Origin of the sequence: Peribacillus sp. B2I2 (assembly GCF_041261685.1) — a bacterium.
Classification (GTDB): Bacteria; Bacillota; Bacilli; order Bacillales; family DSM-1321; genus Peribacillus.
Genome location: NZ_JBGCCB010000001.1, coordinates 694559 through 809901 on the forward strand (window position 1 = coordinate 694559; position 115343 = coordinate 809901).

A 115343-nucleotide genomic window follows, 5' to 3' on the forward strand; every position below is an offset into this window, starting at 1 on the left:
ACTTTATGTTTTGCCATGTCCACATTTGCCTCAAATTCAACCTGTCGATCACCAAGTTGTGAATCATTTAAAAGCTCGATCGTCATTTCCCGAATAAACCCCACGATTTCTACATCTTCAAATTGCAAGGGGAGTCTTTGATTCCGCAAACGCATCGTTAAATTTAGGTCATCTAACAAATCTTTCATATAAGTGGACTGTCTATTAATAATGGATGAAAACTCATACAATTCCTGTGGTGTTAAATCTGTGGCGTTGTCTTTCATCAATTCTGTATACCCATGGATGGAAGCAAGTGGTGTCTTCATGTCATGTGAAACATTGCTAATCCATTCCTCACGCATTTTGTCGAGAAGATCACGTTCTTTCTCATACTGATCTAGCTTTACAGACAGTTCATTCATATTGTGAAATACATCTTCATAAACGCCTTTTGGTATGCTCATCTTTTTAAAACGTCTTTCACGAAGCTGCTGAATTCCTTCTATTAAAGTGTTAAGTGGTGTCGTTAATCTTTTACCAAATAATAGTCCAATGACTAGGGCAATAATGATATCCACGGTTAAAAACAGTAAAAGTATGATGTTGATGTAATTTAAAATGTGAACATAATTATAGGACAGTACATATCGGCCTATTCCTCGATCTTTAACCCCTACAAAATAGCTGAAATCATGAGCTTCGCCGGCAAAAACAGTCGTCTCTGCATCAATTTCTTTATACTTATACATTTGGACGATTTCAACAGGGGAATATACGGTTGGCAATTTTTGAGGTGTGTAATAGGCTGCGACTTGTTCACCCTTATCATTCAAAAATTGTATCCAGGCGTTTGTGTTCCGCAGTTTTTCCAGTCCTTCTTCATTTACCATTGGTTTGCCATCTATTAGCTCTACATATTGTGAAAAAGATCGGCTAAAGTTTTCCGCAGATTCCTCTTCCGTGTCGAAATGAACAAAGAGTAAGCTTAAGAGTAAAATTGTATTTACAATCCCTACGATTACAACTATTGTCACAACGGATCCTAAAAAGCGCCGTGTCAATTTCCACTTCATCTTGTTTCACCCCTTGGTTTGTAATTTATAACCAAGCCCTTTAACGGTTATTAAAAACAAAGGCTTTGAAGGATCCACCTCGATTTTTTCGCGTAAACGGCGAATATGTACCATCACTGTATTATCAGAGCCAAAGAAATCATCACCCCACACATGTTCAAACAAAGTCTCCTTGCTCAAGATCTGATTCGGGTGATGCATAAAACAGCTCATCAGCCCGATTTCTTTAGCTGTGAGCTCGATTGTGTTGCCATCCTTTTTCACTTCATTTTCATTGGCACTAAGCTCAAAAGGACCAACTTGTAATTTTTTCGGAGCCGCTTTGTCCTCTGAAAAGCCAGCACGTCTCAGCTGTGCCTTTACTCGATAGGCAACTTCTTTCGGACTGAAAGGTTTGGTAATATAATCATCCCCGCCTATTGCCAATCCTAAAAGCTTATCAATTTCCTCATCCTTTGCGGACAAAAATAAAATCGGAACATTGGACACTTCACGAATTTGCTTGCATAAATCATATCCTTCACCATCTGGAAGCATAATATCTAGCAAGACTAGTGCAGGATTGAATTCCTGAAACTTTGCCCATCCATCGGCAATCGTCCCTGCCGTAATAATATTTTGAATACCTTCCTTATGTAAAACTGTCTCCATGAGACGTGCTAAATCTTCTTCATCGTCAATAATTAAAATACACTGACCATTTGACATTCTTCTACCTCCCAAACATCAATCATACCCTACAGTATAGAGTACCCTTCAGCAAAAAATAAGGGAAAGTGAAAGATATTTCTTATAAGTAATGAATTTTGGCATCCATTCCATAAGTTTCACGAAACACGTAAATGAAAATGTACTGTAAGGATCAGGGACCCCGATGCCTGATCTCTATTTAGTTTAGGAGGTTTCTTTTCATTTGGGGAGAAAGAAGATGGCTCTTCATACTGATTTGGTAAAGGTTGTATGATAAACTGTTTAAAGTATTGCTAGGCAGTTCATGCTAAGTATTATGATTCAGGACGTCGTTCCTGTACTTTAAAACAAAAACTTTCTAAAAAATGTACTCAACGAATGTGGAAGAATAAAAGGAGAAAAAAATAATGGAAACAAAAAAGGTGTTACCCGTTCTTTTTTTAGTGATGTTTTTAGTCATGGTCGGATTTGGGATCATCATTCCCGTCATTCCGTTCCTCGCTGAAAAGGTTGGCGGCAGTCCTACTGAGCTTGGTCTTTTAATGGCTGTTTATTCGTTAATGCAATTATTTTTTGCCCCGATGTGGGGACGTATATCTGATCGGATAGGACGTAAGCCTGTCATGATAATCGGGATTGCTGGATTGGCCCTTTCATTTTTCATCATGGCCTCGGCAGATTCTTTATGGGTATTATTTGTAGCCAGGATCGTTGGCGGGATTTTGTCATCGGCAAACATGCCAACCGCAATGGCGTATGTGGCTGATATCACGACGCCGGAAGATCGGGGAAAAGGGATGGGAATCATCGGTGCTGCTACAGGGCTAGGGTTCATCTTTGGTCCGGCGATTGGTGGGATATTCTCCAAATCAAGTTTGAATTTACCTTTTTACATTGCTGGAATTTCCTCTTTGATCACACTAATCTTAGTGATTGCGATACTGAAGGAATCACATACGGTTGAAAAGAGGGCCCAACAGTCTAAAAATAAAGAGTCCATGTGGACAGCCTTTAAAGGGCCACTTACCACCATGTTCATCCTACAATTGATCGTCACGCTTTCAATGGCGGGACTCGAAACGACTTTTGCCTATTTTGCAGCAAAAAAAGCTGATATCACTCTTGTTCAATTAGGCTATATCTTTATGATCATGGGATTTGGCAGTGCGATTGTTCAAGGTGGATTAGTGGGTAGGATGACTAAGAAATACGGGGAAGGCGCGGTTATCCGAGTAGGAATCATCGTATCGGCAGTTGGTTTCATTCTCATCCTGTTTTCTACCGGTTTCTGGACATCTGCGGTCTTCCTAACGATTTTTGGAGTGGGTAATGGGTTCATCCGACCTGCAATTTCGGCCTTGCTGACCAAAAGTTCCATGTCGGGGCATGGAAGTGTCACTGGACTGCTTTCTTCCTTCGACTCGTTCGGCAGGATTGCAGGCCCTCCGATAGGCGGTTGGTTATTTTCGATTTCAATAGATTTGCCATTTATATCTGGAGCGATCCTTTCCGTTTTTGCTTTGATTCTTTTTCAGCTTTACCATGCAAGGACAAGGACTAAACAGGTCCAAGCCTCTCATTAATCTAATGAAAAAAACCCCCCATTTTTCAAAAAATGGGGGGCAGGGACGGTGCTTGAAAAAGCATCGTTTTTTATTGGATCATATTGAGGAACTTGCGTGTACGTGCTTCTTTAGGGTTTGTGAAAATTTGTTCGGGTGTTCCCCGTTCCATTATTTTTCCTTCATCCATGAAAATGACTTCGTCGGCGACCTCACGGGCGAAACGCATTTCATGGGTTACTACGATCATTGTCATGCCTTCTTCTTTCGCCAGGTCTTTCATCACCTGTAACACGTCTCCAACTAGTTCAGGATCTAGAGCGGAAGTGGGTTCATCGAATAGCATGACCTTAGGTTCCATGGCCAGCGCCCTTGCAATGCCGACTCGTTGCTGCTGTCCGCCGGACAATTGAAAAGGATAAAAATCGATTTTTTCACCTAAGCCCACTTTTGTAAGCAGGGCAGCAGCCGTTTCTTTCGCTTCATGTTTGGCTATATTTTTTACGATGATGGGGCCTTCCATTACATTTTCCACAGCTGTCTTGTGGGGGAAGAGATTATAGCTTTGGAAAACCATCCCTGTCAAGCCGCGAAAAGATGTAATCGATTTTTTTCTAACGGTTTTTTTGAAGTCCATTACGGTTTGATCGATTTCAATCGTCCCGTCCGTTGGCACCTCAAGGAGATTCAAACACCGAAGAAAGGTTGTTTTACCTGAACCCGAAGGACCGATCAATACAATGACTTTACCTTGCTCCACTTCCAAATCGATGCCCTTTAAAACTTCAAGGTCACCAAACGATTTATGAAGATTCTTAATGTTGATCATTTTAAAATCCCCTTTAACTACTACTGCGGTTCTTATTTTGCTACATAACGATTGAGTCTGTCTTCTAAACTTCCTTGAATGAAGGATAAAATGGTACACAAAATCCAATATAAAGCAGCCGCTTCCATGTAAAGTAGTAGAAATTCATAGTTTTTTGCAGCGATCTCCTGAGCTTTACGGAATAATTCCGTTACAAGAATGAGTGATGCAAGCGATGTATCTTTTAAAAGGCTAATGAACGTGTTTGATAATGGGGGAACGGATACACGCGCTGCTTGCGGCAAGACAATCCGCTTTAAAGCTTGGGTATATGACATCCCGATCGAATAGCCCGCTTCCCATTGTCCTTTAGGTATGGATAAAATGGCCGCTCTTATAATTTCAGAAGCGTATGCTCCAACACTTAATGAGAATCCGATAATAGCCGATATAAAAGGACTGATGGTTACACCTAAATTTGGAAGTCCATAGAAAATGATAAATAATTGCACAAGTAATGGTGTCCCGCGGATGATTGACACATATACTCGCGCAATTATTTGAAAGATCCTAATGGAAGATAATCTAGCTAATGCTGTGAGTACAGCGAGAATAAGGCCGAGAACAAATGAAATTAGCGTTAGTGGAATTGTATATTGAATAGCTCCCTCTATCATCGGATAGAGGGAGGTTTGAGCGATGGAAACAAGCTGGTCCATACGCTCGGGGTCGGTGAAAATATTACTTAGGAGAAACATCTTCACCAAACCATTTATCCGAGATTTTTGCGTACGTGCCGTCGTCTTTCATTGCTTTTAATGCTTTGTTTACTTCTTCCACTAATTTGCCGCTGTCTTTTCTGAACATTAAACCACTGGCGACTCCGCTTTCTTCCTCATCAGCGACTTTGATAGGTGCATCAGGGTGTTGCTTTTTATAATCAAGGTACGACAATTTGTCATTGATCGTCGCATCTACACGTTTAGAACCAATAAGCTGTACAGATTGAGAAAATCCTTCAATACCGGTAACTTCAGCACCATGTGATTTAGCTAGATCATTGTAGTTACTCGTTAAAGATTGTGCAGAGGTCTTACCTTTCAAATCATCAAAGGATTTAATATCCGAATTGTCTTTGTGTACAAGCAATACGGCTCCGGATTGAATATATGGGTCAGAGAAATCATATTTTTTTTGACGGTCTTCATCGATGCCCACTTGGTTTGCGATCATATCAAAACGTTTAGCATCCAATCCTGCAAACATGCCGTCCCATTGTGTTTCCTTGAATTCAGCTTTCACTCCAAGGCGTTTTGCCACTTCTTTAGCAATTTCAACATCAAACCCCGTTAGTTTATCTGAATCATCGTGGAATGTGAAAGGAGGGTATGTACCTTCTGTTCCAACTGTTAATACGCCATCGTTTTTAACTTTATCATATAGATTTTCTTGTGAAGAAGATTTATTGTCGGTATCGTTTGCCTCATTTTTTGTATTGGTACCACAAGCGGTAAGTACAACCGTGAAAGCTAACAATATCGATAAAAGTGCAACCATTTTTTTCATTTGGGTAAACCTCCTAGTAATCTGATAGGGATTGATACTCTGTGATACTATACAAGAAAAGGAAAAAAGTCAATGAAAATAACTTATATGATTAGTGTTAATGAAACTTGGTGAATTATACGGATTTTCACGCATTGAAGTGAAATAATACTAAAAGAAAGATAATCGTTATCCGAGGAAGGATTTTAAAGAAAGGGAAGGGATCATTAAGAATCTAAGGGGACAAAAAGCCCCTCATCCACGTCGATTATTAACTAAGTGGATGAGAGGCTTTTTTTGGACCGTCCAGAACTATTGCAGAATATTAATTAACTTAGTGTTTATCATGATTTTTATCCTCTACGCTGACGAAAATAGGGTTCGAATAGAACCAAAGGTCTTTATAGTTACGTTTGTTTATTTCTGAAAAACGCGTTTCGTTATCCTCGATTTCAGTCTTTGTATCAATCAGCGGTTCACCGTCAATCGTTTCTCCAGAGACATTTACCCCTAGATTCGTCCCTCGCAAACGGAAATATTGATCCTTATTCGCTTTGACTTTGTAAGTGATGGCATGAAAACCGTCGCCATCGGTTTTCCAGTCTTTACTTGTAAAGCGTTTAACCACTTTTGTCGTATCATTGGTAGCTTTATTATAAGCAGGTGTTCCAGGCATTGCTTTTCCAGTTACTTCCCCGGAAATTAAATCCACGTGATCCACCTTAACGGGGTCCCCGTTGTTGTTCTTTTTGGGGCTCTTAAATCGGATGGTAATCTTGACCTTCTGTCCTTCCTTCACTTTAAGTTCCCCGCCCATATCTGCCTTGTTGTTTCCGTTTTCAGCTTGGAAATCAAGGGCATCGATCAAGTCACCAAAAACGGAGAAGGATTTTCCAGATCGCATTCCATTAAGGACGGATTGCATCGATGAACCATTTACCCATGTGTAATTTTTCGAATATTCTCCTGGCCAGTAACCGCTGGAGTATAGCCGGTTTTCACTGATTTCAAAATGGGAGTCCGAATTGGAAAAGGTCCAGAACTTACGACCTTCCCCAAGAAGCGCATCCCATGCCCCTCCTACCTTAGCAAGCATGTAATCGGAACCGCCATAGGTCCGATTTTCGGGTGTTGTCAGATTTAAACCGCCTCTATCTGGCTCCATCTGGTTACCTGGCATACCTTCAAATCCGAACATGACATTCGGGGCGATATTGTTGAAGTCGCGAAAATCAGATATGTTGTACACCTTTTTTCTTGATGGGTGGTTCAATATGGCATAACTTGTATTCTTATAATTTTTCTCAAGCCATACCAATGCTGTTCGAGCATCCCCGGGTGTCTTATTGGCTCTTTGATCCTGTGCTTTCCAGACGTCTACATCCACAGGATCAAACATCTTTTCATCCTGGTTGGTGAACAGATATTCAAATTGATTGCCAGCTTTCAGACTTTTAGGTGATCCCGGCTGATCTCCCAAAATGCCTATGCCGACGTGCTCGTATTTGGGCATGTCCCATTCAAAGCCTGAAAAGATGACTTTATTTTTAAATTTTCCCTCTTTTTGAAGTTGTTCCATTTTCGGGGCTTGATATTGAATGATTCCCTGAGATAGCGGTATCGGCCCGCCCGGAATCAAATTTCCCTCATCATCCCTTGAAGACATCCTCAAGTGGTCGGAAATTCCCATCCAATCCATGCCGTACTTTTCAAATGCGTTATTTAGCAAGCTTTCAAGGCTCTGTGATCCCTCGGCATCATCTGACTGAGTGGTATGGGCATGATATTCGCCCTTTATCCATCTGCCTCCAGGTTGATTGTCTTCTGGATCTTTTGCAGCAACCGCGGGAAGACCTTGAAAAAGGATGGCTATGCTTACAACCGATACTGTGAATGCCCTGAACTTATTAATCATCTTTCCGACATCTCCTAATATTGAAATAATATTGAACAAGCTAATTTTATTGTAAAAATATTAAGAACTCGTTTGGGGGGAGTATGGTTTTTGTAAATGGAATGATCGGTTCTGATTCCATTCTGTATTTTGGGAGGTTGAAAGTGATAGAAGGGGCTGGAAACAAAAAAGGCTGTAGAGAAAATATTCCTTCTCTACAACCTGCAACGACTATTTTGCCGTAAATATTATTTAGCTTCGAGTAAATTGATATGATCTACAGTTTGATCTTCACCGACAATGAATTGTAGTTCATAATTTCCTGTCTTGTAAATATAGTTGATTTCATTCGTTCTGGAAATATGGCGTATTTCGTCAGCGCTGCCGAGTTGTTTCCCTATAACTTTAGGTGTGATGTTTCCTAGATTATGGTCCCGTTCTACATTTGTCCCAAAATATCGGATTTGTGAGATGGTCTTGTCATCGTTATAGGCAAATGCAAATCCTGGGTGTCCCATCTCTGCATGGTAATAGTCAAATGTTTCATCAGTGTTACCTGGTTCTGGGGGGGAACCAAATTTCTCATATACTTCTTTTTGGGTGTTTTCACTAATTTTCAAACCCTTGGCAGTATAAGGCATCTCTCCTGAAAAAGCTTTGTTGTAGATTTCATGTAAGGTGGTAAGAGCGTGTTCCTTAGCTATGCCAGAAGTGGAATCCATAGTGGAAGCAGCCTCAATCGGTTCTGTTGAAAATGAAGCACCCGCCCCTAAAAGAGTACTGGTTAGAATAACCGCGCTAACCATTCTGACCGCTGGTTTTTTAGATAACATTTCTTATCCCTCCTATATCATTTATTTTCCACAATTTCCTAATCGTGAAACATTCTCTTGGTGATCTATTGGATTGTTTGATTATGGTGTAGCATCAGGGAATTTATAAGTTGCATCTGCTTCCGGTTTTCCAACTTTCTCAATCACTTGTTCAACAAGTGGCTCTAAGATTTGACTCTCATGTTTATTTCCAGGTGTTACTATCTTTTCCGATATAAAACTTTTGCGGTCTGCGGCACCAGTTGATTTAAAGTAATCATTTCAATTTGATCTCGCTGATTAGAATCATGTTTAGCAAGCATCCTCATCACCTCAAGTTCAAATAATTCTATTTTAAAACAATAAAGACTTTAGGCAAAAGGGTTCTATCTAAAAGTTAAAACTAAGTAAATTGGAGCGGAAGGTGCGAGACTCCTGCGGGAAAAGCGCGTCCAGGGGGAGACCCCGCAGGCGCAAAGGCGCCGAGGAGGCTCCCGAGTGCCTGGAGCGGAAATCAACGTCCAAATTGTACAAGCAATAAAAAAACTGTAGGCAAACTCGATTTTCATTGAGTTTGCCTACAGTCTGGGTGCTTCACCATGTGAAACACCCTTTGAAGATGATGCTGTTAATCCCAAACACTAATTCTAGGAACTCCAGCAGTTCTTAAATAGTCCAATAATTGACCAGTATGTACAGACTCATGATAAGCGATTCTTAGCAACATGTCTCCTAAATCCCTGATATATCCTACATTAGAGCGATCAATTTTAATATTGGATAAGTCGTCTTCGCTAAAGGATACTATTGTTTCCAAAAAATCACGCCTGTAAGGTTCGGCAAAGTTTAATTCCGCTTCTACAGAGATAAGTGGCTGTTTTTCAAATGGTGATTCGTAAACTGGTAAGCTACCTTGATTTTTAATAGATAAATGATAGTAATGCTCACTATCAAGGACATGTCTAACCATTTCTAAACAGCTCATTGCCTTGTCGTCTGGTTTCCAATGGAGTGTGTCTTTAGGTATTGAAGTCCATAGTTTAATGTTTCTTCTTCTAACCTCTTCCATATTTAAGATGATTAGTTCTATCGATTTCATAATTATCTCCCCTTTAAGCAGGTATACAATCACTATACACGAATGAGCGCTGAAGATATGGGGTGATTTTGAAAATATAGAAAAAAATTTACATTCTGTTGAGGTATAAAATCATTGCGTATTTCTTCTAATATGTGCAGCACCGCTCCTGTTTTATTCAATGAAGATAATCGTATGATATGGTTAACCAGCTTTTACTGGTTGACCTTTTTAATGTGAACTCAAATATCAAGACAAGGTAAGACATACGGGCGGATGGTTTCATTCTATTGAATTGTACGTGACTACATGTAGAAAAGGGCAGTTCAATGAAGCATCCTAGAGAGGGTCAGATCATGATAGGGTATTAAATGGTCGAAGAGACTACAGGGAAAATGCCTATGAATCCATGTAGAATTTACAGGCGATTTCTTTCCGTAGTTTTTCATTGCAGGGAATAACAAAAGATTCATATATTCGGGGTAATCCTCTATTCCTTATTAGTACCAGACAGAGAATTCCAGTTAATGAATGGTAAAGCAGAATGTATATTAATCGATTTTTCTTCTTATTTACGCTATAAGGGGCAGGAGGCCCTTTTTAAATCAGGGATTGAATTAGAATGTCATCATGATAAATTAAAATCGGTTTAAATCCAAGGCCTTTAAACTTTTGCAATGCTTCAGGGTTATTTTTGTTCACAAAACCGGACACTACAAGGATTCCTTTTTTTCTCACATATGCTACTAATTCTGGTAAAAGGGATTGCAGAATTCCCTTTCCTCTATATTTCTTGTCAAGGATTACATAATTAATATGAGCAACTTTATATAAATAAAGATTATAACAAAGAAACCCCACTACTTTACCTTTATCATTACAAATCACAAGTACCTTGTGTGACTTTTGCAAAATTTCATTCGCTTTATCAGACGAAACCCGAAAATTTTTTACCGTAATATCAGTTAATTTCTTTATATCTTTTTTAGGTTTCCAGTCTCGAAAAAAATACATCATAACTTCTCCTTATCTCTATTAGATATAACAGTTATTCACTAGAAATATATAGCTGGTACATGTAAATACATAACCAAAAATCAGAAAACAGTATTTTAACAGGGAATCCCTTTAGAATAGTCCAAAGGGATTCCCTGTTAATTTCAAAAAAGCATCCTTCTAATCCCTTTCAAATTCCTTGATAGAAGTAGGTTCCTTGATAGAAGTGGGTTCCTTGATTGAAGTACCTCTATTATTGTTTAAAAAATTTTCTAAGACTCTTCTCAAGGCAGTCCTACGGCTGCTATTGCCAGTTCCAGAATTACCAGTTCCGGAATTACCAGTTCTTCTTAGTTTTTTGTTTGACACTGAAATCATCCCTTTGTTTTATAATTTTCCACATTACTAATTTATGTGTAATTTTCCCTTTTGCTTGGACAAGTTCATCAATTATTGCTCAGCGGTATGTTATGTATTCGTGCTACCAATCAATGTAATAATATGGTATAATCTTTGTGAATTAATTCACAAAAAAGGGTGTCACTGGTTATTATTCGTACTATTAACTCATAAGAGAAAGTGGGTTGGTTATATGCTGAAGAAAGTGGTTTTAGCGGGCGGGACTGGTTTTGTCGGTCAATACTTTGAAAGGCATTTCAGGAATTTGGGGTATGAGGTAAGGATCATCTCCAGGCAAACCCCTCATATTGGCTGGGAAGATAAAGAAGGAATAAGGGAAACGATCGATAATTCGGATATGTTAATCAACTTAGCAGGAAAAACGGTCAATTGCCGCTATAATGTCAAGAATAAGCAAGAAATATTGGATTCACGAACTGATACGACTGAAGTGCTCGGACAGGCGATCGAACAATGTGAAAATCCACCTTCACTATGGATAAACTCAAGTACGGCAACGATATACAGGCATGCTGAAGATAAACCAATGACGGAAGAGGATGGTGTGATCGGTTCAGGCTTTTCCGTTGATGTAGCTAAAGCATGGGAGCGCTCATTTTTCGATTTCCAATTACCCAAGACGAGACAAATTGCTTTACGGATCGCCATTGTATTGGGCGATGGGGGAGTGATGACCCCTTATAGGAATTTGGTTAAATTCGGCCTGGGAGGCCATCAAGGATCAGGAAATCAGAAATTCAGTTGGATACATATAGAAGATTTATTTAATATTGTCCTTTTTTTGAGAAAGAATGAGGAATTGAGCGGGGTATTCAATTGTTCTTCACCGCATCCAGTTACAAATCGCGAATTAATGGCCCATTTGAGAAAAATCATGAATAAAAAGATAGGAATGCCATGCCCAACACCCATGCTTGAAATGGGGGCTTTCTTTATGGGGACCGAAACGGAATTGATATTAAAAAGCCGCTGGGTCATACCTGAGAGGTTGGAAAAGGAAGGGTATGCATTTAAATTCCATCATCTTGAAGAAGCACTTGAACAGATACTGAGGAGCACTAATTAAGGGTATAAAATACCGGAGATTGATTGCTATAATGATAGATAAAAGATCAATAATGGAGGGGAATCATAAATGAATATGACTCCATCTGAAAAAGTCGGAAGATTCACAACAGGGATATTTTCAGAGTTGGCTACCCGCAAGCAGGAAGCAATGAAAAGAGGGATGGATGTTATCGATTTGAGTGTAGGAAGTCCGGATTTACCACCGCCTAATTTTGTAGTGGAAACGCTTGTGAGATATGCGAAGGATCCAAATTCCTACGGGTATACGTTAAAAGGTACGCCTGAGTTCCATGAAGCAGTCCGTTATTTTTATCAGCAGCGGTATGGAGTGGAGCTGGATGCAGAAAAGGAAGTCCTTCAACTGATGGGATCCCAGGATGGACTTGCACACTTGGCAACGGCGATGATAAACCCGGGAGATTATGTGCTGGTGCCAGATCCGGGATATCCAATTTATGAAGCGAGTGTAGAGCTTGCCGGCGGAATCATTCATCCGATGCCGCTTACTGCCGATAACGGATTCCTCCCCCAGCTCAACGAAATTCCGGATGAAATAGTGCAAAAAACGAAAATGATGATCATCAGTTATCCAGGAAATCCTGTCACCTCCCTTGCTGATGAAGTTTTCTTTTCAGGAGTCATATCGTTTGCGGAAAAGAATGAAATCTTGGTGGTTCACGATTTTGCTTATTCTGAGTTGATTTTTGATAATCATCCACAAATTAGTTTTATGTCCATTCCGGGTGCCAAGGAAGTAGGAATTGAATTTAATTCACTTTCCAAAACATTTAATATGGCCGGATGCCGCATTGGGTATGCGGTCGGCAATCGCGATGCGCTGAACATTCTGGGAACTTTGAAATCACACATCGATTATGGGGTCTTTTATCCTATCCAAAAAGCTGCCGAAATGGCGCTTACTTCCAACCTTTCGCTGCTATCCGATCAGGTTAAGGAATACGAGTCCCGTCGAGACGCCTTGATATCAGGCCTTGCCGATGGGGGATGGCATGTCCCGAAAACCTCAGCCACGATGTTTATTTGGGCCCAAATTCCAGCTGGGTGGAAATCACGCGATTTTTCCTATGCATTGATCGAAAAAGCAGGGGTTACAGTCGTCCCCGGAGATGCTTTCGGGAAGCAGGGTGAAGGGTATGTCCGGATGGCTTTGGTCCAACCGGTTGAGAGATTGACGGAAGCTGCTGAACGGATTCGATGGTTTTTGAAGGGGAATTGAGTGAAAATTCTAGCAGTTGAAAGGAAAAGTGAAGGTTCGAGTATTAAATAACTCTAAGGATTTAATCTCATTCAAATATGAAAAGCATCTATCATGCCTATCGTTTTCTTTACTTTCATTCAATATGTTCAGGATATAAGAACGCTCGATCACGGATCGAACGTTCTTTCTTTTTGCTTTCTCCCGCTTAAATATTTTTTCGTGATTTTATTTAAAATGAAATTAGCTGATGCAGCAGAGATTGCAGCAAGTATCATTAAAGGCATTTGCGAACGTTGAACAAAAATGGCCTCATGGGATAATGTACCGCCGATCTGACCTGTTCCCGAGAAATCCGGGTCATAAGCAGCAGCTAGAATCAGTCCGGTTAATACTTGCAATATCATGAATATCAATAAGAAACAAATCGTGGAAAGTAGATACTTTTTCATCCTTACTTTACACCTCCTCAATCATTTATGGATTCCCTGTTTGGGAGTTCCTGCTATTTACATTTTTCGTAATTAAAATCGGAGGATATCCGCAGGCTTGCCGATTACCTCATATTTATAAACCGGGGGCAAATGATAGGTGAATTCGAAAAGGATAAATTGGCTCAGCAGTATAAACGGTTTTGGATGGCAGAGGATTTGCCGCCAGTATCCATTCGGGGGAGATTGAGAGAAAAGGTTTGCGGACGGTGACTTCCAATTCGCCTATAGAGGCAGAAGCTTATTTTCTGAAGGAAGGAATCAACTGGCACGCTGAGGAGTATTTAGACCTTGAGGAGGTTGTTACTTACTTGTTAAAGTAAGGCGCTCTCTAGCTTTTTCTAAAACTACTTTTATGTTTAAGAGAAGGTCCATCCTCGGATGGGCTTTTTTATGTTTATGGGAAACTAGCGAGATAGATTATTAATGGAATATCCGAACGTAAAAAGGACAAGCCGCATAATATATAGCAAGTCCGTAACTATCTTCAATGAAGTGGGCTTAATATGATAGAGAGGGGGGAAAAGCAATGATCAACTGGAGAGTCCGTCTTAAGAACCCGACGTTTATATTCACGGTACTCCTTCCTGGGCTTTTAATATTGGCGCAGATGGTTGCCGCATTCATAAACAATTTCATTACCCCTATAGGCTTTACCATTACTGATGATGCATTGAACGGGGCTTTGGGCATCATTAACTTCATAGCGCTTACATTCTTTGGGGTCGGCGGTGTGGTCGATCATACCACAAAAGGTATAAGTGACAGTGAGAATGCTAGAAAATACGAGGAGCCTAAATAATGGGCCTCGATTCTTTCATCTACTGAAGAGTAGAATTCACCAGAGAACACCGGAATAGTTACACACCGGCGATCTCTGGTTATTTGTTTTTTTGCAAAGATTATGATGAACGAATTAAAAAATGATTTTTGGTCTGAAAACCGAAAGGCAACATACATTTAAAATTGTGGTTCATTTTCAGTTTGGGGAGGAAAAAGGATGAGTTATAGTTTACCAGTTTCAAAATGGCTTGCAGCCATAGTATTAATTGGAGCATTGATGGCGGCATTCATATTCAGTCCGGCTAATGCTTCAGCCTCTATCAATTATGGTGATGAAGTTGCCGCTTTGGCAAAGAAGCAGGTGGGGAGCAAATATAAATATGGGGGGACGACACCAAAAGGATTTGATGCTAGCGGTCTTACCCAGTATGTATATAAAAATGCCGCGACAGAAATGAAGATTCCAAGAACGAGTGCCGAACAGTATAAAATAGGAAAGGCTTTGAAACAAAAAGACTTAAAAGCGGGTGATTTGGTCTTCTATGCCACCGGTAAGAAAGGGCAGGTCTCTTTTGTAGGAATCTATTATGGAAATGGTACATTTGTCGGGACCACCACCAAAGGGGTCAAGGTGGTCAAAATGAGTGATAAGTATTGGAAAGAAAAATATATAGGGGCAAAACGAGTCATTAAGTAACAAGCTGATTTTCATATGAAAAAAGTCGAGCAAAAAAAAGGGCATCGAAAATCCGATGCTCTTTTTGCTAGTCATATCCGGGGGTCATTCATTCAATGATGATATCCGTTAAAACAACATTGCCATTACGGACCTTTACCACGGCCACTGAAGGATTGGCCAATGCGTCCTTCTCCATCTCTTTTGCCTTTTCTTCGGATGCGAAATAATTGTCCAGACCGTATCTGATCTGTATGGTTTCCGCATTTTGAAGCTCATATGGGATTTCCAATTCCCCTTTTAGGTAAACGCCTTTGGCGGGTTTTTCTTTCGTTACGTAATCAACATCGTATAGTCCATCAGAGTTTTGTTTTAAACGTACATATACCTTTTTATAATCACCCATCTTCCTTGTATTGAACTCGGTTTTAATCGAGTCATCGACTTGGGATGGTTTAACGGATTCAATTTCGTATTTCAAAGCCACATAGCTTCCCCTAAATAAGTCAGTCGGATCAACCGGGGCTGTTTTGATTTTGATTACATCTCCTGTCATTGTTGTCCAGACCGGAGGAATCGCCAAGACTAACAGAATCAAGACTGGAATGGAAAATATGAAGAGTGGACGGAATGATGGATTATTCATTGAGTTCCCCTCCCTTTTTTCGTTGATTTTCAAAGAAGAAGCCAAAACCGATAAGCATGATTCCACCGATAATGAATGTAAGCGATTTTGGCAGGAAGTCAAAGGAGTAGATGTAATATCTGAAAATCAGTGCACATATTATCACGATGCTGGTCAAACTGCCTTTTAGAATGAGATAAAGCAGAAAAACGAAATAAGCTAAAGGGAACCAGATTGAAAAATCAAAGGTTAGGAAGAGTGCCGTAATACCATGTAAGATATGCCCTTGTATGTGGGTGATGTTTTGTAATTTGGCTCTTACAGGAATATAGGCAAGCACGATTCCCAGTACAAACAGAATAGAAAGCACAATCGTATTCGAATTTTCAACATCCAGCTTCGGCACGAATTCCATAAGAAATAAGGCAATTGTATTGATGGCTAAAGCGTTAATGAAAAAGGTCAGATATTTAGGGTAATCGAATTTCTTTAACAAAATGTATAAAGCCGGTAGAAATATAAGAATGGCAAGCGGATAAGACGTTTCATCAGCGAATATACTTCCGTTAATATAAATGAAAAGCAGGAAAGATGTAAAAAGGAGGATGAAGACATCCTTCAAATAGTATCCAATGAATACCGTTCCGATCGCCCATAATAAAAAGGAACTGTTGAAATTGATGGTAATATTAAACATCTGCTCGATTAGAAAAATTCCTGCACCAAAAATCAGAATACCTGCATAATGCAGACTTCGTGACGTTTTGGGAAAGCGTACCTGCACCTTCACGCCAGCAAAATTCACTCCGATGAGGCATGCAATGATAAGCAGGAATTTAACCGCTTTACTTAAATAGATCCAGTTACTGGCTACGAAGGTCAATATGCCTAAACCTAAAAGAAGTGCCCCAATGGATAATAGAATAGTGATGAAGCTCAAATTACCTTTTATATCATAGGAACCTAACATCCTCACTTTCTCTTGCTGGGAGATGACTCCTTCCTTTTCAAGGTAATTAAATTCATGTTCAAGAAACTCGAATTGCTTTTTCGTTATTTCTTTGTTGGCCAAAGTAACTCCTCCTTCCACATTTTACTATTATACATCGTATTCTCTTGCAGCTTTGAATATAATGTTAATTTTCTTCTACCCTAATTGGAATGCATGTAAGACCAAAAAAATATTTTCAGTACCTTGCAATAAACAATACCGTGTGGTAAATTATTTACATAAGATGTATTGTTCGGTGTTCAGTACTGTTTATTGAACTATACTAAAAGACTCTTGGAAGGAGTGATGGTGCTTTGAATGTACAATTTAAAAAGGGTGTCCTGGAACTGTGTGTCCTGGTCTTATTGGATAAGCAGGATCGTTATGGTTATGAACTTGTACAGAAGATTTCGGATCAAATTGAAATATCGGAAGGGTCGGTATATCCACTTTTGCGACGATTGACGAAGGAAGAGTATTTTACGACTTATTTGCAAGAATCAACAGAAGGGCCTCCGCGCAAGTATTATAAGTTAACCGACAAAGGCCGGAGATACCTTCAAGAGCTGCTGATGGAATGGAATGAATTTTCCAATGGGGTCAACCAATTAATCAAGGAAGGTGTGAACCAATGAATAAAGAACAGTTTTTAAAACAATTGAATGCCTCTTTAACCAGACTTTCCTTAGAGGAACGGGAAGATATCCTCCAAGATTACGAAGAGTATTTCGCAATTGGAATGGAAAAAGGGAAGTCAGAGCAGGAAATCTCCACCTCCCTTGGAAATCCTAAACAGATTTCCAAGGAGCTGATGGCATCCTATCATCTTGGCCAGGTCGAACAAACGACTTCTGCCGGTAATGTAATGCGGGCAGTTTGGGCAGTCATTGGTTTGGGATTCTTTAATTTAGTGATCGTTTTGGGACCTTTTATAGCATTGGTTGGAGTTGTCATTGCAGGCTGGACTTCGGCGATAGCATTCATTCTTGCTCCGTTTGGCGCTCTTTTCAACCTTGCGATAGGTAACTTTCAGTTTTTCGACCTGTTCTTCGCATTGGGACTAAGCGGGATTGGCATTTTCATTGCCATGGGAATGTTTGTTGCTACGAGTGCTTTAACCAAAGGGTTCATTCGCTATTTAAAATTTAACGCTTCCCTTGTGAAAGGCGGTTTGAAAAATGATTAATGCTAAAAAATTATCGATTATTGCACTTGTATTGTTATTGGTCGGAGTGATAGGAAGTCTGTTTACGTTTTCCCAAGTTATGGACCAGAAGGCGACTACAGAGGAAAAAACGATTTCAGAGATCGTGACGGATGTTCAAATCGACACTGACAATGCAGTTGTAGAGATTCTTCCAACGAAGGATAAGGAGACCCGGATTGAGTTGGTTTCAAAAGGGGTGAATGTTTCCAAGTTGGATTTCACTGCAGATGTGGAAGGAAAGAAGCTTTCGGTAAAATTAGAAGACCGAAGTACCTTTAGCTTTGGTTTTCATATACAATCCTTACATTTAAAAGTATTTGTACCTGATAAATCTTATAAATCCTTTGTCGTCGAGTCTGATAATGGAAAAATGCAAATATCAGGATTGAAAAGTGAAAATCTAATGGTTGAATCTCAAAATGGCCGGGTTGAACTGAATGATATAGTAACCGAAAAAGTCGAAGTGAAATCTGCTAATGGGAAACTAGATCTTAATAATGTAGAGGGAAAACTGGTTGGGTCATCGAATAATGGTAAAATCACATTGGTCACGAAAGACTTGGATAGGATGATCGACCTCGAATGTAATAACGGTAAAATCATGATCAAAACGGAGAATGAACCAACAAATACAACTTTCGATGTTCATGTCGACAATGGGAAAGTAGATATCCTTGGTAAGCATGAGGGAAATACTGTCATTGGCAAAGGTGAAAACTTAGTGAAACTGGAAGCGAATAATGGGAAAATCGAGATAACGAAATAGTCGTGAAGCATGAAAAAGCCGACCCAATTGGGATCGGCTTTTTCAATTATGCGGCCATTTTTTTTTCATAAACAGAAGCTAATATTTGTTGGAACAAAGTACTGATCGGCTAGAGAGGAATTGACGAGTTTCCAATAATAGAGAAGATGCTAGTGGTTTTTCATTTTATAATAGCGTGGGTAATTTGCTAGAAGTGGTCCCCCTTCTAAGGAAATAATGAAAAACATTTTAATGTTTTTCCTTTTAGATGTTTTTGGAATTATAATATAGAAAATAATTATGTTAAAAGTAATGAATGAACCGTGTAAGTCCGCCATCATATGTAAGGAAAAATTTTATGGAAAATGACTTCAAAAGTATGGGGGCTGTAGAATGAAATTCAATAAATTGTCATTAGATATATTTAAACGTACGATTTTCACTCGCAAGAAAAGGGAAAAGGACTATCTGAAGAAAGGATTCGAAGAGCAAAAAAAGGTTTTTAATATAGTGGAGAGTTCTAAGGATATCATCTACTGCTACGAATCAAATCCAAGTTCCAAGTTCAGGTATTTAAGTCCATCCATCAATACACTTTTAGGTCAAGGTGTCTTGGAAGAAGCATACAATGACCCTTCCTCGCCTTTTGAAAGGATTCATCCTGATGACTTTGAAATCCTAAATGAAAAGATATACGTTGGGATTGATTATACTAAGCCGGTCATTCAGCGCTGGCGAGATATCGAGGGGAATTATTTGTGGTTCGAGGAATATGCTACACCAATATATGAAAAAGAGCGATTGGTAGCCGTTCAAGGAATCATTCGGAATATCGATGAAAGAGTGAGATTCATACAGGATATTGAGTATCAAATGTCCCATGACCCATTAACGAATATACATAACCGACAGTTTTTCGATAATATATCTGCCAAATCCAATCTGGATTTTGATACTCCGGTTGCCATGATTTTGTGTGATTTAGATGAGCTGAAATTTATGAATGATACGTATGGCCATAAGAAAGGGGACGAATTGATTAAAAGCGGCCAATCTATTGAAACGGATTCTCTCGGACATCGCTGTTGTATCAAGAGTGGGAGGGGATGAGTTTGCCATACTGTTGATTGATAGAAGCAATCGAGAAGTGGAATCTCTTTGTGAATTATTAAAGCAAGAAATCCTTCTGCAAAACTCACTAAAAAAAGGCCCTCACATCAGTATGTCAATCGGGCATGCTTACCGTTCGCATTCCAAAGGGAATATGGATAGCTTATTCAAAGAAGCGGATCAAAAAATGTATCAAGATAAACGGCGAAGAAAAGAACAGAAACTCGTTCGGGCGGGTAGACTTTAGTAAGGGTGTGTAATACATGGAAAAAGGTTTTCTTATATTTTCTGGCGTTTCTTTTTTAGTTGGCATTATTATTCTTTTTATCTCAAAAATAGTTACTGCTAACTTAGAATTAGTAAATAATATAGGTATAAATGTTATACAAGATTATAACTTTAATTATTATGCTATAGTCTCTTTTGGGATAGGAATTATATTTTTATTCCTTAGTTTTTATCAATATTTTTCAAAAAGGTAAAAGGACCGGAACCGATCAATTAACTAAGACCGGGATTTTTGTGTGTTTTCAAGGATATCAATTAAACAATAAGCTTGGTCAAGACTAATATCATAAGTGATAACAGCATTCATTCTACTCTTCATTCATTCTTATCATAATTTAATAGCCCTTTTTTCAGATATAGAGATTGACGTGTTTTTACTTTTCTAAGTGTTTATAAGGTTCTCCTTCTTCATTACTATACGAATCTCTTCATGCTGTTTCTCAGTCTTATGTAATAATTGTCCCGTAAAGAAATTGTTGGGATAATGCGCCGCTGGAAAGTCTTTTGGCAACTTTAAGGGTTTGGCGGAATAAAAAAATATACTAATTTAATGGATGTTACGGGAGAAGTTTCGAAGAAGAATATAATGTTCATCGTTATCAATCGGGATTTTTACAAAACCGGGACCAATTATTAGCCGCTTAAGCACTTTTTATAATGTTCGTAGAATGGAGCCCAGTGTCATACTGGGCTTTTATTTATATATATATATTTAGGTGCACGAAATAAATCATTCGCTTATTTTAACCAATTTTAGTAAACTGGCAATGACTATTTTAATTAGAAGGTGAAGGGATATGAGGGAAACCTTAGTGGATGAACGGGTAAGAGGGTCTGATAAAATCTGGACACGTGATTTCATCATGATCTGTTTGGCAAATATGTGCATCTTCATGGGGTTTCAAATGACGATGCCGACCCTCCCGCTGTTTGTTGAGCAGCTTGGTGGTGACGACCGCCTGGTGGGGGCTGTTCTTGGAATCTTCACTTTTTCGGCCTTGCTTGTTCGGCCAATTGCCGGCAGATTATTGGAGACGAAGGGAAGACGCATCGTTTTTCTTATTGGGTTAGCCATTTTCGCATTGTCAGTGGGTTCCTTCGGTTTTATGGGGAGCATCGGCTTGTTATTCATGATGCGGATTGTACAGGGCGTCGGCTGGGGATTTTCTTCAACGGCTTCAGGAACGATTGCTTCCGATATCATCCCTGCGAAACGACGTGGTGAGGGGATGGGTTATTACGGATTATCGGGTAACTTAGCACTGGCATTCGGGCCATCATTGGGTCTTTTTCTAGTTACGGTCCTTCCGTTTCAAGAGTTGTTTCTGATTTGTTCATTATTAGGCTTGTTTGCCATCATTACTGCATCACTTATTCGATATCAAAAAGTGGAAAGTGATCCATCGACGGCAGTGGCAGCCAAAAGGTTTGATATATATGAAAAAAGTGCCCTTCAGCCATCTTTGCTCATTTTCTTCATTTCCGTTACATTTGGTGGAATTGCAACCTTCCTGCCCCTTTATACAGCGGAAAAAGGTGTAGATGGGATCCAGTGGTACTTTTTGGTATATGCAATGGCCCTCATGGTCACGAGATTATTTGCGGGCCGATTATATGACCGAAGGGGACATCGTGCAGTATTTGTGCCCTCAACATTACTCATCATGACTGGGATGCTACTGCTCGCGTGGATGCCTAATGAAGCGGTCCTTTACACCGCTGCAGTGCTTTATGGATTTGGATTCGGTTCTGTTCAGCCGGCGCTGCAGGCATGGTCGATTGAAAAGACGGCACCTAATCGGAAGGCGATGGCGAATGCAACATACTTTTCATTTTTCGATCTTGGAGTGGGTATAGGTGCCATCGTGTTCGGGCAGATAGGCTTCCTCTTCGGCTATAGAAGCATCTATATCACGGCAGCCGCCTCGATTTTCATTTCAATGATCGTTTATCTATGCATTATCAGGAGCGAGGATAAAGTAAAATCAATGGAAAGACGCTGAATGGCTTCAATGGAAGTCATTCTTTTTTTTGAGTCAGGAGGAACACCACTGGCTTCGTTGTTTCATATACGTATCATCCTGAATATTTAAAAAATGGAAAAACTTTGTTATTATCGAAAAGAGAATATACATAAGATGATAGAAGGTCTATTTGAAGGAAGGGGAATCTTGGGATGAATGATTCTTCAAATGAAGAAATGACATTAGAAAGAAGGAAGCGTATTTTCCAAGAAGAGCTGGATGTTTTATGGGAAAGGCGGCTCATCCCTAAATCAGAATATATCCGGATTAGCAGGGCATACAATCGGCATTTCCAATTAGCCCTCCATAAACAAAAGCGCTTAGAGCATGAAAAAAAGAAATCCATCCAAGGACCTGAGAAGGTTATCGGTGATAGTCCCGAGATGAAGGTTCAAGATAGCCTGATTGAGGAGTCTTCATTGGAATTACTGAAATCTGATGGATTGAACGAATCGATAATGAAAGGTGAGAATTCCGGGTATGAACCTAATAAATCAGTTTCGGAGGAAAGTCTTGAACCTGTCAAGGGGATTCCTGAAAGGAAACCGGTTATTCAACAGCAGGCAATCAAGCTGGAGAAACCAGTAAAACCGGCAAAGCTGAAGAAAACACCTGAGCAAATCAGGGAACGGAATATCTCTGTCATCCTGCTTACTGGGGTCATATTACTTCTGTTCGGCGGATTGATTTTAGCAACCTCTTCATGGGGGAATTTGAATGCGGTCCTGAAAGTTTTCTTCATAGGAATGGTTTCCGTCATTTTTGCGGGGATGGCCTTCATCGCTTCGAAGCTGAAAATTAAACAGACGGCTTTTGCATTCTTGACGCTAGCGGGTTTATTCATTCCGATTACGATTTTATCAGCTTCATATTATCGGATTTTTGGAGAGTACCTTTCACTTAATGGTGGGGGGCGGGGGCTTCTGGGGTTTCTTGGAGGATTACTCTGCTTAGCCATTTATTTTAAGATTGCTGACTACTTTAAGTCGAAAATATTCATTTTCATTTCCATATTCACGTTCGGTATTACCTGTTATTTCGGTTTAGCCTTTGTGACGCCGACAATCGAGTGGATGTTTTTGGCCATTGGCATTCTTAATTTAATTCTATTATGGAATATTGAGCAATTGAAAAATCAAAAAGCATTAACGTTATTCAAACCATTCATTTTTCAATTCATCCAGTTTAAGATCATCGTTGAAGCCTTTGTAATCTTGACGTTATTTTCTAGTAACTTGGTGTATTCACTAACTTTGATGTTCTTTTCTGTTTTGTTTTTAATTTTTGCCGTAAAATTTCAAAAAAAATATTATGAAATGGCTTTTAGTGCCGTTTTTACGTATGGATATATCCATTTTGTTTCTAATTCATTATTAAGTGAATACATGGTCATTGCTTTTGCACTTGTACCAATCATTTTTACCGCTCTTTCAAAATATCTGGCCAAATTCAAAATGACTAAGCTTTCGAAGAATTTCATGTTTACAAGTTTGATTGAGAGCGGGATCGTTTTCTTATATATAAACGCGATGGCTTACCAGGAAGTCTATGCGCAAATATTCATCGCGCTCATGATAGTATCCGCACAGCTTGTCTATGTTTCCGTTCAATCGAGAAAATCAAGCTTCACGTACCCTGCTGTTGTTGTTTTCAACTTAGCGTTCGTATATCTTTTCTTTGCTTTACCAGTCACTTTTTCTACCGGTTTGAATTTGATTTTTGTTCTTCAGGTCATTCAATATCTTGGATTATATTTATATAACCGTCACCCGAAGTACAGCCTGTTTAAGCGGAGTATCTTACTTATCTCCCCAATGACCATGTTAGTGATACTGACCAGTAAATTCAGCGAAATGGATTGGCTTGCAGTTAGCGTAGCCCTTGCCATGATCTCTGGACTTTTCTTCATCACATATATTAAAGACGATAGTAAGCATATGAAGGAAAACGCCATTTACGGATTTCCAATCACTTTCGTTTTGGCTTTGGTTGCTTTCTATCCATATTTGTTGGAAGGTTTAGAGTGGGTCCGTTCATATATCCCGGTCAGCCTCTATTTAATGGGGGTTTCGCTGATTTCAATAGGTGCAGCTTATACATTTAAAAAGGAATATCATAAATTCTTTCCTGTTTTTTCATATAGTGGACAGATTCTTTCCTTCCTTTCCTTGATATGGATCCCATTCGATTCACTGAATCCTTTGGAGGCAAGCGGAGTGATTGCTGTAGCTACTGCAATAAATGGTTGGTCCGTCCATATCCATCGGAAGCACATATTCTGGGTGCCTGTGGTAATTACAAGTGCCAGCTTATATGCTTCACTCTACGATGTTTTTGATTTTGGTTCAATGGTGTTGAAGATTGCGTTCGTGTTGATCGGCCCCATTATCTTTTTCCTATTAGGAGAATGGCTTGGGAAATACTCAAAAAATGGGAAACTGTACTTCTTTTACGCAAGTCACCTTGCCAATTTACTGGCGATTCCTGTTGGATATATGCTCATTGCCCAAACGGAAAGTTCGCCGTTCCTATATGTTGCGCAACTGTTGATTTATATTTTGAGTGCTTTTAGGGCGCATGTGAAATGGGGAGTATACGTTTTTACGTACCTAGGGTTTTCAGTCCTTTTCCTACAGGTCCATTTATTTGTGGTAAACATGGAGCAAATGGTATTCATTACATCAATATGCATGATGATAACAGCAGGACTCATAACCATTCTGTGGGCGTTATCCAATAAGAATTGGAAAGGAATCATGGAGTATTACCTTATTCCATTCATTCATTTAGGGATAAGCATATCCATCTTGGAAACGGCAATCCGGGACTTTCCGCTTAACCGCGAGTTGGTCTGGGTAGGGGTGATGGCTGGACAGTTCTTGTTTGCCTGGTATCTGCTCATGCAAAGGAATTGGCGGAACTATGTTGTGATTCCTCTGACCCTGGCGTTCATTTTCTACAATATGTATGCAAATACATTACCTCTGGTTTTTGCGATAATCGTATTGTTTGTATGCATGGCTGTGATGGTGTTTGCCAGCAGTCGCCATTTCAAAGGATTGGTCAACCAAGAGGGAACGAAAAGAGTCATTGATTATTATCGGATTTATGGCCTGTTATATCTCTGTACTCTGAATCTGGAAGCGTTTATGGGCGGTACAGGATCTGCGATTTTGGGGATTTTTGTTTCCCTGCTGTTGCCTAGCTACTTTATCCTGATGAGAAGATTCACGATCTATAAGAAAGAAAGAAGCATTTACTCAGGAATAGCAGCCATCATCGGACTTTTCCCTTTCATCAATATCATAGACTATGCCCATACACTCCCAGTCGTCACGAGTTTGGCTGTTCTTTTCGGCTGTATGGCAGGAATGTTGTTGCTAAGCAGGCTGTATTCCAGCGGGTTACTCAAGAAAAACGGATCGGGCATCATCAGCTTTGATCCTTTCAGAATCTATGGTTTATTCTTTGTAATCGATATGAATGCGGAGGTTTTTCATGATAATGATCAACAGTTACTCCAAGTCTTTGTATCGTTTTTGTTAACCGCTTATTTCATTTTCCTGAGAAGCTTAACAACGGAAAAGCAAGAAAGGAAAATCTATTCCAATATTGCTGCTCTAGTCAGTCTATATCCTTTGCTAATCATCATCGACTATGCCGACAGCCTATCGGTTGTAATGGGATTGATGGTCCTTTTCAGCTTTATGTTAGGAATGCTGCTTTTAAGCCGACGTTATTTCAATGGCTTAATCAAAAAGGAAGATACAGGTATTACTATCGATGGATACAGGATATATGGCCTGTTATTTTTACTGGCCATGAATAGGGGAATTCCAGTAACTGAAACATCAAGCCAGTTACTCGAAGTTTTTGTCTCACTCTTGATCACGGTTTACTTCATCTTGATTGGAAGTTTCACAAAGGATGTAAAAGAAAAGGGCATCTACGTTTGGCTGACGGGAATTATCAGTTTGTATCCGTATTGGACCATCATCATGTATACGGCCACATTACGGCATTTGGTTGGTATGACAGTCCTTTTTGGGTGTGCGGCCATAATGGTACTGCTTAGCAGGAAATTCTTTAAAGGCCTGCTGACTAAAGGCGGGGCAGGACTTCAATTGGACTTTTACAGAGTCTATGGCTTGCTGTTTCTTCTTGCCATGAACATGGATGTTTTGACGGGGGGACCAGCACATTTCCTTCTGCAAATCATCGTGGCACTGTTGATTCCAATCTATTTCATTTTGATGAGAAGCACGACGACAGGAATGATGGAAAGAAAAACCCAATTAGCTGCAGCGATATTATTCAGTCTCTATCCGTATTGGGTCATCACGGGTCAATTCACGATACCAGCTGTACTTGAGGAGGAGGTAAATATACTGCCGCTGTTCATTGTCAGCACCATTCTGCTGAGGAAAATCTTTGTTAAAGGCAAAATCACACAATATATCGAGATGGGTATTGTATTCCTCCTGTTTTTAGTCTTGATCATTGATGCAATGGCGGGCAACACTTTATACGATGCGCTCATTATCGGAACGGCGTCATTGGCAGCAATGCTCGTTGGCTTCATGATGAAATACAAATCCTATTTCATCGCTGGAACTGGCACCATTTTATTCAATGTCTATATGAATACCAATTCGATGTGGAGCGAGATGCCATGGTGGCTGTATTTAATCATCGGCGGAGGGCTGCTTATCGGAATTGCCTCTTTCTTTGAATGGAAAAAACAAAAAGACAACCGGACATCGAAGGAGGTTCTCGAGAAAAATAAACAAAGGATCAAGAATTGGTTCAATCGGTGGAATTAATGAAGAAGGAAATAGACGCCTTAAAAAATTTCCGATGAAGGCGATGCTTACCTATAATTTGAAGGAGATAGCCACTTGGACATGGTAATGTCTAATAATGGCCTAAAAGAGTGGCTTGCAGAGCCCCAATCTCTTAACCTTGGACGAAAATTCAAAGGGAATCTCAAAAGGGGTTCGGAATTTATAAATTCTGAACCCCTTTTGTCTACAAACTGAGAGCACTTAAAAGCTCTCTTTCTCTGCTTCTATTTTTTTTATTTCCTCTTGCCAATCATAAATTTCCATTTCCCACTGATCTATATTAGTTTGCAAAACATTAATTAAAAATGGTGAAAGGGCATTTCTATACTTTTTTAATTCTTTAATTAATTTCACTCGATCTTCAGTTAAACCTTGTACTAATTTTTTCTTGTTTTCCAAATTTGCATATACAAAAACTGGTCTGAACTTCCGTATCTCTTTATCATCCATATCAGTTGTAACTCCTTGGAGCAATAGTGGAAAACATTAAAATCGCTGCTAAAATCGCTGGAAATTTTTTCTTATCCTTTTAATTAATAATCTAAAAGCTATAAATTAAATTCTATAAAAATTAATAGGGGACATTGTTCCAATTTTGGTTAATATCTTTTCAATTTTGAATGATCTTCTGAAAAAACTAAACTCATACTAGAATCTATCTAACTTTTCATGGAGCTGGTTTTGAAGACTTTCAAAACATCTGAGATAAAGTTTGTGAAGAATTAGTAGAAATCCATTATGAGAACATCATCAAAATCATAAAAAACCACTCTGAAAGCATACAGAGTGGTTTTTTCGCGTTTATTCAAATGTTTTTCCAAGCGAAAAGCTCATGACGAACAAGAACTGCATGAAGAACAGCTAGAAGAGGAATCAGAACTGCTGTCATGGGAACTGTTATGATCGCCACCATGGCCGGATCCAGAGGAAACTGTGTTCGATTCATTCCCGAAAATATCTTTAAATTCGCTGTCAAAATCATCGGTACTTGCATAAGTGAAATAGGCAGGAGCTGCGTAGTCCGTCTGGTCGTACGTTTTCCGCCAATTCAATTCTGTCATGGGGCGATTTTCTTTAAATTGGGAAGTGAAAGATTCAAAGGTCCGTTCCGCTTGTATACTTGTCGGTTTCCTCATATATTTCTCTTTTAACTGCTCCAGCTCCAACGTTTCAAAATCGCGGAGAAGTGTTTGCCCTTTATCATGTTTGAAAAATTTGCCCCATTTTTGAATGGAATGGGAATCCACCGTAAATAGCTGTACATAGTAAAAGTCAAAAAGAGTACGCTCTTCGGGTTTGAAAACAGGTTCTGAATGCGGATGGTGTTGAATGGTCCTACCGATGAAAGCCTGGCAAAACTCATCATATTCCTGTCTATATTTCAGCATGATGTGCCATAACTCATCGATGACTGAATTAAACATTTCAACTTTTCCAAACACTGCAGCCATAATCAAATACCGTTTCAATTCACGCCAAGCCTGATTGACCTTTATCTGTGAGTCACGTGGATGCTTCAGTCGGAATTCAGCATTGACCTTTTCCATATAATTGAAATCCAGTGCTTTATTAAGCTTTTCTATCAATGCTTCTGAAACGATTTCCGTTGCATGCAGATCTAAAGTTTCCGCATGGTATTTACGGAATTCATTTTGATAACGTTCTAATTTAGCCGGTTCACTTAGCCCTTTAACGAAATTGACCAGGAAAACAGCAAAAATTGCCGCAAGAATGACATAAAAGAAGGTCATTTTTGTCCACTCCTCTTAATCTATGTATATTGTACTTTAACATTATCTTACATGTTATTGGAAGGGATTGTAAGTTGTTGTTTGGAATTCCGTCCAAAATGTTCTATTTACTGTATCGATTAAGCTGGGTAGGTAACATTCCAAAAACACCTGAATCCGGTTTCGTCCTTTCCTTGGAATTGAAGGGATTTTCAATCAAAGATCAAGCACTTCAAATAATGCCCCCAATCTAGTATAGTTAGTATGGAAAAGGGGTGAAGGCATGTACTTGACAATTAAAGAGACTGCGGAATATTTATCGATGCCGGAATCTTATATAGAAAGTTTGATCGTTCAAAATAAAATTCGCACCGTTCATGACGGTGAGCAGCATTTGATTTTTAAAGAGCAGTTTAATATGCATCTTGAACAGATGGAAAAATATAAGAAGCAATTGGCGGATTATTATAACGAACCCATCCCCGAAGATATCGATGTGAAGGATGAAGATTAGCATCTGCCCATGGCAGATGTTTTTTCATGCATGAATGACAGTGGAATTATGAAATCGGATGTTCTAAAAAGCTCTTAACTAACGTCTGTATCATGAGGCTTACTGATCATTCAAAAAATTTTGTTGTCAATGGAAGGTAATTGTAGTAGAATCCCTCAATTCCGTGTAAAATAATAAGTAGAAGGAATTATCAAGGCAGAATGGTAGTTAGGAGATAGGTAAGTGGTAAAAGAGTATTTGCAAAGCGAAGGTTTTTCAAGGTTAATTACATTAATTGTGTTAGTCCTCTTTTTAATAAGCATCGGAAGTATGGTTAATATCGTGTTATTCACATTTGTTTTCACTTTCCTGATGGGAAGGCTGGAGCAATTTATCATGATTCGGCTGGATAAAGTGATGCATATCAACTCTAAGTTTGTTATAAGTTTTTTATATGCAGTCGTCATTTCTAGTTTAGCCATCGTTCTTTATAAATATCTACCGGTCATTACGCTACAATTCACGGAATTAGTCACACAGATCGTTTTCTTCTTTCAACATCCACCAGATAGCAGGGTCATTCAATATGCCATTAACTTAATGAACGAGCTGGAATCGCCGCTCGATCTTCAAAAACAGATGAATACACTCTATCTTTATATATCCGATTTCGGTAAACTGGCATTTCAAATTTTCATTTCCATGTTGCTTAGTCTATTTTTCTTATTGGAAAAAGATAAAATCATTCGCTTTACATCAAAATTCAAGCGTGCCAAATTTAAATCTTTCTTCATAAACCTAGGACACTTTGGCGTCAAATTCATCAATTCATTTGGAAAGGTGATTGAGGTCCAATTCTTGATAGCCATTACGAATGCTGTCCTATCGGTAACTTTCTTATGGATACTTGGCTTCCCTCAGTTGCTCGGTCTAGGAATCATGATTTTCTTCCTGGGTTTGATACCGGTTGCAGGGGTCATCATCTCCCTCATTCCACTTAGCATGATAGCCTATAGTATCGGCGGCATGCCAAAAGTGATTGCTGTGCTCATCATGATTGTTGTGATCCACGCAATTGAAAGCTATATTTTAAATCCGAAATTCATGTCGGCAAAAACAAATCTTCCAACATTTTTCACCTTCATCATCCTCTTGTTTTCCGAGCATTTCCTAGGGATATGGGGATTGATCATCGGGATACCGATCTTCATCTTCCTTTTGGATATGTTAGATATTGAAGAGGGCAATAAGGAAGTTCCATAATAATCATTTAAGCAGCGGCCACGCTAATTTGGCCGCTGCTTATTTTTATTCTATTAAACCTTTTGAAAGTTTCACTTACTGTTTTCAATATAATATCCATTAATACGAGAAAAGGGAAAAAGTCTGCCCATTTCCCCATTAAAGAATATTTGCATTTTTGATTTACCGAGTTAATTGATTAAACTTTTATTTTACTAAAGTTATTTGTCGATTTTTTATTGAATAAAAAAACAAATGAACGTATAATATTCTTAAAAGAATATACTGAATGTTCTCTAAAGTTAGATTTATCTGTTTTTTTAAAAGAGAGTTTACGAGAGAGAAGAGGGGATTATTTTGAAAAAGGTTTCTTTTTTAGTGTTTGCCATGGTAGCTTCTTTGTTACTAGTCATGACAGGATGCGGAAAGGATAAAGAAGTCTCGACAACTAGTAAAGAAGAAGAGTCCAATGGAAAAACACTCAGAATCGTGACTGACGCCAATTATGCTCCATTTGAATTTCTTGAAGGCGATAAGATTGTAGGATTCGATGTTGATTTCATCAACGCCGTTGCTGAAGAAGCAGGTTATGAAGTTAAACTGGAAAGTGTTGGGTGGGACCCGATTTTTGTTGAAATCGAATCTAAGAGAGCGGATGTCGCAATTTCTGCGATTACAGTGAATGACGAAAGAAAACAATCTTATGATTTCTCGGTTCCATACTTTTTATCAACTAACAAGATTCTCGTTCCTGAGAAAAGTGATATAAAATCAGGAAGTGAATTGAAAGGGAAGGTCATTGCCGTTCAGACTGGTACAACTGGACAGGAAGCGGTAGAGAAACTCCTTGGAAAAAATCATAAGGACATCAAAAAATTCGAAAACAATAACTTGGCCATTCAGGAATTACTGAAAGGTGGAGCTTCGGCTGTCGTAGCTGATAATACGGTTGTTGAGGAATATGTGAAAAATAACCCCGATCAAAAACTGAAAGTCGTTGAAGATAGCAAAAGTTTCAATGAGGAATTTTATGGTCTTATGTTCCCGAAAGGCAGTGAATTGAAATCGGAGTTCGATAAAGCTGTGAATGCCATTTATGAAAATGGAAAATATGCAGAAATTTATAAAGACTGGTTTGGTACTGATCCAGATATCGAAACATTGAAAGCACAACAATAAAAACAAGTGGATAGTAAAAGATTGCGTAACTTTACGTGTGAAGTTACGCAGTTTTTTTGGTCTTTAGGAGGGAAACGGAATGAGTTTTCGCTGGGATATTATTTTTGAATATGCTCCTTTCTTATTAAAAGGAACACTGCTTACTATAGGGCTGTCGGTTTCCTCCATCCTCATCGGAACCTTCTTGGGGTTATTGATCGGTTTAGGGAAAATCATGAGAAACAAAGTGCTGGCCTTTCCATTTTACTGTTATGTCACGGTTTTTCGCGGAACACCGCTTTTAGTTCAAATCTTTTTAATCCATTTTGGAATTGTGCCCTTTTTTACCGGTGAAACGAATGCAGTAACCGCCGGGGTCATTGCTTTATCTTTAAATGCAGCCGCATATATTGCAGAAATTTTCCGTGCGGGCATTCAATCCATCGATAAAGGGCAAATGGAAGGATCACGTTCATTGGGGATGACCCATACCCAAACAATGATTCATGTTGTATTGCCTCAAGCTTTCAAACGAATGATCCCTCCTTTAGGAAATGAATTCATTGTATTATTGAAGGATTCGTCCCTGCTTTGTGTCATTGCAGCCCCGGAATTAATGTATTGGGGAAAGGCGATGGGGAGTCAGTACTTTAAAGTGTGGGAGCCATATTTGGCGTGTGCCTTCATCTATTTATTCCTTACGCTCATTTTAAGTTTCGTATTAAGTAGACTCGAAAGAAGGTTGAAAACAGAATGATCAAGGTCGAGAATCTAAAGAAGTCATTTGGGGAAAATGAAGTATTGAAAAATATCAATGCAATCGTTTCCTCTCAGGAAGTAGTCGTTGTAATCGGGCCTTCTGGATCGGGTAAATCCACTTTCCTCAGGTGTATCAATCAACTTGAAACGATAACAGGAGGGCATATTTTCATCGAAGGACTTGATACCACAGACAAGAAGGTCAATATCAATAAAGTCCGAACGGAAGTTGGCATGGTATTTCAGCATTTTAACTTATTTCCACATAAGACTGTTCTTGATAATATTATGCTTGCGCCTCTAAAGGTCCGCAAGATTTCCAAAGAACAGGCTTCCCAAAGAGGGATGGAACTGCTTAAGAAAGTGGGGCTTGCCGAGAAAGCGAACGCATACCCGGATTCATTATCGGGGGGGCAAAAGCAACGCGTCGCAATAGCCAGGGCTTTGGCGATGGAACCAAAAATCATGTTATTCGACGAGCCGACTTCCGCTCTAGATCCGGAAATGGTCGGTGAAGTCCTTGAGGTCATGAAGCAACTTGCTAAGGAAGGTATGACCATGGTAGTGGTGACCCATGAGATGGGATTTGCAAAAGAAGTTGGTGATCGCGTCATTTTCATGGACGAAGGCTATATTATTGAAGAAAACACCCCCAGTGAGATTTTTGATAATCCCCAGCAGGAAAGAACCAAAGCCTTTTTGAGCAAAGTGCTTTAATAACGTGTTAAAGAAAAAAACCTTCCGTTAATGGAGGTTTTTTTTGGGAGCATATCAGGGGTGGTTCATTTGATGGATGAAGCACCTAAAAGCGATTCAGGGCTTTTACCGAGCACAAGCATACTGATTTTGGCATATCCAATATTTTTATTTTGGGAGAAGGTTTGAAGTAATACCTGGATATTCGGATCATCCTTTAACTTTTGAACTTCCTCTATATATAATCTGATAACGGAGGGCATAACGAATTCAGGGGTGTATTCGTTTGGGTTTTCATCCATGATTAAAGTGCCCATAAATTGATATTTAAATTGAAAAGTCCGTGTTAAGGCAACGACATGGAGCAGTTTATTAGATAGTTCGGGGTATGAATATTTAATTTTTTCCAGAGCTGCTTTTGTTTCGTGTAACTCATCGACACTGGATAAAGTGATCATGAATATCTCCTTTCAGAAAAAATGGAAACCATCAGCAGTTACCGTGCTTTTTACTCATACCAAGTCTAACCCCGCCGTTACGTATTGTAAAATGGTTAGATGTTATCAAATGCATAACCAAAATCTATGATAGTGCTTACATCCCATCAGGCAGATAAAATTCACTCGTTACGAGATAACGCTTCCCTCGTATATTTCAGCCATTCTTTTGCAGCGTATGAAAGGTAATGGTCCTTACTCCAAATGAATCCCAAATTCCAACTAATGGAGGGGTTTTTAACCTTGATTGACTTCACGCGTTCATCATGACGGCATAAACTTTCAGGTAATAGAGCAACGCCAAGTTTACAGTAAACCATTTCCTCAATGAAATCCCAGCGTGAGCTTTCAATAACGGTATGTGGAGAAAAACCGGCTTCATTACAGGATGAAATGATGAGATCTCGAAGGACGTAATCCTTATTGAATAAGATGAAAGACTCGTTTTCCAAATTAGCCAAATCGATTTCTTCCAGACAAGAATGTGGATGGGAGGGATGAACAATCAAGTTAATGTCTTCTTCTAAAAAAGCAAAATGATGAAAAAGTGCGGTGTTGGTTGGCAGGACAATAACGCCTATATCAATTAAGTCATTTTGGACGGATTCTTCAATCTTTTTTGAACCATCCTCTACTAATTGAAAGGTAATATTGGGATATTCCTCATGAAAACGGCTAAGAATTCGGGGGAAGAAAGAAGCGTCGATGATCGGCGGCAGGCCGATGCGTATATGTCCCTTTTTCAAACCTAATAAATTGTCCATTTCCGTTTCTAAATTGTGAAAGGCCATATCTATCAATTTTGCCTGCTCCAAGACAACCCTGCCTGCATCGGTCAAGATCAGTTGCTTACGCGACCGATCAAAAAGCTCAACACCTAGCTCGGTTTCCAGGTTTTTAATCATCTTGCTGATGGTCGGCTGGGTAATGAATAAATGGTCGGCAGCCCGAGTGAAGCTGTTGAAATTGGTTACCTCTATAAAGTATTGCAAATGCTTAATATCCATTGCGTCACCTGTTATCCTCGTTTAAAATTAGTTTCATTTTACCCGTAAACGGAAGTGTTTGTAAAACACGATAAGTTTTGATGGGGTTTCATGCACGCATAAAGAAGCTGGATTCCAAAGGGAAACCCAGCTATGAAAGGGCCGGCATGAATATCTGCAGTAAATTTTATTTGACCAACAAGACGGGCACTGGGGAATGTTGAACGATATAGTGGCTCACGCTGCCTAGGAATTCCTTGAAACCACTCAATCCGCGGCTGCCCATGATGATAAGGTCACAATTACGGGATTTTGCATGTTCCAATAAAGTCGTGATGGCTGAACCCTCTACGACAAATGTTTGGGATTCATTCGGGATTTCTGATAATAACGCTTCCGCTTTTTTTATCACTTCATTTCCATAATTGAGCATGGATTCTTCAATTTCCTGAAAGGCATTGCCATATATATTTGGTTTGATTGGCAACGTTACAGCGTGAAGCACCTGGATTTCGATGGTGGGATCCAACTTGGCTAATTCAATCGCTTTTTCTAAAGATTTAAGTGCCAATTCAGATTCATCGTAAGCAACTAATATTTTTGAGCATAGCATTGATCGATCATTCCCTTCTTTTAAAGAATATACCCATAGTATATCAATTTAAATCTTTCATGCAGTTTCATATATTATAAATTTTGTGAATATTTATTGAAGTTTACGTTAACGTCAATGTTAAAATAAAGGTAAATAATCCCTTTGCAAAGTGTGGTTTTTACATGTACACCATTTCTGAGTTAGCAAAAGAATTCGAATTGACGACAAGGACCCTCCGATATTATGAGGAACTGGGTATGCTTAGTCCAAAGCGTACCGAAACGGGAAAAAGAGTTTATGGAAAGAAAGAATACGCACAGCTTAAAATCATAATGCGCGGTAAGAAGTATGGTTTTTCGTTAGTGGAAATAAAGGATATAGTCCTGTTATTCGATAAGGATAGGACAGGCATTAAGCAATTGGAAAAAACGATTGAAATGGCAGGACAGAAATTAAACGAAATTAATGAACGCATTCAAGAGCTGGATGGATTGAAACAGGATTTTGAACAGGTAATCAAAGGCTTTACCGAAACCCTTCATGACTTGAAGGTGAACGATAAAACAGGCAAGCGGTGAAATTAATATTGAAAATAGGTATTGATGATAGTGAAAGATGAATATATATTCTAGAAACAAATGAGGTGAGGATTTGGATATTCAAGAAACCATTGCAGTTGTGACAGGCGGGGCTTCAGGTCTGGGAGCGGCGACAGTAAGAAACATCATTAAAAAAGGTGGAAAGGCAGTCATATTTGACCTCTCGGAAGAAAATGGCGCTAAGATGGCTCATGAATTGGGAGATTCAGTCCTGTTCATTAAAACGGATGTAACAAGTGAAGATAGCGTATTGGGAGCGTTGGAAGAAGGAATTGAAAAATTCGGGAGCATCAATACGGTCATCAACTGTGCTGGTATTGCAATTGCAGAGAAGGTCATAGGCAGAAAAGGTACACATGAATTGAAAGCGTTCTCAAATGTGGTGACAATCAATTTGGTCGGTACATTTAATGTCATCCGACTTGCGGCTGAAAAAATGGTCAAAAATGAGCCGAACCAAGAGGGGGAGCGTGGTGTCATTATCAATACGGCTTCGGTAGCTGCCTTTGAAGGACAAATCGGACAAGCCGCATATAGTGCTTCTAAGGGGGGCATTGTTGGGATGACCCTGCCGATTGCAAGGGAGCTTGCCACAAAAGGGATACGTGTCGTATCTATCGCACCGGGTCTATTCCATACTCCGATGTTCGATTCATTGCCTGATGAAGCGAGGATGTCATTAGGTAAAACCGTTCCATTCCCATCAAGGCTCGGATATCCCGAAGAGTACGCTAAGCTAACGGAGAGCATCATTACGAATCCAATGCTGAATGGGGAAACCATCAGGCTGGATGGGGCCATTCGAATGTCACCCAGGTAAGTGTGAATTCCTTTTGGAAAAGATGATCCAATCCATTATAGATCGATCTTGAAAAGAGCCTTAGACAAAGCCATGCAGAGGAGATAAAAACAGATGAAACATCCATATCTAAGTGAAGATCATGACATTTTCCGTAAGTCATTCCGAAAGTTTTTAGAGAAAGAAGCAGTTCCCCACTATGAAAGATGGGAAGAAGAGAGGATCATTCCCCGGTCATTTTGGGTGAAAATGGGGGAACAGGGTTTTCTTTGTCCGGATCTTGGAGAAGATTATGGGGGTTCCGGGGTAGATTGGGGCTTTGCAGTCATAATTAATGAGGAATTGGAAAGAGTAGGTTCTGGTTTCATTGGTTTCGGACTCCATAGTGACATCACTGTTCCGTATATTGCCGCATACGGAAGTGAGGCGCAGAAAGAGCGCTGGCTTCCTAAATGCACGACAGGGGAAATCATTACAGCAATCGCCATGACAGAGCCTGGAACAGGTTCGGATTTAGCCAATATAAAAACCACTGCTATTTTGGATGGAGAACATTACATATTAAATGGCCAAAAGACATTCATCACAAATGGCATTCATTCGGATTTGGTCATCGTTGCGTGTAAAACGGATCCAAATGCCGTTCCAAAGCATAAAGGCGTTAGCTTAGTCGTGGTAGAAAGGGATACTCCTGGATTTTCCAGGGGGCGAAAACTGAAGAAACTTGGTTTGCACAGTCAGGATACAGCAGAGCTGATCTTCGAGGATTGTCGTGTTCCAAAGGAAAACCTGCTTGGTGAAGAAGGAAAGGGTTTTGCTTATTTAATGGAGAAATTGCAGCAGGAACGCCTTGTAGTGGCAATTTGTGCTCAAACGGCATCAGAGGATATGCTGGCCGATACCATTGAGTACGTGAAAAGCAGGGAAGCGTTCGGAAAATCCGTGAGTCAGTTTCAAAATACTCAATTCAAAATCGCGGAAATGGCAACGGAAATCAAAATGGGGCGTGTTTTCCTAGATCAATTGATCGCCAATCATATGGCGGGAGAACAGGTGGTCACAGAGGTTTCGATGGCAAAATGGCGTTTGACGGAGACTGCGAGAAAAATATCGATTGAGTGCATGCAACTTCATGGCGGCTATGGATATATGGAAGAATACAAGATTGCCAGAAGGTATCGGGATGTCCCGGTAGCAAGCATCTATGCCGGGACAAATGAAATCATGAAGAAAATCATCGCTAAGAATCTGGGCCTTTAATATAAACAGGATGAGAAGGGGAGAGAGTATATGCGGGAAGTGGTAATCGTTGAAGGGATTCGAACCCCAGTAGGGAAAAGGAATGGTGCCTTGAAAGACGTTCGCCCAGATGATCTAGCAGGGGAAGTATTGAAAAAGCTGATTGAGAAGGCGGGCATCGATCCGGCTATTGTCGATGATGTCATACTAGGTTGTGTTTCACAGGTTGGTGAACAAGCAGGTGACATAGCAAGAATTGCTGCACTGATTGCAGGATTTCCGATCGAAGTGCCGGGAACGACGATTGATCGTCAATGCGGGTCAAGTCAGCAGGCTGTCCATTTCGCTTCCCAAGCCATTTTGTCAGGAGATATGGATGTTGTAGTGGCCGGAGGAGTGGAAAACATGTCCCGAGTCCCCATGGGGTCTAATAATCAAGGTGCTGTAACCAGCCAAAAGTATTTAGACAGGTATGAGGTGATTAACCAAGGTTTATCAGCTGAGAGAATCGCCGATAAGTGGGGAATAACACGTGAAGAATGTGATCTGTTTTCCGTTGAGAGTCATGCCAAAGCAATACGTGCTCAAAAAGAAGGGCATTTTGACCGTGAAATGATTTCAGTGACGGGTACTGATAAAGAAGGAAATCATATGGAAGTTACGGAAGATCAAGGTCCAAGGGCTGGAACTACCATGGAAATACTGGCTGGGTTGAAAACGGTTTTCCAAGAAGACGGTTTAATCCATGCCGGGAACTCAAGCCAGATAAGTGACGGTGCTGCCGCTTTATTATTGATGGAACGCAGTAAAGCGGAAGAACTTGGATTGAAACCACGTTTTAAAGTGCATACTCGGGTTGTAGTCGGATCAGATCCCACCCTGATGCTTACTGGGCCGATTCCCGCCACTCAAAAAGCTTTGGAAAAAGCCGGACTTTCCATCGATGATATCGATGTCTTCGAAGTGAATGAGGCTTTCGCTCCTGTACCTATTGCCTGGCTAAAAGAAACGGGGGCAGATCCCAAGAAGCTGAATCCAAATGGCGGGGCGATTGCCTTAGGTCATCCTCTTGGCGGCAGTGGGGCCCGATTGATGGTGTCAATGATCCATGAGTTGGAAAGGACAGGCGGCCGTTATGGGCTGCAAACAATGTGTGAGGGCCACGGAATGGCGAATGCCACCATCATTGAAAGATTGGACTGAAACGGGACTATACGGTTATGAACATTCGTAATTCGCACGAAAGTAAAAGCTGAAAAAGTGATGAAGCCGACCATCGGCAGGGCTGGCCTGAACTCTCCCCGTTGATGGTGGGTTTACTTGAGGAGGAAAATGATATGTCAGTGACGATTAAAAATATCTTTGATCAGACGGTTCAGAAATTCCCCATTAAAGAAGCTATCTACGACGTGAGAAGAAATATCCGCTATACGTACATTCAATGGAATGAGCAGGTGAATAGGTTGGCGGCGGCCCTTCAAGCGGAAGGAGTGCGACAAGGCGACAGGGTCTCTACATACCTTTACAACAATGAAGAGCTTGCCACCGCACTCTTTGCCTGTGCAAAAATCGGCGCAATCTTTAATCCAATCAACTTCCGCTTAATGCCAGAGGAGTTGGCTTACATCTTAAATGACGCTGCTCCAAAGGTCGTTTTATTCGAGCACGAATTGGAATCGAGCGTTGCCGCGGTTGAGAAGCGATTTCCGGAAACTGCTTTCTGGTATATTGATGATAATGTTCCGAGATATGCCAAAGGTTACCGTCAAAAAATGGCAAGTATCTCATCAAATCCGGATGAAGTGGACGTTCACGAGGATGATGTTTATGCCATCATGTATACGAGTGGGACAACCGGACGACCAAAAGGGGTCATTCACCTTCATAAAGATATGGTCAAACAAGCAGAGATTTTAATAGAGGCCATGAAGTACGAACGCTCTGACATCGGGTTGATTACTGCACCGATGTTTCATTGTGCTGAATTGCACTGTTCCTTTTTACCTCGCGTACAGGCTGGTGCCACAAATGTCATATTACATCAGTTTAATCCCAAAAAGGTTATGGAACTGATTGAATCCGAGGGGATCACTAAGTTATTTGCTGCACCAACGATGTGGAACAGGCTACTTCAGGAAAACTTGGATGAATATAAATTCCAGAGTTTGAAGCTGGGGCTTTATGGAGCAGCCCCTATGGCACCATCACTTGTACGTGCCTGTCAGGAGAAACTTGGCATCCAGTTCATCCAAGCTTATGGAATGACTGAAATGGGTCCCGCCATCACTCTCTTATTGGAGGATGATCAAATTAGGAAAGCGGGTTCGGCCGGCAAAGCATGTTCCGATCATGAAATCATCATTGCCCGTCCGAATGACGAAGGGCCATCAGATCCCGATGATATTCTGGAACCTGGGGAAACAGGGGAAATTCTTGTGAAAGGTCCATGTATCATGAAGGGTTACTTCCAAAAAGGTGGAGAGACCGAAAAAGCGCTTTACAAAGGCTGGTACCATTCCGGTGACATCGGTTTCCTGGATGAAGATGGATATCTGTGGGTCAAGGACCGAGTGGACGACATGATTATCTCAGGAGGGGAAAATATATATCCACGTGAAGTGGAAGACACACTTTATGAGCATCAAGGAGTTCTCGACTGTGCAGTACTGGGTCAGCCTGATGATCAATGGGGGGAAATGGTAACGGCTTTCATCGTTGCCAAAGACCTTACGTTACTGGAAAGCGATTTAGAAACCTGGTGTAAGAACAGTGATACACTGGCGAACTATAAACGTCCAAGAAGATATATCTTCTGTAATGAGCTGCCTCGAAATGCAAGTGGGAAGATACAAAAATTCTTGCTTCGTAAACAGTTGGAAGAAAGTGCGGATGACAAAAGTATGGGGAACCTCCTTTAATGCCGGGGTTAGCGGCCGGGAAAAATACTGACAAATTAGTTAGCAATCATATGGGGGAAAGGTTGGAAAAGTCGCTTGGCATGCGATGATAATTGGAAGGAAGAAGATTAACAATCTAGATGAATTATTATATAAATAATATTCCTGTGGAACAATTCAAGGAAACTGAATAGTTATCCACATAATCCACAGGGTTATCCAGAAATAACATTATTTTCATGTTAGTAAGGCAGTCATTGTACCTATTATTTGTCAGTATTTTCAGAATATATCCACAATATATACAGGATTGTGGATAAACTATGTGAATAAAGTAAATATAAGGGGCTGATTACAGCCCCTTGGTTTGGTTCGTCCTATTTATTAGCGGCGATTATGAGCACGGCGGTCAGCTGCATTTGCCCGGGCTTGTGCCTCGATATCTTCCTGGTCAGCCAGTTCGGAAGAATATTCAACGTCAAGTCCGTCACTTTTCAGGTTTTTAGGAACCTGCGGAAGTTTCTGTTTGTTCTTGTCTCGATTATGGTGTATGTTATTGCGTCCCATGCTAGCGCCCCCTAAAAATTAAAATAAATAAGCTAGAGATGATTATTCAACTTATCATCTCTAGCTTATTTTGTGTTGAATGGATGTTCAAAATGTACGGGAAAATACTCCAGACTTAACGACGGGATTTCCTCTCGTTAAAACCACCTGCTCGATCTGCATTTTTAAATTCCCGAGCATAAATAACCGCTTGCGTACTAGTTAAGTTACTTTTTACTTTTTCGTGTTTTTTGGACAATTAGATCATCTCCATTTCACTTAATATCCCTATTTTTTCCTAAAATGATCCTTTCATACGTGAGAATCCTCTTTTAAGATATTTTGTAAAGCGTTTTTGAGGGTTGGGAAAGAAAAGATGAATCCTTCCTCTTTAAGTTTAATGGGTAGGACATTTTGTCCTTCAAGCACAAGTACACTCATTTCCCCAAGCATGGTCTTGAGGAAGAAGGGAGGTACGGGTAACCAATGGGGCCGGTGCATGACAGTTCCTATTGTTTTCCCGAATGTATCCATCTGAACGGGATTAGGTGCCGTAAAGTTGACTGGACCTTCAATCCGCTGATCGTTCATGCAAAAGATGATTGCACGGACCACGTCATGAATATGGATCCAGGAAAGCCACTGATTCCCTTTGCCCATCTTTCCTCCGCCGAAAAGTTTATAAGGCATGACCATCATTGGCAGTGCTCCTTCCTTTTCCCCCAGAATCACGCCGAATCTTGTTAAGACGAATCTTTCACTGTAAGTGCGGGATTTAGCCGCTTCTTTTTCCCATAGCTTAACAGTACGGGCCAAAAAATCATCACCGATGGATTCGGAGGTTTCGGTAAAGGTTTCATGTTCCGAAATACCATAATATCCGATTGCACTTGCATTGATTATGACAGATACTTTTTCGGGCAGTTTGGAAATGATACGGTTCATCTCTTTGGAAGCTTCGACCCTGCTTTCGACAATCCGGCGTTTTCGTTCAGGAGTCCAACGCCCGCTGTTTAAAGATTCACCAGCAAGGTTAATGAAAACATCGAGCCCTTCCAAATGCATTTCCGGCTTTGCGTCTTTGGTCAGCCAGCCGATATATGTCGGATTTTCCTGTTTTTTGAATTTTTCGGGATGACGGGTCAAGATATATATATCATGATTCTCTTTTAATAATTCATCGATAAGGGCTGTGCCGACAAAACCTCTTCCACCAGCAATGGCTATTTTCATGAAAACCACTTCCTTTCCCTTTCTTTCCTTCACTTTAACATGACCATGTCCTTTTTTCATTTTTAGACATGCTATATATAGAAATGGTACACGTAAAGGGGTAAAGTAGGGGTGGGGGTGGATATTATGCCAATCATAACAAAAATAACAACCCAAAAAAAACGTAAAGATCGTTATAACATTTTCGTTGATGAAAAATATGCTTTCAGTGTGGACGAAGAAGTGCTATTGAAGTTTCAATTGAAAAAGGGTACGTCACTTGATGACCTGCTGCTAGCTGAAATACAATTCCATGATGAAATCCAAAAAGCATTTACCGATGCACTTAATTATTTATCATACCGGATGCGTTCTGAATCGGAAATTCGCCTTTATTTAAAAAAGAAGGAAACGGAAGAGCCGATTATAAAGGAAGCGATACATAAGCTATACAGCTTTAACTATTTAGACGACCTAGAATTTGCCAAGGCTTACGTACGGACCCATGTTAACGGAGGCAATAAAGGTCCCACTACCCTTAAGCTCGAGCTTAAGGAAAAAAGGGGTACAAGAAAAGTTGGTTGTCGAGGCATTGAAGGAATACCCCTATGATATTCAAATTGAACATGCAAGGAAACTTGCTGGAAAATCGGTCAAAAAGGAAAAAAACATTTCAGAGCGGGCATTGAGGCTGAAAGTTGAACAAACCTTGTTACGGAAAGGTTTCCCGAGAGATGTCATCCTTGAAGCGCTTGAAGATGTGACGGTTGAAAAGGATGAAGATGAACAATGGGATTCTCTTTGCCACCATGCTGAAAAAATGGAACGCCGATATAAAAACCATGAAGGCTTCGAATATGAACAAAAAATGAAGCAGGCATTATACCGAAAAGGTTTTCCAATAGAATTGATTGAGCGTTATCTTTCCAATCCTGATATGGATTAAGTGCATCGATAGCCAAATCATAAAATTTTGTTTAATATAGAAGTAAATTAATTTCATTTAAGGAGCCATATATATGAGCGACGTAAGGTACAGCAAGTTGTCGGCCTATGAACTACAACAGGAAATTGCAGCGTTGACTGAAAAAGCGAGAAAAGCAGAGCAATTGGGAATGGTTAATGAATTTTCAGTATTGGAACGTAAAGTGACGATGGCCAAGGCTTATTTGTTAAATCCGGATGATTTCAAAAAAGGTGAAATATACCAAATTGACGGCGATCCCGGTGTCTATTTCAAAATTGATTATATGAACGGCGTATTCGCCTGGGGTTATCGTTTAGGTGGAAGCGGAAAGGAAGAGGCACTGCCAATTTCAATGTTGAAATAAAAAGGAACCGGGGAAGACCGATTCCTTTTGAGGTACCTTTTAATTCGATCGCTCGTTTGATGCTTTCATTCGTTCTTGAGGGTGTGTATTAATACTGCCATCTGCACGCTTTGATGCATATCTTGCTTTTGCACGAGGCTCGCCTTGGAATTTATTATTGTTTTGGTTGGGGAATCCTTTTTGTTTATTTCGCAAGTTTTTCTCCTCCAAGCATCAGATTAAAGAAAAGAAGCGTTTCCGCTTACCACTAGTATGGGTAAGGGACAGTATAGTTCATTCTGTAAAAATATTGGCAATGAGGTGGTTCAAATGAATGATTACCATGAAAGATTAACCAAGATACTGCTTGAGAAAAATGACCACATCACGTATGAGCAAGCTTTGACTTGGGTGGAATTATTATGGGAAGATTTCGAAGCGACCTATGCAAAGGCTGGACATGAATATGCCGGGGAAGAAATGACATCGCGCGTTGTAAGGACCTGGATTGATAACTACGGTGAGCAGTTCCACGAATTCATTGCAAAAAATCCTAAATATAAACAGTTATTAAATCAGCAGAATCGATTTCATTAAAAAGCTGATTCCAGAGGGGTTCCCTGGGATCAGCCCTTTTTCAATATGCAGCGACTACAAAATAATATTCAATTTCTTCTGCAGCTTCGCTTCGCTAAAGATCCAGCCGGTATAAGAATTCAATATATTCAATTCGCTGTCTAAATGGACTACTGCCACAAATGGGTAATACCCATTGCTGCGATATCTTAAATCGATGAAACGGACTTCATAATAATCTTTTATCTGTTCGATTTCAAATCGGTAAACCGGAGAAAAGGACAGAAAGGCTGCCAAGTTGATGTCCTTTTTTGCGGCTTCGAGAATTTCACTTTCTGGCAATGGCACTCGATCAAATGTATCAAGAATCGTCACATACCCATTATCGGCTCGTGCCACATAATAATTCTTTTCGGTAATTACCGCGATTTTCCAGCGGTGAAAACGCATGGTCGGTGATAAAATAATTTTTCTTGCTCCGGGAATTTGCTGCTTAACAGCTCTTTTTATAAACGCCTGTTCCCTGAATCTGGAGATATAATAGACAACGAGTATTCCGTAAATCGAGAGAAATAAATAGCCTGGAGGAAATCCAAAGCCCCATAATATCAGACCTGCAACATGTATTCCAAAAATGAACGGGTCGAATGTATTGATGACCCCTAAAGCTACCCATTTTGACGAAATCGGCCTAAGAGCCTGGGTCCCATAAGCATTGAATATATCCACGAATACATGAAGGAATACGGCTAAAAACGTCCAAAGCCAAAGATGAAGGTAATTTGCTTCAGGTATGATGGCGAAAAGTGCTCCGCTGATAATCAAGGGCCAAAGTAAAACAGCGGGAATGGAATGCGTGATTCCACGGTGGTTTCGTATATATACAGCGTTATTCCTTAATTTTAAAACGGTGTCAATGTCTGGAGCTTGTGATCCCAATATCGTACCTGCTATTACTGCACTTGCAGTGACTGGGCTCTGCGCAATGACAGGATCTAACGTGGCAAGACCTCCAAGAGCAATTCCCATGACAAAGTGAGTACCTGTATCCAAAAAACTAACCTCCCTGCCACAATTTGAAAAAAATGGTCTTCTCTCATCATACCGTATTTATATATTAACCATCAAATGAATATAATTCAGACTTATTTCCGTGACCAATTACAAATAACTGGATATGAACATGATATTAAAAAAGAATGACCTACTATAGGTATTCCCATTTTTGATAAGAGTGTAACATCTTTGGAGGAACTGATGTGAAAGAAATAACGATCCCGACAATAGAAAAAATAAAAATCGATGATTTTCAAAAAGACTTGGTTTCCTGGTTTCTCAAAGAACAAAGAGAATTGCCATGGAGGGAAAATAAGGACCCGTACCGTGTTTGGGTTTCAGAAATAATGTTGCAGCAAACGAGGGTGGACACGGTGATTCCCTATTTTAACCGGTTTGTGGAATGGTTCCCCACACTCGAGGATTTTGCCAATGCCGATGAAGAGAAAATCCTAAAAGCTTGGGAAGGGCTAGGGTATTACTCACGTGTAAGGAATCTGCATAGTGCCGTTCAGGAAGTGAAGGCTTCCTACAATGGGATTGTACCGGATGATCCCGAGGAAATTTCCAAATTGAAAGGCGTGGGTCCTTATACAGCTGGTGCGATTCTAAGTATCGCCTATGGCAAGCCGGAGCCAGCTGTCGATGGAAACGTCATGCGTGTATTATCAAGGATATTGATGATATATGAAGATATTGCCAAGCCAAAGACTAGAAAAACATTCGAAGCTGCCGTCAGAAAGCTGATCGATCATGAACATACCTCTGCATTTAATCAAGCCTTGATGGAACTGGGGGCATTAATCTGCACACCAGGTAAGCCTGCCTGCTTATTATGTCCCGTTCAAAGTCATTGTATTGCATTTGAAGCAGGGGTTCAATCGGAACTGCCTGTAAAAGTCCAAAAGAAAAAAACGCGGGATGTACCAATTGTGGCTGCTGTTTTAACGAATGAAAAAGGTGAATTTTTAATTCACAAGCGAGCATCTGAAGGGTTGCTGGCAAATCTTTGGGAATATCCGAACTTCGAGAACCATTCATCCCTTCAGCATAAGAGGGAGTTCTTCGAGAATCGGTTTGAGGAAATGTATGGTGTCAAACCGGAAATCACGGAATCACTTGTGAGAATTGAACATGTTTTCTCACATCTTGTTTGGAAAGTGGACACGTATACGGGAATAGTCAAAGAAGCCATCAGTGAAGAGACATTAAGAGAAAACCAACTCAAGTGGGTGAATGAAGAAGAGATGGAGGAGTTCGCATTTCCGGTTTCCCACCAAAAAATGATGAAGGCCTATAAAGAAAAAAAGCGGATTGAATAAAGGCAGTATTGTAATTAAGGGTCACCTTGGGGATGGTTTCTATCTACATTTTAAAACAGAGTTGATTGGAACGGAAGGTGAGAGAGACTCGCGGGAAAAGCGTGTCAAAGGGAGACTCCGCAGGAGCAAAGACGCCGGAGGAAGCTCCCGGACCGCCCGCCGAAAGCGAGTGCCCTACATTTTCCAATCAGCGTTCAAATTATACAACTCCAAAAAAACAGAAGGCAAACTCGATTTTCATCGAGTTTGCCTTCTGTCTAAAAAGGATATCCGCTAATTCCTCTTCTTTTTGTTGATTTTCAATGTCATATCCGTATAAAATCAATCGTAAATGGTTTTCGTTCCATGGGTATAATTGGCTTCCTGCCTATTAAGTCCGCCTCTATTTTCAATTTCTTTGACGATTTCGCTATGGATACTCTGTCCTTCTTGGTTTAAATAAGGTACCATTTGTTGAAGGGAGTGATGAAAATAGGCAAGTTCGCTATTTTCCCAATCCGATTTTTTCATCATCGACAACTCTGTCATATCACGTCCAACATACATAACAGTAACACTCCTTTTAAAAATGATTTTTATTACTCGGTGTTTACTCAGAAAGGATGAATAAACGTATGGAACAAAAAGTGGCACTCGTTACAGGTAGCAGTAAAGGTTTAGGTAGAAGCACGGCAATAAGGCTTGCAGAGGAAGGATACGACCTCGTTATTAATTATGCCCGGAGCAAGTCGAAAGCATTAGAAGTGGCAGCTGAAATTGAAGCTTTGGGGCGTAAAGCCCTTGTAGTTAAGGCAAATGTCGGTGACGTTGCGAAAGTGAAAAGCATGTTCGAGGAAATCGATGCTTATTATGGGCGTTTGGATATCTTCATTAATAATGCTGCTTCAGGAGTGCAGCGTCCCTTGATGGAGCTTGAAGAATCGCATTGGAACTGGACCATGGACATCAATACAAAAGCCCTCCTTTTCTGCGCACAGGAAGCGGCGAAATTGATGGAGAGGAACGGCGGAGGGAAAATCGTCAGCATCAGTTCACTAGGGTCCATTCGCTATTTGAAAAATTATACAGCTGTCGGTGTTTCCAAAGCTGCGCTTGAAGCCCTGACAAGATATTTAGCGGTCGAACTGGCTGCGAAAAACATTTGTGTCAATGCCGTTTCCGGCGGTGTTATCGATACGGATGCCCTGAAGTCTTTCCCGAATCGGGATGAAATGCTTGCTGAGGCGGCAGAACAAACTCCTGCTGGACGGATGGTCGAGGTGGAAGATATGGTGAATACCATCCTGTTTTTAATTTCCGATGGAGCCAGTATGATTCGTGGACAAACCATTATAGTTGATGGTGGCATTTCATTGCTTGTTTAATGTAACTGGAAAAATTTAAATGTTATTAGTTGGATAACACTCCTTGATATTGGTTATCTTATTATCGTGGAGGTGATATCAATGGCTAATAACAATAATAAATCACAAGCAGGTACTAACGCTCAACAAGTAAGACAACAAAACGCGCAATCTCAGCAAGGTCAAGGTCAATTCGGTACTGAGTTTGCTTCTGAAACAAACGTTCAAGAAGTGAGACAACAAAACGCACAATCTCAGCAAAAAAAGGGTCAAGGTCAAGCTCAAGGCCAATTCGGTACTGAGTTCGCTTCTGAAACAAACGTCCAAGAAGTGAAACAGCAAAACCAAAAATCCCAAAGCAATAAAAACCAAGGCTAATTGCCGTTTTAAAAACGAAAGGCATCCTTCTTTTGAAGGATGCTTTTTTTTTGCCTTTCATTTGATTCGACAAATGTTTTGATGTGTTTACATTTTATGTCAAAGGAAAAGCTGGATAAAAACTAGAATATACATACTATAGAAAAAATACACATTAGGAAGGTGCATTCATGGAGGAATTTAACCGGCTAATAAACAACCAGTTGAAAACGATGGATAAGCTTTTACTTTTACAATCCGAAATCGAAAGATGCCAAGATATAGAGAAGCAACTCCTTGCCCTGCAAGAGGAGAATGAAGCGGTCACCATTCATGAAGAGATCCAACTTAAAAAGCAGGAATTGAAAAGTATCCATGATATGTTCGAGAAGCAAACGGAAGAAGTCATCCGTTATTATCAGCAAGGACAAGCTGCAATACAATGAATAACCGGCTAATTTCTAAGTTAAAATGGGGTGGATGGTCAGACTTTTTCGACTTATTTACACATTTTCACTGGGAGATTAGCCACTTTTGTTTTAAATTTATGAATAAATCGCTATAATATAGGAATATAGGGTAAATGGAAAAAAGTATATATTTTTAATACACACAACAACTGCAAACGGAATAGGGCACAGTACGCTGTCAGGGTGTCTATAGAAAGTAGGGAGAGATAAATGGGGATTGTTCCTGCCGAAGGAGGAAAAATCCAAATTCATAGCTATAAACATAATGGACATATCCATCGTATCTGGGAAGAGACAACCGTTTTAAAAGGGACCCAAAATCTGGTGATAGCAGCCAATGACCGTACTATGGTAACGGAATCAGATGGAAGGACCTGGATTACGAGAGAGCCGGCGATTTGCTATTTTCATTCAAAGTATTGGTTTAATGTTATTGGTATGTTGAGAGAGGACGGAGTTTATTATTATTGCAATATCAGTTCTCCGTTCACATACGATTCGGGAGCATTGAAATACATTGATTATGACCTGGACATTAAGGTATTCCCAGATATGACGTTTAATTTGCTGGATGAGGATGAATATGAAAGGCATCGGAAAGAAATGAATTACCCGGATGCCATCGATTCAATATTGAAACAGAACGTAGACTATTTAATTTATATGATACGCCAGCGAAAAGGACCATTCTCCGCAGAGTTTATTGATAGTTGGTATGAACGCTTTTTAACCTATCGATGATAGAAAAGGCCTGCTGCTTAATTAGCAGGCTTTTTCATTGTGTAACGTACCTACCCACTGATCTTTCAAGCAGGAACGATTTTTGAATAACAGCAAATCTTTAACCCCTTGCCTCCTATAAATGTGTATGAAAGATATTGAATGAAATCCTTTTGATAGTTAATCTTCGAAAAGGAAAATATAATTGAAAAGTGCATATATGATTCCAAATTGAACGTTAGGGACTTTTTTTAGCATTTTGATTTAATGAATCAGAAAAGGAGGGATTCCGTGGAGAGCATTAAGAGGTATTTGCAATTCGTTAAACCATATAAATGGCAGATAATTGGGACGGTATTGATTGGATTGCTGAAGTTCGCAATTCCGCTTTTGCTTCCATTGCTCAGTAAGTACATAGTGGATGACATCATCGGAAATGGTGACCTGTCCAAAGCTGTGAAGTCTGAACGCCTTTTATGGGCAATGGGCATCATGATGTTCATTTTTGTTGCGGTTAGACCGCCGATTGAGTATTATCGACAGTATTTCGCTCAATGGACCGGAACGAAAATCCTATATGATATTCGTAATGATTTATTCACTCATATACAGAAACTGAGCTTTAAATATTATTCCAATACAAGAGTGGGCGAGGTCATCTCAAGGATGATCACGGATGTGGAACAAACGAAGAACTTTGTCATCACGGGTTTGATGAATCTTTGGCTGGATATCGCAACGATCATCATAGTGATAGCCATCATGTTTACGATGGACGTGAAGTTAACCATTGTATCCATCATCATGCTTCCATTTTATGCGTTTTCGATTAAGCATTTCTTTGGCAAGTTGAGAACCTATACAAGGATTCGCTCCCAAGCATTAGCGGATGTACAGAGTCACCTTCATGAACGGGTTTCAGGGATGTCAGTCATCAAAAGCTTTGCGATAGAAGACAGGGAACAGGAACTGTTTGCGAAGCAGAACAAGAATTTCCTGGATAAGGCCCTAAAGCATACGAGTTGGAATGCTAAGTCATTTGCTGTCGTGAATACGATTACGGATATTGCCCCCCTGCTCGTGATAGGCTTTGCCGGTTATCAAGTCATTCACGAACAATTGTCGCTGGGTACCATGGTTGCTTTCGTCGGTTTCATAGACCGGCTATATAATCCCCTCAGACGATTAGTTAACTCTTCGACGACAATGACCCAGACATTGGCGTCCATGGACAGGGTTTTTGAGTTTGTGGATGAAAAGTATGATATCGATGACGAACCAGGGGCGAAAGAGCTTAAGCATGTAGATGGCCGAATTACCTTTCAGGATGTTACGTTTGCTTATGACGAGAAAGAGGCACCCGTTTTAAAACATATAAATTTGGATGTTACACCAGGAGAAACCATTGCACTTGTCGGGATGAGCGGCGGAGGGAAATCCTCGATCGTCAGTTTAATTTCCCGTTTCTATGATGTAACGGAGGGAAGGGTATTATTGGATGGAACGGATATCCGTAAATATCAAGTCCGCAGCCTAAGAGATAAAATCGGGATGGTGCTACAGGATAATATCTTATTTAGTGAATCGGTTAAGGCTAACATCCTTATGGGACGGCCTGATGCAAGTGATGAAGAAGTATTTGAAGCGGCAAGGGCGGCGAATGCACATGACTTCATTATGGGTCTAAAAGAGGGGTATGAAACGAAAGTCGGGGAGCGGGGAGTTAAATTATCCGGAGGCCAAAAGCAACGGGTTGCCATTGCGAGGGTATTTTTGAAAAACCCACCTATCCTTGTGCTGGATGAAGCTACATCCGCATTGGATTTAGAGAGTGAACACTATATCCAGGAGGCACTTGATATTTTGGCGAAAAACCGGACCACCATCATCGTGGCCCATCGCTTATCAACCATCACCCATGCCAACCGGATCGTTCATATCGATAATGGGGAAATTACGGAAATGGGAACACACGAAGAACTTATGAAAAAGCAAGGGCATTACTACAGCCTATTTCAAGTACAACAATTGGATTCCTAAGGGAAAAGGAAAACCATATGATTCCCGCCAAAGTAATATACATAAGAAAGACCATTCCGCTAACGGGAATGGTCTTTCTTATTATAATGATGAACCTGTTAGGAAATTCTTTTTTCATGCAGCGTTTTTTTTCTGTCAGGAAGGAATTGAGGAAGATGCTTTATTCCCTCAGGCAAGGCGATACCGACAATGATCAAGGACATCCCGAACCATTGCAGTGACGTAACCTGTTCATTCAAGAAGATGACGGAAACGACCATCGCTGATGGCAATTCCGCTGCACAAAGGATCGTTCCAAGCCCGACTCCCACTTTCGGCAGACTGACAGCAAAGAAAAAGAAAGGAACAAGAACACCCAAAGTACCGAGCAACAAACCGTAGTACCATAGGTTCGTTTGGACAAGATTCGTAACAAGTGTAACGGGGTTAGTTGTGAATACAGCAGTCAGCATACCACCCGTTGCAATGAAAAACAGCCGTTTCATTGAAGATTCCCCAACTGCGAATTGAGAGTTGCAATACATATATAGCGCAAAAAGCACCGCAGACAATAGTCCGAACAATACGCCTTTTAGGCTTAGGGCAGATAGAGGCTGACCAAAAATCGCCCCTGCCAATAATGTTCCGATGAAGAGAACGAAAATGGCAATGAGTTTATTTTTATCCGGGCGTCTTTTATTTATGAAACTTTCAATGAGGACGCCTATCCAGGTAAATTGAAATAAAAAGACAACGGCAATCGAAGCGGGAAGCTCGGATACGGAAACGGCATATGCCTTTCCGACGAAAGTGGACATCATGCCCGTGATTAAAAGTAATCCGGCACTTTTCCATGAAACTTTATATTTAAACGAAAAAAGAAATAAAACGGAGACAATCAGCCAACCGACAAGATATTGACTGCCGACCAGTTCTCCAGATGAATGGCCATCCATAAATCCAAACTTGATCATGGTGGATAATGTGCCATATGAGATCGAACCAATTAAGACCATTATGGAATACTTCAAAAGTTGCATATTTTTCACCCCTGTAAAAATAAAAATCGCCACCTGCCAAAAAGGCAAGTGACGAACGAAAAAAGGAAATCCTTTTAAAATTCCGTCTCTCAACAAAAGCTGAGTTTAAAAAAATGTTTGTGTTGCATTAACTTAGCTTAAAGTCTTTGTGAATATTTGTCAACCAGAAAAAAAGTTAAAGCCTGCACGTCGATCCCTAAGTTGAAGGTGGTGGCAGAGGTAAGAGAAGATCCTTTCATGGCATATAAAACAAAACCCCCAAAAGGCAAATATGCCGAGTGGGGGGGCGTGTTTCAATCGCCATTTTGCTGGAAGTCTTCCAATTTACCACGATATTCTTCGTCTTTCATTTTGCGGAGATTAGGCTTTTTTTCTGCAGTTGGCTCATCGTCAGGCTTTTGGTTGTGAAGCTTGGAAAGTGCCGAACGATAATCCTGATCTTTCATTTTCAATTCATCATTGTCTGTTGGGACGATGATTTCGGTAACGGGATCATCATCCGAAGAAGAAGCGGACTCTTCCGACGAGTTCTCTTTCTCGAGAACCGGCTTATCTTCAGGTGATAAAGCTTTGATATTGAATGTGATCAAGCCCGAAACCGCTAAAATGGCAACGATGATAATTAGAATTATGCCCATTGAATCAAGCCTCCTAGAGCTCGTTTGTGAATGAACGGGTGACATGGGCTACCCGTTTTCCTAATGCTTCTCCAAGCTGCAAGTCGTTCTTGGTTATGTTGTCATCCACCCCGGGCGGGCAGCTTATACCTACACCATAGTAGGAACCATATAAGGCGTTTTCCGGGACAGTGCCGGGTAAGCCGACAATGATCATGCCTTGATGAAGCATTGGGGTGATTAAGTTCAGCATGGTAGCCTCGAGTCCTCCATGTATGGTGGCAGTCGTACAGAAAACAGCACCCACTTTATTGATCAGCGCTCCTTCCGCCCATAGATACCCAAGTTTATCAATCCATGTTTTCAAACTCGAACTGATGGTGCCGAAGTGACCCGGACATCCCCAAATGATGGCATCCATTTCCTGAAGCTTATAAACATCCGCTTCGTTTACATGGTCAATTAGAACCTCAGCCCCTGGAACCCCAGCGGCTCCGTGAGCTATTGATTCGGCAAGTGCCTTCGTATGGTTACCTTCACTGTCGTATACAACATAGATTTTCATATTAAATCCCCCATTTAATTAAACCGATTTTTTTACTGGTGAAGGAAGCAAAGGTACATCCAATTTTTCCTGTTTAGCTTGTTTCATTGCTTTGTCCTTCCGAACGTCACGCAAAAACAATGAGAGAACTATACCGGCAATTGCGAAACCTGTTGCCCAAAAGAATGCATCATTGATTCCCATCACATTTGCTTGACCCTGGATTTGTGAAGAAATCAGCGACATAGCAGTTTCCTGTGCCTGTTCTCTCGTTTGATTCATCGAACTCATGATGGATTGAACGATTGTTTGGAAATTCTGAACAAAACCGGGATCACTCGTACTCATTTCCGAACCTAAGGAAGTTCCATGGAAAGAAGCACGGGTTGTATAAATGGTCGTCACGAAGCTCGTACCAATTGCTCCGGTTACTTGTTTCAGCGTATTGCTCATTGCCGTACCATGTGTATTCAAATGCTTAGGAAGCTGATTCATCCCAGCTGTCATGATCGGCATCATAAGTAAAGACATTCCAAGTGAGCGGATGGCGTAGATGATGACCAAAGTCGAATAGGTAGTTTCCGTAGTCAATTTAGCGAATTCGAAGGTTGTGATAGCAGTAATCGCTAAACCGACAAGTGCTAATGGACGAGGTCCGATTTTGTCGAATAATGCTCCTGAAATGGGTGACATCACCATCATCACAAGGGCTCCGGGTAACATCAACAGACCGGACTGAACGGGTGTGAATCCTCTTAGAGTCTGTAAATAGATAGGCAATAAGAATATCCCGGTAAACATGGCCACTGTGACTATGGCGGAAATGATATTCGATAATACGAACATGTCATACTTAAATACACGGAAGTCGAGCATAGGTGTTTCAGATTTTAACTGTTGAACCACAAATAGGCTCAGAAGGATAAGCCCGATGATGATCGTTCCCAGAACGATGGAATCCGTCCAGCCTTTGGAACCTGCTTCACTGACACCGTATAGTAATGATGCAACACCTATCAAGGATAGAGAGGCGCCCAACAAATCCAATTTTATTTTCTTGGGTTCTGCTACATTACGCATACTTATAAAGGCAAGTGTCATGATAATCATGCCTAATGGCACCATTGCGTAGAACATGACCCGCCAGCTATATTCCTGAATGACCCAACCAGATAAAGTCGGTCCGATGGCAGGGGCGAACATAATGGCCAGACCAAAGATTCCCATTCCTTTCCCGCGCATTTCTGGAGGGAAGATGAAAAGAATGATTGTCATGACCAATGGCTGCAAGATCCCGCCGCCCGCAGCCTGGATCAGCCGGCCAGTAAGGATGACGGGGAAATTTGGTGCGATGCCGCAGATGAATGTCCCTACCGTGAATAGAAACATGGCAGCGAGGAATAAAATGCGCGTGCCGAACCGTTCTATTAAAAAAGCGGACAGTGGAATCAAAGCTCCATTCACGAGCATGAATCCAGTTGACAACCATTGAATCGTTGTCGCAGCTACATTAAATTCGGCCATCATCCTCGGCATGGCGACACTAAGCAGGGTTTGATTCAAAATGACCATGAACAAACCTAGCATTAAGATAATTAACATGGGGGCAAACTGTTTCATTCCCTTGTTTTCATTTACTGAGATGGTTTGAGAAGCCATTTAAGGTAAGCCTCCTTTCTGTATAACTGTATTGCCGGTTTATTTAGTTGAAATTTTCACTTCTGCGTTCATTCCAGGCAGAACTTTATCGGATGGTGCTTTAATGGAAATTTTCACTGGTACTTTTTGAGTGACTTTCGTATAGTTTCCGCTGCTGTTTTGATTGCCCATCACTGAAAAGACAGACGTTGTCGCATAACCGATCTGTTCCAATGTACCTTCGAAGACAGTATCGGGATCTCCATCGATGATAATATCGACGCTGTCACCTTTTTCAATATCCTTCAATTTATTTTCTTCAATGTTAGCCGTTATGGATAGATCATCCATATTGATGGTCTGAGCAAGCGTTTGACCCGCTTGAACCAGCTGCTCATCATGTACTTGTGTTTTAACAATTGTCCCTTGCGCTGCCGTTTTTACTGCTTCTTTTACATCTGATGTGGTTACATTAGCAACTTTGTCATTTTTACTTACACTGTCTCCTTCGTGTAAGTCCCAATCTGCTAATTTTCCGGTTGCGGGGGCAACGATGGTATAAAGGTCACCCGACACTTTCGCTTCATCCGTTTTAATGAAATTCGTGCTTTCATAATAGTAATAAGCCCCACCGGCCACTACCGCCAATATAATAACCAAACCAATGATATTGATTAAAACTAAACGTCCTCTATTCACTTGTTTCGCCTCCAAAAAAATATTGATGATCGGTTTTTGAATCAGTTTCATTAAATGACTTGACCTATATTTGACAACGCCTCCCATATCAATGTTTATTTATTAATTTTAATAAATATTAATTTTTATAATTATTAATATTATTAACTAAAGAGTTTACCAGTTTAATTATTTTTTGTCATGTAATTTATTCGGAATGGAAGTAGGAAATAAATACAGTTAAATGGGGGAAATTTGAATTTTTTTTAGTTTTAAGGATATATGGAAAGTAAATTTGACAATGGTATGTCATTTAATTAAATTTAAGAGGTAGGATTGTCCTATATAAGGAGTGAGAAGGCTGGATTTTAAATGGGAAGTAACTAATAGTATAGAAATGCAGATTTTTCGGATTAGGAAGAAGCTTAGGGCCATCGTAGCAAAAAATCTTCAGCCTTATGGATTAACGTCGCCTCAGTTTTTCATATTATTGATATTGAAAAAAGAGGGGTCGATCAAATCGACCCAGCTGGCTGACTTCTTAACCGTAAAGCCAAGTGCGATTACCGTATTTGTAGATAAGCTGGTCGAAATGGATTATGTGAAACGGCAGCCCTCTGAAAAGGATCGCAGGGTCATCAATCTTGAATTGAAAGAGGCAGGGGAAGCGATTTTGGGGAGAGTCCTTGCGGAGCATAACCAATTGATGGGCAAGAACTTCAACTCATTCTCAGAAGATGAGCTGCAGGATCTTTTGAAGAAATTGGATACGATTGAAAAGGCTGCTGATAAGAACCTTTTGGATGATTGAATGAGGAGCATGCTCTAAATAGAGACGAAAAAAGACGGTTCCCGGGGAACCGTCTTTTTTAATCTTCTTCATACTGGACAGATATTTCGTTATCTTCCTTATGGAAGGACTGGAAGCTGACGATCAGCTTTTCAAGATGTTCCAATTGTTCGTCATATTCTATGACTGCAGAAATCAATGGTACAAGACGGGCAGAGAGATGGCCTAGATTATCATGCATTTCGTCCACTTGATTCTGCTGTTCGAAAAAGTGGGCGAGCAGCTCTTTACGACTTAAACAATCCTGGTCCCAATCTTCAATCTCCCCAATCGACTTGATTTTTTCGATATGCAGTAATATCAACTGTTCATGCTTGCGAATCAAGGAATCAAGCTGTTGTAAGATACTCCGTTGGAAATCTTCAGGCATTTGATATACTTCATTCTCGAATTTATGGATTCTCTTCAAGGTTTCAAACGCTTTTTTTGTTGTTATGATCATCTGCCGATAAACGACAAGCTTTCTTGCTTTAGCTACACTGTTCTTCTTGAAATATTCTCGTTCCTCTTTGTACATGGAATAGATATGTTCGAGATCGAGTAATTCCGCCTTTAATCGGCTGATGTCTTTCTTCAATAAAGTGTGTTCTGTAGCATGTCTTGTGCTGATTCTGATCCATTTTAAGATGTCTTCCGTCACATCTGTAATGCGTGTATAAAGTTTTGCTTCATATTTTGGAGGAATGAAAACCAGATTCACGATAAAAGAAGAAACGATTCCCAGCAAAACGGATGAAAGACGTATAAAGGCAAAATTAAGGAATTCCCCTTCCTGGTTTTCCATGATGGCAATGACCGTCACGATGGAAAGGACAATCGTTTTATCCATTTTCAATTTTAAATTGATGGTTATGACAACCATTACGGCAAGACCGATTATAAAAATATCATTTCCGAACAACAAAACGAAGGAGACAGCAACCAACGCGCCAATGATATTTCCTTGAATTTGCTCCAACACCGTTTGATACGAACGGTAAATGGTCGGCTGTATTGCAAAAATTGCAGCAATCCCAGAAAGGACAGGAGCAGGAAGGTTAAGCAGTTCCGATAGATAAAGCGCTAAAACAATTGCTATTCCTGTTTTGAGAATGCGGGCACCAAACTTCATATATAGGTTAATCCTTTCTTTGTGATGTAATGGAACATGGTAAGAAAAAGGCTCTATTTATATATAGGCTTTTGCTTAAAATTGTATTCTAACTTATTTGTTAGTACTTTACACTAAAATAAGAGGATGTAAACAAAAAGTAATATACAGGATTTTCCTTAGAGTTACAATAGGTAAAATCAAGTTTAATATATAAAGAAAATATAGGCAATTTCTTGGCTGCTTTTCAAGTGTGTTTTTCCTTCGTTTAAAAGACTACCCCAGAGGTAAATGACTGGAAAAGGCTGATGCTCGAATTGAAGAGCATCAGCTTTTTTAATGAACGATTCTCGATTAAATTTGTTTTCGGAATCACTCTGTGGATACAGCAGGATCCGCTTGTTCTTTCACAGGAACGACCTGAAGGAAGTGCTCTCCAGGATTTTGAAGCAGAGCCTCCAAGGAGGCTGCTTCTTCCGTTTGGCCATGATCCTTCAAGAGTGCCGTGTACTTGCCAAGAAGTTCGGCCACGTCCTGCAGGCCTTTTGCAGACAAGGGCTCAATGGAAATCTTTGCCCCTTTTGCAACCCGTTTTTTAATGACATCTTTGGTTAATCCAAATTCAGGCTGTTGCCGTAAATAAACGACACCGCCTGTCATCCCTGCGCAAATCCATGGACCCGGATCACCCAGAACCAAACCTCTTCCATTTGTCATGTATTCAAAAGCGAATCCCTTAATATTGGAAGTAACCGCAATATTACCGGTTTCCTTTTCAGGAAGTGGTTGTTTCAATAATCCTCCAATGATCATATCTGCTCCGGAAAGCCGGATTCCCGCCCTGGCATCGGCATCACCTTGGGCAATGAGGAGACCATGCTGTGCACCATATCCAAAGCCCTTACCGACAGAGCCATTGTAGAACTTTCCGTCTTTTCCGGGAGATTTAAAGATGGCAATATTACCGCCAATCGATGTTTTGCCAATCCCATCCTGGGCGCCGCCATTCACACTGATCGTAATTCCCTCCGTATTGTATGCCCCAAGTCCATTACCCGGGATGGAACCATCCTGATAGGATAGGTGAACGGGAGGAAGTTTTTTGTATGAACCATCCAATCTGCCCCTAACGCGATGACAGGACACCCTGCTGCCTAGTACACGCTGCTCGGAAGTGATCGAGCTATAGTTGCGGGATTGCTGCAGATCATCTACATGTGAATCCAGATATTCAGCGCCAACGGCAACCTGCATGGAGCCTTCATTCAAATATGCCGCCGTTTCTTTATGTGAGAACGGTGTTATATCCAAATTTTTCAATAAATAGGTTAAATCCATTGATTGTTGACCTTTACTTTGCTGAAGCAAATCAGAACGTCCGACGATATCCTGAAGATTCTTCACCCCGAGTGATCCGGTCAGCGCTTTGAGTTCTTTGGCAAATGCACTGAACATATTCGTTAATCCTTGAACGGCTAAATCAAATTTTCGCGGAACAAAACGGCGTAGCCCATGTTCTTTCGCTTGTGCTTCCGATTCGATTTGAGTGGCGATGCCCACATGGCAGGTATCAAGGTGACAACCGCGGCACGTTGTACAGCCGACGGCAATCATCGAAAGTGTCCCAAAACCTACACGGTTTGCCCCGAGCAGCATTAATTTCAATACATCCATCGAGCTTTTTAACCCACCATCAGCCCATATTTCAACATTCTGACGAATACCTGACTCAAGTAAAGCATTATGGGCCGCTTTCACACCAATCTCGACTGGCAGACCGACATGTGCGAGTGCATGGATCCTGGCAGCACCTGTTCCGCCATCAAAACCGGAAAGCGTAATGATATCGGCCCCTGCTTTTGCGACGCCGACCGCAATCGTACCAATGTTTGGAACGACCGGAACCTTGACGGCAACTTTTGCTTTATCGTTTGCCGTTTTTAGTTCATGGATCATTTGGGCCAAATCTTCAATTGAGTATATATCATGGTTATTGGAAGGGGAGATCAAGTCGGAACCGATTGTTGCATTCCGGGCTTCTGCGATTTTCGCTGTGACCTTGGAACCGGGAAGGTGTCCGCCTTCACCAGGTTTTGCCCCTTGCCCAATTTTAATTTCCAATAGATTTGAAGAGTTCAAGAGTTCTGCGTTGACACCGAAACGGCCGGAAGCGATTTGCTGACCGCGGGATTTCGGGTACTTGCCCAGCATATCCTTGATTTCCCCGCCTTCACCATTCATGCTGATCATGCCTAACCGCTCGGCAGCTTCTGCATAAGCCCGGAAAGCAATTTCATTTTGTGATCCAAAGGACATGGAGGCTATGACGAACGGCAAATCCTGTTCGCCGACCGAAAGACTGACCTCTTCAGAAGGGATTGAAGAATCTGAAGCTTTTAATGATGTCAAGTGTCGGATCGTCGTAGGATTGGATTCTTCCTGTTCGGTGATCTTTTCGCGATAAGCGTCATAGTCACCGGTTGAAGCCACTTCCCCGATCGACTTCCAAACCCTAGGGAATAAATGGAAGGTCTTTCCCATCCGTTCTTTTTCATTGCAGTAATCTTCCGCACGCTGGATGGCGTCAGCCTTGATTTTATCAAAATTGTAATCCAGATCATTGGAACCGAAGAAGTTAGCCACATTTAAATATTTTGCGATTTCCTCATGTAAACCGATGCTAGAGAAAAGTCTTCCATATCCCCGCAGCTCATGAATGCCGATGGTGGAGATAACTTTCTCAAGTCCTTTCGTCAAGGAGTTATATAGATTGGTAACCCCCTTAAGGTCATCTGAAGATAAGGATAGGAACATATAATACGGGCTGATTAAGTTGGCTCCAAGACCATAAGAAACGATGATATCATGCAGTGACCTTAGCGATGCGGAACGTAAAAGGATGGAACAATCCCGGCGCTTGCCTGTGCGGACCAATGCTTGATCGACGGCTGAAGTGACAAGGTGGGGATCAAGCCAAAGGTTGCTGTTTTGATGGGCAAGGGCATCATCCAGAACGAGCAGCGTTTTTCCTTTATCCACTGCATTGACACTTTCATCCGTAATCCTGGTTAAAGCATCCGTGATGCTTTCATCCTCTTTGAACGTGCTTGAAATGAAATGCACGAGTTTTTGATCTTGGTTATATTTAATGAACTGATCATAGCTTGGCTGCGATACGATGGATGAACACTCATAACCCGTCAATCCTTCAATCAATAAAGGAGTCAGCAGCTCCATAACCTTTCCAGCCTTATTGGCTTCGAATAGGGAAGGTCGTTTTCCGATGATGGTCCTTGTTGAGAAGTGCTCGGTTTCCCGATCCCGGTCTATCGCTGGGTTGGTTACGACAGCCACACTTTCCTTAATGAAATCCGCAATGTTGGTCCGTTGGGGATTAAGTGCAGCCAGAGGAGCATCATGACCAAGTGAACGAATGGGCTCAGCGCCTTTTTCGGCCATCTGTTCCACTAATTGAACATGCTCCCTTTCCCAACCGAAAGCTTTATACTGACCATTATGAATGGCTTGCGTGTTTGTCATGGAGACAACCTTTTCAAAAACTTGGGGCTGCAAGCGGACTCGGTCATTGGAAAGAACGAAACGATTATTGAAGAGTTCAAATACTTTATCCTGGTAATCCTTGTAGGTGTACAACTCAATACGGTCACCATTCCATTTCAAACCCACTTTTTCCCCAGGTCCCATCGGTTTAGGATCTCCGGTATATTCACTTGAAGGGATGATTCCTGGTTCGGAAGTGAACATATAGGATGATTCCGTTTCAATATTCCATAGCGGGCGCAGACCTAAAGAGTCGACAGAAAACACGGCCTCATCGCCGAAACGTGAGATGATTCCTGCTGGACCTTGTGCAAAGTGACCCCAAGCCTCCCGTAAATACGTATATAAGTCTTGTAAGTGCTCTGGATATTCCTTGATTTCATTAATGATTGGCGGGAACATAAGGTCGACAGCTTCAAATAAAGAGTAGCCATGGCGGCAGATGAAAGTTTCGATCGTCTTGTTTAAATCCTGTGAATCACTTCCGTCTTTAGCGATGGGAACACCGATCATTTTCGCTTCATCACGCAATTTGGCAATGGTATTGATCTCGCCATTATGACCAAGTACACTGAAAGGCTGGACCCGGAAGAAGCTTGATAGAGTATTAGTGGAGAAACGGTTATGTCCCAGTGTCATGGTGGAGGCAGCTAAAGGGTCTGCAAGATCAAGATAATAGGCAGGGAGGGTATCCCCCGCACCCATCACTTTGTAGACAGCATGATGCTGGCTTAAGGATGCAACATGGACGAAATCACTTTTTTCGATGTCGGAAGTCAGCTCAAAAAGAAGATTTGAAAGCTCCTGGTTGTTTTTGATGGTGGAGGAACAGGCGAATTGCCAGAACATTGGGTCTTCCTGAATGGCAATCGGTCCCAAGGCCTCAGAACGGTATGCTTTATCTGTTTCATATATCAAAGAGAGACCATGTTGAAGCAGTTTCTCCTTTATTTCGATTTTTAAGTCGTTCGCATCTGTTTTTTTGCTTAAAAATAAGTGGCCGACTATGAAGGAATCTTCATCGACGATGCTTGGATCGATATTTACCGCTTCCAGCTTCTTTTTCCAAAGAGCCCGGGGAATATCGATATGGATGCCGGCGCCATCACCCTCGCCATTGATGAAGCCGCAGCGATGGTTCATTTTAACCAGGGCGTCGATACAGGCAAAGATGTTTTCGTTAGTAGGGATCTTCTTTTTTTCGATGCGGGAAACGATTCCGCAGGCATCATGTTCTTCCTTGTAAAATTCTTTGAATGTAGCAGGTGTCCATTGTTGGGTCATATGTGTGGCTTGAATAAGGCTGCCCTTATTCTTAGCCTTTCACCTCCTGTAGCATTTGTTTAATGGGGGAAATATTAGTAAACCCGAACAATCGTCCAAGTTTTTTTATAGATTGAAAGAAAGTGTATAAATGTATATAAATGTATCCATATCATATCATTTAAATATTCAGAAATCAATTTTTTATACAATGGATTGGATGCTGTTGTTGATGGGACTTTTGTGAAGAATTGCTCCAAAGGCTAATTTAAAAGATTTATTACACGGAAATAAGAAACCCCCAAGATTGATGTACATCTTGGGGGTGTATAAAAAATGCATAATTATGCTGTTTCGTTTTATTAAATTAGGTTTTTGAATGCATGTTCAACCGCTTTTAGAGTATAAGCGATATCATCGTCCGTGTGAGCTATTGTCAAGAACCATGCTTCATATTTAGAAGGTGCCAAATTGATGCCTTGGTTGAGCATGAGTTTGAAGAACTTAGCGAACATTTCGCCATCAGTATTTTCCGCCTGCTCATAGTTTTCAATTTTTTCTGTCGTGAAATAGATCGTCAATGCCCCTTTTAGGCGGTTGATGGTGATCGGGACATTATATTGGCGAGCGGCTTTCAGGATACCTTCTTCAAGAATTTTTCCCAGCCGGTCAAGCTCATCGTACAGACCCTCTTCTTTAAGTACTTCTAAGCAAGCTATCCCGGAAAGCATGGAAGCCGGATTTCCTGCCATCGTACCTGCTTGATAGGCTGGTCCTAACGGTGCGACAGTTTCCATGATCTCTTTTTTGCCGCCATAGGCACCAATCGGAAGTCCGCCCCCGATGATTTTTCCAAGCGCCGTCAAATCGGGCTGAATGCCCAAGAAGTCCTGTGCCCCTCCATACATGAAGCGGAAAGCTGTGATGACTTCGTCGAAAATGACGAGTGATCCGGCTTCGTGAGATAATGAAATGACTTCTTCCAAGAAGCCTGGGCTTGGTTCTACGATTCCAAAGTTACCGACGATCGGTTCAACAAGTACGCCTGCAATTTCATTGCCCCATTTATTCAGTGCTTCTTTAAAAGGCTCGATATCATTGAAAGGCACCGTGATGACTTCTTGTGCGATACTTTTGGGCACGCCGGCTGAGTCCGGTGTGCCTAGGGTGGATGGGCCTGAACCAGCAGCTACTAGAACAAGGTCCGAGTGACCATGGTAACAGCCGGCAAACTTGATGATCTTATCGCGTCCGGTGTAAGCGCGGGCCACACGGATGGTGGACATGACAGACTCAGTGCCTGAATTGGTGAAGCGGACTTTATCCATGGATGGAATGGCATCTTTCAACATTTTGGCAAATTTCACTTCATGTTTTGTTGGTGTGCCGTATAAAACGCCGGTTTCTGCCGCTTTAACGATTGCCTCCGTAATATGTGGATGGGCATGCCCTGTGATGATCGGGCCATATGCAGCTAAATAATCGATATATTTATTGCCATCTACATCCCAGAAATAAGCCCCTTTGGCATGATCCATTGCAACTGGTGAACCGCCGCCTACAGCTTTGTAAGAACGGGATGGGCTGTTAACCCCACCAACTATATGTTCTAATGCCTCTTTATGTAAAAGCTCCGAATTACTAAAATCCAATCTTAAAACCTCCTAAAAATATAAACATATTTCACCTTAATCATAGCACTTTTCCGTCCGTAAATCTGTGGTGGAAGGCTAGGAAATGTGATCCGGCCTCTGTTGGAATGATGCAGCCTTAGAGCAGCAGCATTCCTGGGCCTTCATTTTGTTTGGGAAATGGGGTCGGACCCCAAAACTCCGGATATGAAAGATAAAATGTCCAAGATGGTGGCAGGGTTTTCGATGTCGAAGGATTGGCGGTTCATTTCGCCCTGGGCTTGGTAATAGATAAGTTGGCCGGTTCCTTTTTCTTCATTAATACGAATGTGGAAACTTATGGGGGTGCTTTCAATCGATCCGCTGGAATCCCTTTGGATGACCTGGCATAATAATTCTCCGTATTCATCTTCATAAAGGAAGTCATATCGAAGGTCGATTACGACCTTTTCGATTTGGGATAGTAAAAATTCTTTAATATTCATGGCATGCTCGTCTCCTTTATATATGTATCTGGTACAACGTTCGGATTCGCCCTGAAAATGGTAGATGGCATCCAAGCATTTTTATTGTCTAAAAGGGTTAGGTTGGATAAACTAATTCATTAGGACAAGAGATTACGGAGGATGTAACAGGATGAGTGATGCAATTCAAGTGAAACAGCTTCGGAAGGAATTTAAGTCGGCATCAAGCCGTTCAGGCTTAAAAGGTGCCTTCCGGGATTTACTTACAAGAAATTATAAAATCGTCCCTGCCGTCAATGATATCAATTTTACTGTAAAAAAGGGTGAGATGGTAGCTTATATTGGGGAAAATGGTGCAGGAAAATCGACCACTATCAAAATGCTGACAGGTATTTTGGAACCGACAGCGGGTGAAATCACGGTCAATGGCATGAATCCACATAAGGAAAGGGAAAAGTTCACTCAAACAATCGGAGTCGTATTTGGTCAGCGCTCACAGCTATGGTGGGATATTGCGGTTCAGGAATCCTTTAGGCTGCTAAAAAAGGTCTATAAAGTAACGGATGAACATTATAACGATCATATGGAACATGTCATCAAGACGCTCGATATCGGTCCTTTGCTGGACAAACCAGTGCGTAAACTCTCACTTGGTCAGCGAATGCGCTGCGAGCTTGCGGCAGCACTGATTCACAATCCGCCTTTGCTGTTCCTTGATGAGCCGACAATAGGCCTTGACGTACTCGTGAAGATGAAAATTCGCGAGTTCCTGAAAGAAATCAATGAGAAATATAATACGACAATCCTTTTGACTACCCATGATTTAGGTGACATTGAGGCATTGTGTGAGCGCGTAATCATGCTTGATGAAGGACAAATCATATATGATGGGGAATTGCAGAGTTTGAAAGATAACTGGGCTGAGGAAAAACAGATCCATTTTCAATTCATCGAGCCGATTGAATTGAAGGAATTGCAATCCTTACCACTCCCATTTACTGCTAACTGGGTTTATGATGAGAAAAATCAAACTTACATTGCCTTGTTGAAAGAAGAAAGTGATCATATTTCACAGCTTGTTTCAGCTGTCGTGTCACATTTTAAAATAAAGGACATCAAAATCCATGAAACGTCCATTGAAGAGATTGTTCGCAATATTTATGAAGAAGGCACTGTCTGACTCTCTTATCATTAAGAAACAACGTGTCTATCAAGAAGGGGGAGGGCAATGGGGAAGTATATTGCAATGATCCGCATGCGTTTTTTGATGATGCTTGCGTATCGAACGGATTATTATACCGGCATTTTAATTTATAGCATTAATATCGGTGCTTATTATTTCTTATGGAATGCGATATATGGAGAAAAAAGCTCCATCGAAGGACTTTCAAGTATGCAGATGACAACCTACGTCGCTGTTGCATGGATGGCGCGTGCTTTTTATTTCAATAATATTGACCGCGAAATCGCCACTGAAATTAAGGACGGCAAGGTCGCCATTGAAATGATCCGTCCTTATAACTATTTAGGCATGAAAACGATGCAAGGACTTGGGGAGGGGATATTCCGTTTCTTCTTCTTCTCGATTCCGGGAATGCTGCTGGTAGCTTTCATTTTTCCTATTGAATTGCCACACGAGCCAGCTACGTGGGGGATATTCGGCATTTCCTTGCTGTTCAGCTTCATCATCAATACACAAATTAACTTATTGACAGGAATCACTACCTTTTTCTTATATAATAATGCCGGATTGATCCGGGCTAAAAGGGTTATCATTGATTTATTCTCCGGTCTGCTGCTGCCCATCAGTTTCTATCCGATATGGGCGCAGGAAGTGATGAAATATTTGCCCTTTCAAGGGATCAGCTATGTACCAAGCATGATTTTTACGAACGGGTACAGTTCAGGCGAAATTGGCATGGCGCTTTTACAGCAGTTAATTTGGTGCATCATTCTTATAATACCGATTCAGCTTTTATGGATAGTCGCAAAAAAACAGCTGATTATTCAAGGAGGTTGACGGGATGTTTTATGTATCGATGTTTTTTCAATATGTGAGTCAGTATATGAAAACAAGATTGCAGTATAGAGCCGATTTCTTCATGGAAATCCTATCTGACCTGCTGAATCAGGTCGTGAATCTGGTATTTATCTTAGTCGTTTTTGGACATACCCAATTTTTAAGCGGGTGGAGCCGTGAAGAAATCATATTCATTTATGGATTCTTCCTTATCCCATTCGCCCTTTTTTCAGCCTTTTTCAACATCTGGGATTTTAATGATCGCTATATCGTCAAAGGTGAAATGGATCGGATATTAACAAGACCGATACATAGCCTCTTTCAAGTCATCTTAGAAAGAATCGAGCTAGAATCGTTGTTTGGCGTTGTGACCGGTTTGATCATTATATTCTATTCGGGGGCTTCATTGGATCTGGAGCTTGCGTGGTATGACCCGATTCTTTTCATCATTTTTGCAATAGGAGGGGCTCTTGCTTATGCAGCCATATTCGTAGCGATAGCAAGCATTGGGTTCTGGTCGGATGCGAAAACATCCATCATGCCAATGATGTACAATATCGGGAACTACGGTCGCTATCCTGTTGATATTTATAATAAGGTCATTCGTTTTATCCTTACATGGGTGCTGCCATTCGCGTTTGTTGGTGTTTATCCGGCATCTTATTTCCTTAGAAAAGAAGAGTGGTATGCGTATGCATTTGCCACACCTGTAATCGGGGTTGCCTTTTTCATGATATCCGTTTTCATATGGAATCAAGGAGTGAAGAGGTACCGTGGGGCAGGAAACTAAAAAAACCCCTTCAACAGCATTCATGTTGAAGGGGTTTTTGTTTATTTGCGTTTATTCTTTCTTTCAATATATCTTGCTTGTGCTTGAACATATTGCTGCTTTTCATCTTCCGTTTCCGGAATGACCTGAGGTACGATTGTCGGCTTACCGTTTTCGTCAATGGCCAGCATCGTTAAAAAAGCGCGTGCCGTAAGCTGCTTTTCACCTGTTAATAAGTTCTCACGCTCCACTTTCACGAATACCTCCATTGATGTGCGATGGGCACAAGTGACATAAGCTTCAAGGTTAATTGCGTCCCCTGTCTTGATGGGGGCCAAAAAATCAAAAGAGTCGCTTGAAGCAGTCACAACGGGTTTTCGGCAATGGCGCATAGCTGAAATACAGGCTATTTTATCAACATAAGCCATTACTTTCCCGCCAAAGATGGTATTATGATGGTTCGTATCCGGTGGAAAAACAAGGTCGGTTAGGAAAGTCCGTGACTGCTGTGTTGGATGGGCATTTGATAAGCCGCTTTCCTTTTCAATCATTTGCCTGTTGTTTGGGCTAAAAGATTTTCACGGACGATTATTGCTGCTTCGACCATGTTTTTCAGGGAGGCGACGGTTTCCGGGATACCCCTTGTTTTCAGGCCGCAGTCGGGATTGATCCAAAACTGGTCTTTATCTAATACCTTGATGCCCCGTTCAATCATATCGACCATTTCTTCCACTGCTGGAACTCGGGGACTGTGAATATCATACACACCCAGGCCAATACCTTTTTCATACGTTTTTTCCTCGAATGCGGAAGCAAGCTCTCCATGGCTACGGGATGTTTCGATGGAAATTACATCGGCATCCAAGGAAGAAATGACATCCATGAAACTGTTGAAGTCGCAATAGCACATATGCGTGTGAATTTGCGTTGTATCCTCCACGCTTGATGTGGATATCAAGAACGAATTCACAGCCCAGTTCAAATACTCATCGCGATCGCTTTTTTTCAATGGTAGACCTTCCCTAAGTGCAGGTTCATCAACTTGGACCATTTTGATTCCTGCCGATTCCAATGCAATGACTTCTTTTTCCAAAGCAAGTGCCAGCTGGTAGCATACATTCTCCCTGGAAATATCATCACGGACAAATGACCAGTTCAAAATCGTGACAGGACCTGTAAGCATTCCCTTTACGGTCTTCTTCGTAAGTGATTGTGCGTATACACTTTCCCTGACTGTCATCGGTTCGATGAAATAGATGTCGCCATAAATGACTGGTGGTTTTACGCAGCGAGACCCATAGGATTGTACCCAGCCCTTTTCTAGAAAGACAAATCCGCCTAACTTATGACCGAAGTATTCAACCATATCCGTCCGTTCGAATTCCCCGTGTACGAGAACGTCCAAGCCGATTTCTTCTTGAATGTCGATCCACCTGCCGATTTCTTCGTTAATGAATGTTTCATATTGCGCAGCGCTCCATTCTCCTTTTTTGAATTTCCCGCGTGCTTGCTTAACTTCAAATGTCTGGGGAAAACTACCGATCGTTGTTGAAGGTAGAAAAGGCAATTTGAAAAATTCCTGTTGTTTTTGGTAACGTTCTTTAAATGGCAGCTGACGTCCAACATGCTCTGATTTAGCCTTTTCGACACTGGATTGTACACTCTTATGATTCCGTGCATTTGAACTAGCTAACGTCTGAACCGTTAATTTATTAGCATCGACCTTATCGGCGATTGCTTCAAAGCCCTGATTATTCCCTTTGACCAAGAGTGTTATTTCTTCAAGTTTCTCATCGGCGAAAGCAAGGGTTTCTTTCACTTCTTTTGAAACGGCGGTTTCATTACGAACGGTCACTGGAACATGAAGCAGGGAACAAGAGGGTTGAAGCCAGATTCGGTCTTCGGCTACTTTTTTCTTTAGAGTGTCGATCAATTGAATCTTTTTCGATAAATCAGAAAGCCAAATGTTTTTTCCATCAATCACACCTGCACCAAGCACTTTGTCCTTCGGGAAGCCGGATGCTTCAAGATTACTTAGATTCCTTCCTTTATCATGTACAAAATCAAGACCGATTCCCTGAACTGGTAATTCGATGACTTCTTGGTAGTGTTCCACGGCATCAAAGTATGTTTGCAGCATGATGTTTAGGTTTGGTGCTGCTTCATTCAGTTTTTCATAGAGGTAAGTAACAGTTTGCATATCATCTTTGGAAATGGATGAAACAAGAGAAGGCTCGTCCATTTGAATCCACTTCACGCCTTCTTGCTCCAACTCCTGCAGGATTTGCGTATATAGAGGAAGCAGGCGCAGGATTATGCCAGGGATATCTTGTTTTTTGAAGCCTTTGGAAAGGGAGATGAAAGTATAAGGTCCGATTAACACGGGCTTCGTTTCAATCCCTAGCTTTTCCTTGGCTTCCCGATATGCTACAAGTGGTTTATTTTCTGTTAAAGTCAGCTGTGGCAGTTTTAATTCAGGGACGATATAGTGATAGTTCGTATTGAACCATTTCGTCATTTCGGAAGCGACCTCATCATTGTTCCCGCGAGCCATTGAATAATAAACGGAAAGGGGAACGCTTCCGCCTTCATAGGCAGAGTAACGTTCAGGAACAAGACCGAACATGACGGACATATCGAGCATTTGATCATAGAAAGTGAAGTCGTTGACAGGAATGATATCAATGCCTTGATCTTTTTGTTTTTGTAAGTTGCCTAAACGGATGGCTTTTAGTTGTGCCGTAAATTTTGGTTCATCGATTTTCCCAGACCAATATGCTTCCAATGTACGTTTCCATTCACGATCTTCCCCGATTCGCGGGTACCCCAAATTACTGCTTTTCAAAATTCTCATCCTCCTACTTTCCTTTGATTTGTTTAAAAACAATAAAAAAAGCACCCCTAACTGTCAATAAGAGAAAGTTAGAAATGCTTAAAATAAAGAGACATGCAGAATGCCCCTTATAATTATAAGGTCCCTAACACCTCCCTATCTCCCGTAGGTTAAAACAGTGTTGTCGAAATAGGCAGGTCTCCTGACTTAGGGAATATCATTAGCAGCGAGCCTTCCCGATCCGTAGATCAGTGGCATATTGGATGGCGCTAACATTCCCATTACAGTGGCGGGACCGTGCCGGAATCAAACCGGGCTTCCCTTTTAATCCTAATGAAAATTAGGAACCTATTTCCACATATGAAATTTCACTAAACCTGCTGATAAACTGATTGCAGGTACCAAATATTTATAAAATAAAAACTATTATAAAAATTTAGATAATCTTAACATATCCGACCAAAAGGGTCAACATGAAAAAAATCGGGAAACGTTCCCGACATTTTGACAAATGCCTTTAGGGTGTGTGAGTGATAAGGCTGAAGTCTGTTCCTAAAAAAGAATATATTGTTAGGACAGGGAGTATGTATAAAGGAAGTGGCGTTTTGAAATGGGGCGTAGGGGATGACTTTCTACATCTTGATTGCAGGAATCATTTTTTGCATGGTGATGAGCATTCGGACGTTATTTCTTGTTGAGTCGGGAGGAAAGAAGTTTTCTCTGGAGGATATGCTGTGGCTTGGCAATTTATATGCGACGATATTAGTTGGATTTGCACTGATTTATTTATTATACGAGCTTCAGAATCATTCGGTGATTCTTGATATGGGCAATCGATTGGATGGCACATTCTATGAACAGTTGAAGACTTCTTTTTATTTTAGCGCGATGACCATGTTTTCTGTAGGGTATGGAGATATAGCCCCAATTGGAATGGGCAGGATGATAGCTACCATTCAGGCTTTCATCGGGTACACACTCCCGGCAGCGTTCGTGATTCGGACGGTGATCGATCTGGAGCATAAAGATAGGAAGGATAAATGAAAGTTGTGTTTCTTTCGATTATTGGGTACTCTTACCATAATGAAGGAAATGGAGGATTCAATATGACTGTTAAAATTGGAGAAAAAGCACCTGATTTTCAACTCCCTGCAAACAATGGTGAAATGGTTTCCCTATCGGATTTTAAAGGGAAATACATCGTTTTATATTTTTATCCAAAAGACATGACGCCAGGATGCACGACGGAGGCCTGTGATTTCCGGGACCACAATGAACAATTCGAGGAATTGAACGCTGTCATCATTGGTATAAGCCCAGATCCGGCGGCACGTCATGAAAAATTCATCGAAAAACATGGATTGCCTTTTCTGCTGCTAGCTGACGAAAACCATGAAGCGGCTGAATCATTTGATGTGTGGCAATTGAAAAAGAATTTCGGCAAGGAATATATGGGCATTGAACGTTCAACTTTCCTGATTGATAAGGCAGGTAAAATAGTCAAGGAATGGCGTAAAGTAAAAGTCAAAGGCCACGTCGAAGAAGCGCTTGAAACTCTTCGAGACCTAGAAAAATAAGGGACAGGCAGATGAAGGATGAACGAATAACGAAGCTTGCGGCCAGGCTGATTCATCATTCGATACAATTACAGCCAAAAGAGAGAATCCTCATCCGGGGCCATATCAACACGAAACCATTGTTGAAAGAGCTGATTGATGAAATATACAGGGTGGGTGCTTATCCATATATAGAACTCGAAGACGATGAGATTAGCCGACATCTGTTACAAGGGAATGTGAAGGAACAACTTGATACATCGTCGCAATGGGCTTTGAAGAAGTATACGGATATCGATGCGGTCATCATCATCACCAGTGAAGAAAACGACGTGGAAATGACTGATGTTCCCATCGAGAGGCAACGTATTCAAGGGGAAGCTATGAATTCTCCCACTCTTTTCTATGTAAACAACCGACGGTGGGTCTTACTTAAATATCCCACCAACGCATCAGCGCAAAAAGCCGGCATGAACTTCGACAGGTACCAAGACTTCCTTTTCAAAGTTTGCACTATGGATTACGGGAAAATGGAGGCGGCATTGAAACCGTTAAAGCAATTGATGGAAGGGACTGACAAAGTCAGGATCGTTTCACCGGGGACAGATCTGACTTTTTCCATCAAAGGTATGCCGGCCATCATATGTGCCGGCAAAAAGAATTTACCTGATGGGGAAGTGTTTACGGCACCCATAAAAGAAAGCGTCAATGGAAGGATATCCTTCAACGCACCCACAACCTATGAAGGAATCACCTTTAGTGACATGGAATTAAACATTGAAAAGGGGAAAATCATTAAAGCCATTTCCAATCAACCTGCCAAAATGAACCGGATTCTGGATATCGATGAAGGGTCCCGTTTTATCGGGGAGTTCGCAATTGGAATCAATCCATACATATTGGAACCTATGGACGATACATTATTCGATGAGAAAATAAGCGGGAGTCTGCACTTGGCTCTGGGACTTGCCTATGGAGAAGCGGATAATGGAAACCGTTCATCTATACACTGGGATATGGTCTTGATCCAGCGTCCTGAATATGGCGGTGGTGACATCTACTTTGACGATGTGCTGATCAGAAGGGATGGAATTTTCATATTGCCTGAATTACATGCATTAAACCCAAATTCATTAAAACAAAGCCTTTTTTATTAAGGCTAAGGCTTTTGTCCAACTCAAAAAGGGGACACCTGAATATGCTTTATTAAGGGAATACCTCCTCAGAGAAAGTTGCACGGGACACACAGAGCCCGTGTTTTTTTATGTTAATTAAAAGGGAGAGATAAACATGTTAATACTTTCAACAATCATTCCGAATGAAAGCATCCAAACGAAGATGATGGACGCATTTCCTGATTTGAACTTCATTTATCAAGAAGGATGGACGGATGAGCCACTTAATGAAGCGGAAATCTTGATTACATACGGTGAGGATTTAAATGAAGAAATCATTGGGAAAGCGGCGAACTTAAAATGGATAATGGTCATGAGTGCAGGATTGGAATTAATGCCTTTTAAAGCCATTGAGGAACGCGGCATTTTGGTGACGAACGCAAGAGGCATTCATAAAATCCCAATGGCCGAGTATACGATAGGGATGCTTTTACAATATGAAAAGAAACTGAAACTGCTTATGAAGAATGAAAGGGAAGAACTGTGGCATAGAAAGATTGAAGTAGGGGAATTGAATGGCAAAACGATGCTCGTTCTTGGTGCCGGTGCAATTGGAGGAGAAGTGGCCCGTTTGGGGAAAGCCTTTAGGATGACGACACTGGGGGTGAACCGCAGCGGGAAGCCAGTGGATTCCATCGATCGCCTTTATACACTGGATAATATATTGGAAGCCGTACCGGAAGCCGATTACATCGTATCCGTCCTGCCAAGTACTGATGAAACCAAGGGCCTTCTGCAAAAAGAACACTTTAAAGCAATGAAAGAAACCGCCGTATTCGTGAATATTGGCCGCGGTGATCTTATTAACGATGAAGTGTTGATCGAAGCATTGGAAGCAGGGGAATTGGCTCATGCCATCTTGGATGTATTTGATCCGGAACCTTTAGGAAAAGGGCATCCATTTTGGAAGATGGAAAACGTTACGGTCACACCGCATCTTTCAAGTAAAAGCGGAGAATATTTACCAAGAACCTTTGCGATATTCGAAAAAAACATGCGTGAATACCTGAAAGCTGGAAAAGACTTCATCAACGTAATCGACTTATCGAGGGGATACTAAAATACAATACGAAAATGGGAAAGATTCAAAGCGGTGATGAATAAAATAAAAAAGAATGGTAAAACCATCGAATTATTGACAAATTCAACGAATAAAAGGTACACTAATTATAAATATTACAATTTAAGAATTCATACTTAATGAGAAAACGAGGTGGATGACGGTGTCTGAAGTTCAGTTAAAAGAAGCATTGGATTCCCTAAAAGATACCGGTGTAAGAATAACTCCTCAACGCCATGCGATACTTGAGTATTTGATAAGCTCCATGTCCCACCCTACCGCGGATGATATATATAAAGCGCTGGAAGGCAAGTTTCCAAATATGAGCGTGGCGACAGTTTATAATAACCTGCGTGTTTTCCGGGAGGTAGGCTTGGTAAAAGAACTTACTTATGGTGATTCTTCAGCCAGGTTTGATTTCGTAACGACGAATCATTATCATGTAATCTGTCAAACCTGTGGGAAAATTGTGGATTTCGACTATCCTGCATTGGATGAAGTCGAGCATTTCGCGGCACAAGTCACCGGTTTCAATGTCAGTCACCATCGGATGGAAATCTACGGCGACTGTACGGATTGTGCGAAAAAAGAAACGCATTAAAAAAAGTTCCTCCACTTGGTTGGAACTTTTTTTCATGTCTCGAAGAAATGATACAATTGTTAAGGTCTCATGATAGGTAAATCAGCAAGCTGGAATCCCTCTAATCATGCAGGCTTTTGCGATTATATTTTTCGTTAAATTCTTCGCCTTCCAACTTTTTGTCAAGGGTCAAGGGTTCTTCACAATGCATGCAAATATCTACACGCCCTAATATTTTTGTAGGTTTGCTGCAGTTAGGACAGACAACCTGGATCGTTTTTGTAGAAAGCATTCCAATCCAAAAATAAACCCCGGTGCTTGCGATTATGAATAAAAGGCCAAGCCCCATGAAAAGTGTCATGACAACTGGATGTGATTTGAAGAAAAGCCCGATATACATTACGATAAAGCCGATGAAAATCAAACTCAAAGCAAATGTACGTATTTTATTGATTTTGCTAGAATGTTTAGCCATGGATTGTCCCTCCTAAAATATAACTTTAACTATAACATAAACAATGGATGGAACAAAAAAGAAATAAAGGATACTTATTACTTTTGAATTGAAATGGTTTGGGGTAAGGGAAATAAGCAGGAAAATGAAGAGTTTTGTCGAAAGTTAAAAAAAAAAGGTTTTGGAGGAATTTATGATGGAAGATATCCTTCGCCCGATTTATCAAGAGCGAGCAAGCTTAAAATCTACACTTGGAATCTTGTTAATAGAAAAAAGAGAAGATAATAGCCCGATTACCGATACATTTGATTACATCCTATTTGTGATTGCAGACGAAGCCCAAGAGGCCGTGTTTTTAAAACACTACACTTATCAGGATAAAAAGGCAGCCTTACATATCGTAAAGGAAGACCAGTTAAAAGAATGGCTCCTATTAGGGACGAACCGCAAAGTGGTTGACTGGATCTATAATGGGAAGGTCCTTTTTGACCGGAATGAATATTTGGACCGTTTGAAAACCGAAATCCGGGAGTTCCCCTTCTATGGAAGGAAGTTAAAGATGGGGATGGAGTTCGCGAAGTTAATTCGCAGGTACATGGATGGGAAAAGCTTTTTTGAAAAAGGTCATTATCTTGAGGCATACAACCATATCGTTCATTCCCTACATCACTTGGCACGTTTGGAAATAATAGAACAAGGCTTTTATCCGGAGGTTACGGTCTGGAACCAAGTGAAGCAAATGGAACCTGAGATCTACAAGTTGTATAAAGAATTGATCAGCAGTGAGGAAACTCTTGAAAAAAGATTGGAGCTTCTATTCCTTGCGAGTGAATTTCTTATTTATTCGAGGACGAATGCAGGTTCACAGCATTTGGTAGAAATAATGGGGACGAAAGAAGATCCGTGGACGATTGCGGAGCTTATGGAGCATCCGGAAGTTAAGTTTTATTCAGTCGACCTAGGTGTTCTGTTGGAATATTTGATAGAGAAGAAGGTAATCGATGTCATCAAAGCGGAGACAAAAGGACACGAGGTTTATCATCGGTTTTATCGAGTTTCAAAAAACTTTTAAAAAAATGTGTTTTTATTGTTGACCAATAATAATATAGGTGTTATATTAATACATGTCGCTGCGGGACATCAGCTTTCGCAGCTTCATCAAAACAAAGAAAATAAAAAAACATGTTGACAACAGAGTTGATAACATGATAAGATGTAAAAGTCGCTTACGAAGTAAACGACAACGAAATTGCTCTTTGAAAACTGAACAAAACAAAGCGCCAACGTTAAATTTTAAGTGAGCACACACTATTAAAAAAAAGCAAAATGAGCAAGTCAAACATTTCTTCGGAGAGTTTGATCCTGGCTCAGGACGAACGCTGGCGGCGTGCCTAATACATGCAAGTCGAGCGAATCGATGGGAGCTTGCTCCCTGAGATTAGCGGCGGACGGGTGAGTAACACGTGGGCAACCTGCCTATAAGACTGGGATAACTTCGGGAAACCGGAGCTAATACCGGATACGTTCTTTTCTCGCATGAGAGAAGATGGAAAGATGGTTTCGGCTGTCACTTATAGATGGGCCCGCGGCGCATTAGCTAGTTGGTGAGGTAATGGCTCACCAAGGCGACGATGCGTAGCCGACCTGAGAGGGTGATCGGCCACACTGGGACTGAGACACGGCCCAGACTCCTACGGGAGGCAGCAGTAGGGAATCTTCCGCAATGGACGAAAGTCTGACGGAGCAACGCCGCGTGAACGAAGAAGGCCTTCGGGTCGTAAAGTTCTGTTGTTAGGGAAGAACAAGTACCAGAGTAACTGCTGGTACCTTGACGGTACCTAACCAGAAAGCCACGGCTAACTACGTGCCAGCAGCCGCGGTAATACGTAGGTGGCAAGCGTTGTCCGGAATTATTGGGCGTAAAGCGCGCGCAGGTGGTTCTTTAAGTCTGATGTGAAAGCCCACGGCTCAACCGTGGAGGGTCATTGGAAACTGGGGAACTTGAGTGCAGAAGAGGAAAGTGGAATTCCAAGTGTAGCGGTGAAATGCGTAGAGATTTGGAGGAACACCAGTGGCGAAGGCGACTTTCTGGTCTGTAACTGACACTGAGGCGCGAAAGCGTGGGGAGCAAACAGGATTAGATACCCTGGTAGTCCACGCCGTAAACGATGAGTGCTAAGTGTTAGAGGGTTTCCGCCCTTTAGTGCTGCAGCTAACGCATTAAGCACTCCGCCTGGGGAGTACGGCCGCAAGGCTGAAACTCAAAGGAATTGACGGGGGCCCGCACAAGCGGTGGAGCATGTGGTTTAATTCGAAGCAACGCGAAGAACCTTACCAGGTCTTGACATCCTCTGACAACCCTAGAGATAGGGCTTTCCCCTTCGGGGGACAGAGTGACAGGTGGTGCATGGTTGTCGTCAGCTCGTGTCGTGAGATGTTGGGTTAAGTCCCGCAACGAGCGCAACCCTTGATCTTAGTTGCCAGCATTCAGTTGGGCACTCTAAGGTGACTGCCGGTGACAAACCGGAGGAAGGTGGGGATGACGTCAAATCATCATGCCCCTTATGACCTGGGCTACACACGTGCTACAATGGATGGTACAAAGGGCTGCAAACCTGCGAAGGTAAGCGAATCCCATAAAGCCATTCTCAGTTCGGATTGTAGGCTGCAACTCGCCTACATGAAGCCGGAATCGCTAGTAATCGCGGATCAGCATGCCGCGGTGAATACGTTCCCGGGCCTTGTACACACCGCCCGTCACACCACGAGAGTTTGTAACACCCGAAGTCGGTGAGGTAACCTTTATGGAGCCAGCCGCCTAAGGTGGGACAGATGATTGGGGTGAAGTCGTAACAAGGTAGCCGTATCGGAAGGTGCGGCTGGATCACCTCCTTTCTAAGGATAATTACGAGAGCGCTTTTGTTTTGTTCAGTTTTGAATGAGTAATTCATTCAGATAGGGAAGAAAAACATCACGATGTGATGGATTCTTTCTGCTTTGTTCCTTGAAAACTAGATAATAGATAGAAGGCAATTAATTTTTTTCAAAGCATCTGTAAGATCTTTTTAACGGTTAAGTTAGAAAGGGCGCACGGTGGATGCCTTGGCACTAGGAGCCGATGAAGGACGGGACTAACACCGATATGCTTCGGGGAGCTGTAAGTAAGCTTTGATCCGGAGATTTCCGAATGGGGAAACCCACTGTTCGTAATGGAACAGTATCTTTACCTGAATACATAGGGTACTGAAGGCAGACCCGGGGAACTGAAACATCTAAGTACCCGGAGGAAGAGAAAGCAAATGCGATTTCCTGAGTAGCGGCGAGCGAAACGGAATTAGCCCAAACCAAGAGGCTTGCCTCTTGGGGTTGTAGGACACTCAACATGGAGTTACAAAGGAACGGGGTAAATGAAGTGACCTGGAAAGGTCCGTCAAAGAAGGTAAAAACCCTGTAGTTGAAACTTCGTTCCCTCCTGAGTGGATCCTGAGTACGGCGGGACACGAGAAATCCCGTCGGAAGCAGGGAGGACCATCTCCCAAGGCTAAATACTCCCTAGTGACCGATAGTGAACCAGTACCGTGAGGGAAAGGTGAAAAGCACCCCGGAAGGGGAGTGAAATAGATCCTGAAACCGTGTGCCTACAAGTAGTCAAAGCCCGTTAATGGGTAATGGCGTGCCTTTTGTAGAATGAACCGGCGAGTTACGATTTCATGCGAGGTTAAGTTGATAAGACGGAGCCGCAGCGAAAGCGAGTCTGAATAGGGCGAATGAGTATGAGGTCGTAGACCCGAAACCAGGTGATCTACCCATGTCCAGGGTGAAGTTCAGGTAACACTGAATGGAGGCCCGAACCCACGCACGTTGAAAAGTGCGGGGATGAGGTGTGGGTAGCGGAGAAATTCCAATCGAACCTGGAGATAGCTGGTTCTCTCCGAAATAGCTTTAGGGCTAGCCTCAAGATGAGAGTATTGGAGGTAGAGCACTGATTGGACTAGGGGCCCCCAACGGGTTACCGAATTCAGTCAAACTCCGAATGCCAAATACTTATTCTTGGGAGTCAGACTGCGAGTGATAAGATCCGTAGTCGAAAGGGAAACAGCCCAGACCACCAGCTAAGGTCCCAAAGTATACGTTAAGTGGAAAAGGATGTGGAGTTGCTTAGACAACCAGGATGTTGGCTCAGAAGCAGCCACCATTTAAAGAGTGCGTAATAGCTCACTGGTCGAGTGACTCCGCGCCGAAAATGTACCGGGGCTAAACGTATCACCGAAGCTGTGGATTGACACCATTAGGTGTCGATGGTAGGAGAGCGTTCTAAGGGCGTTGAAGTCAGACCGGAAGGACTGGTGGAGCGCTTAGAAGTGAGAATGCCGGTATGAGTAGCGAAAGAAGGGTGAGAATCCCTTCCACCGAATGCCTAAGGTTTCCTGAGGAAGGCTCGTCCGCTCAGGGTTAGTCGGGACCTAAGCCGAGGCCGAAAGGCGTAGGCGATGGACAACAGGTTGATATTCCTGTACCACCTATACATCGTTTGAACGATGGGGGGACGCAGAAGGATAGGGTAAGCGCGCTGTTGGATATGCGCGTCCAAGCAGTTAGGCCGGAAACGAGGCAAATCCCGTTTCCATTAAGGCGGAGCTGTGATGGCGAGGGAAATATAGTACCGAAGTTCCTGATTCCACGCTGCCAAGAAAAGCCTCTAGTGAGATGTAAGGTGCCCGTACCGCAAACCGACACAGGTAGGCGAGGAGAGAATCCTAAGGTGTGCGAGAGAACTCTCGTTAAGGAACTCGGCAAAATGACCCCGTAACTTCGGGAGAAGGGGTGCTTTTTAGGGTGAATAGCCCGGAAAAGCCGCAGTGAATAGGCCCAGGCGACTGTTTAGCAAAAACACAGGTCTCTGCGAAGCCGCAAGGCGAAGTATAGGGGCTGACACCTGCCCGGTGCTGGAAGGTTAAGGGGAGAGGTTAGCGCAAGCGAAGCTTTGAACCGAAGCCCCAGTAAACGGCGGCCGTAACTATAACGGTCCTAAGGTAGCGAAATTCCTTGTCGGGTAAGTTCCGACCCGCACGAAAGGTGTAACGATCTGGGCACTGTCTCAACGAGAGACTCGGTGAAATTATAGTACCTGTGAAGATGCAGGTTACCCGCGACAGGACGGAAAGACCCCGTGGAGCTTTACTGCAGCCTGATATTGAATTTTGGTACAGCTTGTACAGGATAGGTAGGAGCCTGAGAAGCCGGAGCGCTAGCTTCGGTGGAGGCGTTGGTGGGATACTACCCTGGCTGTATTGAAATTCTAACCCGCGCCCCTTATCGGGGTGGGAGACAGTGTCAGGTGGGCAGTTTGACTGGGGCGGTCGCCTCCTAAAGAGTAACGGAGGCGCCCAAAGGTTCCCTCAGAATGGTTGGAAATCATTCGTAGAGTGTAAAGGCACAAGGGAGCTTGACTGCGAGACCTACAAGTCGAGCAGGGACGAAAGTCGGGCTTAGTGATCCGGTGGTTCCGCATGGAAGGGCCATCGCTCAACGGATAAAAGCTACCCCGGGGATAACAGGCTTATCTCCCCCAAGAGTCCACATCGACGGGGAGGTTTGGCACCTCGATGTCGGCTCATCGCATCCTGGGGCTGTAGTCGGTCCCAAGGGTTGGGCTGTTCGCCCATTAAAGCGGTACGCGAGCTGGGTTCAGAACGTCGTGAGACAGTTCGGTCCCTATCCGTCGCGGGCGCAGGAAATTTGAGAGGAGCTGTCCTTAGTACGAGAGGACCGGGATGGACGCACCGCTGGTGTACCAGTTGTCTTGCCAAAGGCATAGCTGGGTAGCTACGTGCGGACGGGATAAGTGCTGAAAGCATCTAAGCATGAAGCCCCCCTCAAGATGAGATTTCCCATGGCGCAAGCTAGTAAGATCCCTGAAAGATGATCAGGTTGATAGGTCAGAGGTGGAAGCGTGGCGACATGTGGAGCTGACTGATACTAATAGATCGAGGACTTAACCAACGCTTTTTAAAAAATGAAATACCTTCTTATTATCTAGTTTTGAAGGAATGAAAATTTCTTCTTGCATTTTTTCGAAAAGACGTTATAATAATATATGTCTTGAAAAAATGTTAACAATGTTTGGTGACGATAGCGAAGAGGTCACACCCGTTCCCATTCCGAACACGGCAGTTAAGCTCTTCAGCGCCGATGGTAGTTGGGGGTTTCCCCCTGTGAGAGTAGGACGTCGCCAAGCTTATATTGTTCCGCAGTAGCTCAGTGGTAGAGCATTCGGCTGTTAACCGAACGGTCGTAGGTTCGAGTCCTACCTGCGGAGCCATTATTGGAGAGCTGTCCGAGTGGCCGAAGGAGCACGATTGGAAATCGTGTAGACGGGTAACCCTGTCTCAAGGGTTCAAATCCCTTGCTCTCCGCCATTTTATACCTGGCCCGTTGGTCAAGCGGTTAAGACACCGCCCTTTCACGGCGGTAACACGGGTTCGAATCCCGTACGGGTCACCATTTAGATAACATATTGGAGGATTAGCTCAGCTGGGAGAGCATCTGCCTTACAAGCAGAGGGTCGGCGGTTCGATCCCGTCATCCTCCACCATTTTCAATAAGATCAGGTTGTTTCTGCATTGAAACGTTCAACACGAAAATCTGATGCATAATAGCAACATTATTAACGTCGCGGGGTGGAGCAGTCCGGTAGCTCGTCGGGCTCATAACCCGAAGGTCGCAGGTTCAAATCCTGTCCCCGCAATCTATGGTCCCGTGGTGTAGCGGTTAACATGCCTGCCTGTCACGCAGGAGATCGCGGGTTCGATTCCCGTCGGGACCGCCATTTTTATTGTTTGGCTCAGTAGCTCAGTCGGTAGAGCAAAGGACTGAAAATCCTTGTGTCGGCGGTTCGATTCCGTCCTGAGCCACCATAGTAGTGCCGGTGTAGCTCAACTGGTAGAGCAACTGACTTGTAATCAGTAGGTTGGGGGTTCAAGTCCTCTTGCCGGCACCATGTTTCATCCATATGCGGAGGGGTAGCGAAGTGGCTAAACGCGGCGGACTGTAAATCCGCTCCTTCGGGTTCGGCAGTTCGAATCTGCCCCCCTCCACCATCTTTCTAACAGGGGTATAGTTTAAAGGTAGAACAGAGGTCTCCAAAACCTCCAGTGTGGGTTCGAGTCCTACTACCCCTGCCAATTTAAATCCTATAATGGCGGTTGTGGCGAAGTGGTTAACGCACCTGATTGTGGTTCAGGCATTCGTGGGTTCGATTCCCATCAGTCGCCCCATTTTTTATTAAATCATGGTATAATGAATACAACGTTAATGGGCTATAGCCAAGCGGTAAGGCAACGGATTTTGATTCCGTCATGCGAAGGTTCGATCCCTTCTAGCCCAGCCATATGCGAAAGTAGTTCAGTGGTAGAATACAACCTTGCCAAGGTTGGGGTCGCGGGTTCGAATCCCGTCTTTCGCTCCAAAAACGTTGGCGGCATAGCCAAGCGGTAAGGCAGAGGTCTGCAAAACCTTTACCACCGGTTCGATTCCGGTTGCCGCCTCCAACATACATGCCGGTGTGGCGGAATTGGCAGACGCGCACGACTCAAAATCGTGTTCCTCTGGAGTGCCGGTTCGACCCCGGCCACCGGTATCAATTTTATTACCTTCAATTACACAGTGAATTAGGTAATAGCAACGTTTAAAAACGTCTCTACAGTTATTGTAGGGGCGTTTTTTTGTGGTCTTTTTTATCTATTTTCACACGACAAAATTGAGAAAAATCGTGTTCATGAATCGTGTTCACTGTTGAAGGGAGGAACCAATTTGGCAAGGCGTAATAATGTTTTGAATGAAGTTGAATTAGCTGTTATTGAAAAGAAAGATAAATCCTATGTAGAAACATTTAAAGATGCTATACAATTGTTCATCCAAGACTGTGAACTTCGAAATTTAAGACCTCACACAATTCAATATTACTTGAATGAAATACAAGCATGTTTAAATCAACTTAGAGATCAGGAAATAGACATAACTGTTTTAAAACCTTCTAATCTAACTGAAGAACATATAAAAAACAATGTAATCCTCTATATGCGTAATTTCAAGGGTAGCAGAGTGGTGACTATCAATACAAGATTGCGTGCTTTACGTGCCTTTTATAATTTTCTTTATAAACAAAAGCATATTTCAAATAATCCAATGGGTAATATCAAGTTGCTTAAAGATAGAAAAACAGTTATTGCTACATTTACTAAAGATCAGTTAAATAGGTTGTTTAAACAGCCGGACCTTAGAACTTTTACGGGTGTCCGTGATTACACAATCATGATGTTAATGCTTGAAACTGGTATAAGAGTGAATGAGTTAGCAGGGTTATCTATAAAGGATATTCGCTGGGAAGACTATATGGTTGTTATTAGAAATGCTAAAAGTTATCGGGAAAGATTAGTTCCAATTCAAAAAGAGATGAATCAGCAAATAAAAAAATACATAGCCATTCGTAGTTGTGTAGAGAGTGAAGCGTTGTTTGTTACTGTTGATGGTGAAAGATTGTCTAAAAGAGGGATACAACAAAGGATTACTAAATATGGTGAGATGGCTAATCTTAAAGATGTTAGATGCAGCTGTCATACTTTTAGGCATACATTCGCTAAATTAAGTGTTCAACAAGGTGCTAATATATTTGAAATTCAAACTATTTTAGGACATACCAGCATGGAAATAGTGAAAACATATGTAAATCTATTTGGTAATGATGTTAGAGACAGGCATAAAGAATTTTCGCCAATAAAAGTGCTGGATAAACGAATCTAATTATATTTGAAAACAAAAAGAAAGCCACCTATTCGCAGTAGGTGACCCATAACTCCTGTACAAAACTGAATAACTGAACAGCTATCAGTCTGTTAATTACCTTCATCTTATCGAAAAAATATCGTTAATGCAAGGCGTATTAGGTATTGTCTTTTTTAAGGCATCCTGTTAGTCGTCCTCTTGCTGGAATGCCTACTAATAGCAAGTAAATCTAACCTTGAAAGGTACTGGTTGTAGCCAATGCAGAAAAAACAACCGTAATCACATTAACAGCTTTCCTTGTTTGCTGGTGGTTACTAGGTGAGAACGACCATTAACGGTTCGGTTGGTTGCTTGGTGCATTACGGTGCAGGTAGCAACAGACAAACGATAACATTCGGCACGTTGGACAAGCATAACGTGTAAAAAGTCTGTTGTGTATGAAAGTACAACATTCAAACAAGGTGATACGGTGGAACCCTCAACAACTCGGTTCAATTCAGTGTTAATGAATGGCTGCTTTTTTAGTACTTAATTTTTTTAAGTGCTATAAAGGTAATCATTCTTTTGTCCAATGTTTCCTAGACAATCTAGTTAATTCAGCGAAAAACCAAAACCAAAAGTCAAGAAAACATCAAAAATCAAACAATTTTATATTACTGATGTCCTTTTTTCATGTCCAATTGCCAGTACTTAAATGTAAGCACATGAAGAAGGGAAATATAACAGAATTTTTCTGTCAGTTTTAATTTTACTGTCCTAATTCATGTGAAAAATGCAAGTAACTTTGTGAAACCACATGAGGAAGGGAGGATAGTAAAATGACTAAGATAAAAAGTAGTGGGATTCCTTGTAAAGGGAATGTGAAAGATAATTTTGAGATAGTACCTGTATCATTATTCAATTATTTAGAGTTAGAACTTATTTCTCAGAATGAATTGGTAATATATTTAAAATTACTTCAATTGTTTAATGATGACTATGGATACGCATTTCCTACTATTCCACATTTAATGATCTATACAGGTATAGGAAGTAAGGCTACTATTCATAATTGTCTTGATAACCTTGAAGATGTAGGGTTATTAAAAAAAGCTAAAGCTAATCGTGGAAACAATATTTACGTTGTTTTCAAACCTTTAGACCAAGATGATTTATATAAAGCAATTCCTGAAAATGTTAATAAATATGAGAAAAAGAAAACAAAGCTGTTGAATATGAATGAATATGACAAGGAACGATTTAAGCAGCATTTGCTAAACAAAATAGAAAATGATAATAAAATTCAAGCTAAACAGATTGTACCTAAAGTTTCAAAAGGTAAACTTACTAAGTACGATGAAGTAGAACTTTCACCTGAGGAAAAAAGAAAAATTGATATTCTATCTGGGATCAAGAGTGATTAACCTTATACCAAACCCCTTAATATTATTGAAAGGCACTTTTTTGTAAATCCCATACGGTAGGTAGTTTTAAAAATGAACTTCCTTAGTTCTATAATTGAACTTCTCACAGTTCGGTAAGTGAACGTTATACAGACTTACTTATACAAACTTAATAAATCAAACTTAAGTATATCTGCTAAAAAAGATACTAAGAAAAGAATACTATTAAAGAGTAAGTAATAAAAAGATGTATTAACGTTCATTTATTGAACTTATGTGGATGTGGCATTTTGCCATGATTCAATGACCTATATCTCAAAATTTAAATAAAGAAATGTGGTGCAAAATGAGTTTTAACAATGTAAAGCTAACAGATAAGGACGTTTATAAGATCTTATATCTAAACAAGGTGAAGGGATACCAACCCTATCAGATTGAAACAACGTTCCTAGTCTCTAGGTCAACTATTAAAAATATTGTGAATGGTAAAAGTCGAAAGGATTGTTATTTTGCTTTTATAGAATACATGGAAAATCATACCAAAGAAGAAGTTTTGACGCTGTTTGACTAATAAAAGTAAAGGAAACGAGGATTTAAGTGGTACTGTTAATAGTATCACTTTTTCTTTGTATGAATGTATTTTAACTAGAAGGAAAATAGTCCCTTTTGTCGAATTTAGTAGATGAAAGGAAGGTTTTCTATGGAAATAAACGATTTAATAGGGATTCTTGTTGAACAAAACAAAAGTTTTATAGAACAGAATAAGAATTATAAAGATACGCTTTTTTGGGCAGTGACAAGTATTATAACCATACTAGTTATTTTCTTAACAGCAAACTTTTTCACAATGGCCAAAATCAGGAAAAATGAAATAGAAAAAATCAAAACAGAAATAATAACAGATATTAAAACAAACTCATTTCCAGAATTAAAACAGGAGTTAAATACAAACCTAGAATCATTAGTTGAAGAGAAATTTATGTCATTAGAATCTAAAATCAATAAACTAAGATCAACATTAGAATTAACAGAGAGAAGGCTAGAAAGTAGTACGAAGGATTTTGAAAATGACATCTTACCTTTACAAGGATTGATTTATGAATTAGAAGGAGACTTATATAATGAGAGAGAGAGGACTCCTGATGCATTTCAGTCCTATTTAAGGGCAGGAAATATTTACATAAAAACAAACAAAGGCTATACTGATAGCATTTTAAGGTCTTTGGAAAGGACTGCTACAGACCTTCCGTATATTATAAGGTCACAAATAAAAGATTTTAATAACTTTGCAAATAAATTAGATCCGCAATACCAAACCCAAGTTGATAAGATAAGTGCAATTCTAAAAGAGAAAAAACATTATAAATCAGCATCCATTTAGGGGTGCTTTTTAATTGTGTACAGCAAGGACTATTGTCCTTTAATGTCAAATTGAATGCGGGAGTAAAGGGGATTGATATATGGAGTGGATTTACAAATCCTTTAGCTTCACTGTTATTATTGGAGGATTTATTGGAGGATTAGGATTTTTAATTAAGTACTCTATCCAAAGGAAAGTAGATACCTATTTAATGCAGAATTAGAAAACCATAAACAAGAACTCAATAAGAAATTAGAAGATCACAAGAAAGAATTGGCTGTTATGACCGAAAAAGCCAAGTATGACATAAGTAGAAAATTATTTGATTTTGAAGCGTATGCAATAAAGAAACATACCATTTATCCTGAGTTATATCAGCGATTGTTTGAGATTCAGCAACAGTTTATTAAATTTACTGAGAATACGAAAAGATTTATCCTTATTAAGGAATCAGATAAAAAAGATGAACTCTTTTTAAGGGAGACTGACCAACTCGAAATTACAATCATTAACGCAGTGGACTATTTTAATAAGAATGAATTATTTTTATCGAAAAGTGTAACATCAAACTATATAGAAACAATGTCTGTGATTAAAGATTTATTTTCAAGCTATATTACTAATTATTATAATAACCAAACGTTACACGGTGATTTCAGTGAGAAAACAGAAAAAATTGACGCTAAGATCATGTTATTAAAAGAATCCATATATAAAGAGTTATCTTATAGTCACTTTGAAGAAACTGAGGAAAAAGTATAGCAATCATCTGAAGCATCCAAAACGGGTGCTTTTTTACTATATGGGTAGCAGGTGAATAATATCTTTATGTCGAATAAAGTAGGTGAAAAGGGGACTGAAAATATGGAAACAGAAAAAAAGGGATACATTAGAGTTGGTCATTTAGTATACATAATCATAATCGCGTTAATCGTACTTTCTTACTTCCTAGTATTCGCTTTAGGAGATACAAAGACTGCTAGTACAACGATTGGAACTGCCTCGACTGTTTCATCACTAATATTGTCTGTCATAGCAATTGTCATGACTTTAATTGATGTTGCAGGGCAAAGACAAGCTATGGTAGACCTAAAAGAAACTGCGGATAAGCTTCAGATTTCAAACGAAAGTGCAGGTGTCTTGTTCCAAGAATTAAAGACAGAAATAGTTGATTTACAAAATACAAAGCAACAGATGCTTGAAGCTGTGGCAGAATCAGATGAATGGCGAAAAGAAGTAGTAGAAAAGTTAGAAATCGTACAAAATGGCGATTTCAAGCCTGAAGATTTAGAAAAAATGATTAGTGAAGTTCAAAAAAAAGATTTGGATATATTACAAAGAACAGAAAGTATCAAGAATGCTACTAGAAATGCTGATGAGAAGTGGATGTATTACTATAAAAATTTGAAAAAAATTAGTATTTCCGATGATGATGTTCTTAATTTTATTAAGAAAAACTTTAAAAACGGCGACCAGGTTGCAATTTCGGAATTTCGTAAAATTCTCCAAGAAAAATTTAATATTACTTTAGCCAAAATTGAACAAATTGAACTTAATTTAGCTGTTAGAGGTTACATAAGAAAAACTTTAGATAGACCAGGTACCATGGAATTTAATTTTTAAAAGTATTTATTACGGGTGGTTTTTACCATATAGGTAGCAGGACTATCAACCCTCCCTGCCTAATTAAAGTATAAGAAGCAGGAGGGGGAAACCAAGTGGATAGTAAAGAAATAATTAAACTGATACAAGACAATGACAAGAGAATGGAACAGATGAGAAATAGTGGTGGGATGTTTAAAGCAATCGAATCGGTTAAACAACTCGAATCACTTAAAATACCAAAAGTCCCAACCACTGATTATTTTCAACACAGAGAACTCGATGCAAGTGGATTGAATGCCACCTTGGACAGTATTCAAAAAAGTAAGGCAGAGGAAAAGCGAAGAGAATCAGAGTATAAAGAATCTGTCTTAAGTTCCTTACAGGGAATTGAGAAGAATACTGCCCTACTAACGGAAATGACCTCCCTCCTCCAAACAAGTAACGAAAAACAAGCTGAAACCTTTGAACTGATGGTAGAAATACTAGAAATCATGAAGAGTAAAGATCAGGAAGAGGCAGATACAAAATTCACAGCTGTTACGAAAAAAATTACAGCCTTTGCGGATAATGCAAATACATTGCATTCTCTAATAAATATGGCAGGTACAGTATATGGTTCGTTACCATTTTAGCACCCATTTTTTCAGGGTGTTCTTTTTTATCTAATGCACAACAGGGGGAAATCTTGAAACCCTTGGTACGTATGGATTTGTTAGAAATATACAGTGTGTATTTTTGTGTAAAGTTAGAGATTAAAAACGCTTCCTTGCCTTGTTTACACGTCTGCCCTCAGATATTTTTTAAGCACAAAAAGACGAAGTTTCGTCTGTTGTTCTCTATATTCCTTTAGTCGTCTTTTGAATGTAGCAACACTACAACCAGCAAACTCAGCACCCTCAGGCTGAGACATTGTACCAGCTTCAACTTGTTGGATTGCGTGTAATAAAGCACCCTCGATTACATATGTCTTAGACTTCCTGCCAAACTTAACACCTTTTTCCCTAGCGTTCTGTATGCCTTCCTGAGTTCTTTCAAGAATCATATCCCTTTCAAACTCAGCAAAAGCCCCCAAGACATTAAATAATAGCTTAGTCATTGGATTAGCCATTGTCTCAGTCGTAAACATTCCCATATTTATTATATTTACCGATACACCTCTATTGGTTAAATCAGTGACTACTTTTTCTAGTTGTGACAAGGAACGTGCGATACGGTCAGCCTTAGTTACCAAAAGAGTGTCACCAGCTTTGATTTCTTTTAACAGCTTGCTTAATTCTTTTCTATCGACTTTTGCCCCACTGATCTTCTCTTGATAAATCTTAGTAGCACCAGCTTCTTTAAGTGCCTTTATTTGAATGTCTAATTCTTGTCGGTTGGTACTTACTCGTGCATAGCCATAAATCATTGGTATTTTCCCCTTTTAGTCGTTTTTGTTTGATACGACTTTTTGATACTGTCTGAATCCTATAATACAGGGTTTTTTTTATCGTGTCAACAAGTGTGGATATTTTGATACGATACTATCAAAACTCAGCAGATTTGATTGAGGAGGTTCAGCACCACAACAATAAGGGGGACAGGTCTATCAAAAGTGTCACTCAATAGTAATGGCTAATAAAGGGGTACTAATATAGGGGCATAGGACACGCACCAGCCCCACCACCAGCCCACCACGAGGGCATATAGAAGGCACATCATAGGACATATGCAACAGAACAGGCACAGGCACCACACGAGGGTAACAGTGAGGCAAGATATGAGGCAAGGACAATAGACAGTGAATGAACAAACAAACAAACGAATGAACAATGAAAAGAAATGAATGAAAAGAATTGAATGATAGTAGATCAGAGTAAGTAATGAGGTTAACCGCAACGCTGAGGCATGGCTATATGAGGAAAGGGGTACATGGGGGGAAGCGGGGGTCAGTATACCCCCTTGTCTGGTGGTTGTAAAATATACACCATGTTTTAGAAAGCTTTTAGGCTGGTAGTGTCTGAGATTAAGCCTAAAAGCGAATTCTTTATGGCTGTAATGCAAAATGAATAAGACAATAAGGGGTGTCCTTATGGTTTTTGGGGTTTTCAACATGTTTAGAAGCGTTAAAAAATTTTCACCATTTTTCTCAGAACTTTTTGGGGCTATATAGAATGTTATATATATTTATTTTTGGTAAAAAATACATACTACTTTCGAATTATTTTACTGTTCAATATAATTACAAAAGTGTTACAATTATTTCTGTTGTAAAAACAACATACATAAGGGAGAGTTACATAATGTCTAAAGAAAAACTGAATAAGGTAAAGAAACCTTTCTATAAGAAATGGTGGGTATGGGTACTAGCTGTAATCATTATAGGAAGTATCGCAAGTGGTGGTGGTGAAGAAAGTGCCACTACTGATACTGAACCTGAAAGTACTATTGATGAAAGTGCTGTTGATACTCAGGAAGAAATTGATGAAGCACAAGAAGTAGTTGACGACTTAAACAACCAACTTGAAGAAGCAACTGGTGAGGACGTTGACGAGGACGGTGCTGTTGAAAAGCCTAAAAAGGAAGCACCTGAACCTGTTGAAGAAGAACCAGCCGAACCTGAAATGACTGTTTCTCAGGAAAGTGCTATCCAATCGGCTGAAAGCTATATCAGTATGTCTGGATTCTCTAAATCAGGTCTTATCGAACAACTTGAATATGAAGGTTTCTCTAAGGAAGATTCATCATTCGCTGTAGATAACATTACTGTTGATTGGAAAGAACAGGCTGAGATTTCGGCAAAAACCTATATGGATATGGGTGGCTTTTCTCGTCAAGGTCTTATTGAACAGTTAACATATGAAGGATTTACTTCTGATGAAGCCAAATATGGTGTTGATCAGACAGGGCTATAAGATAGAATGGTTTGGGTTTTATACAATGATAAGCTGTACACTGTCGTTCATTCGTTTGGTGACGGTACACTGATCATTCGTTAAGTTAATAGCAATAATCAAAGAACTGTAAAAGATACTGAAATTGAAGTAGTTATAAGACCAGACAAGAGGGACGATTTCTAGCGTTCCTTTTTTATTTGTCCTTTTTCGGGCACAATACGAATTAGGGAAGAAGTTATTACAGCGTACAAAAGTAAGTAAGGGTTGTTATGATTTAGTAAACAAGGAAAAAAGCAGAATATTACAGATATGCACCTGGTGTTCCTTGCCCACCATATGAGACGGTTTACCGAAGAACTTTTTACCACACTTAGTACAGTGAAAACAAAAGGTTGAACGTACATTTATATAGCTGTTTAAGGGCTTCATAGCACCGTCATTAGCCTTGTTTAACTTTGCTTCAAACTCTGATCTATTCATTGTTTATCTCCTTCTATAATGTAGTGTCACGCACTTTAGAAGGGGGTCAGCTATGTTAGTATTACTTCTTAATTCCCACTTAAATGAACCCCATAAAAACGTTGATTTAAAGCCATTCTTAGATACCTAATTGTTGCTAAATGCGTGACATTTAACTACGTTCTTTCTGCTTTCTGAGACGTGCTTTATCTCGTTTAATTGCCTCTCTACAGAACTCACAATGATTACTACGACTACCTGAAAATGATTTACTGCATTTCTGACAGTTCTTAGTCTTAGATACTTTAATTAGTTGACCATCTCTAGTTGAGTTTAGTTCTTGCAACACTGAACATAGATAAAGCTGTTCAGGTGGGATTGTATGAAACTTAAACTCTATTCCATGCACCATAGGACACTTGGCATCACGTATAGCACACCAATCTTTTTGACCATTCATTTCCTTTAAAAAATTAGCACATTCCCGAGGCTTTACCTTTAATGATTTAGAAACCTCTTTATATAGAATCTTTTCTTGTTTCATTTCTTTAACAACCTTTCAATAATAGAAATAACCCACCAGCATTAAAGCTAGTGGGTTTTATTTTTTGGGGAATTATTTCTTTTGTTCTTATCACTTCTTATTAACGTCTGTCATTCATAGCCAGTCCAGCCCTTGCACGTTCAACCTTTGCTTTAATTTCTTTCTCTAAGAACTCTTGACGGATCTTCTCTTTACGTTCTTCTGCTTCACGTAATAGTCGGTTACGTTCTGCTAAAGCATTAGCGACTTCCTCATCATTTGAATAAGAACTTTTCTTTTCCTCATAAAAAGAAAATCCACTATTCATAGGTACATTCTCGTCACGTCTTAGTTGGTCAACAGCTGTGCCTAAAGCCATTCGTACTGTTAACGGTAAAGATTTAATTTGTTCTTGTGCCTCAGCGTCTCCATGTGCTAAAGCCTTTACTAGTTCTTGATTAAATTCTGCCATAGTTAAAACCACCCTTTGAATTTTTTCTTAGTGAGGTATTAACCCCACGTCTATAAAAGTTCTTCTAGTATATATAGCTATGGGATTGAACTTTTTACTGGTGTTTTTAAAGTTTTTTATTTAATGTCCTAAAAGTACCTCAGTTTGTCAGTTAGTAATTATCAAAACAAATTTACTAACGAGGTGCTAACAACAATGGGGAAAACAGCAACAAAGAAAAAGAAACCTGTACCAATTACAGTAAGAGTTTTTAACGAACCGTCAAAGGAAGCTATTATAAATACAGCAAAGATTTTAAAGACTTTAGGCACTTCTGCTTAGAGTCTTTTTTTTTAGGGGATATAGTAGTTCATAAAATTTATAATTATTTTCTCTCTAAAGTCAGTTCTCTATTTTGGTAATGTCTATTTATATTATAATGTGGTTATGGAAATCAAATGAAAGTCAGGTGGATTATGTCTGAGAAAACACAATGGCTTCGAGAGGTATTTGAGGCTTTAGAGGAATTAGGTGGACAAGCTACTTTAGTTGATATTTATAACAAAGTAGAAGATAGAAATAAAGTTGATTTAAGTAGTTACATAGATTGGAAATCACAGATTAGAAAACATATTTACTTAAATTCCAGTGACACCGATATTTTTAAAGGAAATGTAGGTGATAATACTGATCTATTTTATTCTATTGAAGGTAAAGGTAAAGGCATTTGGGGATTACGTTCATTTGAACCTAAAGGTAATAATGTGGATTTAACTGAGGACGACCTGGGTTTTATTGAGGGTAAGAAAAAGTTAAGACAACATATCTATAGGGAACGGAATCCAAAAGTGATAAGAATGGCAAAAGAAAAGTTTAAACAAGAACATAACGGACTTTTATTTTGTGAAATTTGCGGATTTGACTTTTATGAAACATATGGGGAGATAGGTGAGGACTTTATAGAAGGACACCATACTGTACCAGTATCACACTTAGAAGAAGGACAAGTAACAAAGGTAGAAGATATAGCTATTGTTTGTTCTAACTGTCATAGAATGTTACATAGAAAAAGACCTTGGTTAAGTAAGGATCAATTGAAAACTTTAATGAAGCAAAATAGTGGAGAGTGATACTAAATGAAGTTTTATTTTGTAGCAAGTATTTATAATCTAAAAGTTCAAAGAGTACTAAATAAAGGTCTTGAAGTTATTGAGGGAATTAGACTTTCTAACAGCAAAGAGAGGTTAGATAGCTTTATCGATGATTTTTTTATGACATTAGCTGGTAAACTTGAAGTTGATGAATTATATGATAAACCATTTTTATATTATCAGGGTAATATTGAACAACTTGATATAGATATTGACAATGGGGAAGCAAGGTTAAACTTTTTAGATTATTATCTTAGAATGGCACAAACATTTTCAAATTTTCTCTGGTTAGCAAAAGATAATAGTGTGACAGTTCAACAAGGATTTTTATATATAAAAAACTCCGATGGGACACCTCATTCAATGACATCTAATATGAGAACCCCTATTTTCTTTAATTCAAAAGGTAAGAGTGAAGAAATCATATATACCTATGATGAATTAAAGGGTTTAGCGGAATCAATAAAAGTTTTAAATCACGAACATATAGAGAAAGAAACCGATGAAATGTCAATGGTAGTAAACACCTCATCAAATAGAATTGAAAGGTTTATTTATTTTCTACAAGCAACTAGAACACAAACACACCTTCCGAGTAAAATAGGAATGTATTGTACATTACTTGAAACACTTTTATCCACTGATAAGGAAGGAATTTCTCACACAATTGCTGAAAGATTGTCTAGGATATTAGGAAAAACTTACGAGGAACGGTTAGTAATATACAGCTTTGTTAAAGAAGCTTATAATGTTAGATCATCGACAGTACATGGAGATAAAATATCCAAAAAGTTTAGAGATATAGAAAAATTAAAAGAAATATCAAGCAAATTTGATGATTATATAAGGTCTCTTTTTGTTTATATTCTGAGTGAGGAAAAGGTAAATCAACTTTATAGAGAGGATAAAAACGAAAAATTAAACGAATGGTTTAAAGAGTTAATTTTAAAATAATGAATTTGATTTAATATAATCTGATTTAAATTAAAGGATAGCCCAAGTGGGTTATCCTTTTTGTTCTTTACCTTCTGTTTTTGGTTTTTTCTCCTGTTTTTCATGCTGCTTATTTAAGATAATTTGTATTAAAGAATCAATTGCTACAAAAGTAACGAATACTTCCTTGATAACATTTAACATTTCGGATGGAATAAAATTTAGATTGATATTTGAAAATGTTAGGAAGTTATATGAAATATAAATAGCTATCATAATCATGTAGGTGTACATTCTAGTGAAAGCGGGATCAGTATATCTTTCAAGATAATTCCTAAACAATTTAGTTTTGAAGGATTCAATAATAAATCCCATCACAACATTACTCCTATATGCAAAGAAAAGAACTGATAACAAGCTTAAAATATATATAACTCCTTGACTATATTGTTCAAGAATAGGGTATGATTCTCCTAACCTCAGAAACAACATAGAAGGTAAAAAATAAATACCCAGGAATAAAAGTATTGATAAAATAGGTGCAATTATATACATAAAATAAATCAAAACAATAGCAGGTATAGATAAAATCTTATTATAAATAAATGAAAGCAACTTATTTTTTTCAAGTATTTCAGAAAATAAAAAGCCCACACCAGTAATGACTAAAAAGTAGCCTATTAAGCCTTGTAAAATAGTGTTGAAGATAAAACCATTAGATAATGATAAATCCTTTACAAGCAGGTAGCCCATACCTATAAAAATTAAACCGATAATTTTTCCTATAACCTTTACATTCATCAAAACGTCACTTCCTGATTAAGCTTTTTAATTCTTCAATAGAGTAAGCAGGTTTTCTTTTGTGAAGCATTGCATGGCAATTAGGGCATACTGGTCTTAAATCAGCAATAGGATCAACTTCATATTCTTCACCAATAGTATGTAATTCTTTAAGGTGGTGAACATGAATAAAGTCTTTACCTAATTCGCCATATGTTCTTTCAAAATTAAAATTACAAACTTCACAGCTACACCCATAGTGTTCTATACATTTTCTTCTAGCCACAGGGTTACGTTCATAAACGTTAACAGATACTTGTTTAGTACCCCCTTCTGTATATTTTTCTGGGTTATCTACTTCCTCAGTAGTTTTATTAGGGTATTCTTCATTTTCATCATTAAATTCCCATATGATTTTTACTGGTTTAGTATCGTAAAATTCTTTTACTCTACCATTTCCTTGATAAACAAAGTAAGGGTTACTGCTGTCTTCACGTGTAAATATAAATATATTTCCTTTAGGATTTAACATAGCTTGTATTGATGGTGTAGTCAGGGAATGATTATTTTTGCTAAACCATTGTAGATCATCACCAATGAACTTATTATCATAGTCATGACCTGTTGTTCCAGCTGAGTTAATTGTTGCAAAAATGTAGATATCGTTATTATAAGTGGTATAACCAGTATTCCAAATGCCATCTTGTTTACTTTCAGGCACCTTTAAGATTTTATAAACATCCTTTCTCGAATATTCTCCTCCTACTTTGTACGGATAAGCAGTTGTGTTTTTGGGATTATCCACCATTCTTGATATCTTTAATAATGTTTGTGGATTTAAAGGCATTGAAGAAGCTTGAAAGCCTTCAACCAAATACTTATCAAATTCTTGTTCTTCTAAATTTAAATCATCAAGTAGTATTGGTCTATTTAATAAGTTTCTTATGTATCTAACAGGTACTCGGTAATTTTCGTGATCGCTTTCCTCATAATAATGTTCATCTCTTTCTGAGGAATAAATTGGTTCACCAATAACTTCAACTACAGCATAAATTCCACGTTTTAGTTTTGGTTTACCATTTAGTTGTTCTTTATTTCTATAGTCGTGACCAACTCTAATAACACCTAATTGTCCTTCTTTAAACCAATCTTTTTGCCAACTAGTTATTGAAAATGTATCTTCAACTTTATTTGAAGCTAAGAAATCATCAATAGCCCATTTCTTAGGGTTACAGAAGAATGTCCAAAAACCTGTAGGTTCAACTTTACTTTCATCTTTGTTTTCTGTCTCAATACCCAACTCTTCTAATTTAGCCAATCTAACATTTTTATCAGTTGTGAAAGCATACGTAGCCCCTTGGTGTAACCATATCTCACCAAAAAATATTCCAGCTTCTACCTGCTTATAAGGAATGTGTTCAGTACCCCAATACTCTTTTAACCATTTTGAAGCTGATTGAATAGAAGGAAATTCTTTTAATTCTATCCCATTTTTAAAAATAATTACTGGTTTTTCTATCTTATTTACTGCAACAGGTTTTCGTAGACTCATTTATTTTCATCCTTTTTATATTTTTATTTAAATATTCATAAAAAATGATGGTAGGTCACTTACTGAAAATATTTTAAGTGTTGTTACGATTTATCAAATGGTTAAAAACATTTTATAATAAAAGTTAATTTATTGAATTTAATACAAATATGTCAAATCATAAAGAATTAAATCTTAAAGCACTATAGTCAATGCTTGATAGTTTTACCTTACTTCTTATTTTATCAAACTTTATGACAGTAAATGAATGCACTCAGGAAATTCTTATAGCTAGTAAGAGGTTAGTTTCTAAACAGTAAATACAAGTTAATGGAACTATCATTATTTAGTATAATACCGTAACGATTTTCGTAAGGAGAAGTACAAAAGGTATATTGCTATTGAAGAAGAAACTGTATATAATCATTATTATTAGATTGTCGTGTGCAGAGATAAAATATTAAAAATTACTATTACCTGTAGAATTACTTAATAGCACTGTATATAAAGGTATTATAAAATAAAGATAATGGAACTTTCCGACTCAAAATCGTGTTCCTCTGGAGTGCCGGTTCGACCCCGGCCACCGGTATCAAATAGTCGAAATATGATTATAGAAAAAAGGTCTCAACTTAAATGTTGAGGCCTTTTTTCTTTGTCTTTAATACTACAAAAATAATCCAGAATCGTGTGCGGCGAATCGTGTGCTTAGGAGGTCGTAATGAGAAGACGTAAAGAATTAACAGAAGATGAACTAAGAATTATTAAGAATAAGATTTCAGATGAAGAAGCATATGAAGCCTTTTTTAGGACTGCTATTTAAGAGACTTAAGACCAGCGACGATTGAATACTACAAAAATGAATTTCATGGAGCAAAGAGGATTATTAATAAGCAGCTCGTTGAATGGGTACAAAAGGACGTAGAAAGCTTAATTCTCCAGAGTAAGGAACTAATGAAAGTTACTACTATTAATACCCGATTGAGAGCTCTAAGAGCATTCTATAACTTTTTATGTAAGAGCAAACTTATCGATAGGAACCCAATGAAGAACATCAAATTATTAAGGGATAGACAAAAGACAATTGATACATTGGACAATAAAGAAATTGAAAAACTTATAAGGACAATTAGAAAAGAAAAAACGTTTATATCCTTTAGAGATGAAGTAATCGTACTTGTTTTCCTAGATACTGGAGTCAGATTGTCTGAACTTGTAGGCATTGAAGTAAATGATGTTAGAGGGAACATTATCATTATTAGAAGAACAAAGAATCTCTTTGAAAGAACGGTTTACTTATCTGAAACGACACAAGAGCAGCTAAGCAGATATATAAAGATAAGAGGAGACGTTGAGACAACCAAACTGTTCATAAGCCAGGATAATAAACAATTAAATCGACATAGCATTCAAACTAGGCTTACTAAGTATGGGAAGGAAGCAATGATAAATAAGCGAGTTAGTCCTCATACATTTAGACATACGATGGCTAAGAGGATGATTGTTTCAGGTGTGGATGCATTCTCTTTAATGCATTTACTTGGTCATACAGATATCACTGTTACTAAAAGATATGTGAATTTATGGGGACAAGATCTGGAGCAAAAGCATAAGTTGCACGGAGCATTAAAAGGATTAAAGATATAGGTAATATATCCCAACTTATATTTTACGAACAAGAGTTCGATGTATTATAATAATAAAAGAGATGGCAAATGAGTTTGGCGGCTCTACCATCTCTAAACAAAAAACAGAAGAATTAACTTCTAATTAAATTTTAGCAAGTTTCTTTTTCTGTGTCAAAAGGGGAAATTTTATGAAACTCATGTCACTTTTAAGTGGAAAAGGATTTGTCATGTTTAACAAAGAATTAGCTCATGAAGTATCAGTCAACGGAGCAATTATTTTTGGGCAGTAATGTTCAAGCTATGAAAGTTTTGGAAGTAAGAAAATGCTAACTGTACGAGATGGTAAAGAGTACTTCTATTTAACTAGTGGAGTTTTGGAAGAAGAAACAGCTTTATCATACAGGCAGCAATTGAAAGCAATTAAGGATTTAGAAGATGCAGGATATATCGAATCGGTAATCATGGGTTCGCCATCTAAGAAGTACTTTCACATCACAGATAAAATAGTGCAGCATTTACTTCCAAAAGTTGCTGTCAGCTCTGACAAAAACGCAGACCTAAACGAGGAAAATGAAAAAGGAACTTCAGTACAGAAACAGTCTGAAGATTTTTTGAGCCATGACAAAAATGTAACCCTAGCAATAACAAAAGAGCAATCCAAGCCTGTACAAAAGTTACCATCTTATAAAAAGAAAAATAAAAAAGAACAATATAAAAATATTAATAATTATTTTGTTAACAAAGAATTGGTTAACAAAGATGAAATAATAAATAAATTAATTTATGAATATCGATTAAAAGGATTGAGTAAAGAAGTTTGTTATAGGGTCTTAAAAGAGGTAGAAGCAAATCCTGATATAGATAACTTTGGAGCTTACTTTAGAACTTGCTTAGAAAACACCTTATATAAAAGCCAATTGAAGCATGGACAAATTGATCCCTATGAGATATTTGAAGGAAGATTAAATGATTCCAATGTTCAATTAATTAACTGGTAAGATTTATATAATCCCTAGAAGTCTCAGGATGCTCTGTATTGGTTTCCAATAAATTTTATATAGAATTTATATAGGGAATAGTTTAATGGCCAATACAGAGTGATTATTAACCCCATCTAATCAATTTAGATTTAGTTGATTTTGAGGATTAATAACTTATGCTCAATTTTTTTATTATAAGATAAAAATTTTATATCTATCTAAATGGTTACTTAATAGTTTAAGATTATTTGTTAATAGTTTATGTTAATATAATAATGGTTAGCTTATCCATAAAAGGATGTAACTGAAATGAGTGATAATCGAACTATGACTCGGAGGAACTTACAATGAACAAATTTAGATGGTCAATGGTTGGACTTATAGCAGCTGCAGCAGTAATTTCAGTGGTAATGACAATTTATCAGAATGCTAAAAATTATGAAGAAAGGCGGGAAGCTAAAAGTACTCCTGTGGAAATTTTGAATAAGGATGATGAAGAAGCAGAAATGGAAGAACAAACTGCAGCAATTGGCGGAGTTGAAGATTCAACTGGTCTTAGCGCTACTTCAACTCAAGATGAAGTCATTGAGGTTATGCATCACATGACACATCAAAAAGTTATTTCTGAAGACAAATGGGGATCAGTTCAGATGAATCCTGAAAACATTAACGAAGTTTACGAAATAGTGAAAGATAGCGAATTCTCTCTTAAACGTCATTTGTTAAGAATCGTAACTGGCTGGAAAGAAGGAAACTTTGAAAACGTTGATCAAGATCATAACTTCTTTTGGGAATATCAAGGTGGAACTGTTGGAAAAGCTACTGGAGTCCTTAACTCGGATGAAGAAGCAGAATTTATCGATAATAACTTTTAACAAAAAACGAGCCCATCAAGGCTTATTTTTTATTTTAAAATCAATATTTTATTTTCAAAAAAAGGACCATATAGGTCCTTTAAAACTAAAGTCCACGTTACTTCAAAAAGAATAGTTATTGAAGACATTTTAACGAAAACATGTGAACTGCTATTTCTTATTTAAAAAGTATAACGCTAAATTACTGCGATCTTGTAATTCTTTTAGTTCCTTATGTTCTTGAATGTTAAAATTACTATCAACAAAAATAACATGATTTTTTTGCACATGGGGATCATGCCAGAACTCTTTATTTTTAGATATTGATTCGAACGTACTGCTTAAATATTGTATTATTACTTCGTTAGTATAATCTTGAAGATAAAATTCCGTCTTAGCAGCAGGATTATATTTGCTTCGAATTTCTTCAAAAAATTCAGTTTCTCCCTCAAATTTATTAATATAGACATATATAACTCCATACTCAATCTTTAGTTTATATTTCTAACCCTAATAAAGATTTAATACATAATATTGTTAAACAAGAAAACGTTCAACAGGATAAAATCATTTTTGATACATATTTAAAATTTAATAAACAAGGAATCACCAAATCATTATTTAATAAAGTTTTAGCTCAAGTGCAAAAAAATAAGGAAATACGTAACTTCGGTAAATATTTAACAGGAGCTTTGAAAAAAGTAGTCGGATATAAGGAATCGAATAATGATGCGGAATTTGCCGAGGAATCAAGAACTAAAGTGGATACGAGTAAGATTCCATTTTATTATGATTGGATTGATGGATAACGTCATTTGCTTGTGTCAAAGTCATAGATTTATTTATTTTTATTTTCTAATTCCTCAACTCTCCTTTCCATGTTCTTTATTTTTTTGATTGAGTGAAGGGCGAGACCTAAAGCTATTCCACCTAAAGTGAATGCTGGAAAAACAAAAAAAGAAAACCATTCCATCTTTTAACCCCCCTAAAAGCATTGTGTATAAATTGCAATCCTATAGGGTTTATTATGAAGAGAATTAACCCCCATTCTTAATTGTTCTGATGGTATAGTATATATAAACATTAAGCATAAAAGTATAAATTTACCAAAATCAGAACATAACGAATTGACTGTTGTTATAGTCATAAAAGATATAGTTTAAAGAACCGTTGCTCTTACGAAAAAAAAAACGAATGGGTCAAAGAGCACTAACTCTACCATTCGTTCCGAAAACAATGATTTCAGATTTCAATATTCATAGCAGATAGCTCTGCTTCCGTATAGCCAGCAGAGGAAAGTGCAATTTCAATTTCTTCAGCAGCCTTATAATCAAATAATTTAAATTTAGACATTAATGCGAAAGCATTTTGTTTTTCAATTGCCAGAGCAACAGCTTCCACGTCTTGTAGTAACTTCAGGTCTTCAATGTAGAATTGAGCGGTCCTCATCGCTAAATACTCATTCAGTGTAGTTGAACTGTAGAAAAGTCTTGTTAAAGTAGCGATTGCGTTAGGAACGAAAATCTTATTCATAATTATCCCTCCATTATTCTCAATATTCTGTCATTTAAGTCACTATAAGTATGAGTCACGATTAAAATGTTGTCAATCTTTATCTTTTGAGCAATTTTACTCACTAGATGAAAGTACATTTGTACTCAAATTGGGTAAATAGAAAATAGGCGACATTACCAAAGGTAAAAAACATTTCACCGATGAGTACGAAGTAAGCAAATGTATGTTGCTGTAGTTTACGAAGCGAATCAAATTACATGAGACATATTGATTCAAGCTCGATTGCTCGGCTACATACAAAAAGACCCTGAAGGCAAGGGTCTCAGGCTCGATCATAACAAGTTGGATAGAAGAGATACATATTATTCACTTCCTTCCATTTACTTTATTTAACAAATGGGAATGGTCGACCATGGGCCAAAAGTTTGGCAAGGCATGAGTAAAGAAGAATACCAATAAATAAAATATTTAGAGGAGCATAAATACTAAAAAGACAACTCGATTTTGAGCTGTCTTTTTTTAAAAATCGAGAAAAAAGCCAGTGCCACAAGTGACACGATTAAGCCGAATGTTTTAGATTTCTTTATAAATTCTTTCATTGATGAGATCCTTTCTGTGTTCGGTAATTTCAAGAGATTATGATACAACAGGTCCTTAGTAACTGTGAAGAAGGCGGGCTTCCACATTACGCAGCTCTCCAGATGAAACACTATCAGCCACAATTATCTGCAAGGTTCTCGTAGCTGTCATTCGTTTGTCTGGATGCTTCAATTGTAGATGCTGTTGTATCGATTGGAAAAGTTCATTATTTTCTGGCCGGTTGGCGTTATAGATTTCTTGTAAACTCTTCGCTTTTTCCATGGCTTTTCCTACTTTCCATCAATTGTAAAATACATATGAAAGCTTATGCGCTAATATCCGTATAGTCTATATTTCCGTCTGAGCGCTTCTAATTCCTTCTTTTTTTAATTAAATCTTCTTTAAAGAACAGTGAAGTTGCTCCGATTTTTTACAAGGCGTGATTTGGGTTTATATATCTAACTTTAACCATTTTAAATGAAAACGCCCTATACTGACACGACGTTTTAATATCCTTCATAAGGGTTTATGTATCTAATGTGCTAAAACGCATTAGAACATAAAAGCACCAGCGGCCTTTCTAACGGAAAATACTTATATGCTGCGTGACTTAGATACGGATTATACCGACAACAAAAGCCGATTATAGACAAGTTACAATCCGAAAAATTCGACCAACGGATTTGCTATGCGATGGAATAAACTATGCGGGAAGATTACGAAGTGGAGCGCTTAATGATGTCGGAAATAATTGCGCTGTACATACAATGAAATGAATAAAACGATTAAAGCAACTCGCATGCCAATAAAGACATACTTGTGTGTATAAGGAAGGGGCAGCCGGAGTATACCCGTATTACCCCAAGCGTATCCGCCTAAATCCTCTCTTCTGCTGTACTAAAAATCCGCGAATCAAATTTTTACTGTTAGCGAAAATAGGCCCTATTGTTTTGATTAATAAAATACTCGATGGGCTCGATTTTTAATGACTATTAAAAGTTTTCTTTTACAAATTCTGCTTCTTGTTCAGGAGTAAGAACTCCGGTAGCTTTACCAACATTTCCATTTTGAGCACCTCAAAGGTAGTTGTGATCTTCCAATATATTGTCGAAGTTTCCTTCTTTCCAGTTTCCTTTGATTTTCAGCAATTCTCTTTTAAGTGTAAAGCCGATGTCGCTGTCTTTAATAAATTCATAAACTGCATTGATGTTTTCAGGGGCCATTTCAAGGTTGTACCATACATAGGCCGTTGCTAGTGATGATCCATCTTCTAAAACAGCCTTATTATCATTTTGAAATACAAGTATTCCTTCACCTGGTGCAAATATATCAATCTCCCCAATTGAATTAAATGAACTAGACTCTAATTTTTTATTTATACTACCAACTGAGATAACATTTTCATATCGGGCAGGAAAATCTAAGTTTAGTCCATAATTATTTCCTGCAGAAGCTATAATAATTATCCCACTTTCTATGGCTTCATCAACTACTTTTCTCAACTCAGGAACATCTTGCTTAAAACCAAAACTAATATTAATTAAATCTACCTTTTTATCCATACTCCATTTGATTCCTTCTATAACATGAGAAACTTCTCCCCCTCCTTGATCATCAATTACTTTTACATCGTATATTTTTATTAAAGGGTTAATTCCTTGCACAGTTTCATCATTTTGCTTTGCTGCAATTATGCCTGCAATTGAAGTTCCATGACCATATATATCTTTTGTATATTTACTTTTATTGATTGCGTTATATTTTATCGGTATTTGATTCATTATGCGTTGCTTCATACTTTTTGGCATTCTGCTGTAATGTTATTACCACTGCAAGAACTGCTGCAGCAACTATCATTGAAACCATTGACCATCTAATGAATAACACTATCTGCAAAAGCTATCTCAGCTTTATATGCTGCAGGTGCTGTTCTTTTGGTAGGAACTGTTGCATATATTGAAGTTAATAATTTTATTAATAAAGAGAAAAAAAGATATAATCATTATGTTGCTACAGTAGATAAAAAATCTAAAAAGTTATTTATTGGTTCAGGTCTTAGCAAAACCAATGCAATTAATAGACTAAAGAGTAGGAATAATACTTGGTCATCTTCTAAAACTAATGCACAGACAATCGCTAAAGAAGCAAGTCCAATTAAGAAAGTGACAGCTGCAGAAGTTTCAAATGGAAAGAACATGGTTTGGCACTATCATCCACTCTCTGGATACGACAGAAATGGTAAAGGTATTCGGATTGAGGGTGCACATGCGTTCTATGGCAGTGCAAAATAATCTCGTATTGTAATATGCTTGATATATAAATAGGGGGGACAAGATGTTAAGCGTTGAAAGGGATCCAAAAAATAGCGTTTATCAGGAACTAATTGATTTATGTTTTGAAGTATGTGATGAATTTCATCTAGTTATTAGAACCGATATGGGTGCAATAAAAGACTTAGAGGAAATCATAAATATGTTCAAAGCATCATTAAAAGAAATGAGAAGCGAATCAACATGGGCTAGTACAACTCTTGGTGATAATCAAACTGCAAATGTTTATTATTTTTATGCTGATGGGAATGCAAAATCAATAATAAAAATGATTGCAAAATCTCTTTTTCAGTGGGAAATGCCTAATTTGCCTGAGGATTTGTCATTTTTTAAACAAGGAAAGGTCTGGCTGGCTACTTCTTCGCATGAAAAACAATGCTTCATTTTCCCTGAGAATGAAACCGAAGCTTCAAAAATTATGGGTATTGAAGGTTTAAGAGTTGAAGAATTGGATGATTAACCAATGCTATGTCTTTGAATATATACACATAACAAAAAAAGATGAACCCTATTTGATTCCACCGCAGCATTAAAATCAAGATCTCAACGATAGTGTGAGGTCTTTTTTCTTTATCTTAGACATGACGAAAATAATTCAGAACCGTATGCATTTAGATTAGGGAAGTATGGTTAGACCTTACAAAGGATGAATTAAAATCAGTAAACGAAAATGATAGATGAAGAAAGCATTTGAAAATTTCTTTAGAGAATTGTTATTTGAGAAATCTAAGACCAGGTAAGTACCCGCTTCGTAGTTCTTTAAATAATATCGATGAAATATGGTAATAAATAATAAAACCACTAGCTAAGAACACTTCACATGACAAATTTTCTAAGGGGCGGCAAATTGTGAACAATATGGGATGTCAATGCAGGTCCAATGAAGAATTACAGCAACTGGTCGATGAGGCAAAAAAATATACAAATAAGGGAACAGTGGCAGACTATATACCGGCTCTTGAAAAGGCTAACCCTGGGGATTTATCTGTTGCTATTTACTATCCTGACGGAAAAGGATATTGTGCGGGGGATGTAAGTGGTAAAATGACCCTGCAAAGCATATCGAAAGTTTTGACACTTGCTTTGGTATTAATGGAAAAAGGGGAGGAATATGTCTTTTCCTATATAGGAAAAGAACCCACCGGCGACCCATTTAATTCGATTGCCAAGTTAGAGACAAACAAGCCATCCAAGCCGTTAAACCCGATGATCAATGCAGGAGCATTGACTGTGACCCACATGGTTGCAGGTGACAGTGTAAATGAGCGATTTCAGCGTATTTTACATTTTATCCGGGAGTTGACGCAAAATCCTACTATCGGGTTTAATGAAGAAGTTGCCAGGTCAGAATACAATACAGCAGATTTAAATAGGTCGTTAAGCTATTTTTTAAAGCAGCATAATGTAATAAATGGGGATGTGGAGGACTTAATCGAATTGTATTCAAAGCAGTGTGCCATTGAAATGGACAGCCAGGATTTGGCGAGGATTGGCTGTGTGCTGGCCATGAATGGGAAAGATTTGTTGACGGGAAAGCAAATCATCCCCGGGGACATTGCCCGTATTTGCAAGACATTCATGGTTACCTGCGGCATGTATAACGCATCAGGTGAATTTGCCATTAATGTAGGCATACCGGCTAAAAGCGGTGTTTCAGGGGGAATCATGGGGGCCGTACCCGGAAAATGTGGAATTGGAATTTATGGTGCAGCGCTGGATGAGAAGGGGAATAGCGTTGCCGGGATAAAAATCTTGGAAATGATGGCGAAGAAGTATTCCTTAAGCATGTTTAATTTGTAAACATTGACACTATTACCGATGAGTCGGATGATATTAATCATTTTTATACGAAAGTGTCTGGAGTTAAAGATTGTTTCGTTATCATACGGCTTATGAGAGTCTGAGAAGAGAGAGAATGAAGCTTGGAGTAGAGCTTTTTCGTTATGTTAGGGGTCTTTCAGGAAAGGAAAATGCCTGCCATACGCGATTGGAACAGTGGCATTTTTAAGTGAGGTTCAGTCTAAATCCTTACAGAAGCAAAGCATTTACTTTCACGGCAAAAAAAAGACCTCTGCACATAAGGGCAAGGTCTTAAAATGTTTATAACAAGTTGGAGAAAAGAGATACTTTTTTATATAAAGCATTTACCTCCTTATTTCGATGTTCCCCGATTTCATTTCTTAGCTGGCCTTCCATATCTGTCATTAAATCAGCTAATTTCAATGCCTTTTGTCTGTCGGAAATATTGCTGCGAATGATATATTCATATTTTGCATTGTATTCAGTCAGTGACATTTCTTCCGTCCTTCCATAGTACAAAGTCATTTAAGCTGTCATCTGTTCCTCCATCAGCAATCCCAATGTACTTAAGTGTAATGTCAGGGTGTGAATGGTTAAGGATCATTTGTAAATCAGTAAGGTCCTTACTTCGTTTATAGAACCAGTACCCGAATGTTTTCCGCATGGTATGGGTACCGACGTTCTCGATGTCTACCATGTCTGCTGCTTTATTAAGTTGCCTGTAGGCTTGTATCTTACTTATAGGCTTATCGCCCTTGCGTGAGGGGAATAGCCATTCACCATCAATGGTGGCTATATAGGCGGCCAATTCATTGCATACAGTATTAAGCTGTATGATTCTTGGTTTCTTTGTTTTGCCTTCCTTGATGGTGACCTCCATCTTGCCTTTAATATCCTTTATCTTCAACGATAATAGATCAGACACACGCATGCCGGTATTGATGCCTAACAAGAACAATATGTAGTCTCTCTCGCTGCAATGTCTTTTCAATGACCATTTCATATCATCTAATTTTTCCAATGATCTGATTGGTTGGACGTCAATTAAATGTTCTTTTGGCAAATGTGATCACCCTTATTTCACGCTAATGGAATCAGTGTTTTGAATGTATACTTTTTTATTAATTTAAGAGTAACACTGAAAAAGGATGGAAGTCAATGTGAAGAGTATATTGATGGCAATGTATTCGGTGGTGTAGGTTGAGGTTAAGATATCGGGACGAATAGAGATAAAAAAAACGCGGTCTCCTCTTAAAGAAAGGGCCGCGTTTTTAGGTAAGTGCAAACTTCATTATTCATAGAACACTCCCTAGATTTAATGAAGATGGTATAGAGTTCTTCGATATAGTCATGAAAGGCCTTGCCTATTCGTATTAAGGCTGAATTTTAAGTGTGGATAGCTATAAAAACTCCTGAAACTTGATATAATGAATCAATAGTAATATTTTTCTAAACTAGTGTTATTATTGGATATTTGGATAGGTCGATCAAAAGAAAACGGTTAGGGTCATTCCAAAGAATGTTTTTTTGATATTTATTATGCTTTTAGGATTGGGGAAACCACCATGAAGAGATTTTTAGCTATATTGAAAAATAAGTTAATGCCGGCAAAGTCAAGGTTGATTACAATGGCAATTATGATTGCGGTCTTTTACTGCATGTTCATGTTCGCAGACCTGGAGAATGAAAGGATATCTGACAGCGAACGGCATTACGAGCGATCAGTGAATATTGAAGAGATGAGCGATCAAGAATCGGAAGAGATGCCTGCCAGTTCTTTAGTGAACTATTGTAAAGATAGGGCTAATGAAAGTCGCGCCTCCAGTTGGGTTGGTATTGAATCCGACGTGATGGAACCCAGTGAATACACGGTTGAATGCATTGAACACTTGGAATAGTAGCCTAAGTTCCTATGGAAACTCAGGATTCACGACAAGGACATCAAGGACGTCACATCCAAAGATTTGGCTGGTTGGCTTAATGGAACGGAGTGAAATGCACGGATTTTAAGTGTTTTAGAAAATAGGGGCTCGCTGAAATGATTGGTGACGAATCGGGGGTGGCTGAGGAAAAGTCTATTTGGTTGCATACAGAACCTTGAAATTAACCTGTTTGGATCATAACCAAACAGGTTTTTAGTATGAAAGGAAATCCAATGGAAAAAATGGAATAGAATATGGAGAATGAAGAAAAAAATTTCACCCCCATATCTTTTTCTCTTTCTGAAACGTTTATAGGATAGAGGGTGTTGAAGGAGTGAGAAAAATGATAAATAAGTTGAGGGAAGATATTTTTGAAGGGAAGGATAACGGCAAGATTTTGCGTGAAGTCTATCCTGAATTGCTTCGTTTTTGCCGATTCCTGACCCAAAATAATTGGGATGGGGATGATTTGGCACAGGAAACGATATTGAAGGCAATGCAGGGCTATGGAAAGAAAACGGAGATAACAACGGCTTTATTGAAGACGATTGCCCGCCATTCCTGGATTGATACGATCCGAAAAAGAAAAAAGGAATCTTTAGAAGAGTTGGATACCGAACAGCAGGGATCAATTGGGGAAAATGCCTTTGAAACGGTTGAATATATTATAAAATCCCTTACCCCGAAACAAGCTGTAGTATTCATATTAAAGGAAGGATTCCTCTATCGCTCCAAAGAAATCTCAGATTATTTGAACACGACGGAAACGGCGGTAAAGGCCATCTTGAACCGTGTGAAAAAGCGTTTTGACAATGGCGTTAAAGAGCGTAAGTTGTCCTGCGCGGAAGATTGGCAAGACGATGAGGAACAGAGGCTCATGTCCCTGATGACAGAGTCTTTAAAAGCCCAAGATCCTGATATCCTCATTAGAAGCATCCCATCTTTCAAATCCCTGAACAGTGAATCGATGGTTCCTAAACTGATGAATCGTTCGATACATTCAAAAGCATGCCTCACTCCTTCAAACACACTCTCAATGGCTGCATAGCCAATAATTTTGTTAGGAGGAAGAAGAGATATGACTACCATTCCATATGTAATTGAGCAATCCAGTAAGGGTGAACGCTCATACGATATTTATTCCAGACTTTTAAAGGACCGAATCATCATGATTGGGGAAGAGGTCACCGATCATTTAGCCAATAGTGTGGTTGCTCAATTGTTATTCTTGGCAGCAGATGCACCTGATAAAGAAATTACCATCTTCATAAATAGTCCAGGGGGATCGACTAGTGCCGGTTTCGCCATTTATGATACGATGCAATATATTAAGCCTGATATCCGAACTGTATGTACGGGGATGGCTGCATCATTCGGTGCCATGCTTTTATTGGCAGGTACCAAAGGGAAAAGGTGCGCATTGCCAAATAGTGAAATCATGCTTCATCAACCGCTTGGTGGGGCAAGGGGGCAAGCCACGGAAATTGAAATTTCTGCCCGAAGGATTTTGAAGCTAAAGGATCATATCAATCAGATCATCTCGGAAAGAACTGGGCAGCCTATCGAAAAGGTGGCGAAGGATACAGATCGTGATTACTTCTTAAGCGCAAGTGAGGCGAAGGAATACGGTATAATCGATGAAATAATCCTTCAGGTTAATTAACTGGATAAAAGCGTCATCTAAAAGCAAAAAATAAGCTAAATGAAAACGAAAAGAAACTATCGATATTAGTATATCGGCAGTTTCTTTTTTTTTACCCTCTTTCATGATAATTCAACATTACTCCATATATTTATCCACAAAACCCCATACTTTGTTCCAATACTTTTCCGGATCCACTAGTTCAGCTTCACCATGCCCGGCCCCCGTTATTATCAATTTATCTTTGTCTACGTTCGCTGCATTGTATACGTCATCCAGCATGGAATAAGGGACGAATGTATCATCTTCCCCATGGATGAATAACATTGGTGTTTTACTTTTGAGCACTTGTTTGACAGCTGATGCTTCATTTAAATCATAGCCTGCACGGAGCTGGGTCACTGTGTTGGCTGCATTCATTACTGGGAATTTTGGCAATCCAAACAAATCATCAAGTTGATAGGTGAATACGTCCATTACCGATGAATAACCGCAATCCTCTACGATAACTTTAACATTGGTAGGCAGCTTTTCCCCAGAGGTCATCATGACGGTTGCCCCTCCCATGGATATCCCGAATAATGCAATGTCTGCCTGTGGATCTTTGTCGGTAATTTGCTTGATCCATAAAAGCATATCTTTCCGATCGTCCCAGCCCATTCCAATGTATTCTCCTTCGCTTTTTCCATGTCCGCGAAGATCAGGTGCCAACACATTGTATCCATTTTCGTGAAAATTGCGTATCCACCGAATCATTTGTGTATTATTGCCGGTATAACCGTGAACGACAATAGCCCATTTATGGTCTTGGTTATTATTTTCATAAAGTTTAGCACTTAGTTTTAGTTGGTCTGAAGAAACAATGCCCATCTCATCCGGTTGATGCTGTTTGGCAAATTCCGCATCAGCCAATTTACTGGATTCAGCGACTTCAACAGAAACGGCTTCAGATTGGGCAAGATGGGGGTTATTGCTTAAAAAGTCTTTTTCCTTATTCGGGTTTAAGGCGATATTGTAAAAAAAGTTTCCTGCGACTCCATATGTAACGACTAGAATTACAAGAATACTTGTCGCAGCGATACTGAATTTCTTCACTCAAGACTCCCTCCAAAAATCGAACCATTATTTTTTAATAGTACAATATTTTGAGGTGATTGTGAAAATCCGAAACTACAAAAATTGTTTTGAATATGGATGAGCCGGAGGAATTTGAATATATTCCTTTTCTGGATAGTCCATCCAGTTAGTATGTTAAAATAAGTATTATCTAACATAACAATATCTTGGGGGAAGTCTTTATGAAAAAAAAGCAAAAGGTTTTACTTATAAGTGGAATCTCTGTTGTTGCATTATCCGGGTTAGGAATTGCTTCCTTTAAAATCATGGAAAACGCAAATGAGTACGAAAAAGCCCAGCTGGTAATCGAAGCAAGGGAAACCAAGGAACAAATTGAAAGGGAAAGAGAGGATGTAAAAATCAAAGCCCAAAGGGAAGCAAAAGCTAAAGCGGATGAGCTTGAAGCGAAAACAGCGATATATGATGGGATTGAATTTGAGACAGGACTTGATGAAGAATCGACCGAAATGGAAGTCATGGATGTCATGCATAAAATGACTCATCAAAAGGTTCGATCGCAAGATAAATGGGGAGCTATACCAATGTCCCCTAAGATTATTGAAGAAGTTTATTATATAATCAATACAAGTGATTTTAAGCATAGAGATAGATTGCTAGGCATTGCTGCCAGATGGAAAGATTTTAATTTTAGTACGATCGTTCAGGATCATAACTTCTTTTGGGAAGACAAAGAAGGTACCGTGGGAAAAGCCCATGGAACATTAAGTACGGCAGAAGAGATTGAATTCATCGAAGTGAATTTTAAATGAGGCCATTTGCAGGGAACGATGAACTTTGAAAATGCCAAAGGAAGAGTGGGCAAGACCTGTTCAAAAAAACACTTAAACCTCCTGCAATAACCAGTACTCAGGAGGTTTTTAAGTATTTTCGATGGTATTCCACTAAAGTATTCGCTTATGGTAAGACAAGCAGTGGAACTCCATACCAGGAGATTTATTTCTTAATAACCAGCCTGCTGGACTCGTTCTCCTTGTTTACGGGAACGTCTTTTCCTACTGTGACCCGGCGAACGACACGGTGCTGGTCTCCGTAATCGGCAATAGCGTAATGCTGTGTTGCTAAGTTATCCCAAATGACCACGTCTCCTTCACTCCATTGCCAACGCACGGTATTTTCTAAGCGCGTTACGTATGAATCGAAGATACTTAATAATCTTTCAGATTCACTTGTTGTATATCCTTCCACTCTTCCAGCAAAGCCACCTAATAACAAATGCCTTTTTCCGGTTTCTGCGTGCACGTGGACGACTGGGTGCCTTGTTTTATAAATGGTCGATTCGAATACATCTCGATATTTCTTTTTAACCTCATCATCAATGTTTTCAGCAGGTTTGAATTGAGTATAATCATATTCATTTGTATGGATCGCCCATAGTCCGTCCGCTAATTTCTTCAATCCATCCGGTAGGTCCTCATATGCTTCATTCGTATTTGCCCAAACTGTATCTCCGCCGACTTTAGGGATGGTTACACCTCTTAAAACAGAGTATTTTGGAACTTCTGGAACGAAAGTGACATCAGTATGCCAATGGTTTGCTTTAGCACCATGTTCGGAGTCCAGTTCAAAAATATAGTTAGTATTGTCTTTGACCGGTACTGTAGGGTGCGCATAAGGTTCACCCAATAGTTTGGCAAATGCTTCTTGGCTGGCATCGTCCAAATGGTTTTGACCTTTGAAGAATACGACTTTATGATCGTTTAATGCTTGTTTTATTTCACTGAAAATAGCTAAATCCAAGTCTCCGCTTAATTGGACTCCTTGAATTTCCGCTCCAATCCTTCCTGCTACGGGTACCACTTTTAATTGTTGTGTTTTAGTTTCCGTCATAATCGATCTCCTCCTGTATGATATATTTTTTTATTTTTTAAAGGCTTCATCAATGTATTCATTGTGGATCTGGTTTTTAAAATTAAACGATTTCTTGATATAACCCACATCGGCTAGAGTATCGATTGATTCTTGTTGTGCTTTGATGGCATCTTCGGTATAGAAGATATTTGGTTCTTCGGCCGTTATTATTGTTTTGACTGTTCCTACAGGCAATTTAGTTTCTTTAGAATAAATTTCAGATGCTTCATCCGGATTTTCAATTTGCCAGTCAGCAGCTTTTTTATAAACCTTTAAATATGCCTCTACAATTTCAGGATGCTCTTCGGCAAACCCCGTACGTGCAATGATTGCACCAGGAGCTAATATTTTTCCTTTTACTTTAAGTGCGATAGCATTCCCTTTTTCAATATTATTAAGGTAATAAGGGTTCCATATCGCCCAGGCGTCCAATTGTTTGGTTTCAAAAGCGGCTTGAGCATCATCCGGTTGTAAATTGATGAGTTTAATATCATCAGTCGTTAAACCATGTGCTTTCAATGCCTTGATTAAATAAACATGACCGGTTGTCCCCGAGGCAACACCGACCGTTTTTCCCTTTAAGTCTTCAATCTGCTTTATGTTACCTTCTGCTTGAGCCAGGATTCGGACAGATGACTCGCCTCGACCTGTTTGTGCAATCACTTCGAATGGCAGATTCTTATCAATGCCGGCGATCAGTGCACCATCCCCTAAAAAGGACAGGTCAACCCGATTGGAAGCAAGGGATTCCAAAAGCGGGGGACCACTCGGGAATTCACTCCACTCGATTTGGGCATCCAGTTTAGAAAACTCTTCGTTGAACAATCCCTTTTCCTTTGCAATGACCAATGGCCCCATCTTGCCATTTAAGGCAATATGCACTTTAAGTGGATCACTTTTCCCGGAAGCTTTGCCGGCATCGGAATTACAGCCTGTTAATACAGCGATGCTAATGATGGCAAGTAGTACTACGGTTAAATGGTTAAGATACTTTTTCATGAATTCCCTCCCTTTTTATTACACTTACCACCTCTGGATAGTCAGATTAATGACAAAAAAGAGATTCAACGAAGAGTATGCAAGGTTACTCTTCATTGAATCTCCGGTAGTCCAGTTGATTCACATGACCGTTATTGAATTGGCTCCTTTGTGAAGCGGAGTGGTGTATGAATGCATCTTAACAGCTGTTAGAATAATCTGTCAATTGTTATTATGATTAATCCGATAAAATAAATTGGTATTAGATGTTGATTATAAATAATCGATAAGTTAATATAAAATGAAATATTGAATCGACTAGTTAACTAGAGATTCAGCAAAGGGACCATAGGTGCCTTTTTGCTGGATCTCTATTTTTTTATTCGAGAAAGGGTGAGGATATTGGTAGCGACGTTGGAAATTAATCACGTAAGCAAAACATTTAAAAATGATAATGAAAGTGTCCATGTTTTGGATAAGTTAAATCTGACCGTCAACAATGGTGAGTTCGTTACCATCATTGGTCCGAGCGGCTGCGGAAAAAGCACATTATTAAAGTTGATCGCAGGGCTTGATTTAGACTTTGAAGGCTCGATCATTGCAGGAGTTCATCCGGTTAGCGGCCCTTCTAAAGACCGAGGTTTCATTTTCCAGGAGCATCGCTTATTTCCATGGCTAAACGTGGAGAAGAATATTGCAGGTAACCTTCCATTAAAGAAACCGGACATTCGAAAAAGGGTGGATGATTTGATTTCCCTTGTTAAATTAAACGGATTTGAAAAGGCATATCCACGCCAATTATCAGGTGGGATGTCTCAGCGTGTTGCCATTGCCAGAGCCTTATTGCGTAACCCTGAAGTTTTATTGCTTGATGAGCCATTCGGTGCCTTGGATGCTTTCACTCGAACGCATCTTCAAGAGGCTTT

Annotated in this window: 115 protein-coding genes, 15 tRNA genes, 3 rRNA genes, 1 pseudogene and 1 riboswitch (2 of these 135 running past the window's edge); of the genes and pseudogenes, 84 read left to right on the forward strand and 50 right to left on the reverse strand. The window is 39.7% G+C overall.

The window, feature by feature from the left end; all coding sequences use genetic code 11:
• Together ABIE66_RS03475 and ABIE66_RS03480 are read right to left on the reverse strand one after the other, a co-directional pair.
• Nucleotides 1-1055, reverse strand: the 5' portion of a protein-coding gene (locus tag ABIE66_RS03475; RefSeq protein ID WP_370013869.1) for a sensor histidine kinase. Its footprint begins 334 nt before the window's first position; the window shows 1055 of its 1389 coding nt (coding positions 1-1055); the start codon lies at nucleotides 1053-1055; its stop codon lies off the left edge, out of view.
• Between the two features lie 6 nt (nucleotides 1056-1061).
• Nucleotides 1062-1763, reverse strand: a complete 702-nt coding sequence (locus ABIE66_RS03480; RefSeq protein ID WP_370013870.1) for a response regulator transcription factor — start codon at nucleotides 1761-1763, stop codon at nucleotides 1062-1064.
• A 389-nt stretch (nucleotides 1764-2152) separates the two neighbouring features.
• On the opposite strand from ABIE66_RS03480, the gene ABIE66_RS03485 reads away from it, so the two are divergent.
• Nucleotides 2153-3328 carry an MFS transporter gene (locus tag ABIE66_RS03485; protein WP_289323717.1) on the forward strand — a complete coding sequence of 392 codons (1176 nt, stop codon included), beginning with the start codon at nucleotides 2153-2155 and terminating at the stop codon, nucleotides 3326-3328.
• A gap of 70 nt (nucleotides 3329-3398) precedes the next feature.
• Here the strand turns inward: ABIE66_RS03485 and ABIE66_RS03490 are convergent, their stop codons facing one another.
• The 7 genes from ABIE66_RS03490 to ABIE66_RS03520 form a co-directional block, all read right to left on the reverse strand.
• Complete coding sequence (locus ABIE66_RS03490; RefSeq protein ID WP_289323718.1) at nucleotides 3399-4136, reverse strand: amino acid ABC transporter ATP-binding protein; 738 nt, start codon at nucleotides 4134-4136, stop codon at nucleotides 3399-3401.
• Between the two features lie 32 nt (nucleotides 4137-4168).
• Nucleotides 4169-4873, reverse strand: a complete 705-nt coding sequence (locus ABIE66_RS03495; protein WP_289317971.1) for an amino acid ABC transporter permease — start codon at nucleotides 4871-4873, stop codon at nucleotides 4169-4171.
• Nucleotides 4857-5681, reverse strand: a complete 825-nt coding sequence (locus ABIE66_RS03500) for an amino acid ABC transporter substrate-binding protein (protein WP_370013871.1) — start codon at nucleotides 5679-5681, stop codon at nucleotides 4857-4859. Before ABIE66_RS03500 ends, ABIE66_RS03495 begins: the two co-directional genes overlap by 17 nt.
• 313 nt (nucleotides 5682-5994) lie before the next feature.
• Nucleotides 5995-7575 (reverse strand): S-layer protein, encoded by a 1581-nt coding sequence (locus ABIE66_RS03505; RefSeq protein WP_370013872.1) that lies wholly within the window; start codon nucleotides 7573-7575, stop codon nucleotides 5995-5997.
• 227 nt (nucleotides 7576-7802) lie between these two features.
• The gene (locus ABIE66_RS03510; protein ID WP_289323721.1) at nucleotides 7803-8387 is read right to left on the reverse strand and encodes a YjgB family protein; all 585 of its coding nucleotides are present in this window, start codon (nucleotides 8385-8387) and stop codon (nucleotides 7803-7805) included.
• A gap of 607 nt (nucleotides 8388-8994) precedes the next feature.
• Nucleotides 8995-9465: a DinB family protein gene (locus tag ABIE66_RS03515; RefSeq protein WP_289323722.1), complete on the reverse strand. Its 471-nt coding sequence runs from the start codon at nucleotides 9463-9465 to the stop codon at nucleotides 8995-8997.
• 579 nt (nucleotides 9466-10044) lie between these two features.
• A complete protein-coding gene (locus tag ABIE66_RS03520; protein ID WP_289323723.1) occupies nucleotides 10045-10458 on the reverse strand; it encodes a GNAT family N-acetyltransferase in 414 nt (137 codons plus the stop codon).
• 574 nt (nucleotides 10459-11032) lie between these two features.
• Here ABIE66_RS03520 and ABIE66_RS03525 point away from each other — a divergent pair.
• Together ABIE66_RS03525 and ABIE66_RS03530 are read left to right on the forward strand one after the other, a co-directional pair.
• Complete coding sequence (locus ABIE66_RS03525) at nucleotides 11033-11926, forward strand: TIGR01777 family oxidoreductase (protein WP_289323724.1); 894 nt, start codon at nucleotides 11033-11035, stop codon at nucleotides 11924-11926.
• Nucleotides 11927-11995: 69 nt separating this feature from the next.
• Nucleotides 11996-13165, forward strand: coding sequence for an LL-diaminopimelate aminotransferase (locus ABIE66_RS03530; RefSeq protein ID WP_370013873.1), 1170 nt, complete (start codon nucleotides 11996-11998; stop codon nucleotides 13163-13165).
• A 149-nt stretch (nucleotides 13166-13314) separates the two neighbouring features.
• Here ABIE66_RS03530 and ABIE66_RS03535 read toward each other — a convergent pair whose 3' ends face one another.
• The gene (locus ABIE66_RS03535; RefSeq protein ID WP_370013874.1) at nucleotides 13315-13596 is read right to left on the reverse strand and encodes a hypothetical protein; all 282 of its coding nucleotides are present in this window, start codon (nucleotides 13594-13596) and stop codon (nucleotides 13315-13317) included.
• 182 nt (nucleotides 13597-13778) lie between these two features.
• Here ABIE66_RS03535 and ABIE66_RS03540 point away from each other — a divergent pair, with 182 nt between their 5' ends.
• From ABIE66_RS03540 to ABIE66_RS03550, 3 genes are all read left to right on the forward strand, one after another.
• The gene (locus ABIE66_RS03540; protein WP_370013875.1) at nucleotides 13779-13958 is read left to right on the forward strand and encodes a hypothetical protein; all 180 of its coding nucleotides are present in this window, start codon (nucleotides 13779-13781) and stop codon (nucleotides 13956-13958) included.
• Between the two features lie 206 nt (nucleotides 13959-14164).
• Nucleotides 14165-14437 carry a phage holin gene (locus tag ABIE66_RS03545; RefSeq protein ID WP_289323730.1) on the forward strand — a complete coding sequence of 91 codons (273 nt, stop codon included), beginning with the start codon at nucleotides 14165-14167 and terminating at the stop codon, nucleotides 14435-14437.
• A 198-nt stretch (nucleotides 14438-14635) separates the two neighbouring features.
• Entirely contained in the window at nucleotides 14636-15115 is a 480-nt protein-coding gene (locus ABIE66_RS03550; RefSeq protein ID WP_289323731.1) for a C40 family peptidase, read from the forward strand.
• Between the two features lie 88 nt (nucleotides 15116-15203).
• Here ABIE66_RS03550 and ABIE66_RS03555 read toward each other — a convergent pair whose 3' ends face one another.
• Complete coding sequence (locus tag ABIE66_RS03555; protein ID WP_289323732.1) at nucleotides 15204-15740, reverse strand: GDYXXLXY domain-containing protein; 537 nt, start codon at nucleotides 15738-15740, stop codon at nucleotides 15204-15206.
• A complete protein-coding gene (locus ABIE66_RS03560) occupies nucleotides 15733-16791 on the reverse strand; it encodes a DUF2157 domain-containing protein (RefSeq protein ID WP_370013876.1) in 1059 nt (352 codons plus the stop codon). The genes ABIE66_RS03555 and ABIE66_RS03560 overlap by 8 nt, the downstream gene beginning before the upstream one ends.
• Before the next feature lie 233 nt (nucleotides 16792-17024).
• Between ABIE66_RS03560 and ABIE66_RS03565 the strand changes: the two genes are divergently transcribed.
• The 7 genes and pseudogenes from ABIE66_RS03565 to ABIE66_RS03595 all read left to right on the forward strand — a co-directional run bounded on the left by ABIE66_RS03565 (nucleotide 17025) and on the right by ABIE66_RS03595 (nucleotide 26907).
• Nucleotides 17025-17345, forward strand: coding sequence for a PadR family transcriptional regulator (locus ABIE66_RS03565; protein WP_289317952.1), 321 nt, complete (start codon nucleotides 17025-17027; stop codon nucleotides 17343-17345).
• Nucleotides 17342-17896 carry a DUF1700 domain-containing protein gene (locus ABIE66_RS03570; protein ID WP_289323735.1) on the forward strand — a complete coding sequence of 185 codons (555 nt, stop codon included), beginning with the start codon at nucleotides 17342-17344 and terminating at the stop codon, nucleotides 17894-17896. Before ABIE66_RS03565 ends, ABIE66_RS03570 begins: the two co-directional genes overlap by 4 nt.
• Nucleotides 17889-18683 carry a DUF4097 family beta strand repeat-containing protein gene (locus tag ABIE66_RS03575; protein ID WP_289323736.1) on the forward strand — a complete coding sequence of 265 codons (795 nt, stop codon included), beginning with the start codon at nucleotides 17889-17891 and terminating at the stop codon, nucleotides 18681-18683. The genes ABIE66_RS03570 and ABIE66_RS03575 overlap by 8 nt, the downstream gene beginning before the upstream one ends.
• Nucleotides 18684-19055: 372 nt before the next feature.
• Nucleotides 19056-20019: pseudogene (locus ABIE66_RS03580) on the forward strand (sensor domain-containing diguanylate cyclase).
• A 16-nt stretch (nucleotides 20020-20035) separates the two neighbouring features.
• The gene (locus ABIE66_RS03585) at nucleotides 20036-20254 is read left to right on the forward strand and encodes a hypothetical protein (RefSeq protein WP_370013877.1); all 219 of its coding nucleotides are present in this window, start codon (nucleotides 20036-20038) and stop codon (nucleotides 20252-20254) included.
• Nucleotides 20255-20857: 603 nt separating this feature from the next.
• The gene (locus ABIE66_RS03590) at nucleotides 20858-22063 is read left to right on the forward strand and encodes an MFS transporter (RefSeq protein ID WP_289323737.1); all 1206 of its coding nucleotides are present in this window, start codon (nucleotides 20858-20860) and stop codon (nucleotides 22061-22063) included.
• Nucleotides 22064-22236: 173 nt separating this feature from the next.
• Nucleotides 22237-26907, forward strand: coding sequence for a hypothetical protein (locus ABIE66_RS03595; RefSeq protein WP_370013878.1), 4671 nt, complete (start codon nucleotides 22237-22239; stop codon nucleotides 26905-26907).
• A gap of 222 nt (nucleotides 26908-27129) precedes the next feature.
• Here ABIE66_RS03595 and ABIE66_RS03600 read toward each other — a convergent pair whose 3' ends face one another.
• A complete protein-coding gene (locus ABIE66_RS03600) occupies nucleotides 27130-27378 on the reverse strand; it encodes a hypothetical protein (RefSeq protein ID WP_370013879.1) in 249 nt (82 codons plus the stop codon).
• Between the two features lie 380 nt (nucleotides 27379-27758).
• Nucleotides 27759-28679 (reverse strand): glycine-rich domain-containing protein, encoded by a 921-nt coding sequence (locus tag ABIE66_RS03605; protein ID WP_370013881.1) that lies wholly within the window; start codon nucleotides 28677-28679, stop codon nucleotides 27759-27761.
• A gap of 98 nt (nucleotides 28680-28777) precedes the next feature.
• On the opposite strand from ABIE66_RS03605, the gene ABIE66_RS03610 reads away from it, so the two are divergent.
• From ABIE66_RS03610 to ABIE66_RS03635, 6 genes are all read left to right on the forward strand, one after another.
• Nucleotides 28778-28912 carry a hypothetical protein gene (locus ABIE66_RS03610; protein ID WP_370013883.1) on the forward strand — a complete coding sequence of 45 codons (135 nt, stop codon included), beginning with the start codon at nucleotides 28778-28780 and terminating at the stop codon, nucleotides 28910-28912.
• A gap of 29 nt (nucleotides 28913-28941) precedes the next feature.
• Nucleotides 28942-29172, forward strand: coding sequence for an excisionase family DNA-binding protein (locus tag ABIE66_RS03615; RefSeq protein WP_289323741.1), 231 nt, complete (start codon nucleotides 28942-28944; stop codon nucleotides 29170-29172).
• Nucleotides 29173-29394: 222 nt separating this feature from the next.
• Nucleotides 29395-30414, forward strand: a complete 1020-nt coding sequence (locus ABIE66_RS03620) for an AI-2E family transporter (RefSeq protein WP_370013885.1) — start codon at nucleotides 29395-29397, stop codon at nucleotides 30412-30414.
• A gap of 336 nt (nucleotides 30415-30750) precedes the next feature.
• On the forward strand, nucleotides 30751-31572 hold the full coding sequence (locus tag ABIE66_RS03625) for a basic amino acid ABC transporter substrate-binding protein (RefSeq protein ID WP_289317940.1): 822 nt from the start codon (nucleotides 30751-30753) through the stop codon (nucleotides 31570-31572).
• 79 nt (nucleotides 31573-31651) lie between these two features.
• Nucleotides 31652-32308, forward strand: coding sequence for an amino acid ABC transporter permease (locus ABIE66_RS03630; protein ID WP_289317939.1), 657 nt, complete (start codon nucleotides 31652-31654; stop codon nucleotides 32306-32308).
• Nucleotides 32305-33027, forward strand: a complete 723-nt coding sequence (locus ABIE66_RS03635) for an amino acid ABC transporter ATP-binding protein (protein WP_370013886.1) — start codon at nucleotides 32305-32307, stop codon at nucleotides 33025-33027. Before ABIE66_RS03630 ends, ABIE66_RS03635 begins: the two co-directional genes overlap by 4 nt.
• 65 nt (nucleotides 33028-33092) lie before the next feature.
• Here the strand turns inward: ABIE66_RS03635 and ABIE66_RS03640 are convergent, their stop codons facing one another.
• The 3 genes from ABIE66_RS03640 to ABIE66_RS03650 all read right to left on the reverse strand — a co-directional run bounded on the left by ABIE66_RS03640 (nucleotide 33093) and on the right by ABIE66_RS03650 (nucleotide 35102).
• Nucleotides 33093-33464 (reverse strand): hypothetical protein, encoded by a 372-nt coding sequence (locus ABIE66_RS03640; RefSeq protein ID WP_370013887.1) that lies wholly within the window; start codon nucleotides 33462-33464, stop codon nucleotides 33093-33095.
• A 161-nt stretch (nucleotides 33465-33625) separates the two neighbouring features.
• Nucleotides 33626-34510, reverse strand: coding sequence for a cidABC operon transcriptional activator CidR (gene cidR, locus ABIE66_RS03645; protein ID WP_370013888.1), 885 nt, complete (start codon nucleotides 34508-34510; stop codon nucleotides 33626-33628).
• 166 nt (nucleotides 34511-34676) lie between these two features.
• On the reverse strand, nucleotides 34677-35102 hold the full coding sequence (locus ABIE66_RS03650) for a universal stress protein (RefSeq protein ID WP_289323745.1): 426 nt from the start codon (nucleotides 35100-35102) through the stop codon (nucleotides 34677-34679).
• 164 nt (nucleotides 35103-35266) lie between these two features.
• On the opposite strand from ABIE66_RS03650, the gene ABIE66_RS03655 reads away from it, so the two are divergent.
• The 5 genes from ABIE66_RS03655 (at nucleotide 35267) to ABIE66_RS03675 (ending at nucleotide 40639) form a co-directional block, all read left to right on the forward strand.
• Nucleotides 35267-35662 (forward strand): MerR family transcriptional regulator, encoded by a 396-nt coding sequence (locus ABIE66_RS03655; protein ID WP_370013889.1) that lies wholly within the window; start codon nucleotides 35267-35269, stop codon nucleotides 35660-35662.
• A 73-nt stretch (nucleotides 35663-35735) separates the two neighbouring features.
• Complete coding sequence (locus ABIE66_RS03660; protein WP_289323747.1) at nucleotides 35736-36503, forward strand: 3-hydroxyacyl-CoA dehydrogenase; 768 nt, start codon at nucleotides 35736-35738, stop codon at nucleotides 36501-36503.
• A gap of 93 nt (nucleotides 36504-36596) precedes the next feature.
• Nucleotides 36597-37742: an acyl-CoA dehydrogenase family protein gene (locus ABIE66_RS03665; protein ID WP_370013890.1), complete on the forward strand. Its 1146-nt coding sequence runs from the start codon at nucleotides 36597-36599 to the stop codon at nucleotides 37740-37742.
• A 30-nt stretch (nucleotides 37743-37772) separates the two neighbouring features.
• On the forward strand, nucleotides 37773-38924 hold the full coding sequence (locus ABIE66_RS03670; protein ID WP_289323749.1) for a thiolase family protein: 1152 nt from the start codon (nucleotides 37773-37775) through the stop codon (nucleotides 38922-38924).
• 134 nt (nucleotides 38925-39058) lie between these two features.
• Nucleotides 39059-40639 (forward strand): fatty acid--CoA ligase, encoded by a 1581-nt coding sequence (locus ABIE66_RS03675; protein ID WP_370013891.1) that lies wholly within the window; start codon nucleotides 39059-39061, stop codon nucleotides 40637-40639.
• A gap of 363 nt (nucleotides 40640-41002) precedes the next feature.
• Here ABIE66_RS03675 and ABIE66_RS03680 read toward each other — a convergent pair whose 3' ends face one another.
• The 3 genes from ABIE66_RS03680 to ABIE66_RS03690 all read right to left on the reverse strand — a co-directional run bounded on the left by ABIE66_RS03680 (nucleotide 41003) and on the right by ABIE66_RS03690 (nucleotide 42397).
• Nucleotides 41003-41185, reverse strand: a complete 183-nt coding sequence (locus tag ABIE66_RS03680; protein WP_034306455.1) for a YfhD family protein — start codon at nucleotides 41183-41185, stop codon at nucleotides 41003-41005.
• A gap of 115 nt (nucleotides 41186-41300) precedes the next feature.
• Nucleotides 41301-41423, reverse strand: coding sequence for a YfhE family protein (locus tag ABIE66_RS03685; protein WP_289323751.1), 123 nt, complete (start codon nucleotides 41421-41423; stop codon nucleotides 41301-41303).
• Nucleotides 41424-41476: 53 nt separating this feature from the next.
• The gene (locus tag ABIE66_RS03690; RefSeq protein WP_370016971.1) at nucleotides 41477-42397 is read right to left on the reverse strand and encodes a TIGR01777 family oxidoreductase; all 921 of its coding nucleotides are present in this window, start codon (nucleotides 42395-42397) and stop codon (nucleotides 41477-41479) included.
• Nucleotides 42398-42523: 126 nt separating this feature from the next.
• On the opposite strand from ABIE66_RS03690, the gene ABIE66_RS03695 reads away from it, so the two are divergent.
• From ABIE66_RS03695 to ABIE66_RS03705, 3 genes are all read left to right on the forward strand, one after another.
• Nucleotides 42524-42988: a RecX family transcriptional regulator gene (locus ABIE66_RS03695; protein WP_370013892.1), complete on the forward strand. Its 465-nt coding sequence runs from the start codon at nucleotides 42524-42526 to the stop codon at nucleotides 42986-42988.
• Nucleotides 42969-43322, forward strand: coding sequence for a regulatory protein RecX (locus tag ABIE66_RS03700; RefSeq protein WP_370013893.1), 354 nt, complete (start codon nucleotides 42969-42971; stop codon nucleotides 43320-43322). The genes ABIE66_RS03695 and ABIE66_RS03700 overlap by 20 nt, the downstream gene beginning before the upstream one ends.
• A 73-nt stretch (nucleotides 43323-43395) precedes the next feature.
• Complete coding sequence (locus ABIE66_RS03705) at nucleotides 43396-43707, forward strand: YfhH family protein (RefSeq protein ID WP_063234815.1); 312 nt, start codon at nucleotides 43396-43398, stop codon at nucleotides 43705-43707.
• A 39-nt stretch (nucleotides 43708-43746) separates the two neighbouring features.
• On the opposite strand, the gene ABIE66_RS03710 is transcribed toward ABIE66_RS03705, so the two are convergent.
• Nucleotides 43747-43902 (reverse strand): small, acid-soluble spore protein K, encoded by a 156-nt coding sequence (locus tag ABIE66_RS03710; RefSeq protein WP_034305387.1) that lies wholly within the window; start codon nucleotides 43900-43902, stop codon nucleotides 43747-43749.
• 114 nt (nucleotides 43903-44016) lie between these two features.
• Between ABIE66_RS03710 and ABIE66_RS03715 the strand changes: the two genes are divergently transcribed.
• A complete protein-coding gene (locus ABIE66_RS03715; protein ID WP_289317925.1) occupies nucleotides 44017-44283 on the forward strand; it encodes a YfhJ family protein in 267 nt (88 codons plus the stop codon).
• A 54-nt stretch (nucleotides 44284-44337) separates the two neighbouring features.
• On the opposite strand, the gene ABIE66_RS03720 is transcribed toward ABIE66_RS03715, so the two are convergent.
• Nucleotides 44338-45315 carry a metal-dependent hydrolase gene (locus ABIE66_RS03720; protein ID WP_370013894.1) on the reverse strand — a complete coding sequence of 326 codons (978 nt, stop codon included), beginning with the start codon at nucleotides 45313-45315 and terminating at the stop codon, nucleotides 44338-44340.
• A 206-nt stretch (nucleotides 45316-45521) separates the two neighbouring features.
• Between ABIE66_RS03720 and mutY the strand changes: the two genes are divergently transcribed.
• Entirely contained in the window at nucleotides 45522-46640 is a 1119-nt protein-coding gene (mutY, locus tag ABIE66_RS03725; RefSeq protein ID WP_370013895.1) for an A/G-specific adenine glycosylase, read from the forward strand.
• A 199-nt stretch (nucleotides 46641-46839) separates the two neighbouring features.
• Here mutY and ABIE66_RS03730 read toward each other — a convergent pair whose 3' ends face one another.
• Entirely contained in the window at nucleotides 46840-46965 is a 126-nt protein-coding gene (locus ABIE66_RS03730) for a hypothetical protein (protein WP_370013896.1), read from the reverse strand.
• Nucleotides 46962-47186, reverse strand: a complete 225-nt coding sequence (locus ABIE66_RS03735) for a hypothetical protein (RefSeq protein ID WP_289323755.1) — start codon at nucleotides 47184-47186, stop codon at nucleotides 46962-46964. Before ABIE66_RS03735 ends, ABIE66_RS03730 begins: the two co-directional genes overlap by 4 nt.
• 68 nt (nucleotides 47187-47254) lie before the next feature.
• On the opposite strand from ABIE66_RS03735, the gene fabL reads away from it, so the two are divergent.
• From fabL to ABIE66_RS03760, 5 genes are all read left to right on the forward strand, one after another.
• The gene (gene fabL / locus ABIE66_RS03740) at nucleotides 47255-48004 is read left to right on the forward strand and encodes an enoyl-[acyl-carrier-protein] reductase FabL (protein WP_214747519.1); all 750 of its coding nucleotides are present in this window, start codon (nucleotides 47255-47257) and stop codon (nucleotides 48002-48004) included.
• 81 nt (nucleotides 48005-48085) lie between these two features.
• Nucleotides 48086-48361 carry a gamma-type small acid-soluble spore protein gene (locus ABIE66_RS03745; protein WP_289317921.1) on the forward strand — a complete coding sequence of 92 codons (276 nt, stop codon included), beginning with the start codon at nucleotides 48086-48088 and terminating at the stop codon, nucleotides 48359-48361.
• Nucleotides 48362-48531: 170 nt separating this feature from the next.
• Nucleotides 48532-48786, forward strand: coding sequence for a YgaB family protein (locus tag ABIE66_RS03750; RefSeq protein ID WP_289323756.1), 255 nt, complete (start codon nucleotides 48532-48534; stop codon nucleotides 48784-48786).
• 234 nt (nucleotides 48787-49020) lie between these two features.
• Nucleotides 49021-49551 (forward strand): nucleoside tri-diphosphate phosphatase, encoded by a 531-nt coding sequence (gene ntdP, locus ABIE66_RS03755; RefSeq protein ID WP_048685440.1) that lies wholly within the window; start codon nucleotides 49021-49023, stop codon nucleotides 49549-49551.
• A gap of 270 nt (nucleotides 49552-49821) precedes the next feature.
• Complete coding sequence (locus ABIE66_RS03760; protein WP_370013897.1) at nucleotides 49822-51570, forward strand: ABC transporter ATP-binding protein; 1749 nt, start codon at nucleotides 49822-49824, stop codon at nucleotides 51568-51570.
• 98 nt (nucleotides 51571-51668) lie between these two features.
• Here the strand turns inward: ABIE66_RS03760 and ABIE66_RS03765 are convergent, their stop codons facing one another.
• The 5 genes from ABIE66_RS03765 to ABIE66_RS03785 all read right to left on the reverse strand — a co-directional run bounded on the left by ABIE66_RS03765 (nucleotide 51669) and on the right by ABIE66_RS03785 (nucleotide 56087).
• Entirely contained in the window at nucleotides 51669-52589 is a 921-nt protein-coding gene (locus ABIE66_RS03765) for an EamA family transporter (RefSeq protein ID WP_289317918.1), read from the reverse strand.
• A gap of 293 nt (nucleotides 52590-52882) precedes the next feature.
• Nucleotides 52883-53227: a hypothetical protein gene (locus tag ABIE66_RS03770; RefSeq protein ID WP_289323758.1), complete on the reverse strand. Its 345-nt coding sequence runs from the start codon at nucleotides 53225-53227 to the stop codon at nucleotides 52883-52885.
• A 13-nt stretch (nucleotides 53228-53240) separates the two neighbouring features.
• Nucleotides 53241-53771, reverse strand: coding sequence for an NAD(P)H-dependent oxidoreductase (locus tag ABIE66_RS03775; RefSeq protein WP_289317916.1), 531 nt, complete (start codon nucleotides 53769-53771; stop codon nucleotides 53241-53243).
• Between the two features lie 18 nt (nucleotides 53772-53789).
• Nucleotides 53790-55394, reverse strand: a complete 1605-nt coding sequence (locus tag ABIE66_RS03780; RefSeq protein ID WP_370016972.1) for a DHA2 family efflux MFS transporter permease subunit — start codon at nucleotides 55392-55394, stop codon at nucleotides 53790-53792.
• 54 nt (nucleotides 55395-55448) lie between these two features.
• Nucleotides 55449-56087, reverse strand: coding sequence for a biotin/lipoyl-containing protein (locus ABIE66_RS03785; protein WP_289327222.1), 639 nt, complete (start codon nucleotides 56085-56087; stop codon nucleotides 55449-55451).
• Nucleotides 56088-56463: 376 nt separating this feature from the next.
• Here ABIE66_RS03785 and ABIE66_RS03790 point away from each other — a divergent pair, with 376 nt between their 5' ends.
• Nucleotides 56464-56877 (forward strand): MarR family winged helix-turn-helix transcriptional regulator, encoded by a 414-nt coding sequence (locus ABIE66_RS03790; protein WP_289317914.1) that lies wholly within the window; start codon nucleotides 56464-56466, stop codon nucleotides 56875-56877.
• Nucleotides 56878-56935: 58 nt separating this feature from the next.
• Here ABIE66_RS03790 and ABIE66_RS03795 read toward each other — a convergent pair whose 3' ends face one another.
• From ABIE66_RS03795 to ABIE66_RS03810, 4 genes are all read right to left on the reverse strand, one after another.
• Nucleotides 56936-58027 (reverse strand): FUSC family protein, encoded by a 1092-nt coding sequence (locus tag ABIE66_RS03795; RefSeq protein WP_289323761.1) that lies wholly within the window; start codon nucleotides 58025-58027, stop codon nucleotides 56936-56938.
• 351 nt (nucleotides 58028-58378) lie between these two features.
• Nucleotides 58379-62851, reverse strand: coding sequence for a glutamate synthase-related protein (locus tag ABIE66_RS03800; RefSeq protein ID WP_370013898.1), 4473 nt, complete (start codon nucleotides 62849-62851; stop codon nucleotides 58379-58381).
• 341 nt (nucleotides 62852-63192) lie between these two features.
• Complete coding sequence (locus tag ABIE66_RS03805) at nucleotides 63193-64482, reverse strand: glutamate-1-semialdehyde 2,1-aminomutase (protein WP_289317911.1); 1290 nt, start codon at nucleotides 64480-64482, stop codon at nucleotides 63193-63195.
• A gap of 143 nt (nucleotides 64483-64625) precedes the next feature.
• Nucleotides 64626-64946: a hypothetical protein gene (locus ABIE66_RS03810; protein ID WP_370013899.1), complete on the reverse strand. Its 321-nt coding sequence runs from the start codon at nucleotides 64944-64946 to the stop codon at nucleotides 64626-64628.
• Nucleotides 64947-65097: 151 nt separating this feature from the next.
• Between ABIE66_RS03810 and ABIE66_RS03815 the strand changes: the two genes are divergently transcribed.
• The 3 genes from ABIE66_RS03815 to ABIE66_RS03825 are packed head-to-tail and all read left to right on the forward strand — an operon-like array spanning nucleotide 65098 to nucleotide 67735.
• The gene (locus tag ABIE66_RS03815) at nucleotides 65098-66105 is read left to right on the forward strand and encodes an ABC transporter ATP-binding protein (RefSeq protein WP_289323765.1); all 1008 of its coding nucleotides are present in this window, start codon (nucleotides 65098-65100) and stop codon (nucleotides 66103-66105) included.
• Nucleotides 66106-66153: 48 nt separating this feature from the next.
• Nucleotides 66154-66945, forward strand: a complete 792-nt coding sequence (locus ABIE66_RS03820) for an ABC transporter permease (RefSeq protein WP_289317908.1) — start codon at nucleotides 66154-66156, stop codon at nucleotides 66943-66945.
• A gap of 4 nt (nucleotides 66946-66949) precedes the next feature.
• On the forward strand, nucleotides 66950-67735 hold the full coding sequence (locus ABIE66_RS03825) for an ABC transporter permease (RefSeq protein WP_289317907.1): 786 nt from the start codon (nucleotides 66950-66952) through the stop codon (nucleotides 67733-67735).
• Between the two features lie 41 nt (nucleotides 67736-67776).
• On the opposite strand, the gene ABIE66_RS03830 is transcribed toward ABIE66_RS03825, so the two are convergent.
• Both ABIE66_RS03830 and metE read right to left on the reverse strand, forming a co-directional pair.
• Nucleotides 67777-68265 (reverse strand): acyl-CoA thioesterase, encoded by a 489-nt coding sequence (locus ABIE66_RS03830; RefSeq protein ID WP_289323766.1) that lies wholly within the window; start codon nucleotides 68263-68265, stop codon nucleotides 67777-67779.
• Nucleotides 68262-70568 (reverse strand): 5-methyltetrahydropteroyltriglutamate--homocysteine S-methyltransferase, encoded by a 2307-nt coding sequence (metE, locus tag ABIE66_RS03835; protein WP_370013900.1) that lies wholly within the window; start codon nucleotides 70566-70568, stop codon nucleotides 68262-68264. The genes ABIE66_RS03830 and metE overlap by 4 nt, the downstream gene beginning before the upstream one ends.
• Before the next feature lie 154 nt (nucleotides 70569-70722).
• Nucleotides 70723-70914: riboswitch (cobalamin riboswitch) on the reverse strand.
• Between the two features lie 257 nt (nucleotides 70915-71171).
• Between metE and ABIE66_RS03840 the strand changes: the two genes are divergently transcribed.
• The 5 genes from ABIE66_RS03840 (at nucleotide 71172) to perR (ending at nucleotide 74939) form a co-directional block, all read left to right on the forward strand.
• Nucleotides 71172-71591 (forward strand): potassium channel family protein, encoded by a 420-nt coding sequence (locus ABIE66_RS03840; RefSeq protein ID WP_101225970.1) that lies wholly within the window; start codon nucleotides 71172-71174, stop codon nucleotides 71589-71591.
• A gap of 62 nt (nucleotides 71592-71653) precedes the next feature.
• The gene (bcp, locus tag ABIE66_RS03845; protein ID WP_289318482.1) at nucleotides 71654-72124 is read left to right on the forward strand and encodes a thioredoxin-dependent thiol peroxidase; all 471 of its coding nucleotides are present in this window, start codon (nucleotides 71654-71656) and stop codon (nucleotides 72122-72124) included.
• An 11-nt stretch (nucleotides 72125-72135) separates the two neighbouring features.
• Nucleotides 72136-73260 carry an aminopeptidase gene (locus tag ABIE66_RS03850; protein ID WP_370013902.1) on the forward strand — a complete coding sequence of 375 codons (1125 nt, stop codon included), beginning with the start codon at nucleotides 72136-72138 and terminating at the stop codon, nucleotides 73258-73260.
• 133 nt (nucleotides 73261-73393) lie between these two features.
• A complete protein-coding gene (locus tag ABIE66_RS03855; RefSeq protein WP_370013903.1) occupies nucleotides 73394-74338 on the forward strand; it encodes a D-2-hydroxyacid dehydrogenase in 945 nt (314 codons plus the stop codon).
• A 157-nt stretch (nucleotides 74339-74495) separates the two neighbouring features.
• Entirely contained in the window at nucleotides 74496-74939 is a 444-nt protein-coding gene (gene perR / locus ABIE66_RS03860; RefSeq protein WP_370013904.1) for a peroxide-responsive transcriptional repressor PerR, read from the forward strand.
• A gap of 100 nt (nucleotides 74940-75039) precedes the next feature.
• On the opposite strand, the gene ABIE66_RS03865 is transcribed toward perR, so the two are convergent.
• Entirely contained in the window at nucleotides 75040-75393 is a 354-nt protein-coding gene (locus ABIE66_RS03865) for a YgzB family protein (RefSeq protein WP_289323770.1), read from the reverse strand.
• Nucleotides 75394-75568: 175 nt separating this feature from the next.
• Between ABIE66_RS03865 and ABIE66_RS03870 the strand changes: the two genes are divergently transcribed.
• From ABIE66_RS03870 to ABIE66_RS03990, 25 genes are all read left to right on the forward strand, one after another.
• Entirely contained in the window at nucleotides 75569-76444 is an 876-nt protein-coding gene (locus ABIE66_RS03870; RefSeq protein ID WP_289323771.1) for a nucleotidyltransferase-like protein, read from the forward strand.
• A gap of 272 nt (nucleotides 76445-76716) precedes the next feature.
• Nucleotides 76717-78267 (forward strand): 16S ribosomal RNA (locus tag ABIE66_RS03875).
• Between the two features lie 175 nt (nucleotides 78268-78442).
• Nucleotides 78443-81375 (forward strand): 23S ribosomal RNA (locus ABIE66_RS03880).
• A gap of 119 nt (nucleotides 81376-81494) precedes the next feature.
• Nucleotides 81495-81610: ribosomal RNA gene (gene rrf / locus ABIE66_RS03885) — 5S ribosomal RNA — on the forward strand.
• Together the 16S, 23S and 5S rRNA genes with 15 tRNA genes alongside form the textbook arrangement of a ribosomal RNA operon.
• 9 nt (nucleotides 81611-81619) lie before the next feature.
• A tRNA-Asn gene (locus tag ABIE66_RS03890) sits at nucleotides 81620-81694 on the forward strand.
• A 5-nt stretch (nucleotides 81695-81699) separates the two neighbouring features.
• Nucleotides 81700-81791, forward strand: a tRNA-Ser gene (locus ABIE66_RS03895).
• Nucleotides 81792-81801: 10 nt separating this feature from the next.
• Nucleotides 81802-81876: transfer RNA gene (locus ABIE66_RS03900), tRNA-Glu, on the forward strand.
• 15 nt (nucleotides 81877-81891) lie between these two features.
• A tRNA-Val gene (locus ABIE66_RS03905) sits at nucleotides 81892-81967 on the forward strand.
• Nucleotides 81968-82046: 79 nt separating this feature from the next.
• Nucleotides 82047-82120 (forward strand) — tRNA-Met (locus tag ABIE66_RS03910).
• A gap of 5 nt (nucleotides 82121-82125) precedes the next feature.
• Nucleotides 82126-82201, forward strand: a tRNA-Asp gene (locus ABIE66_RS03915).
• 12 nt (nucleotides 82202-82213) lie between these two features.
• Nucleotides 82214-82289, forward strand: a tRNA-Phe gene (locus ABIE66_RS03920).
• Between the two features lie 7 nt (nucleotides 82290-82296).
• A tRNA-Thr gene (locus tag ABIE66_RS03925) sits at nucleotides 82297-82372 on the forward strand.
• Between the two features lie 16 nt (nucleotides 82373-82388).
• Nucleotides 82389-82472 (forward strand) — tRNA-Tyr (locus tag ABIE66_RS03930).
• Between the two features lie 10 nt (nucleotides 82473-82482).
• Nucleotides 82483-82556 (forward strand) — tRNA-Trp (locus ABIE66_RS03935).
• Between the two features lie 17 nt (nucleotides 82557-82573).
• Nucleotides 82574-82649 (forward strand) — tRNA-His (locus ABIE66_RS03940).
• A gap of 38 nt (nucleotides 82650-82687) precedes the next feature.
• A tRNA-Gln gene (locus tag ABIE66_RS03945) sits at nucleotides 82688-82762 on the forward strand.
• Nucleotides 82763-82765: 3 nt separating this feature from the next.
• Nucleotides 82766-82840, forward strand: a tRNA-Gly gene (locus tag ABIE66_RS03950).
• Nucleotides 82841-82848: 8 nt separating this feature from the next.
• Nucleotides 82849-82922: transfer RNA gene (locus ABIE66_RS03955), tRNA-Cys, on the forward strand.
• A gap of 8 nt (nucleotides 82923-82930) precedes the next feature.
• Nucleotides 82931-83011 (forward strand) — tRNA-Leu (locus tag ABIE66_RS03960).
• Between the two features lie 173 nt (nucleotides 83012-83184).
• Nucleotides 83185-84174 carry a tyrosine-type recombinase/integrase gene (locus ABIE66_RS03965; RefSeq protein WP_370013905.1) on the forward strand — a complete coding sequence of 330 codons (990 nt, stop codon included), beginning with the start codon at nucleotides 83185-83187 and terminating at the stop codon, nucleotides 84172-84174.
• An 800-nt stretch (nucleotides 84175-84974) separates the two neighbouring features.
• A complete protein-coding gene (locus tag ABIE66_RS03970; protein WP_370013906.1) occupies nucleotides 84975-85559 on the forward strand; it encodes a transcriptional regulator in 585 nt (194 codons plus the stop codon).
• 679 nt (nucleotides 85560-86238) lie between these two features.
• The gene (locus ABIE66_RS03975; RefSeq protein WP_370013907.1) at nucleotides 86239-86919 is read left to right on the forward strand and encodes a hypothetical protein; all 681 of its coding nucleotides are present in this window, start codon (nucleotides 86239-86241) and stop codon (nucleotides 86917-86919) included.
• 261 nt (nucleotides 86920-87180) lie between these two features.
• Nucleotides 87181-87660, forward strand: a complete 480-nt coding sequence (locus tag ABIE66_RS03980; protein WP_370013908.1) for a hypothetical protein — start codon at nucleotides 87181-87183, stop codon at nucleotides 87658-87660.
• A gap of 102 nt (nucleotides 87661-87762) precedes the next feature.
• The gene (locus ABIE66_RS03985; protein ID WP_370013909.1) at nucleotides 87763-88521 is read left to right on the forward strand and encodes a hypothetical protein; all 759 of its coding nucleotides are present in this window, start codon (nucleotides 87763-87765) and stop codon (nucleotides 88519-88521) included.
• 95 nt (nucleotides 88522-88616) lie between these two features.
• On the forward strand, nucleotides 88617-89135 hold the full coding sequence (locus ABIE66_RS03990; RefSeq protein ID WP_370013910.1) for a hypothetical protein: 519 nt from the start codon (nucleotides 88617-88619) through the stop codon (nucleotides 89133-89135).
• Between the two features lie 143 nt (nucleotides 89136-89278).
• Here the strand turns inward: ABIE66_RS03990 and ABIE66_RS03995 are convergent, their stop codons facing one another.
• Nucleotides 89279-89908: a recombinase family protein gene (locus ABIE66_RS03995; protein WP_370013911.1), complete on the reverse strand. Its 630-nt coding sequence runs from the start codon at nucleotides 89906-89908 to the stop codon at nucleotides 89279-89281.
• Nucleotides 89909-90782: 874 nt separating this feature from the next.
• On the opposite strand from ABIE66_RS03995, the gene ABIE66_RS04000 reads away from it, so the two are divergent.
• Nucleotides 90783-91394 (forward strand): Ltp family lipoprotein, encoded by a 612-nt coding sequence (locus ABIE66_RS04000; RefSeq protein ID WP_370013912.1) that lies wholly within the window; start codon nucleotides 90783-90785, stop codon nucleotides 91392-91394.
• Between the two features lie 613 nt (nucleotides 91395-92007).
• On the opposite strand, the gene ABIE66_RS04005 is transcribed toward ABIE66_RS04000, so the two are convergent.
• Both ABIE66_RS04005 and ABIE66_RS04010 read right to left on the reverse strand, forming a co-directional pair.
• Complete coding sequence (locus ABIE66_RS04005) at nucleotides 92008-92379, reverse strand: hypothetical protein (RefSeq protein ID WP_370013913.1); 372 nt, start codon at nucleotides 92377-92379, stop codon at nucleotides 92008-92010.
• A gap of 100 nt (nucleotides 92380-92479) precedes the next feature.
• Complete coding sequence (locus ABIE66_RS04010; RefSeq protein WP_370013914.1) at nucleotides 92480-92830, reverse strand: hypothetical protein; 351 nt, start codon at nucleotides 92828-92830, stop codon at nucleotides 92480-92482.
• Between the two features lie 195 nt (nucleotides 92831-93025).
• Between ABIE66_RS04010 and ABIE66_RS04015 the strand changes: the two genes are divergently transcribed.
• The 3 genes from ABIE66_RS04015 to ABIE66_RS04025 all read left to right on the forward strand — a co-directional run bounded on the left by ABIE66_RS04015 (nucleotide 93026) and on the right by ABIE66_RS04025 (nucleotide 94914).
• Nucleotides 93026-93151 (forward strand): hypothetical protein, encoded by a 126-nt coding sequence (locus ABIE66_RS04015; protein ID WP_370013915.1) that lies wholly within the window; start codon nucleotides 93026-93028, stop codon nucleotides 93149-93151.
• A 134-nt stretch (nucleotides 93152-93285) separates the two neighbouring features.
• Nucleotides 93286-93939, forward strand: a complete 654-nt coding sequence (locus ABIE66_RS04020; protein WP_370013916.1) for an HNH endonuclease — start codon at nucleotides 93286-93288, stop codon at nucleotides 93937-93939.
• Nucleotides 93940-93945: 6 nt separating this feature from the next.
• Nucleotides 93946-94914, forward strand: coding sequence for a hypothetical protein (locus ABIE66_RS04025; RefSeq protein ID WP_370013917.1), 969 nt, complete (start codon nucleotides 93946-93948; stop codon nucleotides 94912-94914).
• Between the two features lie 51 nt (nucleotides 94915-94965).
• On the opposite strand, the gene ABIE66_RS04030 is transcribed toward ABIE66_RS04025, so the two are convergent.
• Both ABIE66_RS04030 and ABIE66_RS04035 read right to left on the reverse strand, forming a co-directional pair.
• On the reverse strand, nucleotides 94966-95694 hold the full coding sequence (locus ABIE66_RS04030) for a hypothetical protein (protein WP_370013918.1): 729 nt from the start codon (nucleotides 95692-95694) through the stop codon (nucleotides 94966-94968).
• Between the two features lie 7 nt (nucleotides 95695-95701).
• A complete protein-coding gene (locus ABIE66_RS04035; RefSeq protein ID WP_370013919.1) occupies nucleotides 95702-97225 on the reverse strand; it encodes a DUF3427 domain-containing protein in 1524 nt (507 codons plus the stop codon).
• Between the two features lie 933 nt (nucleotides 97226-98158).
• Between ABIE66_RS04035 and ABIE66_RS04040 the strand changes: the two genes are divergently transcribed.
• From ABIE66_RS04040 to ABIE66_RS04055, 4 genes are all read left to right on the forward strand, one after another.
• Nucleotides 98159-98851 (forward strand): tyrosine-type recombinase/integrase, encoded by a 693-nt coding sequence (locus ABIE66_RS04040; protein ID WP_370013920.1) that lies wholly within the window; start codon nucleotides 98159-98161, stop codon nucleotides 98849-98851.
• Between the two features lie 304 nt (nucleotides 98852-99155).
• A complete protein-coding gene (locus ABIE66_RS04045; protein WP_370013921.1) occupies nucleotides 99156-99830 on the forward strand; it encodes a hypothetical protein in 675 nt (224 codons plus the stop codon).
• Between the two features lie 329 nt (nucleotides 99831-100159).
• Nucleotides 100160-100687, forward strand: a complete 528-nt coding sequence (locus ABIE66_RS04050; protein WP_289323774.1) for a DUF6241 domain-containing protein — start codon at nucleotides 100160-100162, stop codon at nucleotides 100685-100687.
• A 620-nt stretch (nucleotides 100688-101307) separates the two neighbouring features.
• On the forward strand, nucleotides 101308-101475 hold the full coding sequence (locus ABIE66_RS04055) for a hypothetical protein (RefSeq protein WP_370013922.1): 168 nt from the start codon (nucleotides 101308-101310) through the stop codon (nucleotides 101473-101475).
• A 29-nt stretch (nucleotides 101476-101504) separates the two neighbouring features.
• On the opposite strand, the gene ABIE66_RS04060 is transcribed toward ABIE66_RS04055, so the two are convergent.
• From ABIE66_RS04060 to ABIE66_RS04075, 4 genes are all read right to left on the reverse strand, one after another.
• Complete coding sequence (locus tag ABIE66_RS04060) at nucleotides 101505-101639, reverse strand: hypothetical protein (RefSeq protein WP_370013923.1); 135 nt, start codon at nucleotides 101637-101639, stop codon at nucleotides 101505-101507.
• 269 nt (nucleotides 101640-101908) lie between these two features.
• Entirely contained in the window at nucleotides 101909-102199 is a 291-nt protein-coding gene (locus ABIE66_RS04065) for a hypothetical protein (RefSeq protein WP_370013924.1), read from the reverse strand.
• A 636-nt stretch (nucleotides 102200-102835) separates the two neighbouring features.
• Complete coding sequence (locus ABIE66_RS04070; protein WP_289323782.1) at nucleotides 102836-103042, reverse strand: hypothetical protein; 207 nt, start codon at nucleotides 103040-103042, stop codon at nucleotides 102836-102838.
• A 794-nt stretch (nucleotides 103043-103836) separates the two neighbouring features.
• Entirely contained in the window at nucleotides 103837-104541 is a 705-nt protein-coding gene (locus ABIE66_RS04075; protein ID WP_370013925.1) for a S8 family serine peptidase, read from the reverse strand.
• A 153-nt stretch (nucleotides 104542-104694) separates the two neighbouring features.
• On the opposite strand from ABIE66_RS04075, the gene ABIE66_RS04080 reads away from it, so the two are divergent.
• The 3 genes from ABIE66_RS04080 to glsA all read left to right on the forward strand — a co-directional run bounded on the left by ABIE66_RS04080 (nucleotide 104695) and on the right by glsA (nucleotide 106890).
• Nucleotides 104695-105051 (forward strand): hypothetical protein, encoded by a 357-nt coding sequence (locus ABIE66_RS04080; protein ID WP_370013926.1) that lies wholly within the window; start codon nucleotides 104695-104697, stop codon nucleotides 105049-105051.
• A 43-nt stretch (nucleotides 105052-105094) separates the two neighbouring features.
• Nucleotides 105095-105550, forward strand: coding sequence for a stage III sporulation protein AH (locus ABIE66_RS04085; RefSeq protein ID WP_289317880.1), 456 nt, complete (start codon nucleotides 105095-105097; stop codon nucleotides 105548-105550).
• 398 nt (nucleotides 105551-105948) lie between these two features.
• Nucleotides 105949-106890, forward strand: coding sequence for a glutaminase A (gene glsA / locus ABIE66_RS04090; RefSeq protein ID WP_370016973.1), 942 nt, complete (start codon nucleotides 105949-105951; stop codon nucleotides 106888-106890).
• Nucleotides 106891-107190: 300 nt separating this feature from the next.
• Here glsA and ABIE66_RS04095 read toward each other — a convergent pair whose 3' ends face one another.
• Both ABIE66_RS04095 and ABIE66_RS04100 read right to left on the reverse strand, forming a co-directional pair.
• Nucleotides 107191-107385 (reverse strand): hypothetical protein, encoded by a 195-nt coding sequence (locus tag ABIE66_RS04095; protein WP_063235353.1) that lies wholly within the window; start codon nucleotides 107383-107385, stop codon nucleotides 107191-107193.
• The gene (locus ABIE66_RS04100) at nucleotides 107372-107893 is read right to left on the reverse strand and encodes a tyrosine-type recombinase/integrase (protein ID WP_370016974.1); all 522 of its coding nucleotides are present in this window, start codon (nucleotides 107891-107893) and stop codon (nucleotides 107372-107374) included. Before ABIE66_RS04100 ends, ABIE66_RS04095 begins: the two co-directional genes overlap by 14 nt.
• 562 nt (nucleotides 107894-108455) lie before the next feature.
• Here ABIE66_RS04100 and ABIE66_RS04105 point away from each other — a divergent pair.
• The 3 genes from ABIE66_RS04105 to clpP all read left to right on the forward strand — a co-directional run bounded on the left by ABIE66_RS04105 (nucleotide 108456) and on the right by clpP (nucleotide 110475).
• Nucleotides 108456-108788, forward strand: coding sequence for a hypothetical protein (locus ABIE66_RS04105; RefSeq protein WP_289323783.1), 333 nt, complete (start codon nucleotides 108456-108458; stop codon nucleotides 108786-108788).
• 367 nt (nucleotides 108789-109155) lie between these two features.
• A complete protein-coding gene (locus tag ABIE66_RS04110; RefSeq protein WP_370013927.1) occupies nucleotides 109156-109860 on the forward strand; it encodes a sigma-70 family RNA polymerase sigma factor in 705 nt (234 codons plus the stop codon).
• A 30-nt stretch (nucleotides 109861-109890) separates the two neighbouring features.
• Complete coding sequence (gene clpP, locus ABIE66_RS04115) at nucleotides 109891-110475, forward strand: ATP-dependent Clp endopeptidase proteolytic subunit ClpP (RefSeq protein WP_289323785.1); 585 nt, start codon at nucleotides 109891-109893, stop codon at nucleotides 110473-110475.
• A 117-nt stretch (nucleotides 110476-110592) separates the two neighbouring features.
• On the opposite strand, the gene ABIE66_RS04120 is transcribed toward clpP, so the two are convergent.
• A complete protein-coding gene (locus ABIE66_RS04120) occupies nucleotides 110593-111549 on the reverse strand; it encodes an alpha/beta hydrolase (protein ID WP_370013928.1) in 957 nt (318 codons plus the stop codon).
• Nucleotides 111550-111752: 203 nt separating this feature from the next.
• Here ABIE66_RS04120 and ABIE66_RS04125 point away from each other — a divergent pair, with 203 nt between their 5' ends.
• Nucleotides 111753-112340 (forward strand): DUF6241 domain-containing protein, encoded by a 588-nt coding sequence (locus ABIE66_RS04125; protein ID WP_370013929.1) that lies wholly within the window; start codon nucleotides 111753-111755, stop codon nucleotides 112338-112340.
• 184 nt (nucleotides 112341-112524) lie between these two features.
• On the opposite strand, the gene ABIE66_RS04130 is transcribed toward ABIE66_RS04125, so the two are convergent.
• Together ABIE66_RS04130 and ABIE66_RS04135 are read right to left on the reverse strand one after the other, a co-directional pair.
• A complete protein-coding gene (locus ABIE66_RS04130; RefSeq protein WP_370013930.1) occupies nucleotides 112525-113418 on the reverse strand; it encodes a TauD/TfdA dioxygenase family protein in 894 nt (297 codons plus the stop codon).
• 30 nt (nucleotides 113419-113448) lie between these two features.
• Nucleotides 113449-114438, reverse strand: a complete 990-nt coding sequence (locus ABIE66_RS04135) for an ABC transporter substrate-binding protein (RefSeq protein WP_370013931.1) — start codon at nucleotides 114436-114438, stop codon at nucleotides 113449-113451.
• Nucleotides 114439-114816: 378 nt separating this feature from the next.
• Here ABIE66_RS04135 and ABIE66_RS04140 point away from each other — a divergent pair, with 378 nt between their 5' ends.
• On the forward strand, nucleotides 114817-115343 hold the 5' portion of the coding sequence (locus ABIE66_RS04140) for an ABC transporter ATP-binding protein (RefSeq protein WP_370016975.1). It continues 244 nt past the right edge of the window; 527 of the gene's 771 nt are visible here — the first part of the coding sequence; it begins with the start codon at nucleotides 114817-114819; the stop codon falls past the right edge of the window.

Bases quoted from the DNA above. Each gene is read 5' to 3' on its own strand.
- ABIE66_RS03850 (WP_370013902.1), top strand. From the start codon at position 72,136: ATGAAGGATGAACGAATAACGAAGCTTGCGGCCAGGCTGATTCATCAT.
- ABIE66_RS03750 (WP_289323756.1), top strand. From the start codon at position 48,532: ATGGAGGAATTTAACCGGCTAATAAACAACCAGTTGAAAACGATGGAT.
- ABIE66_RS03800 (WP_370013898.1), bottom strand. From the start codon at position 62,851: ATGACCCAACAATGGACACCTGCTACATTCAAAGAATTTTACAAGGAA.
- ABIE66_RS03650 (WP_289323745.1), bottom strand. From the start codon at position 35,102: ATGCTATGCTCAAAAATATTAGTTGCTTACGATGAATCTGAATTGGCA.
- ABIE66_RS04075 (WP_370013925.1), bottom strand. From the start codon at position 104,541: ATGAATCAAATACCGATAAAATATAACGCAATCAATAAAAGTAAATAT.
- ABIE66_RS03770 (WP_289323758.1), bottom strand. From the start codon at position 53,227: ATGGGCATAATTCTAATTATCATCGTTGCCATTTTAGCGGTTTCGGGC.
- ABIE66_RS03555 (WP_289323732.1), bottom strand. From the start codon at position 15,740: ATGAATAATCCATCATTCCGTCCACTCTTCATATTTTCCATTCCAGTC.
- ABIE66_RS03870 (WP_289323771.1), top strand. From the start codon at position 75,569: ATGGAAGATATCCTTCGCCCGATTTATCAAGAGCGAGCAAGCTTAAAA.
- ABIE66_RS04045 (WP_370013921.1), top strand. From the start codon at position 99,156: ATGCTAACTGTACGAGATGGTAAAGAGTACTTCTATTTAACTAGTGGA.
- ABIE66_RS03485 (WP_289323717.1), top strand. From the start codon at position 2,153: ATGGAAACAAAAAAGGTGTTACCCGTTCTTTTTTTAGTGATGTTTTTA.
- ABIE66_RS03765 (WP_289317918.1), bottom strand. From the start codon at position 52,589: ATGCAACTTTTGAAGTATTCCATAATGGTCTTAATTGGTTCGATCTCA.
- ABIE66_RS03490 (WP_289323718.1), bottom strand. From the start codon at position 4,136: ATGATCAACATTAAGAATCTTCATAAATCGTTTGGTGACCTTGAAGTT.
- ABIE66_RS04100 (WP_370016974.1), bottom strand. From the start codon at position 107,893: ATGAAATGGTCATTGAAAAGACATTGCAGCGAGAGAGACTACATATTG.
- ABIE66_RS04105 (WP_289323783.1), top strand. From the start codon at position 108,456: ATGAAGAGATTTTTAGCTATATTGAAAAATAAGTTAATGCCGGCAAAG.
- ABIE66_RS03810 (WP_370013899.1), bottom strand. From the start codon at position 64,946: ATGAATATTAAAGAATTTTTACTATCCCAAATCGAAAAGGTCGTAATC.
- ABIE66_RS03515 (WP_289323722.1), bottom strand. From the start codon at position 9,465: ATGAAATCGATAGAACTAATCATCTTAAATATGGAAGAGGTTAGAAGA.
- fabL (WP_214747519.1), top strand. From the start codon at position 47,255: ATGGAACAAAAAGTGGCACTCGTTACAGGTAGCAGTAAAGGTTTAGGT.
- ABIE66_RS03600 (WP_370013879.1), bottom strand. From the start codon at position 27,378: ATGGATGATAAAGAGATACGGAAGTTCAGACCAGTTTTTGTATATGCA.
- ABIE66_RS04015 (WP_370013915.1), top strand. From the start codon at position 93,026: ATGGGGAAAACAGCAACAAAGAAAAAGAAACCTGTACCAATTACAGTA.
- ABIE66_RS03680 (WP_034306455.1), bottom strand. From the start codon at position 41,185: ATGGGACGCAATAACATACACCATAATCGAGACAAGAACAAACAGAAA.
- ABIE66_RS03630 (WP_289317939.1), top strand. From the start codon at position 31,652: ATGAGTTTTCGCTGGGATATTATTTTTGAATATGCTCCTTTCTTATTA.
- ABIE66_RS03820 (WP_289317908.1), top strand. From the start codon at position 66,154: ATGGGGAAGTATATTGCAATGATCCGCATGCGTTTTTTGATGATGCTT.
- ABIE66_RS03585 (WP_370013877.1), top strand. From the start codon at position 20,036: ATGGAAAAAGGTTTTCTTATATTTTCTGGCGTTTCTTTTTTAGTTGGC.
- ABIE66_RS03610 (WP_370013883.1), top strand. From the start codon at position 28,778: ATGTTCTATTTACTGTATCGATTAAGCTGGGTAGGTAACATTCCAAAA.
- ABIE66_RS04005 (WP_370013913.1), bottom strand. From the start codon at position 92,379: ATGAAACAAGAAAAGATTCTATATAAAGAGGTTTCTAAATCATTAAAG.
- ABIE66_RS04035 (WP_370013919.1), bottom strand. From the start codon at position 97,225: ATGAGTCTACGAAAACCTGTTGCAGTAAATAAGATAGAAAAACCAGTA.
- glsA (WP_370016973.1), top strand. From the start codon at position 105,949: ATGGGATGTCAATGCAGGTCCAATGAAGAATTACAGCAACTGGTCGAT.
- ABIE66_RS03480 (WP_370013870.1), bottom strand. From the start codon at position 1,763: ATGTCAAATGGTCAGTGTATTTTAATTATTGACGATGAAGAAGATTTA.
- ABIE66_RS04095 (WP_063235353.1), bottom strand. From the start codon at position 107,385: ATGTCACTGACTGAATACAATGCAAAATATGAATATATCATTCGCAGC.
- ABIE66_RS04130 (WP_370013930.1), bottom strand. From the start codon at position 113,418: ATGACGGAAACTAAAACACAACAATTAAAAGTGGTACCCGTAGCAGGA.
- ABIE66_RS03520 (WP_289323723.1), bottom strand. From the start codon at position 10,458: ATGTATTTTTTTCGAGACTGGAAACCTAAAAAAGATATAAAGAAATTA.
- ABIE66_RS03865 (WP_289323770.1), bottom strand. From the start codon at position 75,393: ATGGCTAAACATTCTAGCAAAATCAATAAAATACGTACATTTGCTTTG.
- ABIE66_RS04040 (WP_370013920.1), top strand. From the start codon at position 98,159: ATGAAAGTTACTACTATTAATACCCGATTGAGAGCTCTAAGAGCATTC.
- ABIE66_RS04020 (WP_370013916.1), top strand. From the start codon at position 93,286: ATGTCTGAGAAAACACAATGGCTTCGAGAGGTATTTGAGGCTTTAGAG.
- ABIE66_RS04010 (WP_370013914.1), bottom strand. From the start codon at position 92,830: ATGGCAGAATTTAATCAAGAACTAGTAAAGGCTTTAGCACATGGAGAC.
- ABIE66_RS03495 (WP_289317971.1), bottom strand. From the start codon at position 4,873: ATGTTTCTCCTAAGTAATATTTTCACCGACCCCGAGCGTATGGACCAG.
- ABIE66_RS03635 (WP_370013886.1), top strand. From the start codon at position 32,305: ATGATCAAGGTCGAGAATCTAAAGAAGTCATTTGGGGAAAATGAAGTA.
- ABIE66_RS04110 (WP_370013927.1), top strand. From the start codon at position 109,156: ATGATAAATAAGTTGAGGGAAGATATTTTTGAAGGGAAGGATAACGGC.
- ABIE66_RS03545 (WP_289323730.1), top strand. From the start codon at position 14,165: ATGATCAACTGGAGAGTCCGTCTTAAGAACCCGACGTTTATATTCACG.
- ABIE66_RS03985 (WP_370013909.1), top strand. From the start codon at position 87,763: ATGGAAACAGAAAAAAAGGGATACATTAGAGTTGGTCATTTAGTATAC.
- ABIE66_RS03670 (WP_289323749.1), top strand. From the start codon at position 37,773: ATGCGGGAAGTGGTAATCGTTGAAGGGATTCGAACCCCAGTAGGGAAA.
- ABIE66_RS03640 (WP_370013887.1), bottom strand. From the start codon at position 33,464: ATGATCACTTTATCCAGTGTCGATGAGTTACACGAAACAAAAGCAGCT.
- ABIE66_RS04050 (WP_289323774.1), top strand. From the start codon at position 100,160: ATGAACAAATTTAGATGGTCAATGGTTGGACTTATAGCAGCTGCAGCA.
- ABIE66_RS03570 (WP_289323735.1), top strand. From the start codon at position 17,342: ATGAATAAAGAACAGTTTTTAAAACAATTGAATGCCTCTTTAACCAGA.
- ABIE66_RS03525 (WP_289323724.1), top strand. From the start codon at position 11,033: ATGCTGAAGAAAGTGGTTTTAGCGGGCGGGACTGGTTTTGTCGGTCAA.
- bcp (WP_289318482.1), top strand. From the start codon at position 71,654: ATGACTGTTAAAATTGGAGAAAAAGCACCTGATTTTCAACTCCCTGCA.
- ABIE66_RS03615 (WP_289323741.1), top strand. From the start codon at position 28,942: ATGTACTTGACAATTAAAGAGACTGCGGAATATTTATCGATGCCGGAA.
- ABIE66_RS03705 (WP_063234815.1), top strand. From the start codon at position 43,396: ATGAGCGACGTAAGGTACAGCAAGTTGTCGGCCTATGAACTACAACAG.
- ABIE66_RS03995 (WP_370013911.1), bottom strand. From the start codon at position 89,908: ATGATTTATGGCTATGCACGAGTAAGTACCAACCGACAAGAATTAGAC.
- ABIE66_RS04025 (WP_370013917.1), top strand. From the start codon at position 93,946: ATGAAGTTTTATTTTGTAGCAAGTATTTATAATCTAAAAGTTCAAAGA.
- ABIE66_RS03655 (WP_370013889.1), top strand. From the start codon at position 35,267: ATGTACACCATTTCTGAGTTAGCAAAAGAATTCGAATTGACGACAAGG.
- ABIE66_RS03745 (WP_289317921.1), top strand. From the start codon at position 48,086: ATGGCTAATAACAATAATAAATCACAAGCAGGTACTAACGCTCAACAA.
- metE (WP_370013900.1), bottom strand. From the start codon at position 70,568: ATGAGAATTTTGAAAAGCAGTAATTTGGGGTACCCGCGAATCGGGGAA.
- ABIE66_RS03795 (WP_289323761.1), bottom strand. From the start codon at position 58,027: ATGAAGTTTGGTGCCCGCATTCTCAAAACAGGAATAGCAATTGTTTTA.
- ABIE66_RS03715 (WP_289317925.1), top strand. From the start codon at position 44,017: ATGAATGATTACCATGAAAGATTAACCAAGATACTGCTTGAGAAAAAT.
- ABIE66_RS03530 (WP_370013873.1), top strand. From the start codon at position 11,996: ATGAATATGACTCCATCTGAAAAAGTCGGAAGATTCACAACAGGGATA.
- cidR (WP_370013888.1), bottom strand. From the start codon at position 34,510: ATGGATATTAAGCATTTGCAATACTTTATAGAGGTAACCAATTTCAAC.
- ABIE66_RS03735 (WP_289323755.1), bottom strand. From the start codon at position 47,186: ATGTATGTTGGACGTGATATGACAGAGTTGTCGATGATGAAAAAATCG.
- ABIE66_RS03590 (WP_289323737.1), top strand. From the start codon at position 20,858: ATGAGGGAAACCTTAGTGGATGAACGGGTAAGAGGGTCTGATAAAATC.
- ABIE66_RS04060 (WP_370013923.1), bottom strand. From the start codon at position 101,639: ATGGAATGGTTTTCTTTTTTTGTTTTTCCAGCATTCACTTTAGGTGGA.
- ABIE66_RS04135 (WP_370013931.1), bottom strand. From the start codon at position 114,438: ATGAAAAAGTATCTTAACCATTTAACCGTAGTACTACTTGCCATCATT.
- ABIE66_RS03855 (WP_370013903.1), top strand. From the start codon at position 73,394: ATGTTAATACTTTCAACAATCATTCCGAATGAAAGCATCCAAACGAAG.
- ABIE66_RS03980 (WP_370013908.1), top strand. From the start codon at position 87,181: ATGACCGAAAAAGCCAAGTATGACATAAGTAGAAAATTATTTGATTTT.
- ABIE66_RS03675 (WP_370013891.1), top strand. From the start codon at position 39,059: ATGTCAGTGACGATTAAAAATATCTTTGATCAGACGGTTCAGAAATTC.
- ABIE66_RS04125 (WP_370013929.1), top strand. From the start codon at position 111,753: ATGAAAAAAAAGCAAAAGGTTTTACTTATAAGTGGAATCTCTGTTGTT.
- ABIE66_RS03690 (WP_370016971.1), bottom strand. From the start codon at position 42,397: ATGAAAATAGCCATTGCTGGTGGAAGAGGTTTTGTCGGCACAGCCCTT.
- ABIE66_RS03510 (WP_289323721.1), bottom strand. From the start codon at position 8,387: ATGTTATCTAAAAAACCAGCGGTCAGAATGGTTAGCGCGGTTATTCTA.
- ABIE66_RS03500 (WP_370013871.1), bottom strand. From the start codon at position 5,681: ATGAAAAAAATGGTTGCACTTTTATCGATATTGTTAGCTTTCACGGTT.
- ABIE66_RS04000 (WP_370013912.1), top strand. From the start codon at position 90,783: ATGTCTAAAGAAAAACTGAATAAGGTAAAGAAACCTTTCTATAAGAAA.
- ABIE66_RS03550 (WP_289323731.1), top strand. From the start codon at position 14,636: ATGAGTTATAGTTTACCAGTTTCAAAATGGCTTGCAGCCATAGTATTA.
- ABIE66_RS03975 (WP_370013907.1), top strand. From the start codon at position 86,239: ATGGAAATAAACGATTTAATAGGGATTCTTGTTGAACAAAACAAAAGT.
- ABIE66_RS03605 (WP_370013881.1), bottom strand. From the start codon at position 28,679: ATGACCTTCTTTTATGTCATTCTTGCGGCAATTTTTGCTGTTTTCCTG.
- ABIE66_RS03970 (WP_370013906.1), top strand. From the start codon at position 84,975: ATGACTAAGATAAAAAGTAGTGGGATTCCTTGTAAAGGGAATGTGAAA.
- perR (WP_370013904.1), top strand. From the start codon at position 74,496: ATGACGGTGTCTGAAGTTCAGTTAAAAGAAGCATTGGATTCCCTAAAA.
- ABIE66_RS03825 (WP_289317907.1), top strand. From the start codon at position 66,950: ATGTTTTATGTATCGATGTTTTTTCAATATGTGAGTCAGTATATGAAA.
- ABIE66_RS03790 (WP_289317914.1), top strand. From the start codon at position 56,464: ATGCAGATTTTTCGGATTAGGAAGAAGCTTAGGGCCATCGTAGCAAAA.
- ABIE66_RS03595 (WP_370013878.1), top strand. From the start codon at position 22,237: ATGAATGATTCTTCAAATGAAGAAATGACATTAGAAAGAAGGAAGCGT.
- ABIE66_RS03695 (WP_370013892.1), top strand. From the start codon at position 42,524: ATGCCAATCATAACAAAAATAACAACCCAAAAAAAACGTAAAGATCGT.
- clpP (WP_289323785.1), top strand. From the start codon at position 109,891: ATGACTACCATTCCATATGTAATTGAGCAATCCAGTAAGGGTGAACGC.
- ABIE66_RS03775 (WP_289317916.1), bottom strand. From the start codon at position 53,771: ATGAAAATCTATGTTGTATACGACAGTGAAGGTAACCATACGAAGGCA.
- ABIE66_RS03505 (WP_370013872.1), bottom strand. From the start codon at position 7,575: ATGATTAATAAGTTCAGGGCATTCACAGTATCGGTTGTAAGCATAGCC.
- ABIE66_RS03665 (WP_370013890.1), top strand. From the start codon at position 36,597: ATGAAACATCCATATCTAAGTGAAGATCATGACATTTTCCGTAAGTCA.
- ABIE66_RS04030 (WP_370013918.1), bottom strand. From the start codon at position 95,694: ATGAATGTAAAGGTTATAGGAAAAATTATCGGTTTAATTTTTATAGGT.
- ABIE66_RS04070 (WP_289323782.1), bottom strand. From the start codon at position 103,042: ATGGAAAAAGCGAAGAGTTTACAAGAAATCTATAACGCCAACCGGCCA.
- ABIE66_RS03840 (WP_101225970.1), top strand. From the start codon at position 71,172: ATGACTTTCTACATCTTGATTGCAGGAATCATTTTTTGCATGGTGATG.
- ABIE66_RS03830 (WP_289323766.1), bottom strand. From the start codon at position 68,265: ATGATTGAAAAGGAAAGCGGCTTATCAAATGCCCATCCAACACAGCAG.
- ABIE66_RS04085 (WP_289317880.1), top strand. From the start codon at position 105,095: ATGTTAAGCGTTGAAAGGGATCCAAAAAATAGCGTTTATCAGGAACTA.
- ABIE66_RS04065 (WP_370013924.1), bottom strand. From the start codon at position 102,199: ATGAATAAGATTTTCGTTCCTAACGCAATCGCTACTTTAACAAGACTT.
- ntdP (WP_048685440.1), top strand. From the start codon at position 49,021: ATGGGGATTGTTCCTGCCGAAGGAGGAAAAATCCAAATTCATAGCTAT.
- ABIE66_RS03815 (WP_289323765.1), top strand. From the start codon at position 65,098: ATGAGTGATGCAATTCAAGTGAAACAGCTTCGGAAGGAATTTAAGTCG.
- ABIE66_RS03575 (WP_289323736.1), top strand. From the start codon at position 17,889: ATGATTAATGCTAAAAAATTATCGATTATTGCACTTGTATTGTTATTG.
- ABIE66_RS03535 (WP_370013874.1), bottom strand. From the start codon at position 13,596: ATGAAAAAGTATCTACTTTCCACGATTTGTTTCTTATTGATATTCATG.